Below are 92,724 nucleotides of genomic sequence, written 5' to 3'. Positions count from 1 at the left end.
ACCAACGAAAACCCGGATCAAAAACAACACCAAATGTCCTATAACCCCGGTTTCGGGCTCCGCTCGTCGGCGTTTGAGCCTCTCGCGTCGAAACGACGCTGATGGCAGGGCGTTCGATCTGTTCCGCACGAACTACCTCGAGGTCATTCAAACGGCGCTGCGACCGTCACCTATCCTTACGCCTGGTCAGGCCCTGTGAACACAGGCGCCGCCAGCGGGCGCAAGGCTGGAAGGTCCGATAAGGGCAGGGTTCACTCCACTTTGGCGTGCGCATCTGGCTTCTTGGACGTTCCTGTCGAAGTGCTTGTTCCAGCTGAAGCCATCGAAAAAGCAAAGCACCCGACCCTGTCGGGTCAGGCGCGTGAGCTTGTTGGAGCAGTGCCCCAAGTCGGGCTTGAACCGACGACCGACGGATTATGAGTCCGTTGCTCTGACCGACTGAGCTATTGGGGCTCTCAAAGACTACCATCTCACGACGCCTACCTTCAGTTCACACCCGCTCGCGTGGCTCGACGCTTTCATTTGCACCCTCGCCCGGGAACGAGTTTCACGACGAAGTCCGCGTTCTTCACATCGACGAGGCCACGCAGTTCCGCTCGCACCAGTTCACTGCCAGATCCCGGCTGGCGTCCTGAGCGCTCTCTTACGTCAGTGTTGTCTACATTGGGTGCGCGTGAGGTTCCGCGATTTTCATGTTCAGTCACTCGCCATTGCGCATCAGGATGCGCAGGCAACCGGGGCTTTTCGTGGTCGGTAGACACCCGCGCATAGGCAGCTACCCTCAACCTGTGCGGCCTCACGGGTTTGGCTGGGATCACCCTCATCTCACCCGCGTGCTTCAATCTCCTTCTGCCGCTCGTTCCCCTTGTTGGCGAGAGGTTTGGCTGTTGTATCCATGTACGCTCTCAACCTGCGTTTTATCCAGTCGAACCCACACTATCAGCGCCCCCACCACCGCAGCCGACTCCTTCGCGATCCGTGCTAGAAATGTGTTCGTTTCTTGAGTGGTGAACGCACCGGCCTCAGCAAGTCGATGAATGAAAGCGACCTGTCGGGCGAGGTCGACTTCGGCATCGAACATCTCTCCCATCATGGCCTGCAGCCACGAGTGCCAAAGCGGGTGGCGGATATAGCACGGGTGCGAGCAGTACTTGCGGTGCTCGTTTCCGTAGGCGGTAAAGGTTTGTCCGCAAGCAGTTGCAGGTGAAGGTGTAGATCACTTGCCGGTTCAGCAACGGCGGTGATCACGCGCGAACTCGCGCATCCGCACACGCAAGGACACGTACTTATCAGGTGTGCGATCAGGGGCTCTGGCACGCCGATAGGCACTACGAGAGAGCCCAACGATCTAGCGGGCATATCTTTGGGAGTAGCCCAGCTCGACCAGATGCCGCACGGCATCATGATGGCGAGCGGGGCTTAGAAGTTTCCTTCCGATAATTCCTTCCACGCTGCCTTTTCCAGCTCCGCCTGGCCCGAGGGCCGTTTGTGGCAAGCGTTCTCCTCACGAAGACGCTGGAGCTCTTTGGCTTCACTCGTGGTCATCGACCCATACGTTGACTACCACAGATTCAGCGTTGCTTCACTGCTCCTCAGCTCGTTGATAATCTGCGCCGTTGTCGACTCATATAGGCAGTTTCGGCTACTTTATCTTCTTATATTTAGTGCTTTCTGGTTTTCTTACTACCAGCGATAAGTAATCCGCCAGCCACAAGAATCATCGCTGCAACGTGATACGGAATCCCAGCATATCCAGTTTTCGAGAGCTTCCCGGAATTAGGGGATTTAGACGCTTTAGTGGCGCCATCACCATTGTTGTTGCTTCCACCATTCGGGTTATCAACCTGGATCTTCTTCCAGACGGCTTTGATAACGGTATCCTTGTCAGCCTTGATCGTGGCTCCAGGCGCAACCTCTTGGCCGTTTACTTCCCAAGCCTTAAATTCCTGGGTGTCATCCGGAGCAGTGAAACCGTTAGGCAACACCGTGTACTCACTACCCTTATCCACGGTCGCGCCATCCATGCTGCCCTTACCACCGTTAGCGTCATAACTAACCTTCACCGGAATCTTCTTCCAGACGGCGGTGACAGTGGTGTTATCGTTGACGGTGATCTCGTCACCGACAGCCTTTTCCTCATCGCCTATCTTCCAGCCTTTGAACTCCATATTCTTAGGCGCCTTGAACTTGCTAGGAGGCAACTTGAAAGTGCTACCTTTCTTTACGGACTCCTTGTTCATAGAGCCGGAGCCTTCACCTGCGTCGAAGTTGACGTCAACCATGATATCTTCCCAGACAGCTTCTACCTTGGCGTCCTCATTAACAGTAATCTCAGCACCAGCAGCATACTCATCATTACCAATCTTCCAGCACTTAAACTTCTGATTCGCAGGAGCAGTAAAGGCATTATCAGCCAGCTTATAAGTGCTGCCTTTCTTCATGGTCGCAGAATCCATACTCCCACTGCCACCGTTAGCCTCATAGGAAACCGTCACCTCGATGTCCTGCCAGACGGCTTGAATAGTGGTGTCTTCCTTAACAGTGATTTCATCGCCTGCAGCGTACTCAGTTTCGCCTATCTTCCAGGTCTTGAACTTTTCGTTTGCAGGGGCGGTAAAACCGTTATCCGAAATCTTGTACTTTGAGCCCTTGTTGAGCTTCTTGGCATCCATTTTACCGGTGCCTTTGTTGGCATCGTAGCTGACATCGGCAGTTTCGAGCTTCTTGGTTGCCGGATCGGATTCAAGCGGTTTTTCTTCAGGAACTAATCCGCCTTTATCTTTTGCGGTTGCCGTGACAGTTCCAGCAACTTCGATGTTTTCCACACTCAGAGTAATCACACCGGATTCTTCATTAACACCCGATCCGCTCCATTTATTGGTTTGCAAATCTCGCGTTGCGGTGACTGTTTTCTCTGCTCCAGAAGCATCCTTATAGGTGACGGTGTAAGACAGCAAGTCAGTATCTTCACCCGGCTTTTCATAGGCAGGCGGGGTAATAGTTACTTCACCCTTATCCGTATCTACCGCAATCTCAGGAGATTTAGGTGCAATATTTTTCACCAGATCTTTGGCAGGGTATTTAATGACTTGAGATTCATCTTTTAGTTTATAGGTTCCATCGTCATTTTTAGCGAATACCGGGCTACCGTTATCAAATCTATCAATGACTATATTATTTGGGCCTATTATTGTAACATTTCCGTCTTCATCAAATTCAATAAATGCAGGTACGCCCCCAACATCCAATCCAGTTCCATCTGGGAGTTTAGATACGCCATTTATTGTATTTGCGTCTCTAATCGCTTTATCGATGGCTTTTTTATCGTCAGCGGTTAGCTTTTTTGGGTCCCGAACTTCGGTTTTTTTGGGGCTGGCCAGTGTAACAGTAGAGGTTGCGCACGATACAAACTTGTTCTTTTCTTTTACAGAAACACCAACTATTTGAGCGCGGGGAAGACCGACATTACTTGGAATGGCGTATGTAAACTCACCCGTTTCAGAATCTACGCTTACTTCTACCGGATCAGATGAATCTTTATCAACCGTGCATTTCCCACTGTTAAAAGCATCTATACCGTTCGCGGAAAGCCTCGTAGATATTTGGACCTTTACGCCATCAAAAGGTGCTGTGCCCTGCAACTTCCCCTTAATAACAGTGTCAACAACGGTAATATCGCTAATCTTAGCGTCCCTTGAAGTTTCAGTTACTTGTTTTACTGTTAAACTCGGAGCCTCAATTTCACCTGATGTTGTGGTGTCAGTATAAGTCACATTAATCTTAGGCTGAGAAGTTCCATTAATTTTTAGTTCAACAGATGCTATGTCGCCAGCTATTGCAGAATTTGCTTCCTTCACCAATCTCAAAGCTTCTGCTTGCTCTTCTGCGTTGACTATATTAGCAACTGTCTGTTCTATCCAGATTTCACCAGACGGCATCTTGAGCTCATCTTTATGCTGGTCGTTCAGGCCTTTCTTGACTTCCAGAACAACGCCTTCAGAAATGTCGCCACCGGCCTCTTGCTTCACAGTGACTTTATCGCCTGCTACAAGTCCACTATCTAAAGCTACGGACCAATCTGCTTTTCTGTTTGTGTATGAAATAGTGACCGTTTTTTCTTCGGTTCCACCTGCTTGACGATTCACGGTCACGTGAATCGTCACGTCTAGCTTTCTTGCCTTGCGTTGACCGGCTCCGATCGTTAATTTTCCAGAAACAGTTTTATCTCCTGCAGATACATTATCAACAGTCGGTTTCTTGACAGCACCCACGGGTTGCCCAATAATTTCTGGCCCGATCTCCAGACCATCGCCCAGCTGGGTATCAGTTTCAACTTCTGGAGTGCTTACTGGCGCCGGACTGACGCTTTGTTCGTCAGCCTGGGAGCTCATCTGCAGATCCTCGGCTTGAGCCAAGGACGGGGTCGATAGCGTGAAACCCAAAGCGCAGGCCAAGGTTACGACCAGAAATTTTCTAAGAATGTGAGCTGGTTTAAGCAACGCTCTGCCGGCAAGCGTTACAAAAGAACCGGGCACGCCCTTGAGGTTGCGCATGAGAACTTCCTGTCCAGTGTCGTTAGCTGAATCTGCTCTCATAAAGTACCACTACTTTATCCACAAGACCAGCCCGTTGAGCTCAGATAGGTGGTTACACCTACAGGAATATAGGCAAACAAATATAGTAAATTAGCTAGAATTCCATTACACATATTGAATTGATAGGTATAGCAATCACTATACGTAAGTAATTGTTTTTGATAATCAAATCATCCATTAACGGTGATTTGAAATGAACGTCTACAAAAAAACGTGACAAACTTTTACTGCTTCATTTAGAAGCTCTGGCTTCGCACAGTTACTCCACGATCGCTCTAGGTTATAGATCTATCCTGTGAAACCGCAAAGTTTTAGCGACTCGCACACTTTTGGCGGATGGAGATATTTCTTGCAGCTTACTTCTCGGAGCCTTTCAGACTACCGGAAATCTGACAAACTGTGCCGAGCCAGCGATAAGTCACATACCTAACCAGGAAGACTCCCGAAACCCATAAAGCTACCCCGACAGGGCGAAACGCCACGTTTTAGGGCATAAAAACAGGACGTTCACTTCGTATCAAAATGAACGTCCTAGTGGTGCTAGTAATCCTTGACGAATTACGCACTATTTCGTCGTCCTTACTAATGAAAAAGCCCGAAGGCTTTTTCACCGTTCGGACTCCTCATAGTGGAGCTAAGGGGATTCGAACCCCTGACCTTCTCATTGCGAACGAGACGCGCTACCAACTGCGCCATAGCCCCAGGTGCCCGTTTAGCATAGCACCCAACGGGCAGCGATGAAAAACGGAAAACGAAGACTCAGGGACGAGGCACCGATCTCAAACGCTTCGGCCTTCGAACGTGCGTAGAGAAGCGCACATAGCGATCGGAGGCTCACCCGGTGTACGGGTGAGCCTCCGCAAAAGTCAAAGCATCAGCGCGGGTATCAGTTACTGCGCGCGACGAGCATCCAGCACAGCGTCCAAGTCAAGCGCAACAGCCTGGTCCGCGACGACCTGTTCGGTGGTCATGGCGTTCTCGGCGACAGTTGCTGCGATCGGGCGAGCCGGCACGGCCACGCCAACCTTCGGGATTCCGCGGATGTCGGTGTCAATGTGGACCGAACGACCGGCGACGCGACCGCGCGTTGCGTATCGTGGCGCGGGAATCGGGTTGACGGTCCATGTGCGACGCTCAACGGTGGTGCCGGTCAGTGCAAGTTCTTCGGCTTCGTCTTCAGCATTGACGAGATCCGTCTGAGCTTCACCGCTGACCGCATCGGCGGAGGCATTGGGCATCTCGATCACGTTGGTGCCACCAGATTCGGCGTGCGAGGTAGAAGCGGACGCTTCCAGCTCGACCTTTTCAAGCGCTTGCGAAGCAAGGGACACCGTCGCACGAGAGGTGGAACGATCTGCGGTGATACCGGCGAAGAGGTCGTCCTTTTGCATCTTCGGGGCGGGTGCGGATTCTTCCTTGCGGGCTCCTCGAGCCGAGGCTGCGTTGCGCAGGTTTTCAAGCAATTCGAGCTCAGCTTCGTTTGCTTTGTCGGAACGAATTGCCGCCATGCGCGAGGCAACTAGGGACATGACAAGCAGAGCTGCGGGGATCAGAGTCCAGAGGAACGACGCCGAAAGCGCGGCACAGACGATGGCGACCAGTCCGGTCAGACCAGCGCAGGTGGCGCTGACTCCAAGGCGACGGCGACCTGCAGCCGCTTCAGCGGCGAGGCGCGCAGCACGACGCGCACGAAGCTTAGCGATCTCACGCACGGCTTTATTTGCGCGGTGCTCGATACGAATCTTCGCATTCATTGCAGCTTGATCTGCCATGGCGATCGTTGCCCTTTGCGTAATTGTGCGACGAACACCGAGCAACTGCCCGGTAGATCGACCGCAGGTTTGGCGGTTGCTTTCATTATTGTTGAGGAGCTTCATGCCCGTTGAGAAACGGTCACTTTCACGGCTGAAAGTTTTCGCATATTGTCGGGCAGCGAGCAGGGGAATCAGCCCCAGTAGTGTCACTACCGTTGCAATGATGATGATTCCGCCAAACTCCACGAGACAACGCTATGGGTTTTCAACTGCGTTTGACTGGTGGGGTGGGCGCGTGTTGTGTTTCCTGCTCAAAGCCACTTTCACACGTGCAACAATCGCAACATCAGCCCCACCAGCCACGCTATGGCTGCGCACTCAGTCCACATAAAGACCCCGCTACAGCTACACACTCAGCCCGCATGGAGACCACGCCAAGACTGCGCCTTCAGCCCACACGAAAACTAGGCAACACCACCGGTTGGGACCTCGTACGCGACACTTACTGGCCAATCGCGTGACCATAAATACTCTTCACCAATCCACCGGACGGCAGAGACTCCGTGTCAATCGAAAACGCTTCATGATCCGCCCACGCACCGTCGATGTGCATGTAGCGCGGTCGCAGGCCTTCACGGTGTAGCCCGAGCTTGCGAGCAACTCCCAGTGATGCGGAGTTCTCGGGTCGGATCACAACCTCGATCCTGTGGAGTCCCAGTTCGCCAATAACCAGGTCGATGATCGCCGCGCAGGTGAATGTTGCCAGCCCTCGTCCAGCCCATTTTTCCGCAAGCCAATAGCCGAGCACCCCCGATGACATCGCCCCGTGCGTCACGTTGGTCAGCGAGAACTGTCCGGCAATCTCGCCACCGATTTCAAGCTTCATCACCAGCGCCCGCCCCGCGCGTTGAGCCCTGTCGATGGTGCGCCTATATTCGCCGAGCGTCTGACCTTCGTTGCCGTACGTGTCCGGTGGCAGGGTTGCTTCCCAGGGCTGTAGCCAATCGGCGTTCTCGCGTCGCACTCGGTCGATCGCCGTGTGAGCGCCGGCAAAAGCAGGCCGAATTCGTAGCAATTTCGGGTGCAGTTCCGCCTGCCCCTTCTTGGGTTTCGCGATACCTTCATGCTCCACCGATTTCGTCATCGACGAGGCCGCTCGTCCGTGCATGAACCCTTCACCGACTGGGTCGCGGACCTCAAGGCTCAGTTCACCAGGAGTTCTGCCCCAGATCCGGATGAAGTGTCCAAACATGATCTGGTCCTCTACGTAGTCGACGACTGGTCGGGCTGAAGCAAGCTAGCGACTGGCAGACAGCAGGTGACGGCTGATCACTAGCAGGTAACAGCGAGCGGGTCTCAGAATCACTCAAGAACCAAGCACTGCAACATGTCACCCGTATGCACGTTAGTTGTGCTTTCAGGGACGATGGCAAGCGCGTTGGATTCCGCGAGCGCACTGAGCAGGAGCGATGCGGGAGCACCCATGACCTTCGCTTGGTAACCGCTCTTGGGGTCGCCGACTAGGCGGACACGAACGAATTCGCGACGGCCTCGCGGTGAGTACCAAGAGCGGTCGACGGCGGCCTTCACGGAGGGGCGGGTCAGCTGTGTCCAGCCCTGCATATGACGAAGTGCTGGGCGAACAAAGACTTCGAAGCAGACCTGGGCAGAAACCGGGTCGCCGGGAAGACAGAAGATCGGGGTTCCACCCTCACCGTTGTCGTCGCCCCCGACAGTTCCGACGCCGAGGATGTGTCCCGGCCACGCGGCAATGTTGTCGAAACGGACGGTGCCCAGCGTGGACAGGACCTCGCGGACCGTGTCGCCTGAACCGTGCGAGATACCCCCGGTGGTCAGGATCAGGTCTGCGCGAACAAGCTGGTCTTCAATGGTTTCGCTCAGGACGTGGCGTTCATCTGGGACCGCGGCAACGCGGAAGGTCTGAGCGCCGGCATCGGCGATAGCCGTTGAGAGGGCGTGGCCGTTTGCATCAAAGACAGTGCCAGGACGCGCTTTTTCGCCGGGTTCAACAATTTCGTCGCCGATGGACAAAATGACGACGCGAGGACGCGGGTGAACGTACACGCGCGAGCGACCCACGCCTGCAAGCAATGCGACCTGGCGAGCACCAACGCGGGTTCCCTTTCGCAGGACGATTTCACCTTCTTCAACGTCTTCTGCCTTTCGGCGAATATTTTCGCCGACTGCTGGCTGGGTTCGAACGTTGACTTGCGCCATGCCGTGGTCAGTGAATTCAAGGGCGATCACTGAATCGGCACCGGCCGGCATCGGGGCACCAGAGGCGATACGAATCGCGGTTCCGGGCACCAGTGCTGCGGGGTTCACGTCGCCCGCGCGAATTTCTTCGGTGACACGCAGGGAGAGCTCATTGTCGGGGCGAGCACCGGCGAGGTCTTCGGAACGCACCGCGTAGCCGTCGCGGGCTGCAAGGTCAGCGACCGGAAGATCGAAGGGAGCTTCAACGTCCTCGGCAAGAACGCAGGACACTGCGTCCGCGAGTTGCACGTCCAGTGGTGGCTGCTGGGCTACGGCTGAAAGACAGTCTTGGTAGAACTCTGCAACGCTTCGCATCAGGCCTCATTCGGTTGGGTGTTCAGATATTCACGTAGCGCCGGTCCCATGTCTGGGTCGGCGAGCGCAAAGGTGATAGTGGCTCCAAGGTAGCCGAGTTTGTCGCCGGTGTCGTATCGGGGTTCGTCAATGATGACACCGTACAGTCCGCCACCGTTTTCGCCCGGCGTGGCGATGGGCTGGGCAAATGCGCCGGTCAGCTGGTATTCGCCACCGGCTCCTGGAGTGATGTTTTCGAGCGCGTCGAAAACGATGGGGTCAAAAATGTGGCGTCCGACGATCGCATAGTCAGAGCGGATCTGGTCGAGGGAGAGTTTTTCGAGTTCAGCTTCGAGCGCCGGATCCGCATCAAAGTAGTCTTCGATTGCTCGTTTGCCGGTTCTGGTGACCATGAAGATGTCGTCGATGCCAGCGTCACTTGCTTCTTTGACGATGTATTCGATCGCTGGGTGCCCGGCGATGGGTAGCATTTCTTTTAGAACAGACTTTGTGATCGGCAGGAAACGAGTACCGCGTCCCGCGGCGGGAACAACCGCGCGGGTGACAGGCTCCTGCTGTTCGATCATGGTCTCCACCCTAGTTCGAGCAGGAGCAAAACCGAGTGATACACGAGGACAAAGCCCTCATTCGCACGAGAATCCGCGCACAACGGAGTCAGCGTCGGATCTGTACCTCCGCCGATCAGCGTGCGCGTGAACGCGCTCAGTTGGCCGCGTTGTGGCCCGAGGTGCTGGCAGATTTCGGGTTTTCTTCCGCCTCTGTATCCTCTTCGCCAATTGACGAGGCTGCGCTTACCTCTGTGTCCTCTCCCCCTGCTCAGGGCGCGAGTTTTCTTCCCGCTCTCTTCATTTCAAGCCCCAGTGAACCTGACACTGCCGGACTACTTCAAGCGTGTGAGCGGTGTTTGATTCCCGGCCTCGTCGACCCAGATGGGAAGGCAGTCACTGGCGTGGCCTGGACCTACGTGGATTCGCGCCCGCAGGCGGCAGAGTCAACTCAGGCGAAGCTGGAATCTATTGTGTCTATTGGCCCGCGGTTTACTCCTACACGTGTAGAGGGCGCCGACGAATTGGCGAAAGCCGACCTGATCGTTGTACCCGCACTGGCTGTAGATGCGCGAGGAGTCCGTCTTGGGCAGGGTGGCGGATGGTACGACCGGGCACTCGAGCACGCTCGGCCTGATGTTCCGATTATCGCCGTAGTCTTCGAAGACGAGTTTTTCTCCGATCCTCGCGATTATCTGCCCGTTGAGCCTCACGATCAGCAGGTGAACGGAGTGCTGACTCCCAGCGGCTACACGCGACTTATCCACAATTCGCGCTAAGGGCCACTTATCCACAGTTTCCGTTTCGCTCAGGTGCGAGGCTGCGACTGCTTGCTTTTACTTGAGGCATGACCAGACGCATTTCATTCACGACGATCCGCAGGCTTGGACTCGCCATCATCTTCGTGTTCACCATCGGAGCAATCGCTTTGACCTTGATCCCCCACCCTGGCGGGCATCGAGTGTTGATCCTCGCCACCGACATTGAACGCGGGGACGCCATCGACTCTTCGACGGTCACATCAATCGAGGTCCCAGAACGGGTCGTTCCCGCCGACGCCATTACCTCGGCCGACGTCTTACCCGCTACTTGGACAGGAGAGCCAGCCACGAAAGGCACAATCCTCTCGGAAAGCGTCATGGCAGGATCAGCGTTAGGACGAAGTTTAAAACCCGGACAAAACCTGATTTCTGTCATATTAGATAGGACACAAGTCCCTCCACTTGAGGCCGGGGATTCCGTGGTTTTATGGGGTTTTCCTGACAACTGTGACGTAAACACCTGTTCAGCATCTTTATTGACTAATCAAGCACTTATATCCTCAGTGTCAGTAAACGACGCATCCCAATGGGGATCGTCTGCTACTGCTCGTCTCGACATCATCGTTGACGAAGCGGTAACCGAAACCGTTCTCGGCCACGCCGGGACGCATACGCTTGGCCTCGCTTTAGCTACACCACATGACGAGCGGGGCGCTTCAATCAGGAGCTCACAATGATCCAGGGATTCAAGGAATTCATCTCCAAGGGCAACGCTCTTGACCTCGCAGTTGCCGTCATCATCGGCGCAGCCTTCACCCCCATCGTCACCGCTATCACCAACGTCATCATGGGCATCATCGGCGCCGTCATCGGTCAGCCGAACTTCGACTCCGTCCTCCAGTTCACGATCAACGGCTCTGACCCGATTCAGCCGGGCACCATCATCACCGCTGTTGTGAACTTCCTCCTCGTCGCAGCTGCTGTTTACTTCGCGATCGTCGTTCCGATGAACAAGATCAAGGCCACAACCGCTAAGAAGGAAGAAGCTGTAGAAGAAGCACCGGCAGTTCCCTCCACCGAAGAACAGCTCCTCACCGAGATCCGCGACCTGCTGGCTAACAAGAACTGAAACTCAGTTCCTTAAAAACACTCACGTGGCTCCGTCCCTACAGGGACGGAGCCACTTTGCTATGTACGGATATAAGCTCCCTAGTCCACCCTTGTTTAAAAAGCAGTCGATGAAGTGGCGGGAGAGGCCTTTTCAATAGGAGAAAACAGAGAGCACCTAGGCGCGCGCTTGGGCGTGAGGCGGAACGTTGTCCAACAGACGACGGTCATTCGCCCCATCCCCACGATCCGGTGAATCCGCGAACGAACCTGCCCTGCGATCGTCGGGGCGAACGCGATCCTCCCACGATGGCGCGACCCCGTGAGCAATCAACTTACGATCCACTTCAGACACGAAAGTCGCCACGCGACGACGCTTCTTCGCACGCTCAGCAGGCGCACTCTGATCGACAGACGTTCTCTGCTCGCCAGACGTTCTCTGATCGACAGACGCTCTCTGCTCGCCAGACACTCGCGGTTCAGAGGGATTGGACGTGGGCGAATCAGTCGAGACACTCAGGTTTTCAGACACCGTGAATCACTGTTCGTCAGGGTCAGCCGGACGAGTCCTGCGCACGACGTTGCCCAGCACCGCATCAGACTGGAAACCGCGACGAGTAATCCCCAAAGCGTCACGCAACTCGTCAATCAACTCATTGAACGAGCGATCGACGCCGTCAGAGCGGATCCACATCGCCATCTCATCAAGCTGATCATCGGAGTAGGCCGCCAGAGGTAGGCCAGGAGCAATCGCCGGACGCGGACCACGCGCAGTCTCAGGCTGATTCGCAACTATGATCTCGAGCATGCCCGTAATCACCTCGTCAGCGCGCTCGCGGGCATCCATCTGATGATCCGACTTCGCAGGCTCCGTGACTACGTCATCCGCCTGCGCCCCAACGTCACCGGATTCAGCCGGTTCTTCCAGGACAATATGCACCTCAGGCTCAAGAACCACCTGCTCACTGGGAGCCAAGACCAGAGCGGGAGCCACAGCAGGACCCGCATCGCTAGACGCAACTTCAGGAGCGTTCAAGCCAACCAACGTATCCGGGCCAGAGGTATCCACGTCCACAACCATCGGGACCTCGACAACCTGTTGGTCAGGCACACCGTTAATTTCATCCACCGCATCCAAAACAAGCTGAACAATTGTGTTTGCTTCCTTTGCCGGGTCAATGAAAACGGCCATCGACAACGCCGTATGGACCTTCCAGCCCTGGGCTTCAAGCATCGCCGGCCACATACGGTCACGGACACGCAAGGATGGCTCCGCCACATACGCTTCATCATCGGTCAAAACCGCGACAAGCAGTCGACCGGGAACTTCCGGGTGGCCGATCGCAAGCGGAATACGCATTCCACCCGGGATACCCACGTTCGGGACAACCTCAAGCCCCATCGAATACAGGCGTTCTGCCAAGTCAATCAGCAGACGATCCGGTTCAGCTTCGAGAACCGGCCAGCCTCCGTTCCCCACACCTGATTGACCTTCGCCAATCTCAATCAGGTTGTAGAGCATCTGGGCGCCTTCAGCGGAAAGACGCGACGGATCGATATCGCCAGAGTGAATCGAAGAAATCAACGTCAGATCGCCACGCACCGCACGCAAAACATCCGACATTGCCGACAGACCGTTCTGGCTGGAGAAGACACCGAAATCGTGGATCACACGCCCGTGCGGGGTCTTTGCGAAACCAACGGAAATGATGATCCGATCACGACTAAAACCACGAGCGCCAGCAGGATCCACGACAGCGAACGGCTGAGCGGTTGCTTCGTCGAAGAAGGATGCCAGTCCGGGTTCGCAGGCGCGGACTTTCTCGATCGCGCGCTGAATGCGATTCGCGTGCGTAGTCGACAGGGCGATCACGCCCAGCGAACGTTCCGGCTGAGACACGGCGTGTTCGATGACCTGTTCAACAACAGCATCGACTTCCGCGGTGGTTGATTCCACTGCATGAGAACCCGGAGCGGGCATACCGGAGCTTTCACACCAGAGCGCCGTAATCGGAGCGGCCGCAGCCGTCCACGGGACCGGGACACCCGTATGGTCGATGCCATGGCGAGCAAGAAGCAACGCAACCTGGTCATTCAAACGCGTCGGTGCGACGTCCATTCGCGTCGTCGGTAGAACACTGGCCAGCATACGAGCCGCCCCATCTTCGTGAGCGCCAGACAAGTCTGCCAGTACAACAACTTGGCGAGCACGAGCAATAATCGGGATCAGTTCAACCAGTGGCAGATCATCAATATCGTCCAAGATCAGCAGATCAACATGATGTCCGGCCTTGACGATCGCGGGAATCAACGTAGGAACCGTGAACACCACCGGCACCAGGTGACGAACCAGGGGAAGAGCGTTGTAGAAATCAAGCGCACCAACGGGCGTGCCCGAAGCCAATAGAGCTTCCAGTTGTTCCTGCTGATCCGGGCGTGTCGCCATTGCCTGCAAGCGCAACCTGCGAAGCTGACCCAAAACCTGCGGAGCCAACGTATTCACCTGGGCAAGATCCAGGGCACGACCGGACTCAAGCGTGGCCTCAAGATGAGCGGGGTCGAAACCACCCAGTTGCGGATCGCTTGCCAGCATCAGGCCAAGAATTGATGCCCACCACGCCAGATCCAGTTCTGAATCAACCATCTCGTCATCAACGTGACGATCACGCAAGTCTTCAGCCAGCGACGCCAAACCTGCACCCTTGAGCTTCTTCAGCACCGTGACGCGACGTGGCAGTTCACGTGCACCTTCGGGATCAGTATCCAAGGACTCGAACAACGCCGCCAGATCAACGATCGTCATCTCTTCGAAGTTCTTGTGACCCGTCGAGAACATCGGGCGCAGAGCCTTCAGATCCTCCTGAATGCTTGCGGTCAATTCGATCGCTTCATTCATACGGTTCGGCAAAGTCGGCCAACCGTCGCCACCGGTGTGGTCGCGCCACACATCGCGACGTTCCTGCACCTTGAGGAGTTCAGCGTGCAGATCCGAAACATGCGTTCCAGGACGCACAAAGTCCTGGGCTCGTTTCAGCAAACGTGTCCGTTCTGAACGCTTCATCGTGATGCCGTGGGCGGCACGCCACTGCTTCGACGCAGTCGCAATCACCATGTCAGCAGCCGAGTTCTCAAAGATCTGCGGAGTGAAAATATCAAGAACGTCGCGAACACCCTCAAACATATGCAGTTGAGCGAGCCACTGGGACAGAGTTGTCGCAGTTCGAATATCCGCTTCACCAGCAATCGTGCTGATACGCACGCGAAGTTCAGGCAAGCTTTCCGTTGCCAAACGATGAACGCGCGACAAAACGTCAGGAACCTGCTCGTCGGACGAAATAACAACGCCCTTCCATGCGGTATGCGCCGTTGCGCGCGCAAAAAGACCCAAGTTCGAGGCCTCGTGCAGAAGCTCCCTAGCCTTCGCGCCCTGATCCTGAGCAATATCCAGCAGAACGTCCTCGCGGAAACGGACGCGGGTAGAGGGGCTCGGGTGTGCGCTTGTCAGGTCTGTCAGCACCTGAAGAGCCTCGTACGCACTTGCTCCAAATGCGCGGAACGGACGATGCAAGTACGTCGTGTACGACGACAAACGCGAACGTACATCGCGCAACTTGGTACGTATCTCGTCCACTTCATCCATATCCGCAACCGGGGACGTATCGGTCATCACCTGATGAATGCGCGCACGGATTTCAGTCCCGTCCGCGGTAGTGCCATCCAGACGAACCCCCGCTTCACTCAACCCCAAGAAACGCAGACGCTCTTCAGCCATCGTCGTACGCGACGGCGAACCACCCAAGTGGATCACGCGCCTGCCATAGGCCGCACTATCAGCAAGAATCGCGCCCACCAGCGCAGTGTCATCCGAACCGTGAGGCACATCCACAACGAAAGAACGGCCCGAAGCAACAGCTTCAACAACATCCTGCTGCTGAGGCGTCAAATCGCCTGCGCCACGTTCTTTCCACGGATCGCGATCGGTTGGAACAGAATCCGGCAGTACGCGATGAGTATTCTGGCGAGCTTCCTGATCGCCGGCCAGAGCACGCACAATATCCGAGCTCAAAATATGCTCAGGATTGTCGTACTCGCGATGCAACTGAGAAGCCGGATGCTCGAACAGCCCGATGATGAGTTCGTCACGAAGCTCAAACTGGTCAAGATGACGACCCAACTCGCGGACCTTCGCCAGCGCCTTGGACGAAGAGAACCCGTGGATAGACGTCGCTTCATCAATCAACGCCTCAGCATCGACTGCTACTCCGCTCTTCAACAGAGCTGACGTGATCGTGTTGTCCAGCTTGTAGCCTAAAGCCAGACGAATCGTCACGTCATCAGGTTGGTCTTCAAGAAGAACCGGGCGAAGCAGGACAGCAGAGCTGGCCCATTCGCCATCACTCATCCATCGGGCGTAGCCGATAGACAGGTGAACAGTTCCCACACCGTGGCGTGCAGTGAGCTCACTTGAACGTGCCATGATTGCGCGCGCATGGTCCAAGCCTCGTTTCAAGGCGGAAGGCTCACGGATGAGCAGGGACAGACGCGTCGGCTGGTCGGCATAGAGCTTCGCAAGCCCACCTGGGTGCGGAGCGCCGATAGTCAGACGAGGAGCATCCGCACCATCAATGCGAGTCCGGCGAAGCAGGTCGTCTTGCCACACAGTCAGTTGATCGCGAAGACGCTGGTGCGTGTTCGGCTGGACTGACTCCTCTGCCGGAGCAACAGGAGCCTGTTGGTGCGACGAGGGCGTTCGTGAATGACGTGAGAAAAAATTAGAGGCCACGATTCCACGGTAGTGGAGTGGCCTCGGTTTTCAACGGAAGCGTTGCCGTGTAGGAGCAGATTCCCCTACACGGCAACGCGACTCCAATTGTTGTCAGTAGTGGGTGACGACGGCAGTACCAGAATCAGCCCAATTGAAGACGTACTGTGCTTCAGCGACGGGCAGGTTCACACAACCGTGCGAACCACCGACGGAACCTAGTCCAAACTGGCGAACCCACGGAGCACCGTGGATCGCGTAGGAACCGGTGAAGTAGGAAACCCACGGCACATCCTTCGCGCAGTAGGGCCAGTCGGGGGTGCAACCCATGTCCTGCTTCTCGTACTTCAGGTAGACGTGGTAGGTGCCGGTGACGGTCTCATGGCCGGGGGCGCCGTGGTTAATCGCAACGGGGCCATGGACAACGGTCTGGCCTTCGTAGACGGTCAGGCGGTTCGTGGTCAGGTTAATATCGATCCACTTTTCACCCTCATGCATGGCGTATGGGTAGGCTTCGTAGCCCGCCATAACGGGGCGCGTTTCAGTGGTCGGCTGAACCTTGTCATAGTCGAAGCTACCCGAGTAGTCGGTCCCCGCATTCAAGGCAGCAACCACATCGGCGCCCACCTGAGCGGAGTTGTTGACGGCTTCACCTTCCTTGCCGGGCATCGATTCGGCCAGGACATTACCGGCCTCATCAACGTTGTTGATTGCCGGGGTTGGGGCAACGTTCGTTGCTTCCGCAGTCTTATCGACCCATGCCTGGACAGCTTCAGGATCGATGGAAGGGGTTCCTTCTACGTCATCAACGCCGGGTAGCACAACCCAGGCTGCGCGGTCGACGACTGTGGGAGTGTAGTCATTAATACCATCACTGATGGTCACCGAGTGAGCAACAAGAGCGGTGGCCGCGTCGGCAACCTTCTGAGCTTGCTCATCAGACACAATCGGGTCCTGCATGGACGGCGAAACGGAGATTGCCTGTGAGGACAGAGTCTGCAACGCAGTGGCCACAGCATCATTCAGTGGCTGGGCATCGATCGCGATACCAGGTACCCCGGGGGTCACAACGAACGCACCCTGCTCATCAACTGAAACGGTCGCCGACTTGGGGGCCTCGCCGACGGACTTCACCAGGGAAGCCATATAGGCGTTGAAGATTTCCTTATCAGCAGAGGAAACAAGGGGGTAGTCGCTACGCTTGAACAGTCCAACGAAGCGTTCCCAGACGGAATCCGAAGAAGCCAGAACCTGATCCGCTGACGCTTGCGCATCAACGGTGACGCCCAGATCTGCAAGCGATGCCTTTGACGGGGTACCGTCAACATCTATGTCAATTGAAACCTGGGAGACCTGATCGTTGATCCATGCGACGAGCTCGGCACGATTCATCGCGTTGACATTGTGTCCGCCAACGGATGCGGTCGGAAGAGCTTTATCAGAGTAGTAGCTGGCGTACGCCGTGCCGGCGGCACCGACAACAACTAATACTCCAATGATCGCTGCAATCAGCCATTTCATTCGGGTCATGCGTCACTGCCTTTCATTCCGCTTGCAATCGTACCGGGCTGATGCTTGCTGAGGAAACTCGTTGAGATGTCAAATACCGTTAATATCGCTCCTTTAGACATTTCTTTTTATTTTCACAATCGTGCCACTCGGGTTAACCTACCTGTCACCGCTAAGGTTGCGCCAATCGCTTCTGACGCAAACTTGAAGTTCGTCGTCCCCGAGGATCCGCTACAGTCCGACTACACCGAGGGCAAGGTTGACTCGGTGACGCTGAATGACTCCGCAGTTGATTCCAAGTAGTACACCGCGACTGAAGGTCAGAAAGTCTCCGTCGGCTTCAACCAAGCAGGTCTCGAATACCTCAAGACTCCACCGAATGCTTCGATAGTTGTCACTTCTACCGCCAAAGTATCCTCGCTACCCGCCGAGGGCCTATTCAACAACGTTGCTCACCTCTACGTTGTTTCTGAGACCAGCGCCCACGGCGACTGTCCCACTTTTCCCCGATCCCAGCAACACTGGCGTTCGTGGGAATGCTCGTCTTCACCTTCCCCACAATCACTGCGCGGGTAAGTCAACTCAACCAAGCGCAGATCGCCACCGGCGAATAAGAGTACCGATGCCCTCACCAACAATGGCGGGCACGAAGTAAATCAGCGTGGACACCGCAAGGGCGCCCCAATCTCTGGGCGAGGTCAGGCCAAACGCCTCGGGAACTGAGACAACGAACGCAATAGTCGTCACGACGGCAAGTAGCACCGGGCGCCAGAATCGAAAACCCCAGCGATACGCGGACACCATCGCGCACACGTAGGCAACAACCGGCAGGACAATAAACATTCCCGACAGCCCTTTTTCATCGTCAATCATCGTGCGCATGGCATCAACGTTGAACAGCAGGAATTGATATCCCACCTGCACGACGAATACGACGAGCAACAGAATCCATTCGGCGCGACGCATCACTGCACCTGCCAGATCAGGAAGCTCCACAACGCGATACCCCCATAGAAGAGCACGGGAACTCCCACGCCACTGACAATCAGCGCCACGACTGCTTTCGGAGTGAAAGGTGCGGGCGCGTGCCGATCAAAGCGAGTCGGTATCTGCTGTTCAGGCGACGGGGCGCTCGACCCGAGGGGCTCAAGTTCTTCCATAGTCCAAGCGTACGGTCAAAACCTCGTTCACGGAAGAGGTGCCTCTGTATCGCTTGAAACGTCCACAGTGAACGCGTCAGACCTCACCCCGCCCCTAGCCCCCACCTACCCGCGCATAGCAGGTACGCAAAACCGCCCAGAGGCACGCTGAACGGCTTTAAACGCTATGAGAAAGTATGTGGTGCCCCCGAGACGATTCGAACGTCCGACACCCGCTTTAGGAGAGCGGTGCTCTATCCCCTGAGCTACGAGGGCTTAGCCAGCCACATCCTGCGCGCGAACGCGCCGGCAGTCTGAGCGCCTCCAACTCTACCAGCCTCGTCCACTTTCACTCCACGCGCGAGCGCACAGCACCGGATGCCACTTGTGCGTCTGGCCTCATCAATCATCCGTCAGCATGCAGTGCACGCGCCCGCCCCTCATCCACGAGGCCGCGTACACCGCCACACCACTACCCCATCACCAGCGCAGAACAACACCGCACAAAACCCCGCCGAAACGCACTGGTGGGGCAAGGCCGAAGCCTCACCCCACCAGAAAACGAGTACTGCGAATCAGAGGGCAGCCAAGCACGCGGTAATCGCGTTAGCAACCTTCGGAGCTGCGACGCTCATGGCGCGCAGAACATCCTCGTGTTCGGTTGGTGTGTCATCAAAGCTGAGGTCGGAGACGACGGACAGGCCGCCAACCTCGACGCCCAGCTGGTGGAGCGAGATCGCTTCAAGGATCGTGCTCATACCGACGTTGTCCACACCATTGTTCGCGAGCATCCGCGATTCAGCTGCCGTCTGGAACTCCGGGCCACGCAGCAGGCTGTACGTGCCCACGCGGTCGGTAATCGGAGCCAGGATGCGCGTAATGCGTGGCGACCAGACCTGCCAGATGTCGGTAAACACCGGGCCCTCGAACGGGGAAACACCAGAGAAATTGAAGTGGTCTTCAATCGTCATCACGTCGCCCAGTGTCCAGTTACGCAGGCATCCGCCAGCGTTCGTCAGAATCGCGGCCTTGATGCCGGTCATCGCGCAAACGCGAACCAGCTGACAGATCTGCGTAGGCGTATAGCCTTCATACAGGTGGACGCGACCGGTAGCAACCAAAAGGTGCTTCTCACGACCGGAGTGCACGTTCACGCGCAGGCTCAGCAATTCAGCGCCGTGGCCTTCAACCGCCGGAACCGGAACGCCGGGAAGGTCTGCCAGGGGCAGGCGAGCCTCGATCTGCCCGATTTCGTCCAGCGCATCACGCAGACCGGAGCCGAGAACGACAAGCGCGTCGTGGCGTTCAACGCCGGTACGCGTTGCGATCAGCTGAGCGCCCTTGCGCACCTCGTCCGCTGCCAGCGGATCACGCTGGAAGCAGTAGTCCAACGCTTCACTACGCGCAGCATCCAAGACGGTCACCGATGAATCAGGCACTGCGGTTTTCCTGAGTAGCGATCTTCTTCATGGAAGCCAGCAGGTAAACAACGTAGCCGATGATCAGAGCAAGGATGACACCGATGTTGCCATATGCCCACGGGCCTTCCTTACCACCGAGCATCCACAGCAGGTAGCCCTGCCAGTTGTTCCATGCGGCAGCCTCAGCGAACGAGTTGATCACGAAGCCCCAGCCGATCACGCAAGAGACGGCCATGATGACGATGGAAACCCAGTTGATCGAACCGTAGATGCCCGAAGCGTCGAACAGGGCCTTCTCGTCGTAGTCGGCCTTACGCAGGGTAATGTCGGCCATCATGATGCCTGCCCATGCGGCGAGCGGAACACCCAGGGTGATGAGGAAGGACTGGAACGGGCCGATGAAGTCCGGGGAGAAGAACACGACGAAGATCGTGCCGGCGGTCAGGATGATGCCGTCGATCAGCGAAGCCAGCGGACGAGGCACCGTGATGCCCAGCGTCAGCAGGGTCAGACCGGAGGAGTAAATACCGTTGATTGCGCCCGACAGCAGGGACAGGATTGCGGTCAGCAGGAACGGAATGAGGAACCAGGTCGGCAGCAGGTTAGCCAGTGCTCCAACCGGGTCGCCGCCGATGGCATCGGACAGGTCAGCGTCAGAACCGGCGAGCATGAGGCCGAAGGTAATCAGGACGACCGGGCCGAGCGAGCCACCGAAGGTGTTCCAAAAGACGATGGACTTACCATCGGCGTCACGGCTCTGGTAGCGCGCCCAGTCAGCAGCAATGTTGACCCAGCCAAGACCCATGCCGGTCATGACCATGGTGGCGGCACCGATCGTTGCAGCCAGCGAACCGGATTCGATTGCGCCGAGTGCGGACCAGTCGATGTGCGGGACGACCAGGATGATGTAGATGATTGTGGTGATACCGGTTAGCCAAGTGAGGACTGCCTGCATCTTCATGATGATGTGGTAGCCGGCAACTGCGCCGAGAACGATGAGCGCTGCGACGACAACGGCGGCAACGATCTTGACGGCGTTGCCGTCTTCGCTCGACCAGCCGAGGCGGACGAACACGGTGGAGGTCGCTAGGACGGCGGTGATGGCGAGGGAGGTTTCCCAGCCGATAGAGGTCAGCCACGAGAAAATACCGGGGATCTTCGCGCCGTTCACGCCGAAGGCGGAGCGGGACATGACCATGGTCGGCACAGAGCCACGCTTACCACCAAGGGCGATGACACCACAGATGATGAAGGAGACAACGACACCAATGATGGTGACGATGACTGCCTGTGCGAAGGAGATTCCGAAGCCGAGAACCCATGCGCCGTAGCTCATGCCGAACACGGAGATGTTCGATGCGAACCAGGGCAGGAACAGGTTATGGGGCTTAGCGGTACGTTCTTCGTCGCTGATGATTTCAATGCCGGCGGTTTCGATGCCGGACTGGGAAACAGAGCGGGTTGAGTCCGCTGCCATTTCTGGCGTGCTCATAGACGTTCCTTGTCTGTGTAGATCAGGGCGAACCGCAGGATCGGCAGTTCGCACCGAATTAGACTAGACCATTATTAAGTATTAGTGACACTCCCTCGGCCACACGTCAGAAAACCGGGGGCATTTTTCGCACATTGGTGCGCTCTTTGGGGTACGAGGCCGCTCACCCCCCACCCGATCTCTCAGCATATTTCGGGGCGGATCATGAGTTTCTCACGGCCTCTACGAGCCTCTCTGGGGCATCTAGAACGGAAAGCCTTGTGGCAACACAATGGTGCCTGGGCGGGGAACCCGCCCAGGCACCATCCATCAAAACAACTCGCTCTTCGCGCGAGCCATCGGCTGAGTCAAGCGTCAGCGACGCTCCCACGTCGGCGCCTTCGCTGACTGCGCCTTGCCCAGGTGATCAGACGGAACAATCATCACGGGGCATGTTGAGTGACTGAGTACCGTCTGCGCGGTCGAGCCGAGCAAGACGCCTGCCAAGCCGCCGCGGCCTCGTGTACCGACAACGACCAGATCAACCGCTGTCGAAAACTCAATCAACAGCGAGGCAGGCGACCCGTCCAGCGCATGGCGCGCAACCTCCATGTCGCGACCGTTGAGCGCCTGGTCAATGGCGGCACCCATTGCGGTGCGGACATCTTTCAACAGGTTGGAGTGATCCAAACCGGTCGGCGCCCACGTCATCATGGACGTGCCCGAAGCAATCGGAACAGCCGAAACAGCGGTCAGTCGAGCTCCCCATGTGGATGCTTCATCAATCGCGCGACGCAGAGCCGACGAGGGAACCTCGGTACCATCCACACCGACAACGACACGTTCGATCGGCATGAAGCACTTGCCGGACGTATGGCGAGGAACGATGACAACCGGGCACTTCGCGTGTGCCGGCAGCGCGGACGAGACCGTGCCAAGAAGACGATCAGCGAAAGAACCGCCTCCACGCGAGCCGACAACAACTAAATCGACTTCGCGTGACATTTCAACCAGAACGCCCGCCGGGTCGCCCGGCTCAATAGATGAAGTGACCTTTCCTAGGCCACGCTCTTTCGCTGCTGCGACCGCTTCTTCAACGACCTGCTGGGCGCCACGTTTCAGGGCCTCATCGTCGAGGACCGCGTAGCCACCATCCAGCGCCGCCGCCGAATAGGATGCCAATGCGTAGGTGCAGAGAACGTGGACACGCCCGCCCGTGCGTAGTGCGCGGTCAGTGGCCCATTTGACGGCCGCGATGGACTCCGTTGAACCATCAACGCCGACCAGGATGACTTCGGTGGATGCCATGATGCCTCCTCGTGACTTACATCACTTACCATTGTGCACCACATCGCGATTTTCCGAAACCGATAACAGAACTTTTACCTGTTCAATAGGGGTTAGTAGACAAAAACTAGAGCGAAAGAACCGAAGTTCTTTCGCTCTAGTTGAAGTATGCGCTCTTAACGAACGTTGAGCTCAGTAACGGACGAACATGCCACCCGCACGAACGGGCGAAACCTTAGAGAGAGAACCCGGGACGGTGGCTTCCACCATCTGGCCATTACCAATGTAGATGGCAACGTGACCCGAATAAGCAACCAAGTCGCCAGGCTGAGCTTCGCCGGCCGAAACCTGGATACCACCGGCAGCCTGCGCGCCGGAGGAGTGCGGAAGGCTGATGCCCGCAGCGGCGTATGCCAGCATGGTCAGACCCGAGCAGTCAAGACCACCGTAGGAAGCACCACCGTAGACGTAGGGGATGCCGGTCAGAGCAAGAGCAGCGGCAACAATAGAAGATCCGGCAGCGTTGTACGCAGCGGCGGTTGCAGCGGTCGAAACACTGAGGTCTTCACGAGCCTCGGAACGATCCGCGGCGACAGTTTCTTCAGCGACCGGAGTAGCGGCAGCAGGAGCTTCTGCGGTCGCGACCGGAGCTTCTGATTTCCATTCAATATCCGCAACGGAAACGGTGACACCAGTTGCTTGAGGAGCGGTGGTCGTGGTGGGAGCAGCTTCCCGATCGCCACTAGGAGCAGAAACGGTGACAGCGTTTGCGGCGCCACCAACAACTGCAGTCAGAGCAAGACCGGTCACTGACGCAATTGCCACCGGGCGGATCGGGCTGAGTGACGTGATCGTGTCAGTGAGTTCAACGATCGGCGCCATTGGGCGACGCGCCTTGCGGTGACGTGGCGCAGGTTTGACGTTCGTCAAGAATGTTCTCCTTTTGCCCCTTCGAGGTCAGCTGTCGGATTCGAGCAGGAGAGCCCGGCTTGGTTTCCCAAGCTTCACCCCAAGGCCACAAGGGCCGAATTGGTTCCCCCGAGTTGGATCACATGAACCGGACCCTTCACGATCCAACTTCGGTAAATGAAGGACGGCTGGTCTATCGACCGTTATGAACTTTATACCTTTGACCCCCAAATGTCACGCAAAGGTAACGAAGTGGGGTCAAATCACATTTCGACTACTAGATGTGGTGCCAGCGCCAGAGGAATTCGGAAGCTGGAATCAATGCCAGAGGCATCCTGATCGGCGCGCGCAATCCGCACATAATCACCTTCTCCGCGCAGGATAATGCTGGTTCCAGGACCAATCTTTGCCGCAGCAAAATCAGCGATGATGTCATGTTCAGCCTGGATAGGTTCACCGATACGAACGAGTCTCACAATTTGGTCGTCGTGGGCGCGCACCGCAAGTTCCGCAGACTGCCCACCGACCTCGACGCCCATTCCGGGAATCGGGTTACCGTAGGGATCCGTTGTCGGATCCTTCAAAAGCTCAAGCAGACGACCTTCAACCTTGTCGGACATGACGTGTTCCCAACGGCATGCTTCATCGTGCGCACACGCCCAATCCAAACCGATGACGTCGATCAGGAGTCGTTCAGCCAAGCGATGCTTACGAACGACCTCTACAGCCTGCTTACGCCCTTCTTCAGTCAGCTCCAATCGACGATCACCTAGAACGTGCAGAAGTCCGTCGCGTTCCATGCGAGCAACGGTCTGCGAAACGGTCGGACCTGAGTGATCAAGTCGTTCAACGATGCGTGCACGCAGGGGCGTCACCCCGTCCTCTTCCATTTCAAAAATGGTCTTGAGGTACATCTCTGTGGTGTCGATGAGGTCACCCACGGCGGTTCCTTTCCTACGATGAATCCCTACACGATTTGTGCATCGTTCAAAGGTTTTCAGGTACTTAAGAGAATATGAGTTATCGAGTATTTTTACCTGACGAATGTCATTTCCGCTGATATCGCGCCAAACGGTGGACAGACATACGCGGTGAGCACCCAAGGTATTTAGCACCATACGTGTCATGGAATATGTTCCGCGAGCGCATCTAGTGCGACTAAGTTTGAGCCTATGGAGACATTCCCCCCGATTCCTGCTTCTATCCTTCCTGCTGACGGCCGCTTTGGTTCCGGCCCGTCGCGCGTGCGCCCGGCGCAGATTGATGCGTTGAAAACACCTAGGTTGATGGGGACCTCGCACCGCAAGTCCCCGGTGAAGAATGTTGTCCATTCAATCCGCGAGGGATTGACGACCTTGTTCAATCTTCCCGATGGCTATGAAGTCACCCTTGGTAACGGTGGCGCATCAGCGTTTTGGGACGTGGCGGCAGCCTCGCTCATTCGCAAGCAGGCCGCATTCGCAACCTTCGGGGAGTTCGGCGCGAAGTTCGCCACAGAGGTAGACAAGGCCCCGCATCTCGCCGACGCGCTTCGCGTTGAAGGTCAGCTGGGCACCGTTGTCACGCTCACGGGGAACGAGGCCGGAACCGCTGGGGAAGAACCCGATGCTTTTGGCTATCCGCACCATGAGACCTCGACAGGCACAATCAGCCGGGTGAACCGTATCGGTGGTGAAGACGCATTGACTCTGGTGGATGCGACCTCGATCGCCGGCGCTGCGCACGTTGATATTGCCAACACCGACGCCTATTACTTCTCTCCCCAAAAGGCTTTCGCCTCTGACGGTGGCCTGTGGGTGGCGGTCCTCTCCCCTGCAGCCGTCGAGCGCGCACAAGAATTGCATGGGGCGACCGACCGTTGGATACCGACCTTCTTCGACCTTTCGGTGGCGATTTCAAACTCGCGTAAGGATCAGACGCTGAATACGCCGGCCGTGGCGACGCTGATCATGATGGATCAACAAATCCAGTGGATGAATGCCGGTGGTGGCTTAGAAGCGATGGAAGCGCGCTCTCGCGCCGCTTCCGACCTGATTTACGCCTGGGCCGACGCCTCGTCAGTCGCTCACCCCTTCGTTGAGAATAAGGACTGGCGCTCCCCCGTTGTCGTCACCGTTGAATTCGACGACGTGGTCGATGTGAGGGTCCTGTCTGACGGTCTGAGAGCATCGGGCATCGTCGACATTGATGCCTACCGCGGGGTTGGTCGCAACCAGCTCCGCATCGCGACATGGCCCTCGACTCCGACTTCGGACGTCGAAGCGCTTCTGGAGTCGATCGATTGGGCGCTCGAACGAGCCCTGTGACTCCAAAGATCAGCCCAGGCCTCGTCGATCGCGATAATCCACCCAGGCGAACGTGGACGCAACCGGGAACATGATGAGGTCCTACTAGGCGCAACCTGCACGACGCTCAACGCGCAGGCGCTTGCCACGCTACTTTCCGGTCGCGTTCCGTTCAGCTTCAGCGACCAGAGCAGCCACGTATGCGCGCTCCGCGGGGCCTTCGACCTCGATCGGGTGCGTCGAAACGTGGAACTTGACGCGGTAATTCCAATGAATCAGACCCCACACGCCCGCGATAACTCCGACCGCTAGGGAAGCCCCACCGCCGACAAGAATCGACCAGCGCGCACCAAACTGCTCGCCCACCCAACCGATGAAGGGCGACCCGATCGGCGTCGCGCCCAAGAAAATCATCGAATAGAGAGCCATCACGCGACCGCGAACAGTCTCATCCGTGGTGATCTGAATAGTCGCATTCGCTGCCGTCACCATGGTCAGCATCGCAAGCCCCGTCGGGATTGCAAGAACAGCAAACGACTCATACGTCGGAGCCAAAGCCAACACAATTTCAAGCAGACCATAAATCGCCGCACCCGACACGATCAGACGCAGTCGCGGCTGAGCGCGACGCGCAGCAAGAAGTGAACCGCTCAGAGCTCCCACTGCCATAAACGAACCCAGGATGCCGTACTCGCCCGCAGCCTTGCCGTAGACCTCAGTCGCCATCAGGGCACTGGTGAGCTGGAAGTTCATGCCCAAACCTGACACGACCGCTACGATCACCAGGATCAGCACAATGTCGGGACGATTCTTCACATAGGAAACGCCCTCGCGAATCTGGCCAGGCGAACGCTTCACAACCTTGCGGGGAACCAAATCCGCAGAACGCATCAACGCAAGCGTCAAAACCGGAGCAAAGAACGCAACAGCGGTCACGATCATCACCCAGCCAGTACCGATCGCATCAATCAACAAACCGGAAACAGCCGGGCCAATCAGACGCGCAGCATTAAAGGCCGTCGAGTTCAAACCGACAGCGTTCGACAAAGACACTGGTGGAACCAGTTCAGACACGAATGCCTGGCGCGCAGGTGAATCAATCGCGCCAGCAACGCCACCCAACAACGCCAACACATACACATGCCAAAGCTGGGCTGTATTCGTCAGAATCAGCACGCCCAAAATCAAGCCCAAGAGCGCGTTCGCCAACTGCATCGCCTGCAGCAGAGCGCGACGATTCAGACGATCAGCAAGCAAACCGGCCCACGGGGACAACACCAGAATCGGCAGGAACTGCAAAGCGGTGACAACACCCACTTGCGTGCCAGAGTTCTGAGTCAGAACGGTCAGAACCAGCCAGTCTTGCGCAACCCTCTGCATCCACATGCCCGTCGAGGCAATAATGTTTCCGAAGAACCACAATCGGAAGTTGAAGTAACGCAACGAATGGAAAGTACGTGACACGCGCGGATGCACCTCCCTAGTTTTTTCTAAGACCTAAGAAATAACTGTTTCAAGCATACGGAAAGCCCCACGGCAATGCACCGTGGGGCTTTCCATGTGGACGATTGGTGATCGGTCAAGCAGAGCATCACGCCTCTGCACATCACACAATCTGTTGCGAGGAGATCAGACTCCCAGCAGAGCTTGGATCGGCCCAAGCAGGAAGTAGACGACGAAGAGGATCGAAGCCAGCCACATGAGCGGGTGAACCTTCTTCGCACGGCCAAGAACAACCTGGATGACGGTGTGAGTAATGAAGCCAACGCCGATACCGACGGAAACGGAGTAACCGAAGGGCATGAAGGCGATGGTCATGAACGACGGAAGAGCGATTTCCGGGGCCTGCCAATCGATCTCGGCAACCTGGGTCATCATCAGGAAGCCAACGAAGACCAGAGCGGTCGAAGCGGCTTCGGTGGGGACGAGCTCCATGAGCGGCGCAAGGAAGGTCGAGAGGAGGAAGAGGATACCGGTGACAACAGATGCAAGACCTGTGCGTGCGCCTTCAGCGACACCCGCTGCAGACTCAATGTAGGAGGTGTTCGAGGAAACGCCACCGAAACCACCAGCGGCGGCGGCAAGGGAGTCGATCACCAGGATTTCGCGGGTCTTCGGTGGGTTGCCCTCTTTGTCGAGCAGGTTACCTTCGGCACCGACGGCGACCATCGTGCCCATCGTGTCGAAGAAGTCAGCCAGCATGAGCGAGAAGATCAGCAAGGCGACGGAAACAATGCCTACCTTGCCAAATGCGCCGAACATGTCGACCTTGCCGAGCGTGTCGAACACGGGGACAGCAACAGGTGAACCATCGAGAGTCGGAACGGTCTGGCCCCAACCGGTAGCGTTCTCATCCGATTTCATACCAAGGTGAAGAACGGCTTCGACGATGACGGCCAGAATCGTCGAAGAGACGATTGAGATGAAGACGGCGCCCTTGACCTTACGGATGTAGAGGACGAAGGTCAGGAACAGGCCGAAGACGAAGACCAGGGTCGGCCAGCCCTGCAGGGAGCCGTTGATGCCCAGCTGAACCGGGGTGGAGCCTGCACGGACGATACCGGCGTCAACCAGACCGATAAGAGCGATGAAGAGGCCTAGACCAACGGTCAGAGCGGTCTTCAGCTGATGAGGAACAGCCTTAAACACTGCCTCACGGAAGCCGGTGAGAACCAGGATCAGGATGATGATGCCTTCCCATGCGACAAGGCCCATGGCCTCTGCATAGCTCAGGCCCATGCCTATAACCATGGTGAAAGCAACGACGGCATTGAGACCCAGACCGGCAGCAAGTGCCAGCGGGTAGTTGGCGACAACACCCATGAGGATAGTCATGACGCCTGCAACAAGCGCGGTACCTGCCGCAATACCCTGGGCAGTAATAGAGCCATCCTCCGGCAGTGCTGCCCCGAGGATGGCTGGGTTCACGACAAGAATGTAGGCCATAGCGAAGAACGTGACGACACCGCCACGAATTTCCTGGCCGATCGAAGATCCGCGTTCGCTGATCTTGAAGAACGAATCAATTGAACCTTTGGCCGCTGATTGGGATGAAGCGGCAGTCTGTTGTGTGCTCACGAACTCATCGTGCCAACACGCGAAACTCACAGGCAAGAATCGTGTCAGGCGCCACAACACAATGTGGACACCGTGCCTACGAGGTCACATTCACGGGCATTTTCTCGGTGTCCAGTGCACCGTCGTCAATACGCGACGGGCGAACCGACCACTGGGTTCCCTGCTTGGCAACATCAGTTTCCGAGTGCGCACCGCAGGTGTGATCGAGGCTGACCACGCGACCATCATCGGGAGCCCATTCGTTGGCGCATACACCGAACACCGTGCGCATCGAGCCCGACAATTTCACCAAGAAACCACAGGTCGAGCATGAGTTACGTGGCGGGCGAGACGACTTCGGTCCCTGCTCAGACTTGTACCAGCGATCAACGGCAGCACTACGGCCTTCTTCGGACAGGACGCGCTTGCGACCCAAGCCGATTTCCTTCAGCTCCGGGTAGTCAATGTCCTCGCCGACATCTTGGAAGGACTGCTCAAGGCGGGCATCTTCTGCCTGGTAGGGCAGGATATCGTCACGCGACAGATCGCCTGGACGCAGACGGTCTTCCCACGGGATCCACTGCGGAGCAAGCAACGCACCATCGCGAGGAACCATGTCGACCTCACACACGGTCGCGTGACGCGAACGCGGAATGCGCGCAACCGTCACTGCCCACGCCCAACCGACATAGCCGTCGTCGGTGGAAGCGAAATAGTGGGTTCCGATGCGCTCTGAGTCCATGACGAACCCAAGGTGTTCGCCGATGGGACGCGGGTGGGCAACAGCCTTCGCGGATTCAAGAGCGACCTCGACCGCTTGGGCAAGAATCGCGTCCTTCTTCGGGGTGCGCACCGCTACCTTATGCGTTGAACGCGAGCGCGATGAAGCTCTCATCGTTGTGTCATTGACGGGCGTCTGGGGTGCAGGCGCAGTATCGCCAGCGTGTGTGTCAGGCATCGAAATCCTCGGCTACTGCTTTAAGAACCTTCGCAATCTGAGGCGCGTTCTCGGGGTATTTCCCGCGACGCAAGCTGGTCGAGGAAGCATCGAGCAGTTTGATGAGGTCCTCAATCACGGGGACCATGGCTTCAGGCTTGCGGTGGCGCGCCGCCGCAAGCGACTTCTTTGGGGCCAGGATACGAACAGTCAATGCCTGTGGACCCTTGCGTCCGTCAGCAACACCGTACTCGACGCGCGTCCCCGGCTTCACCGTTTCAATTCCTTCGGGGAGCGCCGAAACGTGCAGGAATACTTCCACACCGTCGTCACCACCGATGAAGCCGAAGCCACGATCAGCATCGAAGAACTTCACCTTGCCAGTAGGCATGTTGCTCCCCTTCCTCTAGGAATCATTCGTTTTGTTCGTTCTGCCATTCTAATGTGCCCGCCAGCCTAATGCGCTACATGCTTTCAGCGCCAAATGAATACGGGGCGGGTAACATCGAATTATTGAACGCTTGCAGGTCGGCTCAAAGGTCAGGAGATCCCCATGTCGTTCCGTTCCGCTGTTTCGCGTGCGTGCGCCAGCGTCGTTGCCGGTATCGCCCTGATTGCAGGCCTTGGTGCGCCAGCACTTGCCACATCCCCGGTCACTATTTCGACGTCGGTGACCGACCCTTCGGGTTGGCTCTCCGACTCTCAAGTTTCGGAAATATCCTCTTCCGCGGACGAGGCCGGGTCTGCCGGTTTGCAGGTTTATTTCGTGACGGTTCCCGATTTTTCGGGTGCGGAGCCAATTGAATGGTGCAAGACTTCGGGTGTGAACTCCGGATTGTCGAATCAGTCGATCGTCTACGTGATTGCCTATAAAGAGCGCATGTTCACAACGTGTGGCAACGCTGATCAGCAGGTTGTCACCGATTCGGATATCACGCGCGCAACGTCGGCTGCAAAGAGAGTTCTTGCTAAGTCGAATCCTCTGGACGCTGATACGACGACGGATGCAGCAACAACCTTTATTTCAACGTTGACGTCAACTGTGACAGGTCAGGCCTCGTCCTCTTCTTCACACTCTTCGTCGACCGGCGTTCCTTCCTCTGGGAAGTCGGGATTCGGGTGGATCCGCACCGTTGTTGTCTTTGTCGTTGTCGTTATCGGTGGACTGATTGTGTTCTTCGTGAAGCGCAACAAGGTGAAGGGCGCTTCAACCCCCGCTCCGAAGGCAACCGCTGACCACCCTTGGGCACCCGGCGATCAGCTTCCGTCATTGACCGAGGATCAGGTACTGGCCCTGACCAACCAATCATCGACTCTGCTCCTTCAGGCAGACGAACTGGTACGTTCGGCCGCTGATGAGCTTGATTTCGCGCGCGCTCAGTTCGGTGAAACGAAGACCGACGCATATGTAAAGGCACTTTCTGCCGCTCAAGCGGGCATCGCGAAGGCATTTACTGCCCAGCAAACGATGAACGAGGCCCCCGATTCTCGTTCGCGTACCGAGGCTGCGCTCACGCTGCAACATGAGTTGAACCAGGTCATGCCAGCTTTGGTTGAGCAACAGAAGGCATTCAGCCAGCTTCGCGATGAAGAGGCAAGCGTTCCCACGCAGGCCACGGACGTGAAGACGCGCATTCTAGAGGCAATCGCAGCGTTGCCCAGCGTGGAAGCTGAGCTCACCGCCCTTCAGACGCTGTACTCGTCCACGACCGTTGCCTCGTTGATGGACAATCCTCAGCAGGCACGCGCTCTCCTTGATTCAGCGTCGGTCGCTGCGAATCAAGCAACCTCCCTCGCAACCTCTGATCCGTCAGCAGCACTGGTGCAGCTCGATATTGCTCGCCGAGCACTCGCGATGGCGGGACACCAGACCGAAGCAATCATGAGCGCCAAGCACGACCTCGCTGCCGCGAACGAGGTTCTGACGAAGGCAATTGCTTCGATCACCTCGGATCTTTCCGACGTGACGACCCTGAAGGCAGACTCAGCAGCGTTCGCACCGCTTGTTGCCGAAGCACAGAAGGCTGTAGCCAAGGCTCAAAGCGCACGCGCCGGAAGTGGTGACCCGCTGGCTGCGCTGGAAAACCTACGTTTGGCCGAATCTCAGCTGGACGCCGCGCTTGAACCACTTCGTTCTCAGGCTGACGCAAGAGAACGCAAGGTCCAGGCAGCACGGAACGCCGTGTCCGACGCTCAAGCCCAGTACGCGCGAGCTAACTCTTACATTCAGGGACGCCGGGGCGTCATCCCGTTGGATGTCCGTTCCACACTCGCTGAGGCTAAGGCTGAACTCGATCAGGCTGTTGCACTTGTCCAAACTGACCCCGATCAGGCAATGACCCTGGCGAAGAACGCACGTAGCGTGGCCCTTACCGTGTTGTCAACCCCGATTAACGATCCCTCGTATGGGCAGGCTGGTCAGTTCAGACACCACACGAATGGAAGCGGTGGAATCTTCACCGATAACACCGGCCTTGGCCATGCCCTGCTGTGGTCTGTCCTGATGAATGCCGGTCATAGCCTCGGGCAAGGAGGAAGCGGAGGCGGGTTCTCCGGTGGCGGATTCTCTGGCGGAGGCTTCGGCGGATTCGGTGGCGGTAGCTCCGGCTCCTTCTGATCTGAACATGCGGCTGGTGTCCTGCAGGAACGCCCCGCAGGGCAGCAGCCATCTCGGCTCCACCTTCACACCGAACGGATATACAGCCCGTTCACAGGAAGTATTCAGCGTCACACTCTAAAATGGAGGTGACGCGCGATAATCGCGCGACCCATCCAGCGAAGGACACAAACAATGGCAGAAAAGCAGTCCATCATCGGTCGCATTTCCCAGCTCGCAAAAGCAAACATCAACGCCCTCCTGGATCGCGCTGAAGATCCGGCAAAGATGCTTGACCAGTTGATCCGCGACTACACGAACTCCATCGCAGAAGCTGAAACCGCAGTCGCCCAGACTGTCGGCAACCTGCGTCTAGCAGAAAAAGACCACGAAGAAGACGTTGCCGCAGCAGCTGACTGGGGTCGCAAGGCTCTGGCCGCTTCGCAGAAGGCAGACGAAATGCGCGCTGGGGGCGATACTGCAGGCGCTGACAAGTGGGACAAGCTCGCCAAGGCAGCGATCGGCAAGCAGATCACCTTTGAAGGCGAAGCCAAGGACGCAGAGCCAATCATCGCCTCGCAGACCGAGGTTGTTGAGAAGCTCAAGACCGGCCTTGCTCAGATGAAGGATAAGCTCGAAGAACTCAAGTCCAAGCGCGATCAGCTGGTGGCACGCCAGAAGACCGCCGAGGCCCAGACCAAGGTCAATGACGCTGTCGCATCTATCAACGTGCTCGATCCGACGTCAGAGCTCGCACGCTACGAAGACCGTGTCCGTCGCGCCGAAGCACTGGCACAGGGTCAGGCAGAGGTCGCGGCCTCATCCCTCGACGCACAGTTTGCAGAACTCGAAACCGACGCCTCCGAGATTGAAATCGAAGCGCGCCTGGCAGAGCTCAAGAACAAGGGCTGATCGCTCAGCTCGAACATCATTGCGACCAGCGAGTAGCTGAATCAAACAGAAGTGGTGTGGGGCAGAACCCCCACACCACTTCTGTTTGAGGTTTGACGGCCTATCCAGTGTCTGACCGCCTTCATGACATAGGCATACTGACGCGCAGGCTCCGAACAGTCGAGCTGGCGGTTTACAGGTAGTCGAACGGGTTGAAGTCGTCGACGTCGATGATGCTCAGTCGCGGTAGAGTCACCTGGAATGCGTGCAGATCGTATTCGAGGTCAAGGATCTCCAAGCCCTTGGCTTCCAGCTCGTGGAAAGTGGTCGCCAGGAATTCGCGGAAGCAGAGGATCGCGACACGACGTCCCTGATCCAGCAGACGCTCAACCTGAGGAGCGAAATCAGCGTCATGGCTAGCAAGAATGACCGAGCCCGAGTCCAGCTCTGAGATCGCATCCATCGTGCGTTGCAAACCAAGGTCAACGACCTTCATGTCAGCAGGACCCGAAAGCGGGATCACCGAGTAGTTCATGGCAATGAGCGCCTGAACGAATCCCATCGGTAGCGAACCGGAAGAACCGTTGAGGAAGAAGAGGCCCTTCGCTTCACTTCCCCAGTGTTCTTCGGCGCCTTCAAGGACTCGATTCCAGCGCGGGCGTTCCTCTTGATTCGGACGACGATCCAACACTGACATACCAAGAGTGGCATCGATATTTTCACCGTCAACGATCAAGTAGGTTTTTTCTTCGTTAGATGAATAGTTATCCATACGATCAAGATTAAAAGGTTTTTACGCAAAAAGAGCGTTGCTCGACACCTATCGCGCCGAGCAACGCCCTATCGAGTGGAAACTACCTACTCACGTGTGTGAGCAGATCACTTCACGTCTTCGTCAACCCAGTCGAAGGTGCGGGTAACAGCCTTCTTCCAAAGGCGGTAGGTGCGATCGCGCTCTGCGGTGTCCATGGACGGCTTCCAACGCTTGTCTTCCTGCCAGTTGGCAATGACATCATCGGTGCCATTCCAGAAGCCGACTGCGATACCGGCTGCGTAGGCAACACCCAGAGCGGTCGTCTCTGCAACGACCGGGCGGATGACGTCCACACCGGAAATGTCAGCCTGGAACTGCATGAGCAGATCGTCAGCGGTCATGCCACCGTCAACCTTGAGTTCCTTCAGCGGGACACCTGCATCGGCGTTCATTGCATCAATGAGCTCTGCAGACTGGAATGCGGTCGACTCTTCGACTGCGCGGGCAATGTGGCCCTTGTTCACGTAGCGAGTCAGGCCAACGATCACACCGCGAGCGTCGTCCTTCCAGTACGGTGCGAACAGGCCGGAGAATGCCGGGACGAAGTACACGCCACCATTGTCTTCAACGGTCTGAGCGAGCTTGCCGATCTCGGAGGACTTCTCGATCATTCCGAGGTTGTCACGTAGCCACTGAACCAGCGAGCCTGCAACTGCCACAGAGCCTTCGAGTGCGTAGACCGGCTTGGCGTCGCCAAGCTTGTACAGTACGGTCGTCAGCAGGCCATTGGTCGAGAAGACGGGCTCTTCGCCGGTGTTCATCAGGGTGAAGCAACCGGTGCCGTAAGTGTTCTTCGCGGTGCCCTTTTCGAAGCAGGCCTGCCCAAAGGTTGCAGCCTGCTGATCACCAAGGATGCCGGAGATCGGAACGCCTGCGAGCAGACCATTCGGGCGACCGGTGCCGTAGTTGTCCGCGGATGCCTTGATCTCGGGGAGCATTGCCGGCGGGATGCGGAAGTCAGCGCAGATGTCTTCGCGCCACTTGAGCTCACGAACGTCCATCAGCAGGGTACGGGATGCGTTGGTCACGTCGGTTGCGTGGACTCCACCGTTAACGCCACCGGTCAGGTTCCAGAGAACCCAGGTGTCCGGGGTGCCGAAGAGCAGGTCGCCTGCTTCTGCCTTCTCGCGTGCACCCTCAACGTTGTCGAGGATCCAGGTAATGCGAGGTGCTGACGGGTAGGTGGAGATGTTCTCGCCGGTGATCTGGCGGTAACGTTCGGTACCCAGCGGGTCGCCTGCTGCAACGTCACGGACGATTTCCGACGTACGAGTGTCCTGCCAGACGATTGCGTTGTAGACGGGCTCGCCGGTGGTCTTGTCCCACACGATGGTGGTTTCACGCTGGTTGGTGATGCCAACAGCAGCAAGCTGGGTGGCGTTGATTTCTGCCTTCTGAAGCGCCTCGGCGACGACGGTGCGAACCGATTCCCAAATCTCTACGGGATCGTGCTCAACCCAGCCCGGGTTCGGGAAGATCTGGGTGAATTCCTTCTGGCCAACCGAGACGATTTCGCCGGAGTGGTTGAAGACGATCGCGCGGGAGGACGTGGTGCCCTGATCAATCGCGAGAACGAATTTTTCATCAGACATGAATGGTGTCCCTTCTGTTCACTTCTTTGTGTTTCAGATAGGAACGTGGGGTTCCAGACGAGTCCGCCCGGAACCCCACGTTCGGAGTACGGGTCTGCTACGAGGGTCAGGCAGCGGTGACGAGGCCGGAGCCGTAGGCGACGAGAACCGCGACGACGGCACCGAGGATCGGGCCGACAACCGGAACCCAGGAGTAGCCCCAGTCGGAACCACCCTTGCCCTTGATCGGGAGGATTGCGTGAGCAATACGCGGGCCGAGGTCACGAGCCGGGTTGATCGCGTATCCGGTGGGGCCACCGAGCGAGTTGCCGATGACGACGATGATCAGTGCAACGCCGAGCGGGCCAATCGCGGTGGTCGTGTATCCGGAGACGAAAACCCAGAGGATAAGGACGAAGGTGCCGATGGCCTCAGTGAGAGTGTTCCATCCGTAGGAGCGGATCTCCGGGCCGGTCGAGAAGACGCCGAGCTTGAGAGCCGGGTCGCAGTCCTCATCGAAGTGCTGCTTGAAGGTGAGCCAGCACAGGACGGCGCCAACGAATGCGCCGAGGAACTGGGCGACGATGTAGATCGCGACGTTCGCGGCGGTCACGGCGATGCCACCCTCACCGACGGCCGGGCCGTTGAGGGTGACGGCTGGGTCGAACATGTAGGCGACGACCTTGGCGATGGTCACGGCGGGGTTGAGGTGGCCGCCGGTCGTGTAGGCGACGTAGACACCGGCGAGGACTGCGAGGCCCCATCCCCAGTTAATCATGAGCCAGCCACCGCCCTTGCCCTTGGACTTGGGCAGGAGGTTGGTAGCAACAACGCCGCCACCGAGGAGGAGAAGGACTGCTGTGCCGAGGAACTCCGACATGAAGATCTTGCCGGAGCCGACTTCAGCAACTGCAGGAAGAAGTGTTGCGAGCATTTTTCCAATCTTTCTTCGATGCTTCGTTGCATCGAATTGTCGGGCGGTTTCCCACCCGCAGGGTTCCTTTAGCGAGACAGGACTGATCACGCCAAGTTCGAAAAGCCTTCCGCGTCACATGCGAATTCCTTATTCAAGACTCCGCTTGTTTCGCAGGACCGCTCGTGAGCACTTTGCGGTCGCAGAACAAACCCGCGCTGACCTGTGATGTCTTCACGTGGACACCACATAGTATGACAGCGTTTGCACATCGAACCTGACCCCATGCACAACCGTGCACATAAGGGGATACTTACCTCTCCAATGTGTGCACGCTCACCAAATCGCACAGTCTCCCAAAGGATTGGACATTCAACAGTTAGACCTGCACGCCTGTGCATGGCAGACTATGACACGTGACGATTCGTGACGAACAGGCTCATGAAGCCGCATCAATGTATTACCTCCAAGGTCAGACCATGGAGACGATCGCACGCCACCTTGGCGTATCGCGCTCCTCCGTTTCTCGTTTGCTGTCCTACGCGCGCGATACCGGCTTGGTTCGCATCTCAGTGAGCGCCGCTCCAGGACACAAAGGAACCCTTGCCGGTCAGATTTCTGAAATCTTCGGCGTACAGACGTCCGTTGTTCCGGTCCATGACGTCCACACCGAGGTCAACCGACTTCATAACGTCTCGCTTGTCGCGGCGGAACGTCTGGTCGACATGCTCAAACCCGGTGTCACCCTTGGCATCGCATGGGGCAACACGACCTCAGAGATCACCCGTTGTATGCCACGCGTCAACTTCCCCGGATCGACCGTCGTCCAGCTCAACGGTGCCGCGACCGCTACCGAGTCCGGTATGCCGTACGCAGACGCGATTATTTCCCGCGCAGCGCGCGCAATGGGCGGACGCATGGTCCACTTCCCCGTTCCCACGTTCTTCGACTACGCAGAGACAAAGAAGCAGCTCTGGCGCGAGCGCTCGGTTCAGACCGTGTTGAAGACGATTGACGACTGCGATATCGCTCTGTTCGGCGTCGGCTCACTTTCAGCACGCCTGCCCTCCCACGTTTATTCGGGTGGCTTCCTAGACACTGAAGAAATCGCACTGGCCCAGAAGGACGGCGTTGTCGGCGATGTCTGCACCGTCCTCCTGCGCGAAGACGGCTCAACAGACATGGAACTCAACAGCCGAGCTTCCGGCCCCAGCCCAGAGACTCTCCGCAAGATCCCGCGTCGCCTCTGCGTCGTAGCTGGTGCCTCGAAGGCACTCCCGTTGCTCGGCGCGCTGCGCGCACACGTCGCCACCGACCTCGTCCTCGACGATGGCGTGGCACGCGAACTGCTTGATCTGGTTCGCACTCGCGCGGCGCAGGCGCGCGGCCTCGCCCCTAGACGTTAAGCCAGATCGCACCCAGCCAAAAACCAAAGAAAAGTGGAGCTCACAACAATCGTGAACTCCACTTTTCTTTATCCAAGCAGACACCACACTCGGGTTAGCAAGGACGTGTTCTAGGCGATCTGCGCGCGAAGCCCGTCAATGACAACGTTCATCTCGTAGGCGAACTGCGTATCAATATCGCTCATGGAGCCCGGAGCGAATCCTTCAACTTCGCCATGCACTAACGAACGGATCAGCGGAATCGTTCCTTCGGGAGCCTCGTCGACGAAGGCAAGGAACGACCCTCGTTCCTTCGAATGGGCACAAGGCGCTTCCTCGGCTCTCTTCACACGCGCAACATGCTTACCCGCATGAGCGGACATATGCACGACCAGCAGCAGCCCACGCACCGCTTCAGGAAGACTAAAACCAGCATTCACCATTGAGGACAGGATCTGTTCCAACGGACGCATGTACGCCAGCGCAGAGGAAGCATCGAACTCAAGATACGGAGCAAGCGCGCCCAGCTTTGAAATCGAAGCGCGCATCGTCGTTGCAAAATGACGAAGCTGACGCTCCCAATCCCCCGCCGCTTCAGACTCGGGATCCAAAGCAAAGCGGTGAACACCGTGCCGTACGCGATCCATTGCGACAAGACGCATGAACCCTTCACGACCACCGACGTGATAATTCAGCGCGGTTGGGTTCACTTCGAGAATGTCGGCGACGGCCTGCATCGTCACCTTGTCAGGATCGATTGTTCGAGCCGCTTCGAGGATCTTTCCGCGATCAATTCGAGGAGGGCGCCCCTTTGACCGCTTCGGCTCATCTTCATTGAAGAAAGGCGGATTCTGATCTGTTTGCAGATCACTCATGATCTGTATTCACTCGATTCGTAACGACGGTATTTCCACCACTGTAGACCATTTTCTCCGGTTCCCGAAAAAATAGTGGCCTCACGCAAGCGCGAGGCCACTATTGCCGGTTTATCCGACGAAAAGAGAATCAGGAAGACAGCCTCAAACAAGAGGCGAATCCCGGAATACTCAGAGCTTCTTGACCAGCGGGAACGTAATGGTCTCACGGATACCCTGACCGGTCAGAGCCATCAGCAGGCGGTCAAGGCCCATACCCATGCCACCTGCCGGTGGCATACCGTACTCCATGGCCATCAGGAAATCTTCATCCAGGACCATTGCTTCCGGGTCACCCTTTGCCGCAACAAGCGCCTGCGCTTCGAAACGCTCGCGCTGGATGACCGGGTCGACCAGTTCGGAGTAGGCGGTCGCCAGTTCGAAACCTCGGACATACAGGTCCCACTTCTCGACGATGCCCGGCTTGGAACGGTGTCCGCGGGTCAGCGGGCTGGAGTCTTCGGGGTAGTCGCGCACGAAGGTCGGCGCATACAGCTTGTCACCCACGGCGACTTCGAAGATAACCTCTGCGACCTTACCGGGACCCCAGTGGTCAGCAACGTCTTCACCGAGTTCTTCGGCGATCTTCACCAGTTCGTCCAGCGGAGTATTCACCGTGAACTCACGACCGAGAGCTTCAGCCGTGGCCTCGAACATCGAGATTTCTTTCCACGAACCCGAAAGGTCGTAGGACGAGCCGTCGGGCAGGGTGACGATCTCGGTGCCCAGGGCGTCGCGTGCCGCCTTCTGGATGAACTCACGGGTGCGACGAGCCATCGTGTCGTAGGAACCGTAGGCTTCGTATGCCTCGAGCATCGTGAATTCGGGGCTGTGCGAGGAGTCCGCACCCTCATTACGGAAGTTGCGGTTGATTTCGAAGACCTTGTCGACGCCGCCGACAACCGCACGTTTGAGGAACAGCTCGGGCGCGATGCGCAAGAACAGCTCGGTGTCGTAGGCGTTCATGTGAGTCGAAAACGGGCGTGCAGCCGCGCCACCGTGCAGGTTCTGTAGCATCGGCGTTTCGATCTCGATGAAGCCAGCTTCATCGAAGTAGTTGCGTAGCGACTTCACAACATTGGCGCGCATACGCACCATGTCGCGGGCGGCCGGGCGAACAATCATGTCGAGGTAGCGGCGACGAACACGCAGGTCCTCAGACAGGGACATTTCGGTGCCGTCTTCTCCGGTGTAGGTCTTCGGTAGTGGGCGGACCGCCTTTGCGGCGATCTGCCATGCGGGAACCGGGTCACCTTCGTTGATGCCGGGCGTGAACAGCTCGGCGGGTGCGGTGCCGGGGCATGCCATGATCGACAGTTCGCCACGACGCGAGGAAATGACGCGACCGTGCACGAACAGGTGGTCACCAAGGTCCACGTCGGTCTTGTACTGAGCCAGCGAATCCAAACCGACCTCTGCGGCCGACAGCATGACCTGAATACGGTTGCCGGCGCCATCCATCAGGGTTGCGAAACAGAGCTTGCCACCGTTGCGAGCAAGCATCACACGACCGGCAATACCGACCTCGTCCTGAGTTTCTTCGCCGGTTTCAAGGTGAGCGTACTTTTCACGAACATCGGCGATCGAAGTGGTAATCGCCAGGACGACCGGGTAGGCCTGGCCTCCTTCGGCAAGCAGGCGCTCGCGCTTTTCTTGGCGGACACGCACCTGTTCGGGGGCGTCGTCGTTTTCCGGGACAGCTGGGTTTGTATTCACGTCAGTCACCCTGCCAGTTTAACGGCATCACCGCACCCATCTCGCATAGGGAACGCGAGTGGGTGCAGTGCCACATCGCACACCGTCAGTTCGCGGATTATTCCGCTGTGGCACTCGTATCGACGAGGCCGGGCACTTCAACGTATGTCTATGCCACCGTTGCCCGTTTCAAAAAAGGGGTGCCGGGAGGGACAGACGTATTACTTGCCAGACGACTTCAGGCCGAGTTCGCGAGCGCGATCAGAGTCTTCTGGAACCGTCCCCGCAGTGGAGCCGACCTCGACAATGTGGTTGTCAGCGTCAACGAATGCGACGGCAGGCTCCCAACCCTTCACCATGGATTCTGGAACCTGGCAGTAGGCCATAATGATGACCAGATCGCCGAGGTTCACGAGGTGCGCAGCGGCGCCGTTGAGCTGGATGACACCGGAGCCTCGCGGACCGGCAATCGTGTAGGTGGATAGGCGATTGCCATTGTTCACGTCCGCAATGTCGACTTGTTGCCCGGGCGCAATGTTCGCCGCGTCCAGCAGGGCCTCGTCGATGGTGATCGAACCAACGTAGTGCAGGTCAGCACCTGTGACGGTGGCGCGGTGGATCTTGCCCTGGATCATCGAGCGCATGATTTCACTCACCGGCATTCTCCTGTTCGACGGGCGCCACAAACGGCATATTGTCGATCAGGCGCGTGGTGCCAACCTTGACTGCGAGCAGCAGACGATATGCACGCTCCCCCGCCTGATTCAAGGTCGCGGGACGCAAGGAATCAGCCGACGTCAGTTCTGCCGAACCGTAGGCGCCCAGGATATCGAAGGTTTCATCATCGACCAGCGCAATGTAATCAATGTCGATATCGCCGGTCGCCTCGATGTGGCCTCGTATGACGTCAATAATCTGGGTGACAGGTGCACCCGCACGACCCGCTTCAACGCCCAATGTCAAGCTCTGGTTGAGAGCACGAGCGCGGACACGCTCTTCGTCGGACAGGTAGCGGTTGCGACTGGACAGAGCAACGCCGTCGGTGTCACGCACAATCGGAACGCCGATCACGGTCACCGGCACGTCGAGCTGGCGGAACACATGGCGCAACATCGCAAGCTGCTGAGCATCCTTTTCACCGAACAGTGCAACATCTGGGCGAACGAGGCCCATGACCTTCGTGCACACCAGCGCAACACCACCGAAGTGGGTCGGGCGAGTCTTGCCTTCTAGGACGCGAGCAATCGGACCGGGATCAATTGAAACGGTGACGGGCTCGGGGTAGGCATCTTCGGGCCTCGGCGCCCACACGACATCGGCGCCCACGGTTTGAAGCGCGTCCATGTCCGCTTCGAGCGTACGCGGGTAGGCGTCATAGTCCTCACCCGGAGCAAACTGCGTGGGGTTCACGAAGATCGTGACGATGACGTGATCACCGTGCACCTTCGCCTGTTTGACCAGCTCTAAGTGCCCCGAATGCAGGGCACCCATCGTCATCACCAAAGCGCGCGAGCCGGTCAATGGCTTCAGCGCTGTGGCAAGTTCTTCACGCGTATGAGTGAGCACTGGTCGTTTCGTCATACTTCCATTGTCGTAGCAGGCAGACTCATATGCGACCTCAGGGGGCGAGTATTCCCCCACGTTTCTGACTGACGTACTGTCAATTCTGCGCCAACACGACGCAGACAATCAGCGTCAGAGCCCGCCTTCCATCAGCGCCGCCTTGATCGAATCGCACGCTCGATCATTCAGGCGGCCTCGTCGATGGAGAATGTCGGTCGCCTGATGCGCACGCGCGCGGTAGACATCCGCGAAATCACCCGCAACATCAGAATCACCGTCGGATGCGGACAGGCCAGCCAGCGCTTTCACGTGTTCAGCAATGACCTGCGTATCGCCGTTCGCAATCGGAGTTGGCAAAGCCCGCTCAATTTCAGACAGCGCTTTTTCTGCCGTTCCAGCCAGAAGCGAAGAAGCGAACAGGGCGGGGTCCTCAATCCCAGCGCGTTCAAGGCCGCCCAAAGACTGGACGACCGCCGTCACGATCCCAAGCGTGCCAAGCGTGAGCGCCGCGTGAACTGCCGGGCGAGCATCTTCGTCGACAACGATGGGTTCACCACCCATTTCCACAACCAGCGCCTGCGCGATCGGCAGGAATGGTGCGGGCGCGCTGACAGCAAACGGAGTACCCGACAGGCGCGGAATATCAAGGCTCATACCCGTGAACGTCATAACGGGGTGAATCGCGACCGGAATCGCGCCCATCGCCTGGGCGGGCGCCAGAATCCCGGTTCCAAACGGGCCCGCCAGATGGCAGACGATCTGCCCCATTTTCCACGCGCCCATGTCGGCAAGGCCCTTGACCAGAGGCTCGATTTCCCCGTCGGGAACGGCCAGAATCACCAAGCCCGATGTGGCAATGACCTCGGTTTCGTCCATGATCGCCACACCCGGGAGCATCATCTCCGCACGCTCACTCTCAGCGTCCGTGTGCGCGACGACGCCGGCGATTCGATGACCGGCGGAACGTAGAGCGGAAGCGATGACAGGACCGACCGTCCCCATGCCGATGAGTCCGACGTCAAGCCTGCCTGGTTGCTCACTCACAATGTGCCGCCTTGAGTAGATGGTGTGCGCGGGCGCGCGTCTTCAACGGTAGTCGATATTCGTCCGCCGTTATTCGATCGACGAGGCCGCGCTCGATTCATCGGCTTCCAGCTGAACATCGGCGCGATCACAATCGGAGTTATCTTCGCCTACGGTCACGCTGTTTTCACACGAGGGGTCGTCCTGTGACGCGTAAATGCTCTGATCTTCCTGACGGACGTCAAGACCCTTCGTGACGCGCAGCATCCAGTGTTCCGCGGGCTCGCTGGCACGCTTCAGCTGAGACTTCGCGCGGAGCTCTTCAAGCAAGGCAACGCCGGCTTCCTCATCAATGTGGCCTGCCAGCTCTGGGGCACTACCTGGAACGATGGAAGCATTCACATCAACCAGCTGACACTTCTTCTCCCACGGACCTTGAATGATCGCCAAGGATTGAATCCGCTCCACGGGTATAAAACCGGTCTGCCAGGTCAGCCAGCCCTTGCGGATCACAAAGCACGTATCCGTCAGCGCGACTGCGCGGCGCTTGTAAGAGAACCAATCAAACAGGCGCGCACGCATCGGAACGGGAAGGAATCCTTGCCCTTCGCGCGTTCCATTCAAAGCAGCTTCAATGAAAGCAACGGGGTCAGTCACACCCAAGTCGCGGATCACCAGCCACAGGGCAAGCTCCGCGTCAGCGCGAGTGCCCACCGGCAAAAGAACGTCAGCGGAACGCTGAGACTTGTCACTATCGGTTTTTCCACCGTAGCCAGCCTGCGTGATCTTCACGCGATACCAGCCGAAGCGACGCCAAAGCCACGGCTGTTGAACAAGAACAGCGTGGACACGACGCGGCGGAATCGTCTGATTGCGGGTTTCCAGAAGACCCGAACGAGTGCGAATACCATCCGGTGAAACGGCTGCAGTGAAGTTAAACTCGCCTGCGAAACGACTCCAGATTGCGCCGACGGCAGCAACAATACCTGCAAAACCAGAGAAGATACCCGCCGTACCCTCAATTCCGACTTTGATCAGCAAGACAACCGACGCGACCAAGATGGCAAGCACAACTAGGATCGCAATGATCATGCCAATATTCGTCACCAGCGAAGCAACAAGCCTGCCCACAGGAACCGTGTACAGGACTCGTTCCGGAGCGACCGTCGGACGGCGAGAAACCGAGGAACCGGCCTGTTCCAATGACGGTGCCTGAGCGATGGAGCCGGCCTCGTCCCCCGATTCGATGGCGGAATCAGACTGAGGCACATTCTCCACCGAAGCGGAAGGTGGCGAAGAGTAGACGCCGGCAGCGCGCGCCAAGATTTCAGCACGCACATCATCCAATTCCTGTGTTTTAAGGAAGCCGAATTCGACATTCGACTGTCCGCCACCGGCAACCTCAATGTTGATCTTGCCTAAGCCGAAAATACGCCCCAGCAACGGATGATGAATATCGACCGCCTGAATGCGATCCAGACGAGCATGCTTCAACGTTTTCACGAAGATGCCAGCACGGTAATACACCCCTTCGTCGACAACGGCGAAAGACGTGAACTTCCACGAGAAGTACGAAAACAGCGCGATAGCAAGAAGAATCAAGAAGGCCGAGCCGACAATGACGCCGACGACCAGCGAGAGCGCCTGATGACGAACAAAGCCAGAATTCGCAATATCGGCAACCGTGTCGAAATTTTGATAGGTGACAATCGCAAGCAGAGCCACAATCGCCTTCCACGCGTGGATAATCGGCGATGCCGGATGCAGTTTGCGCCACTGCTCGTCGGGGACACCGCCCTGCGTGGCGCGCAAAGGGGCGGATTCATTCGACTTCTTCACAGGCCAGCCAATTCCGCCGTGCCGCGCTCGGCAAGCATGTCTCGAAGGCGAGCGGCTTCAGCAACCGGAACACCATTCAACGTCGCATCCGTCGATGCGGACGCCGTATGAATCTTCAGCTCTGCAATGCCGTAGTGGCGAGCAATCGGGCCTTCAGAGAGTTCCACATACTGAATACGACCGTAAGGAATCAACGTCAGACGACGGAACATAATGCCCTTGCGGATCAAAAACTCGTCATCACCCGTGCCAAATGCCATCGCGCGAACCTGACGGTGAATAATCGCCAGCGACCAGATCATCATGATGACAACGACCGCGAATCCGATCCACCACCACTTCGAAATGAAAAGCGCGAGCGCGACTCCGCTGGCGAGCAGAGGCAGGAATGCCAGAATCGTCGTGATGATGCGAACCTGGGCAAGCTTGGGCGATACGGAGTGGAACTCCACATCGGGTGGGCTCATCGGATCGAGCATCGCTGCTCCTTTCGGGGTTCCTTCATTTGTGTTCTTGGAGTTCTATCGTGCCATATGCGCAGGTCGTTGATAAGTGCTGACTAAATGGTGTGGCACAGAAACGGGCTTTACACGCACACACGCGACTCTCACGAACCGTTCAGGAAACACTCAGAAATATCGGTCACACTATTGGTATGACACGCACAGGTACCGAGGAAGAAGCCCGCCTGCTTGTCGTTGACGACGAGCCGAATATTCGCGACCTTCTGGCATCATCACTTCGTTTTGCCGGATTTGATGTCCTGACCGCGGAAGACGGCCAGTCCGCCTACCGTATCGCCATGGACGAGGCCCCTGACCTGATCGTTTTGGACGTCATGTTGCCGGACATGGACGGATTCACCGTGACCCGTCGCCTGCGCGAAGCAGGAGCGAGCGTCCCCGTTCTATTCCTGACCGCACGCGACGATATGCGCGACAAGATCCAGGGTCTGACCGTCGGTGGCGACGACTACGTAACCAAGCCCTTCGGCCTTGAAGAGGTCGTTGCACGTATCCGCGCCATCTTGCGACGCACCATCGGCTCCGAAGAAGACGACGGCAAGCTCCGCGTCGGCGACCTAGTCATTGACGAGGATGCGCACGAGGTCAGCCGTGCGGGCGTCGAAATCGACCTGTCCCCCACAGAGTTCAAACTTCTTCGCTACCTGGTGATCAACGAGGGACGAGTCGTGTCGAAAATGCAGATCTTGGATCACGTGTGGGAATACGACTGGGGTGGAGAAGTTGCGATCGTCGAATCGTATATCTCCTACCTGCGTCGCAAGTTGGCAGTCGAAGGTGCAGCCGGCGAACTGATCCACACCAAGCGCGGTGTCGGATACATCCTGCGCGCCGACGACTGAGGAATACATGAGTAGCTCCTCGGGACCGCTTGGCCACCTGCGTAGTTTTTGGGAACGTCGTCCCCTCTCTACTCAGTTAGTCAGCCTGATTACAGCCCTATTGGCTCTGGGGCTCATCATGTCTGGAACGGTCATGGTAGGCCTCCTGCAACGCCATCTAGTGTCTCAGATTGACGAACAGTTGCGCGTCACGGCGAGCTCTTTCATTCGAGGCGAAAACACGTCGATTGAGGACGGCACCTCGGGCCTACCAACCCTGTATTACATTCACGCACGCTTCATAAGCGGCGACGATACGACCTACTACTACCCGGGAACGTTGGAAACATCGGGGACACCCAAGATCCCGGACCTGCTTGCAACTGCACAGATTCCGGAAACCTCCGACGAAATCACTAACCCCGTTACCGTGCCCTCGACTCAGCTGGGCTCCAACTGGCGCGCGGTCGCTTTCCCGCTCTATGCGTCCTCCACGGCAACCACGCCTCTGGGCACCATGACGATCGCTCTTCCTCTGACAGACGTTCAACGCACCCTGCGCACCACGGGCACCTACTTCTCGATCGCCGGTGTTGTCATCGTCTTCGTCGGAGCATTCCTAGGCCACACTTTGGTTCGCCGTTCCCTGCTTCCCCTGAGGGAAATCGAATCGACCGCGGGCAAGATTGCGGCCGGCGACCTCACACAACGTGTTCCTTTCCAACCGGGAAGCACCGAAGTCGGATCTCTGTCCCTGTCGCTCAACGCGATGCTGACCCAGGTTGAGCAATCGTTCCACACTCGACAAGTGTCAGAACAGAAGATCCGTCGCTTCGTGTCTGACGCATCCCACGAACTACGCACGCCACTAGCCGCGATCTCCGGCTACTGCGAGCTCTACTCCATGGGTGGCGTTCCCGATGAACGCGTCGACGAAGTCATGGGACGCATCCAATCAGAATCAACGCGCATGGCCTCACTGGTCGAAGACCTGCTGACCCTGGCTCGCTTGGACGAGGGACGCCCCCTTGAAATCACCGATATCGACTTGGTGAAACTTGCCGGCAACGCCGTATTTGACCTGCAGGCACTGGACCCCACTCGTTCCGTTGCCCTGACGTCTCTCAGCGGACACAAACCACCCATGACACTGGTGACGCAAGCCGACCGCGACCGCATATCGCAGGTATTCACCAACCTCATTGGCAATATCGTCCGTTACACTCCCGCGGGCTCACCCGTCGAAATCGCACTCGGCAAAACAGGAGACACGGCCGTCGTCGAATTCCGCGACCACGGTCCCGGCATCGCAGAAGCAGACCAATCGCGAGTCTTCGAACGCTTCTACCGCGCCGACACGTCACGTGCTCGCACACAGGGAGGCTCCGGCCTTGGTCTTGCCATCATTGCCGGCATCATCAACGCCCACCGTGGCAACGCCACACTGAGCAAAACTAAAGGAGGCGGGCTGACCGTCCGCATCGAACTCCCGCTCCTCTACTCCCCCGCGGACACGAACCCGGACGCACCAGCCATCAGCCCCACCGACGCAGAAAAGTAGCACACAGGCCGTAGACCCCACGCACCCAGCGCGCCTGCCACGCGCTTCTTACACTTCGAGAACGCGCAGGCCTCGTCAATCCGCCCATGAGACGTAGGCCACCGGAAATGCTTTATTCCTATCCCCTGAGTATGATTTCGGCATATCCCTAAATCAGGAGTGAGCGTATGGGTGCTGGAGCACCACAATGGCTTATCAGCTCGTTTACTGACGCCATGATTGAACTCGGCGCAACCGCCCCGGTTGACCGACTAATTCAAGAAGCGCACGCACTTGTCGAAGAATGGTCCGACGAGCGCCTGGCTCTGCATAACCTGCATCATTTGATTAACGTTCTTACGCGCATCGATGAGCTCTCTGCAACCGCACACGACCCAGACGTCCTCCGAGTCGCCGCATGGTACAGAGGCGCAACCCTCAACCGTTGTATCGCGGTGAAAATCAAGGGCATCGACCCGCATGCGACCGTCAACGAGTGCGTTGCCAACACCGCCGAGCACATGGAATCGCTCGGTGTCAGCGAAGACGTGACAAACCGTATCGGTGAACTCATCGGATACCTCGCCAAGCACCGCGCACCGCGTGACGATGTGGACGCCCAGGTACTGGTGGACGCCGACCTCGCACTACTGGCCGGAAGCCCACAGGAATACAAGAAGTACCGCGAGAAGCTGCGCAACGAACTCGCCGACCTGGAAGATACTCCCTTCCTCAAAGCACGCCGCGCGCTGATTACCAAGCTCCTGTCCTACGACCCGCTCTACCAGTCGCCACTGGGAAGCGCGTGGGAAGACGCCGCCCGTTCCAACCTGGAAGTCGAACTGGCAAAAATCGACTCCGCACTCTTCCAGTGCGGTGACACCAATGACGATCTCGACGACACGGATGATTCCGACGACGCTCCCGAAGAGGATCTCACCACAACCGGCACCATCGTCCTGAAGCGACGCCACCTGAAGAAAAACGTTGCTACGGTCGAAACTCCGGCAGACGAACTCACAATGACCGGCACCCTGCCGAAGATCGTCATTCCTGCAGAGCCTGTCGCTCCAGAAGATGATGAAACAACGTCGTCCCTTGAAAGCGCGATCGAAGCAATGGATCTGCCGGCAAACCCGGCATAAGCCAGACTTATCCACATTTTTGTGCGGGTAGCACTTATCCACAATTGAGCGCTCGCCCGGTTTCCGCTTCCTCCTCCCTTTCCTAGCGTGGGCATACGCACCATTTTTCAATGTGCGTCACCACGATTGGAAAGGGATTCTCATGGCAGTTTTCACCGTCGATTCTTCGCAAATCTCAGCGAGCGCTACGCGCGTCAGTGTCCTCAGCAACGAAATCCGTTCGCAGGTTCAGACAATGCTCGCAGACCTACAGGCCTTGGAAGGCTCATGGACAGGCGTTGCGCAAGCAAGTTTTCAGGCATGCGTCGCTTCCTGGCAAGCCACACAAGCGCAGGTCGAAGCATCTTTGGACACGATCGGATCTCATATGCAGATTGCAGCCCAAAGCTACGAAGACGCCGAGGCCGCGAGCGCAGGCCTTTTTGCGGGCGCATAAGCCATATTTCACGATCTCACGTAGCGGTCTAATGGGCTTACCTACTGGCGTTTGTTCCAGGTGCCGACATAAGACGCCTGAGTGATGTCGATGGCTCCAAAGACACGCCTGATACCACTTGCTCGACAAGGCTGAAAAGACAGTCGGGGCCGGCCCTCATCTTAGGGCCGGCCCCGGTTGTTTTCAGCTACGCGAGACGCGCGCGAGCATCAGTGGCTCAGTACATGCCACCCATGCCGGCGTCTTCGCCACCGGCCGGTGCCGGCGGTTCAGGCTTGTCGGCTACGACAGCTTCGGTGGTCAGGAACATGCCTGCAATCGAAGCAGCGTTCTGCAGAGCAGAGCGGGTGACCTTCACCGGGTCAGAGATACCGGCTGCCATCAGGTCACCATATTCGCCGGTTGCTGCGTTCAGGCCGTGGCCCGGTTCCATTGCTGCGACACGGTCTGCGACAACGCCACCTTCGAAGCCAGCGTTCTCAGCGATCTGCTTGAGCGGAGCGGAGATTGCAACGCGGACAATGTTCACGCCGGTTGCTTCATCGCCAGGCAGGCCTTCGAGGGTTGCCAGTGCGCGGTCAGCAGCCTGGATCAGAGCAACGCCACCACCGGCGACGAGGCCCTCTTCGGAGGCTGCGCGAGCATTACGCACTGCGTCTTCGATGCGGTGCTTACGTTCCTTGAGTTCGACCTCGGTTGCGGCGCCGGACTTGATGACGGCAACGCCACCGGAGAGCTTGGCCAGGCGTTCCTGGAGCTTCTCGCGGTCGTAGTCGGAGTCGGTGTTCTCGATCTCCTGGCGGATCTGACGGACGCGAGCGTCGATCATTTCCTTTTCGCCAGCGCCTTCGACGATGGTGGTCTCGTCCTTGGAGACGACGACCTTGCGTGCGCGACCAAGCAGTTCAAGATCAGCGTTTTCAAGGGAAAGGCCAACGGTTTCGGAGATGACCTGGCCACCGGTCAGGATTGCCATGTCCTGGAGCATTGCCTTGCGACGGTCACCGAAGCCCGGTGCCTTGACGGCGATGGACTTGAAGGTGCCACGGATCTTGTTGACGACGAGGGTCGCCAGAGCTTCACCCTCAACATCTTCGGCGACGATCAGCAGCGGCTTTCCGGTCTGCATGACCTTTTCGAGAACGGGGACGATGTCCTTGACGTTCGAGATCTTCGAATCCATAAGGAGCACGTAGGCGTCCTCAAGGACGGCCTCCTGGCGCTCGGTGTCGGTGACGAAGTAGGCCGAGAGGAAGCCCTTGTCGAAACGCATGCCCTCGGTGGTTTCGAGGGTGGTGTCGAAGGAGTTGGTTTCTTCGACGGTGACGACGCCCTCTGCACCGACCTTCTCGAATGCCTGAGCGATCAGCTTGCCGATCTCCGAGTCGTTCGCGGAGATCGAAGCGGTTGCTGCGATCTGCTCGGTCGTTTCGACAGGCTTGGAGTCCTTGTGGAGCTGTTCGACGATAGCGGAGACAGCCTGGTCGATACCGCGCTTGAGAGCGATCGGGTTCGAGCCAGCTGCAACGTTACGGAGGCCTTCACGGACGAGTGCCTGAGCGATAACGGTTGCGGTGGTCGTGCCGTCACCTGCAACGTCGTCGGTCTTCTTTGCAACTTCCTTCACCAGTTCGGCGCCGATGCGCTCGAACGGATCTTCAAGGTCGATTTCCTTTGCGACAGAGACGCCGTCCTTGGTGATGGTGGGGGCACCCCACTTCTTGTCGAGAACAACGTTGCGACCCTTGGGGCCGAGGGTGACCTTGACAGTATCAGCGAGGAGGTTCAGGCCACGTTCCATGCCGCGACGTGCGTCCTCGTCGAAGTGAATGATCTTTGCCATTGGTGTCTATTTCCTTCCGCGGTGCGGATTGGGGATGGTGCCCGCGACGGACGGAACGCTGTTCATCTGGCCTTTCCAGATGCCGAACGTCCCTCACCTTCCCGCTGGTTTTATCACTCTGCCGTGGCGAGTGCTAACTCAAGTTTGGCACTCTCCCCTTTCGAGTGCAAGACGAGGCAAACGGGGTTCACTGTAGGCGCAAACAGCACAGTGGCCAGTCGATTATCGACTGGCCACTCCTGCTAGTGTCGCGTTCGCACCTAGAGCGCGAAGCGGGATTACCTCAGCAGAACGACAATATCTGAATCGCCGATGTTATTCGACTGCTGAACGTTCGTGATGCCCACAGCTTCGCCAACTGCTCGCGCACTGGCTTCCAAGTTCGGATCCTGGTAGTAAACGGTTGAATCCTCGGTCTCCCAACCGGTTGCGTTGCCCGTCGCTGCACCGGCAAAGCCTGCTGCGGTGAGCTTTTCGGCAGTCCGAGCAGCCAAACCGTTCTGGCCAGTACCGTTCAGCACTGAAATCTTCACGTTGGTGTCAACGATGGGTTCGTTCGCCGGGGCGGGCGTTGATTCCGGTTCGGTTACCGGTTCCGACTGAGCAGATTCAGCCTGTTCAGCGGGAGCAGACTGGGTGGTTTCAGGTGCCGACTGAGCCGACTGCGCTTCGGATTGCCCCGTAGGGGCGACAGTCGTATTCGACGAGGTCGGCCTGTTCGTCAGAAGGCTACTTGCTCCCCAAGCCAGTAGGGGAACAACGATCAGAATGACCAGGAATGGCCAGACTGACTTCCACTTCGACGGCTGAGGGCGGTGCATACCGACAGGCATATCTTCGCCGGCAACATCAAATTCATCACGAGGGTTAACTGAACTCACCCTTTTAGCCTAACGTCACGCACGTTTCGATGCCGAAGAAGACACCGGCGCGCCGAGGCCTCGCCACGTATCACAATCGGATAAACATCGCGGATTCGATCGCACTAAGCTGAGCATATGAATGACGTTGCTCCTCAACCGCTTATCAATCTCATCGACCCCGGATGGGCTGAAGCCTTGGCGCCCGTTGAAGACAAGATTCATGAGTTGGGAGTAATGCTCCGCAAAGAAATCAAAGCCGGGCACAACTATCTGCCCGCTGGTACGGATGTACTGCGAGCGTTCACCTACCCATTTAACGACGTGAAAGCATTGATCGTCGGTCAAGATCCATATCCCACACCCGGGCACGCGATGGGGCTCAGTTTCTCCGTCACTCCGGGGACACCGATTCCGCGGTCCCTCGTCAATATTTTCACCGAACTGGAATCGGACCTAGGCCTAGCGCGACCGACTTCCGGTGACTTGACACCATGGGCGTGCGAGGGAGTCTGTCTGCTCAACAGAGTGCTCACGGTTCGCCCGGGTGCCCCAGGCTCACACCAGAAACGCGGGTGGGAGGAGGTCACCGAATGCGCAATCGATGCTCTTGTTGCCCGCACAGATGACGAGGGCACACCACAACCGCTGGTGGCGATCCTCTGGGGCCGACCGGCACAGACGCTGGAACCGCGACTGAACCGCTTCCCGATCATCAAGTCGGCGCACCCATCCCCCTTGTCAGCACGTCGTGGCTTCTTCGGTTCGAGGCCTTTCTCGAGGGCAAATGACCTTCTTCGGGTTCAAGGAGCAACGCCAATCAATTGGCAGCTCCCCTAAAACATCGGCACGGGAAACTGACATAGAGGCGACATTCTTCATCTCCGCCCCTTACACCCGTCTTTCAGATTTGGGGTTAATACCCAAAACATCGCCTCACACGACGAAGGCGCCACCTCTGGCACCCCACACCCCGGCACGCCCGTCGATGAGGAAGCGAAGTCAGTTGGTGAGCGTCACTACCTGCACCCCACGCGACAAATCCGGGCTTAAACACGCAAAACCATCGCACCAAGTGCAGTCGGGGGCACAAAACCAACCCACGACCGCACCAACTACACCTCACGCGACAAATCCAGGATCAAACACGCAAAACCGTCGCACCAAGTGCAGCCGGTGCACCAAAACCAACCCCACCCCCACACCAACTACACCCCACGCGACACATCCAAGCTCAAACACACAAAACCGTCGCACCAGGTGCAGCCGGTAACTCGATGAGCTTGGATCGCAGATAACGACTGGGTTCACGCAGACGATTGGGGACGTCTTGACCGACCACCCGACTGCAAATCAAAACGCCCGAGCCGATGAGTGTTTGGAAGGCTCGGCTTTGAGACGCTTGATCAGGCCCGCACGTCTGGCCAAGAAAGGGGCTCGACGTTGACGCGATTGTGACCCACGAGTTTGCACTCAGCGACGTGTATTCAGCCTACGACGCCCTCCGCGACCGCATCAGTGTGAAAGTAGCAGTAATCCCGGACTAGGCCAGCAAGTTCTCAGACGAGAAGTTCAGCGCAAGCTCGCCCCATGAAACATCTACGGATAAGTAGCGCTACGGGGCCAGATGTTCTTGCGCGCCTTCTCAAACCCACTTCCCCCATCAGCGACCACCAACAAGGGCAGGGCGATACGGCTCATTAACGCTTCCCACGCGCTTGCTTTCTGCGCTCTTGCCACATACCAGCCCAACACATACTCATCACTTCGGGCAATCAGAACAACAGCTTTGCGCCCTAGATGGATGCCATCAACGTAGATGACGTCATGGACCTGGTCAATGATGGGTGGCAAAGCCCAATAGCTCCACAACGCCTGGCAACGCCTCTGGAAGGATCTGCCCTCACCGGGAAGCTCTTTGAGGGTTGTCCCTGACAACAGCCAGTTAAGGAACGCTGATAAGTCTTTAGCTCCCGAGTCGATACGTTGCACCATCGAGGAATTACACCCCCGACACCTCCACCTGACTCGTCCAGCAGACGTTCTTCCATTGCGATTCATTGACTGGGCGCACACAGGGCAAACGGGAGCTTTCATATCTCCCAAGCAAACACATCAACTTAAAACCCGACTTTTCCGCACCAAAAAGCCGAAAAGTCACCACAAAACCAACACGTTTTGTCCTATAACCCCATTTTGTCGTTTAACCCTATAATCCCACATTTTGGCCATTAACTCCTGAATCGCCTCGTACCCCGGCGCGCCCTGAATCTGAGCAGAATCTAGGCAAACAAAAATCCCCGAAGCACGTGCTTCGGGGATTTATTTACTGCTTACTCAGCGAGTCTCGCGGTGCGCAGTGGACTTGCGACAACGCGGACAGTACTTCGCGAGTTCCAGACGATCCGGCGTATTACGACGGTTCTTCTTGGTGATGTAGTTGCGCTCCTTGCACTCCGAGCAGGCCAGAGTGATCTTGGGGCGAACATCCTGAGACTTGCTTGCCACGGTGTGTCCTCTTTTGCTTCAGTAGTTTGTCGGCGCGCGACCTGATATGCGGTAGCGGGGGCGGGGCTCGAACCCGCGACCTCACGATTATGAGTCGTGCGCTCTGACCAGCTGAGCTACCCCGCCGCAACGGCGCGACCGTCGTCGCTACCTGAGCCCCGAAAGGGAATCGAACCCTTGACCTTCTCCTTACCATGGAGACGCTCTGCCGACTGAGCTATCGGGGCAACGCGAAAGAGCCTATCTCAGTTCCAATTGCTTTAGCAATCCGCCAGTCTGAGAATGTCCTCACACGCTGAATCTTGGATACATCCAAGATGGTGGCGGGGGAGGGATTCGAACCCCCGTAGCTTACGCGGCTGATTTACAGTCAGCTCCCTTTGGCCGCTCGGGTACCCCGCCGTGCACCAAATTTTTCGGTGCCGTGGAAGAATAACAGATAAATTATCCTCAACGCCAATCGGCGGACCGCTGGCCGGACTCACCTGCCCGCGAACCGCGCATTTACAAGGAAGGGAAGGCCCATGGCAGATTCCTCGTTCGATATTGTTTCCAAGTTAGATCGTCAGGAAGTTGATAACGCAGTCAACCAAGCTGCGAAGGAAATTTCGACACGTTATGACTTCCGTAACGTTAATGCGGCGATCAAGTTGAGCGGTGACGCGATTGAAATGGAAGCGAATTCCGCCGATCGAGTCCTTGCAATCCTTGATGTTGTGCAGACAAAGCTGATTCGTCGTGGCATTTCTTTGAAGAGCCTGGACTACAAGGATCGCGAGCCGAAGCCGTCGGGCAAGATCTACAAGTTGGTCACTCCCCTGCGTGAAGGTATTGCTCAGGACGCTGCGAAGAAGATCGCGAAGCTCATCCGTGATGAGGGTCCGAAGGGTGTGAAAGCTCAGATTCAGGGTGACGAACTTCGCGTTTCTTCGAAGTCTCGTGACGACCTTCAGGCTGTGATTGCACTGCTGAAGGGCCCCGCCGGAGAGAACATTGATGTCGCGTTGCAGTTCGTGAACTACCGCTGATTTTTCGATTCACGAGGCCGGGCGGGGTGGAAGTGACTGCTTCCACCCCGCCCGCCTTATACAGTCCATGTGATGACTTTCACCCAAGCGCGATGCACGTTGGGCGAAAAGACGCGACCTCGTTCCAGCCGTTGCGCAAACAGGAAGAGGGTCAGTAGCCGGCCATTTTTTCGAGGCGCGCGCAACGCTCATCCATTGACGGATGCGTTGAGAACAGATTGCGCACCTTACCGAAGGGGTTGGCAATCATCATGGCAGCAACGGATTGGTTGGCCGGAGTTTGTTCCATCGGGCGGTGTGCCGTGACCTGCTCCAGCTTGCGCAATGCGGAGGCTAAGGCCAGAGGATCTCCAGTCAGTTTCGATCCGTCCTCGTCCGCGTCGAACTCGCGTGTGCGCGACAGGGAGAACTGAATGAGGGTCGCAACAAACGGCGCCAGAAGGGCGATGAGGATCGAACCGATAATGCCCACTCCCCCGCCTTCGCCATCACGCCTGCCCCCACCACCGAAGAGCAGAAGGAATTGCGCGACTGATCCGATCAGACCAGCAATACCCGCCGCAACGGACGAGGTCAGGATGTCACGGTTGTAGACGTGCATCAATTCATGCCCCAGGACACCACGTAGCTCGCGCTCACCCAAAATCTCAAGGATACCTTCGGTACAACACACGGCCGCATGGTTCGGGTCACGCCCCGTTGCGAACGCATTCGGAGTCACAGTCGGAGCGATCCAAATGGAAGGCACCGGCTGATTTGCACGCGCAGCCAGCTCTTCAACAATTCGATACAGGTCAGGCCGTTCTTCCCGCGTCACCTGATAAGCGTTCATTGATCGCAGTGCAATTGTTGCCGAATTCCAGTAGGACACTGCGGTCTGAACCAATCCAATACCCGCAAAGATCCATATCCAGATTGACCGGCCAGTTGAACCGGCAATCACACCACCGATCACCAGTAGAAGCGCCCACATGCCTCCCAGCAAGAACGCCGTCTTCAAGCCGTTGTGATACCTACGCTGCGTCATAGAAACAGAATATGAGGACTATCTGGGTAAGTCCTGAAAACAATCGGAACACCATCTGAGACCTGCCTCTTATCAGCAGAGAGCGCCCTACCGGGGATCAGCATTGCCCTTGAAATGAGGGGCGGGCAGTGCTGAGAAGAGCACTGCCCGCCCACACAAGGAGAGCGTTACTTGCTTCGTCCCGGACCGGTGTAGTCATCGAAACGCTCGGGAGCTGAAGGAACACCCATTTCTCCCATCTGACCAATCAGGTCGGTGGGTTTCGAATCGGAACCTCGTGAAATATCTGTCATCGCGCGACGGGAAACAACCTTCACGCGCTCGCGCACGCCACGACCTTCGGGAAGCTCGCCGTATTCGGAGCCGAGTGCACGCTCGTATTCATCAAGCAGTTCCCAGCCTTCCCAGGTCGTGAATTCAACGCCACGCTCGTTCAGCAGGTTCACCATCGCTTCGTGGCCCACCGCGTTCGAGGACGCGTGCAGACGTCCAGCATTCGCATCCTCCACCAGGTGGGAGATCGTCTGCTGAGCATCAGACTTCGTCGAACCAATCAGACCAACCGGACCACGCTTAATCCAACCGGTGGCGTAAATGCCCGTCAGAGCCTCGTCCTCACCCGCTTCCGGCGTCGGAACAACTCGACCCTCAACGTTCGGGACAACGCCACGAGCAGTATCGAACGGCAGGCCAGGAATCGGCGACGAGTAGTAGCCGACAGCGCGATAAACCGCCTGCACCGGCCACGTCGTAATGACACCCGTGCCACGCACGTTTCCATCGCCAGTCAGCTCCGTACGCTCGGTACGAATCGCCTTCACATGCCCCTGGTCATCGGCAACAATCTCGGCCGGCGACTGGAACAGGTGAATGTGGATGCGACGGCTTGCCGTGTGTTCATCCTCGTCAGCCATCGCGTAGTTCGTCAGAGTCTTGACAACCTGGCGCTGCTGGTTAGATTCGCGCAGAGCCTGCTCACTGCCCTCATCGAAATCGAAATCTTCTTCAGAAACGATGATGTCAACGTCGGGCACCTTGCCCAGTTCGCGCAGTTCCAACGGGGTGAACTTCACCTGTGCGGGGCCTCGACGACCGAAAACATGAACGTCGGTGACGGGATTGTTCTTCAGCCCCTCTGCGACGTTTTCAGGAACCTCGGTGACCATCATGTCTTCGGCGTGCTTCGCCAGAACGCGCGCAACGTCCAGCGCAACATTGCCAACACCCACGACCGCGATTTTCTTCGCCTCAAGCGGCCAGGTACGCGGGTAATCCGGGTTGCCGTCGTACCAGGACACGAAATCGGCTGCACCGTAGGACTCCGGCAGATCAACGCCGGGAATATTCAGCGGAGCATCGCGGTCGGCACCCGTCGCGATAATGACCGCATCGTAGTGTTCGCGCAGATCATCGATCGTGACGTCGCGACCGATTTCAACGTTGCCCAGCAGTCGAATGTCACCGCGCTGCAGGATCTTGTACAAGGCAACAATGATCTGCTTAATACGCGGGTGGTCGGGGGCAACACCGTAGCGAACCAGACCGTAGGGAGCGGGCAGACGCTCGAAAAGGTCGATGTTCACGTCCAGCCCAGACTTCGACAAAATATCGGAGGCATAGATACCCGCAGGACCAGCACCAATGACAGCAACGTTAAGCGCAGTCAACCCGTTCTCCCTTCGAAGCCCCACGCGTTTTGATTTACGCAAACAGGACAAGTTGAAAATCTATCTGTGTTGATCCTAGTGTCGATTGCGCAAATCTTGCCATTTCGTAACCGGCTTCACGCATTTGGTGGACAGTTTCACCTTCTTAGATGCTCCGGTTGGGTTCTCACACGAGGCCCGAACGAACTCTTGGCAGGGAGCATGGCCTCGTCCCTCGCTCCCAGCCAATATCTCACCCACCGTCCTTCTGACGTGCGAAACACGCTCGGGTGAAAGAGAAGAGACTCCCCGTAAAACACTGTGTGCCCCACAGCCAAAACTGCGGAGCACACAGATGAAAACGACTGTCGAAGTCAGACCAAGCGATCCACCATCAAGTGAGCAAACGCGATGAGTGCCTGCTTCGGTTCACCATCGGGCAGAGAGTCGAGCACCTCGATCGCACTATCTGACCACTGACGAGCCAGCGCACGCGTTTCCTCCAAGCAATCATGGACACGAATCTTCGCTACCAAGGCACCGAGAGCTTCATCCGATGACAGATCAGTGTCACGTTCAGCCAGAATCTGCTTCCCCGCTTCATCGATCGTGCCCTCAGCAACACGACGACGCAGGAGCAGAATCGGCAGGGTGTCTACACCCTCACGCAGATCAGTACCCGGTGTCTTACCAGACTGATCGGACGCAAGGTCAAGAACGTCGTCAGCGATCTGGAATGCGACACCAATGCGCTCGCCGAACTCAGAGACGATCGCAGCAATGTCATCAGAAGCACCCGACAGACACGCACCAAAGTACGCGGCCGTCGCGACCAGCGAGCCGGTCTTATCCGACAGGACCTTCAAGTAGAAGTCGACGCGGTCGTCCTCTTCAGTCGGACCGAAGGTTTCATTCAGCTGACCGATGCAGAGACGTTCGAAGGTCTTCGCATGGTAGCGAACCATCTCGGGACCAAGCGTCGTAATCAGCATCGACGCCCGAGCAAAAAGCACGTCACCAGCGAGGATCGCACGATTGTTGCCCCACACGTGCTGAGCCGACGGAACGCCACGTCTGGTCGGCGCTGAGTCCATGACGTCATCATGGTAGAGCGACGCGAGATGCGTCATTTCAACGGCAGTCGCACCGCGAATGACCTCGTCACTGAGCGCACGTTCCGGGTCACCCAGCTGCGCGCACACCAGCGCGAGGAGGGGGCGAAGTCGCTTCCCACCTGCAAGAGCAAGGTGGCTGGTGAGGTCATTAACGAGGTCACGCGCCCCCGTCACTGATTCGTACAGGCGACGCTCGACGACCTCAAGCCCCGGAAGAATTCGGGACTCGAGGTCGGGAACATGTAGATCTGGCGTAGAAACGGTCACGGCAAAAGTATGACGATGTTTGACAGAATCGACAAAACGGGACCGGGGAAGATGCCCAGCGCAATCGTCGCAAGTGCCAAGCTCAGAACCGCGATGAAGGTCATGCCTTCAGAACGGACAACCACTGAATTCTCAGTCGGCTCGGTGAAGAACATCAGGCGAACCAGACGGAAGTAGTAGAAGGCCGTCACCGCGGAGCACGCCAAAGCAAGCGCCACAAGCCAGCCGAAGCCACCGGCAAAGCCATCAGAGAACACGACGAACTTGCCAACGAAACCAGCCGTCAACGGAATGCCAGCGAACGAGAGCAGGAAGACAAGCATGGATCCCGCCATCAGCGGGTTCTTCTTGCCCAGGCCTGCCCAGCGATCCAGAGCCGTTGCCTCGCCACCGGGTTCACCATCGCTAGTCGCAGAACGAACCAGAGTGATGACACCAAATGCACCAACCGTTGCCAGCCCGTATGCCAGTACGTAGTAGAGGACGTGGCCAGCAGAACCCTGAGCCAGCGAGAAAACACCGATCAGGATAAAGCCGGCGTGTGCGATCGACGAAAAGGCAAGCATACGCTTCACATCGGTCTGAACGATACCGGTGAAGGTACCAACCAGCATGGTCAGAACGGCAACTGCGATCAGAACCGGAACCAGGTCCCACTGAAGCAGTGCTGCGATCGTCTGGTAGAAGCGCAACATCGCGCCGAAGGCCGCCATCTTCACGGCTGCCGCCATGAAGCCGGTAACCGGGGTCGGAGCACCGGTGTACACGTCGGGCGTCCAGGCATGGAACGGAGCAGCACCCACCTTGAACAGCAAGCCGACCATAATCATGAAGACGCCAACAACTGCCAGCCAGTCAAGACCGTTCGCGGTCGGGACGACTGCTGCGGCATCGGAGATCTTCAGGGAGCCGGTGAAACCGTAGAGGAGCGCTGAACCCATCAGCAGGAAGCCGGATGCGAATGCACCCAGGATGAAGTACTTCATGCCTGCTTCCTGGCTGAGCTGACGGCGACGACGCGCGGTGGCGGCCAGAATGTAGAGCGGAAGCGACATGACTTCAAGAGCCACGAACAGCATGATGTAGGAATCAGCTGCCGGGAACAGCATCATGCCACCCAAGCTGAACAGGGTCAGCGGGAACATTTCCGAACGCTGGTAGTTCTGAGTATCGGAACGCTCTTCATCCTGCGAACCGGGGCGATCCGAAGGCTGACCAGCGAAAGCGCCGTCACCAACAACAGTGCGATCGGCCATCACCAGGATCGCGAAGAACGCGACGATAGTCAGGACGAACTGGGAACCGATTGTCAGCGGGTCCTCGATGTACTCACCAATGGAGGTGGGCTTGTCAAGAACCGGGAGCCACCGCGTCGCGAGCACCGCGGCTGCGGCCAGAGTCGTCAGCAGAGCGACGGCAATGACCAGCGTGCGACGGGTCTTGCGGGGAGCAAATGCTTCGATGAGTACGCCCAAGACCGCACCGCCGAAGACGACGATGATCGGAATGAGCGTCACCCAAGCGATCTGCGGAGCGCTAAAGTTTGCTGCTTGCAAGAGATTCAATTCGAGCTCCCTTCAAGAACTGCCGTTGCGGCAGTATCGGCAGTGCCAAGAGCAAGATCTTCACCGATCGGGGTCAGTGCACCGACAAGTGGCGCAGACCAGATACCGAGAACAACCATTGCAATGAGCAGCGGGGCCATCACTGACTTTTCACGAGTGTTCAAGTCAGGCAGTGCATCCTTGCCGGCGACGGGGCCACCGGTGAAGACACGCTGGTAAGGCATCAAGACGTACACGGCAGCGATAATCACGCCGAGCAGCGCGAAGACCGCCAGCACGATATTTACCTGCCACGTACCCATGAGGACGAGGTATTCAGGAACGAAGCCTGACAGACCGGGCAGTGCGATCGATGCAAGACCCGAAACCAGCCAGAGGCCGGCAAGAACCGGGGTCACGCGCTGCATACCCGAGTATGCGTTCATGTCCTGGGTGCCACCGCGACGCGACAGCCAACCGGAGAGGATAAACATCGCTGCAATCGAAACACCGTGAGCAACCATGTAGAACATAGCGCCAACCATGGCGACCGACGAGCCGATGAAGATACCCAAAACCATGAAGCCGAAGTGCGACACGGACGTGTAGGACACGAGGCGCATGATGTCGTCCTGACCGTTAGCAGCAAGACCGCCCCAGATAATCGACAGGACTGCCAGTGCGCAGAGGACCCAGCGCGCTTCGAAGGAAGCTTCCGGGAAGAGGCGCAGGCAGAGGGTAATCATGCCGAAGGTGCCGATCTTGTCCAGCACGCCAACGAGCAGAACCGACGTGCCCGGACGGGCAACGGCGGCAGTATCGGGGAGCCAGGTGTGAACCGGAACCATCGGAGCCTTGATTGCGAAGGCGACCATGAAGGACACGAACGCGCCCATCTGGACTGCGCCCGACAGAGTCGGTGCAACCTGGGACAGGGTGTCGAGGCGGAAGAAGGTGTCGGAGTGCTCTGGAGCGAATGCCCAAAGAGCGATCAGACCACCGAGCATGACCAGACCGCCGGCGAGCGAGTAGAGCAGGAACTTCATCGCTGCTGCATGACGCTCGGCAACCGGGCCGACACCGTAACGACCGATCATCAGGAACAGCGGGATCAGCATCGCTTCGAAGGCGATGTAGAAGACCACCAGGTCAAACGCTGCGAAGATGACGACCATGAACGCTTCGAGGAAGAGGACGAGGGCCGCGTACGAGCCCGCATCCGCTTCGCTTTCATCTTCGTTCCAACCGGCGATCAAAACGATCGGAACCAGGATGACAGCAAGAAGGACCATAACCAGGGACAAGGCGTTGACGCCGAGGGCCCATGAAACGCCCATCTGGGGAATCCACGAGACGGATTCGGTGAGCTGATACGTAGAAGCCGAACCCCAGTCGAAGCTCAGGGCAGCGCCGATAGCAGCACCGAGTTCGAGGAGGGAGACGACCAGAGCAAAGCCCTTGCCTGCGCCCTTACGCAACGCGGGGGTTACTCCAAGCAGGAGCGCACCCAGCGCGGGAAGAGCGACCAGGAGGGTAAGCCATGGGAACGAGGATTCAACCATTGTGTTTTCCATTGTCTAACTCCCTCACAGCCTGAAGCCGAGGACGATCGCGAGGGCAACGACAACGCCCCCAAGGATGTATGACGCGTAGGCACGGACGAAGCCGTTCTGCGTGATCGCGATCAGGCGACCGACACCAGCCGAGCCTTTGGTAACCAGACCAACCGCGCCGTCGATTGCCTTGCGGTCACCACCGGTTGCAAGCTTTGCAAGACCCGCAGCGGGAGCGACGAACAGAGTGGCATTCACGTCATCCTGGTAGAGGTCACGACGTGCAGCCTCGGTCAGAGCATTACCGGCAGGAACGCCAGTCGGAACCTCACCGGCACCGTACATGCGCCATGCCAGGAAGGCACCGGCAATCACGAGGACGAGGGTCAGGATCTGAATGGCCATCACCGGCATGACCGGTTCGCCATGGTGAACGCCTCCGATTGCGGGAGACAACCAGTTGGTGAAGAAGTCACCAATCGACATGAGGCCACCGATGAAGATCGCGCCAATGGCAAGGATGATCATCGGGACGGTCATGAGAGCGTTGGACTCGTGCGGGTGAACCGGCGAACCTTCCGCTTCAGTCGTCCAACGTGCCTTGCCGTGGAAGGTCATGAAGAACAGACGCGACATGTAGAACGCGGTGATACCGGCACCGATCAGGGCAACCAGGCCGTAGACCCAGCCGATCCACGGTGCTTCGATCGAACCGAAGGTGTGCGCCCCGAAGGCTGCTTCAATGATCTTGTCCTTCGACCAGAAGCCGGAGAACGGCGGAACACCGAGGATTGCCAGCCAGCCCATCATGAACGTGACCCACGTAATCTTCATGACGGTACGCAGAGCACCGAAGCGACGCATATTCACTTGGTCAGCCATGCCGTGCATGACTGAGCCGGCTCCGAGGAACATAAGTGCCTTGAAGAAGCCGTGGGTGAACAGGTGGAAGATTGCGAATGCCCAGCCGATCGGACCGAGGCCCGCACCCAGCATCATGTAGCCGATCTGCGACATGGTCGAGGCCGCGAGGACTTTCTTCATGTCATCCTTTGCGGAACCGACGATCGCGCCGAAGAGTAGCGTGATTGCACCGATAATGGCGACTGCAGTTGCTGCCGCGGGAGCTGCAACGTAGACGGCACCGGAACGAACGACCAAGTAGACGCCAGCGGTGACCATGGTTGCCGCGTGAATAAGAGCGGAAACCGGGGTCGGGCCTGCCATTGCGTCACCAAGCCATGCCTGCAACGGGAACTGCGCGGATTTACCACAGGCAGCAACCAGTAGGAAGATGCCGATGGCGGTTGCTTGAGCAACTGGGATCGAAGCGACACCCTCGGTCACATCCTCGAAGCGGACGGACGAGAAGTTTGCGACCATGACCATCATTGCGGCGAGCATGCCCATGTCACCGACACGGTTCATGACGAACGCCTTCTTTGCAGCGCGAGCATTCGCCGGAACGTGGTTCCAGAAACCGATCAGCAGGTACGAGGCCAAGCCCACGCCTTCCCAGCCGACGAAGAGGACGGCGTAGGAGTCAGCCAGAACCAGGGTCAGCATTGCTGCGATGAACAGGTTCAGGTAGGCGAAGAAACGGCGACGATCCTTGTCATGTTCCATGTAGGCGATTGCGTACACGTGAATGAGGGAACCAACGAAGGTCACCAGCATCACGAAGGTCAGCGACAGCGGATCAACCAGCAGGCCGAAGTCCACGCTGAAATCCCCAGCGGGGATCCAGGTGAACAGTGTGTGTGCCATGCGGTGTGCTCCCTCATCAGCGCCCAGGACCTGGGCGACGATGACGGCACCGACGATAAAGGATACCCACGAGGCGCAGGTGGCCAGCAGATGACCCCAGCGGTCGGAAGAACGACCCAGCAACAGCAAGATCGCTGCGCTTGCCAGCGGAATTGCAATCATCAGCCATGCCAGTGATGCTGCGCCGGTGGCAGGAACGATTACCTCAGCAAGGCCGTCGTTCATCGCGTGAAGAGCGAAGGATGTTGTCATTCTGTTTTCCTCCCTCAGTTCTTCAGCAAGTTGATATCGTCAACGCTCGTTGTCGACCGTGACTTGAAGATGGACACGATGATCGCCAGACCGACCACGACTTCGGCAGCTGCGACGATCATGACGAAGAACGCCATAATTTCACCGTTCACATCGCCGAAGATTCGTGCGAAGGTGACGAACACCAGGTTCGCGGAGTTCAGCATGAGCTCAACGCCCATCAGGGAAATGATGGCGGAGCGACGAACTAGAACGGTAACAGCGCCGATTGAGAAGAGCACTCCCGCAAGCAGGAGGTACCAAGCCAGACTCACTTCTCCTCCTCTTCCTTGTTTTGTGCGGGTGCTTCGGCGTCGGCCACGTCGGCGGGACCGACTGGCTGATCAAGGCCGGTGGGCGCTGCCGGGCCAGGCATACCCCACGAGCCCGAACGCTCGACGGTCTGCGATGCAAACTGTGCGAACGGCGAGTCGATGGTATCGCCGGTACGGGCGAGCATAAGCGACTGCGCGACGTCGTGATCGACCTGATCGATGGAACGCTCCAAGCCACGAACACGAATCACGCGCGGGACGGATTCTTCGATCGGGCCGAGGGTTTCACCGGAGATGGCCGGGACGTCAGCAGCGTTGGTGTGTGCGTAGACGCCAGGTGCTGGAAGCTGACCGATGCGTCGGCCGGATTCGGCGAATGCGCGCATCTTGGCCTTTGCGGTTTCTTCCTGCGAGATCTTCGGACCGAGATTGTCAGAATGCGTGAGTAGCATTGCGCCGATTGCGGCGGTGATGAGCAGTGCGCCCGCGACCTCCATCGTCAGCCAGTGCTGCGAGAAGAGCGTTGTTGCGAGGGATTCGATCGGTTCATTCGAGTACGGGTCAGCGGGGACGAGGCCCTTTGCGTCAGCCGTGAACTTCGTGTGGCCGAGGGTGGCAGCGATGATCACTGCAAGGCCAAGACCCGCGATGACTGCTGCGATAATCGAACCGCGTGACTGCGTTGCGTAGTCATCGGTGGCACCGAGGCCGATCATCATGATGACGAACAGGAAGAGCATCATGATTGCGCCGGTATAGACGACGATCTGAACAACACCGAGGAACGGTACCTGTTGCGTCAAGTAGAGAACTGCAAGACCCAGCATGACGCCGACCATCGAGATAGCGGCGTATGCGGCCTTTTTAAAGAACAGGACACCCAGTGCGCACACCACCATGACGATTGCGGTGCATGCGAACAGCACGGCTTCGCCAGTGGATGCCATCTCGGGCCATGTAGCCAGTAGATTCATCGGATTTCCTCCTTTGCCACCACGCGTGCGTTGGCAAGGCTCGGATCCTCAGGACGGTGTTCCTTCACCCAATCAATCTGGGACTGGGTGGCACCACTGACCGCACCGCGGTAGTAATCGCCATCGTTCAGACCCTCGACCATCGGGTGAGGCGGAGCGAGCATTCCATCGGAAAGAGGAACAAGCAGATCCTGCTTTTCGTAAATATCGTCTGCGCGAGTGTAGGTGGCGAGCTCGAAGTCGTTGCTCATCGTCAGAGCACGAGTCGGGCAAGCTTCGATGCACATACCGCAGAAGATGCAACGCAAGTAGTTGATCTGGTAGACGTTGCCGAAACGCTCGCCGGGGCTGTACTGCGCCTCGGGAGTGTTCGAGGCTGCTTCAACGAGGATGGCGTCAGCGGGGCATGCCCACGCGCAAAGTTCGCAGCCAATGCACTTTTCCAAACCGTCTGCGTAACGGTTCAGCTGGTGACGACCGTGGAAACGAGGCATGACGCGCGCGGGTTCGCGCGGGTACTGCTCGGTGACGGTCGGACGGAAGAAAGACGAGATGGTGACGCCATAGCCGGCGATCGGAGCAAAGAATTCGCCGATCGGCCCCTTCGGGTCATGCTCGAAGCGCATTTCCTCGTTCTTCGAATCGTTCTTCTTACTCATCGGTGTCCTCCTTCGAGGCAGTCGTCACGACCGGTGCTCGGCCGGCGCGCGGGGACTCAACCGGACTCTGACCGGGAAGTGGCGGGACCGGGAAACCGTCAGCGAAGCCGGTGTATTCCATATCGGCAGGCTTGAGGGCCGGTTCAGGCTCGCCCTTATCCGTGATCCACATAATCAGCATGATGATTGCGAAGAGGATGACGATTGATACGCCAAGGACTGGCAGGGAAACCTCAACCCATTCGGTGATGCCACGAACGACGGCGACGGCAACCAGCCAGACCAGAGCGATCGGCATCAGCCACTTCCAGCCGAAGCTCATGAACTGGTCGTAACGGAAGCGGAGCAGCGTTGCACGGGTCCAGATGAGGAGGAACATGAAGAACCACATCTTGAGGAAGAACCAGAGCATACCGAACCAGCCGTCGTTGATGACCGGTACGTGCGACAGTGGCCACGGCGCGTGCCAACCACCGAAGAACATCGTGGTGGCAACCGCGGAAACGTTGAGCATGTTCACGTATTCGGACAGGTAGTACCAGCCGAACTTCATGGACGAGTATTCGGTCATGTGACCGGCGACGAGTTCGCCTTCAGCTTCGGGGAGGTCGAAGGGCAGACGGTTGACTTCACCGGTAGCCGAGATGCAGTAGACAACGAACGCTGGGATCAGCGCGAATGCCCACCAGACCTGGCCTTGGGAAGCAACGATCTGCGAGGTCGACATCGTGCCCGACATGAGGAACACGGAAACAAGCGCCATACCCATGGCGAGTTCGTATGAAATCACCTGGGCGGACGAACGAACTGCACCGTAGAGCGGAAGCGTCGAACGGGTTGACCAACCGCCGAGGACAACGCCGTACAGGCCAAGCGAGGTGATTGCCAGGATGTAGAGCGTTGCGACCGGCATATCGGCCAGCTGAAGCGGGCTGGAGTGGCCGAACAGGTTGACGTTCGGCCCCATCGGAATCACGGCAAAGACGCTGAACGCACTGAATGCTGCGATGGCCGGAGCGATGAAGTACAAGAACTTATCGGCTCCGCGGGTCCACATGTCTTCCTTGAACAGAAGCTTGCCTGCATCGGCGATTGCCTGGAGCAAACCGAGCGGGCCGGCCACGTTCGGGCCCGGACGGGTCTGCATGCGACCAAGGCCACGACGCTCAACCCAGAGGGCAAGAAGAACGTTCAGGATCAAGTAAACGATGATGAAGACGGCCTTGATGAGCGTCAGCCACCATGTTTCCTGCGAGAAATCTGCTGCGGTGTAATGAGGCACCGCACTGAGCAAGGGATTCATCGAGCCACCTCCTCAGTGGCGCTGAGAGCCACGAGGCAACCGGCGTCACCCAGCGACTGATGGACTGAAGAACCCTGCGAGCATTCGGGAACCCACACGACGTTGTCGGGAAGGTCCGCGATCTGCGCGGGCAGTGTGATGGAACCACGTTCGGTGGAAAGCGTCAAGGCTTCACCGGCATTCACGCCGGCACCTGTCAGCGTTGCCTGCGAAGCGAATGCGATCACGCGACGAGCAGAACCCGCGAGCCACGGCGCACCATCCTGCAGACGGCCAGCATCAAGCATCGGCTTGTGCGTTGCGAGAACTGCCTGACCAGCACCGACTGCCTGAGGAGCCTGCGGAGCAACCGGCATGAACTCGGCGCGAGCGCCGTCCCAGGTGCTGATGGCGTTGACCTCGTCGTAGAGGTCGGTCAGCGTCAGAATGCCAAGATCCTCGCCAAATTCCTCGGCCAGTTTGACCAGAACATCGCGGTCGGTCAGCGAACGAGCGGAAACAGCCTGACCGTAGGGACGCAGGCGACCTTCCCAGTTGATCGACGTGCCATTCTTTTCCAACTGTGGAGCAACCGGAAGAACAACGTCGGCCAGCTCGGTGATCTCAGAGGAACGAACCTCGAGGCTCACGAGGAACGGAACTGTTTCAAAAGCGCGAAGTGCAAGAGCCGGATCAGCGAAGTCACGGTAGTCAACGCCACCGACGACCAGTGCCTGAACCGAACCGTCGAGGGCACCTGCAAGTTGAGCGTCAGCATCCAAGCCCGCGGCCTTCGGATAGGACTTCCAGCCAAGTGAAGCCTGCGCGGCCTCGTCGCCCAGCTGACGACCGAAGGGCAACACGCCCGGTAGCAGGCCGGCTTCGACTGCGGCGCGATCACCGTTACGGCGAGGCACCCACTGCAGACGAGCACCCGCACGCTCAGCCAATTCGACAACCGCGGAGAGCAGGCCCGGGGTGCGAGCTGCGCGCTCACCCACCAAGATGATGCCACCGTTCAGTGCGACTGCGAGCTCTGCGTTCTGTTCGCCCTCAGCAATCGAAGCAACAACCTCAGGCTCGGTGCCAGGAGCGGCACGCAACAGAGTCGCGTTCATCTTCGCACTGCCGTTCGTGGTGAACGGAGCAACCGTCGCAACCTTCACGCCACCCTTACGAACACCCTTGCGCAGGCGCAGGAAGATCGCGCCCGCTTCATCTTCGGGTTCGAGGCCGACCAGCAGGACTTGCCCCGCATTTTCAAGGTCGGTGTAGGTGACGCCAAGACCCGTGCCAGCAACCTTCGAAGCCAAGAACGAGGTCTCTTCAGCGGATATCGTGCGAACGCGAGCGTCGATCGAATCGGAGCCGATGACGGTGCGAGCGAACTTGCTCCATGCCCAGGCATCTTCGAAACTCAGGCGACCGCCGGGCAGGAAGCCCGTCTGATCCGCAGCTTCGAGACCCTTACGGACACGGTCAAGAGCATCCGACCACGAGGTCGGAACCAGTGTGCCGTCTTCGCGAACCAGCGGGGTAGCCAGACGATCCTGCTTGTCCCACTCGAAAGCGAAGCGATCCTTGTCGGTGATCCACTCTTCGTTGACCTCCGGATCGTTGCCGGCCATACGACGGACAACCTCACCGCGACGGATATCGACGCGGAGCGCAGAACCGGAAGCATCATGCTCGGCGACCGACGCGGTCGACACGAGGTCAAACGGGCGGGCGCGGAAGCGGTACGAGGAAGCAGTCAGTGCACCAACCGGGCAAATCTGAATGATGTTGCCCGAGAAGTAGGACGCGAACTGGCGACCGGTCTGATCAAGATCAGCTTCGGTCAGGTCACCGGAGTTTGCCGAACCAATGATGCCTGCATCACCGTAGGGACCGGAGATTCCGGCGTTACCCAGGTCCTTTGGCTTCGGGTTGTGGAAGTCCAGAGCAGTCGTGTCGAACGCGCCGATCTGTTCTGCCATGAAGTAGTGGTCGTCGGTCGGAGCCGTACCACCACCGCGGCCCTGCAAGTCGATGAACACATCGCCGGAGATTTCCTTACCGAAGCGCACGCAACGCTGGCAGAGAATGCAACGATCGCGGTCGAGCAGGATCTGGCTGGTCAGACGCAACGGCTTGCGGTAGGTGCGTTTCGCATCGGCGAAACGGGACTTTCCACGGCCATCGGTCATTGCCTGGTTCTGCAGGGGACATTCGCCACCCTTATCGCAGATCGGGCAGTCCAGCGGGTGGTTGATCAGCAGGAACTCCATCACGCCATGCTGTGCCTTCTTGGCAACCTCGGATGTGAACTGAGTCTTGACGACCATTCCGGGAGTGACGGTCTGTGCACATGACGGCTGAGGCTTCGGCATGAAACGAAGCTCGCCAGTGTTGCGATCGGGCATACCGACCTCGACCAAACACTGACGGCACGCAGCAACCGGTGCCAGAAGCGGATGGTCGCAGAAGCGCGGAATACGAATTCCGGCCTGTTCTGCTGCACGAATAACAAGCGTGCCCTGCGGGACGGCGACAGTGACATCATCAATGACGACATCAACCATGTTGGGAGCGTCGCTCATCGGACACCTCCTCTGGCGTAGATGGCGGATGCCTCGTAGGGGAAGAGCTCATTGGCCGGAGTAGTCAGACCGGCTTCGAACTCTTCGCGGAATCGCTGAATACCCGACGTGACCGGTGTTGCGGCGGCATCGCCGAGGGCGCAGAAGCTACGGCCGGCAATGTTGTGCGCGATCTCGTCGAGCAGGTCAACGTCTCCGGGAAGACCCTGGCCCTTTTCAAGGCGGTACATGATCTGCTTGAGCCAGTACGTACCTTCACGGCAGGGCGTGCACTTACCGCAGGATTCGTGCTGGTAGAACTCGATCCAGCGAGTGACCACGCGAACCACCGACACGGTCTCGTCAAAAACCTGCAGGGCGCGGGTACCGAGCATCGAACCCGCAGCGCCGACCGACTCGTAGTCGAGCGGGGTATCAAGTTCAGCTTCGGTGAAGATCGGCGTGGAGGAGCCACCGGGAGTCCAGAACTTCAGCTGGTGACCATCACGGATACCGCCGGCCATCTCGATCAGTTCACGCATCGTGATACCGAACGGAGCCTCGAACTGACCCGGATTGTTCACGTGGCCGGAAACGGAGAAGATGCCGTGGCCCTTCGACTTTTCCGTGCCCATCGATGCGTACCATTCCGGCGAATTGCGGAAGACACCAACGACCTGGGAAATCGACTCAACGTTGTTCACAACGGTCGGGCGGGCGTACAGACCTGCGACTGCCGGGAACGGTGGCTTCAAACGCGGGTGGCCACGACGACCCTCGAGCGAATCGAGGAGCGCTGTTTCCTCACCGCAGATGTAGGCACCAGCACCCGCGTGAGCGGTGATCTTCAGATCGCCGAGCAGACCGGCATCGGTTGCCTCTTTAATTGCGTTCAGCAGACGACGGTATACGTGGACGACCTCGCCACGCAGGTAAACGAACGCATGCTTGCAGTTGATGGCGCGACTGGTAATCGCGATGCCTTCAACCAGAACATGCGGGTTCGCCATGATGGTCGGGATGTCCTTGCACGTACCCGGCTCGGACTCGTCAGCGTTGACAACGAGGTAGCGAGGCTTGCCGTCATCTGGTGGAAGGAAAGACCACTTGAGGCCCGTCGGGAAGCCTGCGCCACCACGACCGCGAAGACCGGAGTCCTTCACGATCTGGACGATGTCGCCCGCTTCAAGAGTGTTGGCCTTCTTCAGACCCTCGTAGCCACCGCGCTTCAGGTACGAAGCGAGAGTCCACGACTGGTCTTCACCCCAACCGTTCGTAATGATCGGTGTGAGGGGCCCAGGAGCTGCAAATGCTGTCATGCCTGTTCGCCTCCCTGCTCACTTTCGGTGCCAGCAACAGCAACCGGCTCGGTCCAGCCATTTTCCGCGGCGAGCTTGCGACCCAGAAGGGACGGCTCACCGGCGGACGGGCCTTCGTTTTCATGGCCATCAAGGAAACCTGCGAGTGTGTGCTCAACTTCCTTAAAGGTCGGGACAACCGCAGCGCCACGCGTCGGGTGGACGGGACGACCAGCTTCGAGGTCATCGACCAGAGCAAGCGCCGATTCGGGCGTCTGATTGTCGAAGAACTCCCAGTTGACCATGACGACCGGCGCATAATCGCAGGCCGCGTTGCATTCGATGCGCTCAAGGGTGATGCGACCAGATTCGTTGGTTTCGTCGCTTCCCACACCAACGTGCTCGGAAACGGCATCCCAAATCGCGTCGCCACCCATAACTGCGCAGAGCGCGTTCGTGCACACACCAACCAAGTAGTCACCGTTGGGGTGACGCTTGTACTGCGTGTAGAACGTTGCAACGGCACTGACCTCTGGACGCGACAAGCCCAGAATGTCGGCGACCAGGGCGATACCGTCGGGGCTGACGTAGCCGTCTTCGGACTGCACCAGGTGCAGCATCGGAAGAAGAGCCGAACGTGCGTGCCCTGTCGGGTAACGGCCAATAATTTCTGCGGATTCAGCCCTCAGGCGGGCTTCAACTTCCTGCGTGTAGCTCATCGGTCAACGCCTCCCAGCACCGGGTCGATGGCAGCAAGTGCAACGACGACGTCGGCCAGCTGGCCACCTTCGGTCATCATTGCCATGGCTTGAAGGTTTGCGAACGAGGGGTCACGGAAGTGGGCGCGGAACGGGCGGGTGCCACCGTCAGAAACGAGGTGAACACCGATGATGCCCTTTGCGTGCTCAACCTGCTGGTACACCTGACCAGCGGGGACCTTGAAACCTTCGGTCACAAGCTTGAAGTGGTGGATCAGGGATTCCATCGAGGAGCCCATGATCTCGGAGATGTGCTGCAACGAGTTGCCCTGACCGTCGGTTGCCACCGACAGCTGTGCGGGCCACGCAATCGCCGGATCCGCGACCATCACGGGAGCACCTTCGCACTTCTCAAGACGATCGAGGACCTGGTAGATGATGCGCAGAGACTCGTAGCACTCGTCGAAACGAACCATGACACGGTTGTAGACGTCTGACTTGTCGCGCGTCGGAATGTCGAACTCGAACTGTTCGTAACCACAGTAGGGCTGGGACTTACGAAGGTCGAGTGGCAAGCCAGCGGCGCGGACGCCCGGGCCGGTCGTGCCAAGAGCCATCAGAGCGGACAGTGGCATGACGGCCACGTCGCACAGACGCTTCTTGAAGATCGGGTTCTGCTTCGTCAGGTCTTCGAGCTCGCCGATATCGCGACGAGCCTTCGGAAGAAGCTCACGGATGTAGTCAACGGTGCCTTCGCCAATGTCCTGTGCGACACCACCGGGGCGGATGTACGCATTGTTCATACGCAGGCCGGTGATGCGTTCAAAGATGCGGAGGATCTCTTCACGACCGCGGAATGCGATCGTCATGATCGTCGTTGCACCCATTTCGTTACCGGTCGAACCGATAGCGACGAGGTGCGAGGCGATGCGGCAGAGCTCCATCATCATGATGCGAATCAGGTTCGCGCGCTCCGGAATGTCATCCGTGATGCCCAGGAGCTTTTCAACGCCGAGGCAGTAGACGGCTTCCTGGAAGATCGGGGCAACGTAGTCCATACGGGTACAGAGCGTCACGCCCTGCGTCCACGTACGGTATTCCATCGTCTTCTCAATGCCGGTATGAAGGTAACCGGTGTCAACGCGGGTTTCGCGAACGGTTTCGCCGTCGAGTTCGAGAATCAGACGCAAAACACCATGGGTTGCCGGGTGAACCGGGCCAAGGTTAACGACGATGCGCTCGGAGGAAATCTTTTCGATTTCGTTCAGAACGTCCTTCCAGTCACCACCCTGGGTCATGACCTCGGGAACTTCATCCATATTCAGCGGAGCTGAAGAAGCCGCCGCGTGGAAGTGTGGTGTGCTCATCAGTTGTATGACCTCCGCGTGTCTGCAGGCGGAACTGTTGCGCCCTTGTATTCAACGGGGACGCCACCAAGCGGGTAATCCTTGCGCTGGGGGTGTCCTACCCAGTCGTCAGGCAGTGCGGTACGAGTCAGCGACGGGTGACCGTCGAAGATGATGCCGATGAGGTCCCACGTTTCACGTTCTTGCCAGTCGTTTGCCGGGTAGACGGAAACGATGGAGGGAATGTGCGGGTCACCATCGGGGCACGTGACCTCAAGACGAATGTTGCGGTTGTAGGTGATCGACATCAGTGGGTAGATCGCGTGGAGTTCGCGACCTTCGTCTGACGGGTAGTGAACACCGTTCGTGCCAAGGCAGAGCTCGAAACGAAGATCTGCATCATCACGCAGGTACTTTGCAACACGAGCAATATGATCGCGGACGATGAAGATCGTCAGTTCACCGCGGTCGACAACAACCTTTTCGATGACCTCTTCAACCTTCAGACCGTCGGCTTCGATCAGTTCTTCAAGAATGTCGACTGCGTTGTCGAACCAGCCACCGTAGGGGCGCGGCGTTTCGCCGGGAAGGAAAGATTCCTTCACCAGGCCGGAAAAGCCGGTCGTATCGGGGAACATGCCTTCGCGACGCGTCATCAGTTCGGGTGCACCGAACGCACGCTGCGGGGCTTTGGCTACGACTTGGGAGTCGTCCGGGGTGACGATTTCGTCACTCATGCGAGGAGTCCCTTCATCTGGTGGGTGGGCGTTGCAGCGAGAGCTGCCTGTTCAGCCTTGCGGGCAATTTCCTGACGGTGAACGCCGAGTGGTTCCTTACCAATCTGCTCACGCAAGGTCAGAACCGCGTGAATCAGGGCCTCGGGACGGGGCGGGCAACCAGGCAGGTAGACGTCAACGGGAACGATGTGATCGCATCCCTGAACGACGGCGTAGTTGTTGAACATGCCGCCCGATGATGCGCATGCACCCATCGAAATAACCCATTTGGGTTCCGGCATAGAGTCGTAGACACGACGAATAACGGGAGCCATCTTGTGGCTGACACGACCTGAAACGATCATCATGTCCGAGTGACGCGGCGATGCGCGGAAAACTTCCAGACCGAAGCGGGACATATCGAATCGAGGTGTGCCGGCTGCCATCATTTCAATAGCACAACATGCCAGACCCATGGTGACCGGCCATTGGCTGTACTTGCGTGCAAGGCCGAGAACCTTCTCGATGCTTGTCAGCGCAACGCCAGCGGGCAGGCTTTCTTCAAGACCCATTTATCTGCTCCTGTCCCTCAGTAATCCAGGCCACCGCGTCGCCACTCGTACACGTATGGCACGGTGATGAGCGCGATGAACGTCAGCATTGCAATAAGCCCGAACAGGCCGAGCTGGCTGAAGCTCACTGCCCACGGGTACATGAAGACGACTTCAATGTCGAAGATGATGAACGTCATGGCGACCAGGTAGTAACGAACCGGGAAGCGACCTTCGTGAAGGTGCCCCGAGGTCGGTTCAATGCCACATTCGTAGTTGTCAGCTTTGGTCTTAGACTTCTTCGTCGGGCCGAGAATCGCCGATGCGCCAAGGCCACCAAGTGCCAGCACGAGTGCAGCCGCAGCCATAATCAGCAACGGAAAATAGGGATTCGTCATCGTTCCTCCCGGGGTTGAAAGAAGTGAAGGGCGTTCATACGGACGGCACCATCTTTGTCAACATTGTGATGAGGCGGTCATCAAAGTCGCCGCCCTTACGTTCATAGCCGTCAGAAAGTAGCTTGTGAACGAAAGTCATAAGTCGCGGAATTGGCAGGCCCTTGTTAGTGCAGAGCTGCATGATTCGCGGATTTTCAATGAGAGCCACGAAGACTCGGCCCAGCTGGTAGTAGCCACCGTATTCTTCGCGGAGAAGTTCGGGGTATTCACTCATGGCGCGGTCGATGCCTACCGACGTGGTGCGCGAGAAAGCTTGGGCGATGCAGGAGGCCGCGAAGCGACCCGCCTTCAGAGCCGGTGCGATACCTTCGCCATTAAACGGAGACACCAGGCCACCTGCGTCACCAACGAGTACGAGACCCGACACGTAGTGTGGCTTGCGGTTGAAGCTCATCGGGAGGGCAGCTGAGCGGAGCGGGCCGATCTGATTTTCAGGGGTGAATCCCCATTCCTCGGGCACGTTCGCGATCCACTGTTCGAAGACCTTCTTGTAGGGAAGTTGCGTCGCATTGGCTGTGGAGGCAACAGAGCCCAAACCAACGTTGACGATTCCGTCGCCCATGGGAAAGACCCAGCCGTAACCGGGGAGCAGGGCCGATTGCCCGGGCACGCCCGACCAGAGTTCCAGCTGGGATTCCATGTAGTCTTCGTTGCCACGAGGCGACTTGAAGTAGGCGCGCGCTGCAACACCCATGGGGCGCTTGGTCACCTTTTCGATGCCGAGAGAGGTAGCGAGCCTGGCAGAAACACCACCGCAGTCGACAACCATCTTGGCGCGCATTTCCAAGGCTTCGGCGTCTTTACCGCGCCCCTTCTTTGCCTTCACACCGCACACGCGACCCATTGGACTGGTCAGTGCGCCGGTGACGGTAATTCCCTCCATCAGACGGGCGCCCGCATGCACTGCATGCTGGATCAGATCGTGGTCCAGCTGCATGCGTGCGCGCGTCATCCCATAGCCCGGAAGCGACTTCTGATCAGGCCAGTCAAGGGAAATCGTGTGTCCTCCGCCGACGACGGTCAGCCCTCGGTTTCGGTTCCACGTGGAGATGTCCATGCCCATCGCGATCAATTCGTGGACGGCCGCGGGAGTCAGGCCGTCACCGCAAATCTTGTCGCGCGGAAACTCTGCTTTTTCAAGGACGAGGACGTCAATCCCTAGCTTTGCCAGGTGATATGCGGTGGAGGAACCCGCAGGTCCGGCACCGACGATAATGACGTCGGCATCCGTTACGCCAGTAAGGTCATTGACCACTGGTAGCCCTCCCAAAAAAGTGAGCGCAGCTGTACGGGCTGCGCAGATGTGCAAGTCGGAGCGGTGTGCACTGCACCGCGATCCGAATTGAAAGCGTAGCCTGTTGCGCCAACGAGTGCGCCCGTTCTTCAAGAAAGGCGGATTTTCGGGAAAAGTGAAATGCGAGCGTTAACAAAGATGCATTCAATTCGGAAAAAGAAGACGTACCTAATTCGGTACGCCTTCCTCCTCATTGATCTGTGGTGCCCTTAGGGCAACGGCTTCACAGCTCGGTGCAGTGCCGCGATTCCGCCAGTAAGGTTTCGATACTGGACATCGGTCCAGCCGTTCGCGGCGATCATTCGAGCAACATCTTGCTGATCCGGCCAATCACGAATCGACTCGATCAGATAGTCATAGGCAACATCATTCGACGACATTGCTTTTGCCATCACCGGCATCACGGTGGACTGGTAGAAGTTGTAGAGCCTACGGAAAACCGCGTTCGGCGGGGTTGAAAACTCGCAGACAACCAGGCGGCCTCGTGGACGAACAACTCGCGCCATCTCACGTAGCGCGCGAGCCGGATCTGGGATATTACGCAGACCCCACGAAATCGTCACCGCATCAAAGGACCCATCTTCGAACTGCAGGTCAAGCGCATTACCCTGGACGAACTCAATGTCGGGGTGACGCTGGCGACCAACCTCGATCATGCCTTCGGACAGGTCGCAAGCCACAACCTCCGCCCCGCCCTTCGCCAAGGCTGCCGACGAAGCGCCCGTGCCCGCAGCAAGATCAAGGATCCTCTCCCCCGGTGCCGGCTTAACCGCGTTGCGCAACGCGACCATCCACACGTGATCCATACCGCCTGTCATCAGCGCATCCATAAGGTCATAGCGCTCGGCAACACGGTCGAACATCGATGCGACGTCGGTGGTTGATTTCGTGAGGTCAGCGCGCAGTGCGCCCGAAGATTCATTCTCCATACCCCTATCTTCCCACGTCGGAGCCTCGTGTCATACCCGCGCCCATATCGCACGCTCGTTCACACTTCGCGCATCCCCGCTCCCACGCCTGCCCTCACCAGTAAAACACCCGCATTGATTCACCCACACACACCCCCACTCAGGTGAGGCGCGCACAACCCAGCAAAGTCGCGCGAGTAATATTGACCCATGCCCACCAAGCTTTCCGTTCCCACTTTGCGTGTGCGCGCAGCCTCACTTCAAGGCACCCGCTGGGAAAACACGCCACTGCTTGAACTGATCCCCGACGGCGTTTCACCTTTCGTGTGGTTCGGGTGGCGTCAATCAATGGTCGGCTGGGGCACCGCCGCCGAATGGTCCTCCAACACCCCGTCCGCTATTTCCGATTCGGCATCGTGGTGGGACCAGGTGCGCCGATCTGCAATCAGCGAGGCCGACCACACTGGCCTCAACCTTCCCCTTGCTTTTGGGTCCTACGGTTTCGTTTCCCCCTCTGTTTCATACCTGAGCGTCCCCGAATTCGTGATCGCGGCGACCAACAAGGAACGCTGGGCGGTTTCAATGTCCTGCTCGGATACTGCTCGCGATCCGCTTGAGGTGCTCGCCCAGCTCCGCCCCAGTTTTAAGGACAGCGAACTGACCGGGCCGGGCGGCCTCGTGACCGATACCGGCAGGATGACGCAAGCCGAATGGGCGTCCAGCGTCGAAGAACTCGCGAGGCGCCTCCAGGCTGGGGATGCCGCGAAGGCCGTCATGGCGCGCGACATGCTCGTACGGGCTGAAACCGCGATTGACCAGCGCTATCTTCTTGCTCGACTCAATAGGCTCTACCCGCAGACCTGGCGTTTCGCCGTCCATGACCTTGTGGGCGCCACTCCTGAAATGCTCGCGTCCGTGCACGTTTCTCAACTGCGTTCGCGAGTCTTGGCTGGAACTGCACCCGCCGGCCATGCCGACGAATTGCTCGCATCCGCGAAGGATCGTCGCGAACACACTTTGGCGGTTGATTCCGTTGTTTCGGCGCTCGCTCCCCTAGTATCTGAAGTCAACGCACCCGATGACCCCTTCATTTTGGAGCTCCCGAACGTCGTCCACTTTGCTTCCGACATTCACGCCACTTTGGCAGATTCGAACCTGTTGGATGCAGTCGCCGCTTTACATCCGACCGCAGCAGTCTGCGGGACACCACGCCTCGAGGCGCTTGAGCTGCTGAAAGTTCACGAACAAACCGCACGCGGACGCTATTCCGGACCAGTCGGTTGGATCGACGCCGACGGTGAGGGTGAATTCTGCATTGCCCTGCGGTGTGGCCTTGTTGAAGACGACGGGCATACACTGCGCATTTTTGCTGGTGGCGGGATTATGCCGGATTCTGATCCTGAGATTGAGCTTGCAGAAACGCGCCAGAAGATGGCGCCACTGCTGGAGGCACTCAGCTTGTGAGGGGCATCTCTGGCCGGCTGACTTTGTCGCTTGGCGGGTAGAGCGTCGCGTCAGATGCAACTGGCGCCAAGGTCAGGATCGTGACGTGGCACCAACTACACCCCACGCGACAAATCCGAGCTTTTAGACACACATCCGTCGCACCAGGTGCAACAGGTGCCAGGGTTAGGGTCGTGGCACGGCACCAACTACACCCAAGGCGACAAAAACACGACTTTCCGCGCGGAACCGTCGCGTCAGGTGCAACTGGCGCCAAGGCCAGAGCCCTAGCGCGACACCAACTACACCCCACGCGACAAAAACACGAGTTTCCAAGCAAAACCGTCGCACCAAGTGCAGTCGGGAACAAAAAAACCAGCCCGCACACGGCACCAACTACACCCAACGCGACAAATCCAAGCTTTTAGACACACATCCGTCGCGTCAGGTGCAACCGGTGCCTAGGTCAAGGTCCTGGCGGGGCACCAACCGCACCTCACGCGACAGATCCGACCTTTTAGACACACATCCGTCGCACCAGGTGCAACTGGTGCCAGGGTCAGGGTCGTGGCACGACACCAACTACACCCCACGCGACACAAACACGACTATCCAAGCAAAACCGTCGCACCAAGCGCAGTCGGGGCACTTGCAGCAGAAGAGAGACACCTAGACCGATCCAAAAACAACGGTCGATAGACAGTAAGGCCCTGGCTTCTAGGGGGACATACTGTGTCCGCAGAAGCCAGGGTCTTGTTCCGTCTGACAGACGCCTCAGCTATTGGTACAGCACGCTATACCGAATAACGCTCTGCCCGCCGATCAGTTGAACTCCTTGCGAGTACGTCGTTGGGATGCCACCATGGCGCCACCTGCAACAAGGAAAGCTAGCGACATGTACAAAGACAGCCCAAGGTGCGTAGCACCCGTCTTCGCGAGTTTTGCAGGCGATGGTGGCTTGACATCGATAACTGCAGGATCTTCCGTGACCTTCAAGGTGAGCTGAACTGCTGAGCTGTCAGTTCCCTCAAGGATCTTGTCGCGCCCGCCTTCCTTCTGGACAGAAACCCATTCCATCGAGAACGATGCCGAACGACCACCTTCAACTGCCGCCAACGCCTTCATGTATCCAGAAACCTCGCCGCTCACGGTGATGTTCTGGTCGAGCGGCGCGGTGTCTGGCACCTTGAAGCCAGCCATTGTCAGACTCAAGCTCGGCTTCGTATCATCATGAATTGCTTGACGCAAAGCCTTGTACGTCGGGTAGTCCCCCTTAAGCGTCATCAAAATAGTGACGACACCATCTGCATACGTCACATCCGAGATCTCAAAAGCATCCGTTCCGGTCAGCGCGTAGCTTGCCTTGTCCTTCGGCCAGACTGCTCGAAGTTCTTCAGGAACACTAATGCGAGTCGTGAATTCACTCTCGATCTGCTTCACCAACACTCGATCGAAGTGCTCCGCGGGCACGTTGTTGCTCTCTTCGATCTCTTCCATCTTCTTCTGAATCCCGCTGACATCAAGGTCTGCCGAGAAGTTCAATTCACTTCCACGCTTGGTCATGTGGATAGCTGAATTCTCGGTATCACCATTGACCAGAATGTCGGCGGGCAACAGCGCCTGCTCCGGAGTGATGACCGTGAAACGAATGGACTTATCCGAAGCATCGGCCATGCCATCCCTGCCATCAGACCACTGTTCCGCACTCCACAAGAAGTTGAATTCCTTAGCCGTTCCAGCTTCAGAGGTAGCTGTCGCTTCGAACGCGCCGGTGACTTCACCAAAGACCGTCAGTTGCTTACCAGCCGGAGCATCCGAATTAACCGTGACACCGGGGATAACCATCTTCATCCAGTGATCCTTCGCACCAGCATCCATAACAATCTTATTCAACTGTGCGTAGTTCGTGACGTCCTTATTCAGCGTCATCTTCACCGTAAGGGTTCGACCGTGAACTGATGTTTCCTCAACCTTGAAGCCTTCACCAAAGTCCAGAACTTGTGGCGTGACTTCTGCCGGAAGCGAGAGGCCTTCCGGAATAGTGAAGGTTGCTTCGAAGCCAAAGTTGCGAACCTGAATCCCAAGTTTCTCGTAATCAGCAACCCCAGGATAAAGAGCCTCGATTGCCTTCATTTGTTCTTTAATAGGCTCAACATTCAGTGCGCCTACAAAGTCGAGCGATTCCCCACGGCGCACCGGATAAGCAGCATGATGCTGAGTTTCTTCACCAACCAAAATATCGGCGGGCAGAATCCCCTGATACGGCTTCACTACGACGAGCGTGTACTCAATTGCCTTGACGTTGCTCGAGTTCGGATCCCTTGTCGGAAGATCTTGCACCGCATTCCAAGCAAACTTGAAACGCTTTGAGGTGCCACCGGGGCTTGTAGCAACTGCCGAGAATGAACCGGTAACCTTTCCGCTTAGCGTGAGCTTGTCACCGTTGGCAACCTTGTCACCATCGATACCCAAACCATTAACCGTCAGCGTTAAACCGCCATCAGCCATCGGGGTAACAGATTCTACAGCCGCCTTGAGTTTGGCGTAATCCGTCATTCCCGCTTTCAGGCTCAGGGTCACGGTGATGTCGCGATCGTCAACCTTCACGTCCGTGACCTCGAAAGCATCACCCAAACCTGCCGGAGTCACCTGAGGAGACTCAGGGATAGTGACGCCCTCCGGCATGGTCAACGTTGCAGTGAACGTCGATGCCGGAGAAGTCAAAGCAATCTGTGAAAGCTTCGAGTTTTCGCTGTTAGCACTTCGATCCATCATGACCGCAGAACGATCACTACCCGTGACCTCAGGGAACAACGATTCAATCATGTTCATCTGATCTTTGATGGAATCTGCGTTAATAACACCGGTCACGCTGAATGTGTCACCAACGCGAACAAATTGTTCCTTGGAGCTTTCGGCGGGGCTGACACCCCAGATATCTCCGGGGATTTCACCATCCTGCTGGATCTTTTCAACCTTCGGATCTTCTTTCCATCCGAGGTAGAAGGTCACATCTTCCGTGATTTGTGGGTTATCGCCTGGTGTATTGAAGAACCACAAACGCCGGTCCTTGAAGTTATAGCTCTTTCCACCGGTGGGGGTTGCATGCCAACTCGTCGTGTCGCCGAGTATCCATCCGTTCTTCTGAGCCTTTTGATCCGGCACAAGCGTGTTGTAGTCGAGCGCACCAAGAAGAGAGCGGAACTCGTCGCCGTATTCTGCCTTCTTCTTCAGTACTGCGACGTCGCCACCGTTGGGATCGGCAATAACCGTGAACACGTCCGGGTTCGTCTTGAAAACGGAATCGTCTGAGAAGCGACCGCCATTTGCAGAGAATGCAACCTGATACAGGTTGACGTCGTACTGCGCATACAAGTCGATGCTTGATGCACCCGTCACGGGAAGAGTCTCGCCCGGAGCAATCGGCTTGCCATGCCCTGCAGGATCCGTCGTCCAATGCTTGAACGTCTTTCCTGGAACAGCAAATGTTGAATCTTGAGCGCTGATCGAGTCAAAGTCCAGAACAGTCGCTGACTGAGCCGAGGGAGCAACGGCACTGACGAAGTTCGTGCCACCGTTGTTGTTGTGGTAGATCACCGACGCTGCATTCCACTTAGCGTAAACCTCAAGGTTCGTATCCACGACAGATGAAGCTTCAAACGAGTGTTCCACACCAGCGGCATCCCTATAGAACCAGCCGAGGAACTCGACTCCATTCGCGTCAGTCGGAGTACCGGGATCCACATTTCCAGCAATCGTGTCGAGGGCATACCCGCGAATTGTGGTAGCAGTCTTGGACTGTTGTGACCCGTCTGCGAATGAGGCGTTGGAGTTGTTCAATACGTAGGTAACCTTGGCGCTTGGTACCCACACGTGTTTGAGACCATCATCTGAGGCACGCTCGACGTTATAGGTGTACCTGTCACCGTTAATGTTCTTCGGATTCAACACGTTCGTGGAAGAATCCGCCAAGGTCAGCAGGCTCAGTCGCTCATTACCGTTCTCGGCACCGTTCGTCGGTGTGGTGACGTTATAGTTGTAGCTCGGATCATAAGCGATCTTGAACGAGCCACCGGTTACAACGTACTGCGCAGGAGGGTTCGCACCACCATTATCAGCTATTTTATCTACCGCAACAGTGTTGACAACGCTGTTGCCAACAAACTTAATGAACTGGCCTTCTGGTTGTGTTAGACCAACTCCGAATAGCGGGGTGTACCGCAGGTTTTCACCGACGAGAGTGGAGTTCGTAAACGTGGCCTTTGAATTCTGGTAGTTAATGTTGTAGCCACCTGCGGTGGAGTTTTTGAAGACCATCGTGGAGTCGGTGACTTCCATGGTTGAATCTTGGCCCTGAGAAATACGCGATCCGTCAGAGGTGAGCGTAGAGCCGTTGACGATTCGAAGCTGACCGAAAATTGCCATCGTCTGCTTGTACGCATGAGAACCAGTGGCTTTGTAAACATACAAGTCAGAGTTATTCAGATCGAGAGAATACGCGTCTTTTTCAGGATTCAGGTAGTACCAAACTCCGCGCGTGGTGAGCGACGCATTGCTCATCACAAGCGGAGCGTACTGCTCGCTCGTTTCATTCTTCGCTTGCACATTCACCGTGCAGTTGTTGAAGCTAGAACCTGTCCCATAGGTGAAAGCTCGCCCAGTGCTCTCCATGGCAGATACGGTCAGCGCCTCTCGCGACGAACCATTGAATGTGCCTTTCAGGTGAAAAGCAATCGCATTCCGATCAAGGATGTAGGTACCATCGTTGACTTCCGCACCAGAAGCAATATCAAGAGCAGTTGCAAAACCGCTCATCGTGAGCTTAGCGCCGTGAGAGGCACTCAGCTTTGCGCCGGAAGAAAGAATGATGCCGTTTTGGCCGTTTGAACCGGTAAAGGTGGCATCTGAGTACACGTCAAGGTGTGCACCACTTGGGATAGTGAGCGGAGTGCCGGTTGTGAATGTGCCTGCGATATGCAAAGTTCCGCCGTCACCAAGTGCATTTAAACCAGCTTTCAGCGATGCAAGTGGCGCATCCGCAGAAGTGCCGGCATTATCATCAGTGCCAGAATCAGCATTCACCCAGACGTCAGACAGAGACTTGTTAGCCGGCGCCATACGAGGAAGCCTCCGTGGCTGAGCTGTCTGATTTGAATCGGAGGGTGACGCTTGAGAAGGAAGCGATGACGAATCGGTTGGTTCAGTAGAGTCAGTCGACTGCTTGTCTTCCGTTGGAGCATTCTTAGAATCGCTCGAATTTGAAGCCGACGCTCCCGTCCCATTGTTCGATACATCTGCCTGGGATGACGAATCGGTCGGCGCAGTCTGAGACGCAGGAGCCTGCACCTTAGAAACCGCACTCTCTGAGCCTTCTATCTGTTCAGTAGCCCATGCGCTTGCTGGTACGCCTACTAGGACTACCGAGGCAGAGACGGCGAGCGCGAGTAGGCGCTCTACGCTACTCCCCCCCCCCCGCCTTCCGCGGAGATCGATAATTCCTCATCACTCACCTCTTATTCTTAGAAACGCCTGTGTTCTCAACGAAGAAAACTCCGGCTCACATATACAGTGGGACGCTTACATTATCTTCCTCGTCATCAAGAAAGCACCACCCCCCCCCGCACTCCCGCGAGACATGTCACATCTTTTTGGAGTAACTGTCCGCACCAAGCGCAACGAGACATGCAGATACACACAGGTGGGCCCACCCAAAGGGTGAGCCCACCGAGAGTTCGAATCAGCAGAGCTATCAGGACGCCTTGCCGAGCGTGACGGTCACATCCCGCTTCTCACCATTGCGGACATAGGTGATCGTTACTTCCTGACCGCTACGGTAGCGACGAATGTACCCGGTCAACTGCTTCGACGAGGACACCGGCTCTCCATCAACGGCGGTGATCACGTCCCCTGCCTGCAACCCGGCCTGAGCGGCGGCACCGCCACGCGTCAACTCCTCAACCGAGGCGCCCGCAACGTTAGAACCATCAACGGCAACAGCCTTCGTGGTCACCGAAACGCCCAGAACCGCATGGTCAACGGTGCCGGTTGCGATTAGCTGATCGGCCACGGAGGTCACCAAATCAACGGGGATAGCGAAGCCCAAGCCAATCGACCCGGCCTTGTCCGAGCTGGTGTTCGACGCAATCGACGAGTTGATTCCGATCACCCGACCGGTCGCATCAAACAGCGGGCCACCGGAATTACCAGGGTTAATGGATGCATCAACTTGGATAGCGTTGGTGATCTGAGTATCCGTGGAGGCCTGAGCCCGAGCCTGATTTTCTTCTTGTCCGCCACCAAAACCAGGCAGTTGACCGAAGGGATCGTTCGGGTCAGCCTCTTGAGAGTCTTCTTTGCTTCTCGAAACTTCAACTGGCCTGTTCAGAGCGGAAATGATACCGGTGGTTGCAGTGTTTGACAGGCCCAGTGGAGCGCCCACGGCCATGACTTCCTGGCCGACTGCCAAGTCTGACGACGAACCGAAGGCAGCGACCGTCAGGTCGGAAGGAGCATTTTCCAGGCGAATAACCGCAAGGTCAGTTGTCGGGTCAGTTCCGACGACTGTCGCGTTATACAAGCGACCATCACTGAGAGTCACCTGGATCGTCGCATCGGCACCGGTCGCACCTGAAACGACGTGGTAGTTCGTGACAATGTCGCCTTGAGCGTTGTAGATGACGCCGGATCCAACACCGGAGGACGAGCTGGACTGCACTGAAATCGTGACAACCGCGGGTTGGACAGCTGCCGCAACCGCCTGCCAGTCAGGGTCTTCACCGCTGGTACTAACAGGCTGAACGGTTGACGCGCTTGTCGCCGTGTTTGCTGACGAATCGGTTTCGCTTGCCTTTCCGTGGCTGGCATTGAGCATCGCGAAGGCTCCCGACAGGGACACGGCAGCGGTAGCCACCATGCCAAGGATCATTGCAAGCCAGCTAGGACCGCGACGCTTCGGACTCTGCGTTGCAACAGGTGCCGTCGGCGTATTTGTCGGTGCACTCAAAGGTGAGGGGTAGGCGTGAGTCTGCGCCGTCGGCCCATTCCCGCCCGCGTACGAGGCTCCCTGCGAACGCGATCCTGGCTGATTCGGCTGGTGAAAGCCTGCTGATTGAGTGGCCCTCGCGCCCTGGTAAGCCTGAGAGCTCGACGGCTGGTAGGGCTGGCCACTCGTTGCAGATCGGTAGGTGCCACCGGAGGTCATGCCGGAGTACGCAGAACCTGTTCCGTATGACCCCTGCTGTTGCGCGGAAGCCGAACCGGTCGCGCTCGCCTGCTGAGCGGGTGAAGCTGGACGCGCAAACCTTGCGTGAGGCAACGACTCTGTCGGCCTAGTTGGAAACGACTCTGTTGGCGTGGTTGAACCAGAGACTTGAGCGGGACGCCCCGCCCAGCGGGAGAGCGGAGTCGATTCCGACGTCCCCGAAGCGCCCGCGTCACTGGCCTGCGTTTGGACACGTGGTGCTGACTTAGCTGTGGGGGTAGTTTCTGCCTTCGTCGGTTCTGATGACAAGGCGCGCTGTTCGCCATTGTTGGGTGAGTCGCTCATTGCGGATCCTTCATTAGCTAGCGTGTTAAAACTGAGTGCTTCTCGGAAGCTGATGACATTAGTGTGCACCCGCTTCTTGCCGACTCACTGAATCTTTCCTGTACGTTTCCTGTGGTACTCAATCTGATCCGCCAGCTTCCTCACATCAGCAATTTGCGCAGGTCGAGCACATTTCACATGACAAATCCGGATCCCGTGTACGTCGGAATCAAGCTCGCGCATCACGTCCTGACGCGTCATACATTCCACATAATCCACGCCGTAGGCGTGAGCCAAATGCTCAAGAGACTGCGGTTGAGCAGTCGCAAACCATCTCTCGAACGTCGGAGCGTTTTCTGGGCGACCGTGTTCAAGGGTGGAGAAAATTGACCCGCCGCCATCGTCAGCAACAAAGATCAACAAATCGGGGGCGACCTCGTCCGCTGGGATAGCCAACGCACCCGCATCGTGGAAGAATGTCAGATCCCCCATCAGCGCAACAGTCGGCTCTTCGCGAACACATGCCAGACCAATCGCAGAAGCAATCGTGCCATCAATTCCCGCAAGCCCCCGGTGAGAAACAACGGAGCGCCCATGCCCGTCAACACCAACCAGGTCAAGCGCACGGATCGAGTTAGATGCTCCCACCATCAGCGGACGCGAATCGTGACTCCACACCAAGTCAGCAAGAACAAGCACAGACATCGGGGATTCATCAAGAATCGTGCGAATCTGCTGGGAGACTCTTCGCCCAGCTTCCTTCCACTGCTCCAGCCACGCGTCGTCCGTTGAAATCTGGCGTGGCGGAGCAAGCGACGCCACCACTTCACTGGCACGCCCCTGAACATCAACCCACTCATCATGCGGGTCGACAACAATCAAACGAATGTCATTGCGCCCAAGTAACGCAGACACGGGACGCGACAGGGTCGGACGGCCGGTAACGATCACCTGTTGAATCTGATCTGCTAAGGGCGAGGCAAGGAGCACCTGCTGGTGAGCAATTCGATTCGGATCGCACGCAAGAACACTGGTCGGTTCAGCAAAAATCGGGATCTTCGCATAATCCGCCCAGGCTTGCCCACTCTGGTCATCGCCATCGCCCGCCACGATCACAGTTCGCAGTGACGAATCAACGACCTCTTCCCACGCCTGACCGAGACGACGAGGCCGGTAGATCGACGGCGATGAAACCTTGGCAAGAGACAAAGGCTCAAGTGTCACTGAACCTGACTGAGGTGTCAGCGGATCACGAAACGCAACATTGATGTGAACGGGACCCGCAACACCTGACGGTCTACCACATGCGCGATGCACGGCTCGAGCCACTCGCGAGTCAACGCGCTGATCGGGCTTGGTATCCGCTGGCAAATCAAGGACAGTTGGAGCGTGCGGACCGAAAATGCCGTACTGAATCGTGGTTTGGGATGCTCCAACACCGCGCATTTCATCTGGACGATCCGCGCTGAGAACGATCAGAGGCCGGTGAGCGTGAGCGGCCTCGGCGACCGACGCATGTAACTCAGCCACCGCCCCGCCCGAAGTCGTCACAATCGCAACCGGCGACAGGTCCTCGACGTCTTGGCAGGTAGGCTCGCTTGCCCATCTTCTGGTCAAGCCGAGTGCGAGGAATCCAGCTGAGCGCTCATCAAGACGAATATGGGCGCGGACAAGGCCGCCCCGCACTGCTGAGTCAAGAGCGTAGGCAAGGGGCGCGCTACGAGACCCAGGGCAGTACACGATGTCATTGACACCCGCAGCAATCAGCGCACCGACAATGCGCTGGGCAAGAACAATTGACTGGGATTCAGGCATGATGTCCTCCAGCGACAGATTCGAGATGCGCACACATGAGGTCAAGACGGTGAAGCCACCGGTCACGTATTTCAGCGTCAACGGGGCGGGCATCAACCAGACTCTGATCTGGTTCAACGTCGCGCACCGGCAAAAAGCCGTCAACAGGAAGCAGGCTTTGAGAAACAACGTCACAAGCCAAGAAATGCGATGTCGCCAATCCGCACGCGCGTACCGTTCCTGGCAGAAGCGAAGCAGCCCGCACACCGACTCCCAGGCCAACGCTGGATTCCAAGGCGGACGAAACCACTAGGTCCAAGCCGGTTTGCTCACCAATCTGTAGGGCTCGTTCAATTCCACCAAGCGGAGCAATTTTAATGATCGCAACATCCGCGGCCTGAGCGCGCGCAACTGCCTGAGGATCTTCCGCCCTGCGAATTGATTCGTCTGCAGCAATGGGCACATCAATTGAACGACGCAAGGTTGCCAAATCTTCGACGCTGGCACACGGCTGTTCTGCGTATTCAAGACCGCCCACCTGCATTGCTGCACGGTCTAGCTGAGGAACGGCTTTTCGCGCGTAGTCCACATCCCATGCGGCATTCACATCGACTCGAATACGACCGTGTTCGGCTCCGACCGTATCAACAAGCGCCTGAGCAACGGCTTCGACTCGAGCAATATCTTCGCTCAGTTCAGTATTGGGATCCGCAACTTTCACCTTCGCTGTAGCGCAACCACCCGAACTGATGACTCTCTGGTAGGCATCGGATGCGCAGACAACCGGAATCGTGACATTCACGGGAACGCGATCTCGCAGTGAAGTTCTGCGCGGTCCAGTCGCCACCGAATGGGCGCCAGCCAGCCAGGTTGAGGATTCAACCGGGTCATAATCCCAAAATGGCGCTGCTTCTGCCCAGCCGGACGGCCCGTGTAATAGCAGTCCTTCCCTGCTGGTCACGCGCCTAAAACGCACGTTCATCGGCAGATGGTGAAGAAGCAGATCATCGACGCCATCAAGAACGCGACGAACATGGCTCGGCAAAGATGCCATATCAATGCGCGTCAGTTCGCCATGGGATTCGCTCATACTTCCATTGTGCCCGAATTGGCGTCTCAACAAACTGTGAGGACGCCCAGTTGTAGATTGTCGTTATTCACAGGGGACACCTGTGGATAACTGGTTTCCACAAGGAGTCCCAGCCTCGTGAGCTTCACGGAAGGCAAGACGCTAGGCTGGTTGCATGAGCGCACTGCCTTTCATCTCCGATACTTTCGACCCTGCCCGCTGGCGCGAGGTCGAAGGATTCACGCTGACCGACATGACATACCATCGCGGTATTTCGCGTGGCGAAACCGAAGACGACCGCCCCAAGGGCACCGACATGCCCGTCGTTCGAATTGCATTTGACCGCCCCGACATTAGAAACGCCTTCCGCCCCCACACCGTTGATGAGCTCTATCGTTGCCTCGACCACGCACGGATGACGGGCGATGTCGCTGCGGTGATCCTGACCGGCAATGGCCCCAGCTCCAAGGACGGTGGCTATTCCTTCTGTTCGGGCGGAGACCAACGCGTGCGGGGCAACGACGGCTACCGATACGAAGTGGACGGAGCCGACTCTCAAGCCGACACTTTAGTTCGTCGCGAGCAAGTAGATCCTGCTCAGGCTGGACGCCTGCATATTCTTGAAGTTCAGCGTTTGATTCGTACCATGCCGAAAGTTGTCATCGCGGCAGTTCCTGGGTGGGCTGCCGGTGGCGGGCATTCTCTGAACGTGGTCTGTGACCTGTCCGTCGCGTCGAAAGAGCACGCTGCGTTCATGCAGACTGACGCGAATGTTGGGTCCTTTGACGCCGGATATGGGTCAGCTCTGCTGGCCCGCCAGGTCGGCGACAAAAGGGCACGCGAGATCTTCTTCCTCGCTAAGCGCTATGACGGCGATACTGCTGAAAAGTGGGGCGTCGTCAATGCGTCGGTTCCCCATGCGCAACTGGAGGAACGCGCGCTCGAGTGGGCTGCCACAATCGCTACCAAGAGCCCCCAGGCAGTCCGCATGCTCAAGTTCGCCTTCAATTTGGCAGATGATGGAATGGCAGGCCAGCAGGTGTTCGCGGGCGAGGCCACACGCATGGCGTATATGACTGCGGAAGCACAAGAGGGACGCGATGCATTCTTAGAGCATCGTCAGCCCGATTGGAGCGGGCACCCGTACTACTTCTAAACCGAGGAAGCCAGAACGCAGTGAAGGCTCAGCGACATACAACCGCTGAGCCTTCACTATAAAAACGTGCGGACAGACCTTGGTTGAAGCCCGTAGGTAAAAGCCTATAGCGGGCCCCGTAAAAGCCTTGGTAAAAGCCCGTAGCGAGCCCCGTAAAATCCTGGGCATACCTCAGTAGTGGGAAACCACCGTGGTGCCGTAGTCGGACCAGTCGTAGATGAACTTGGCCGCTTCAACCGGCATGTTCACACAACCGTGCGAGCCACCGGGACCGGACCAACCAAAAGATGAACGCCATGGTGCACCGTGGAACGCGTAGCTACCGGTGAAGTAGGTAACCCACGGGACGTTCGGAGTTTCGTACTTGGAACCGTCAACGTTTTCGCCACGCATTGTCTGCTTCGCGTACTTCAAGTAGACGTGATAGGTGCCGGTGACAGTCGGGGTCGCGGGGGCGCCGGGAACCATGTAGTAGGGGCCGCCAACGACCGTGCCACCCTCATATGCAATGACGGTGCTTTCGCTGAGGTTGACGTCGATCCACTTTTCACCGTCGAGCGCCTGGTAGACCAGGTTTTCTGCGCCTTCAGCGACCTGACGGCTCTCGTAGGTGGGTTGAACCTCATCATAGGTAAATTCGCCACTGTACGCGGTCTGGGCATTGACAGATTCAACCAGTGCCTGAGCGATCGCATCGACATTGTTGACGCTCTTGCCAGGCTGGCCTTCCTTGAAGACAGTCAGAACCTGACCCGCAGAGTTCACATTGTTCACGCCGTTCACAACGGCGGTGTTTGATGCTTCAGCGGTTGCCTGAACCCACGCGGTGGCCTTTTCAAGGTTAACCGAAGGAGCCTTCAGCGAGCCGTCTTCGTTTGTGGTGACTTCAATCCACGATGCTTTTTCTGCCGGTGTTGCGGTCACGGTTTCTGTTCCGGTGTTGATCGAAACGTCAACGGCGACCAGAGCATTTGCTTCAGTGGCTTTCTCGGCAGCGTCTTCGGTTGTCGCCTTAGGCTCACGCTGAACCGGAGAAAGAGTAACGGATCCGGAGGTCAAGGTACTCGCCTGCGCCAGCACGCCGTCCTTCACGGTCTGTGTATCGATCAGCGCACCAGCAACAGCTTCGGTGCCTTCGAAAGTTACACCGTCGCCGCCAAGGACAACAGTGCCTTCCTTGGCGACAGTGCCGGTCGATTCAGCCAGCGTGGTCGCGAACTCGGACAGGATCACGTCGTCGGTGACCAGAACCGGAGCAACGTCCTTCTTGACGAACAGAGCCTTCATTTTAGTGAAGAAATTCTTGTTGCCTTCGAACGCTTCGTCGACGGTCTTGTCAACGTCAACGCTAACGCCAGCATCGGCAAGAGTCGTCTGCGAGGTCGCACCGTCAACGTCGAACGTCACGGTGGTGTCCTCAACGGGTTAATAGACAAAAATCGTTGCTTAAGATCGGTGTTTTCAGTG

At 57.6% G+C, this 92,724-nt stretch carries 74 protein-coding genes, 6 tRNA genes, 1 pseudogene and 1 riboswitch; of the genes and pseudogenes, 16 read left to right on the top strand and 65 right to left on the bottom strand.

From position 1 onward, the window contains the following. Positions 1 to 379: 379 nt before the first annotated feature. From PG731_RS05455 to PG731_RS05420, 8 genes are all read right to left on the bottom strand, one after another. Positions 380 to 453, bottom strand: a tRNA-Ile gene (locus PG731_RS05455). Between the two features lie 385 nt (positions 454 to 838). Continuing rightward, positions 839 to 1,093, bottom strand: a complete 255-nt coding sequence (locus PG731_RS05450; RefSeq protein WP_270772642.1) for a hypothetical protein — start codon at positions 1,091 to 1,093, stop codon at positions 839 to 841. 568 nt (positions 1,094 to 1,661) lie between these two features. Then, complete coding sequence (locus PG731_RS05445) at positions 1,662 to 4,553, bottom strand: InlB B-repeat-containing protein (protein ID WP_270772641.1); 2,892 nt, start codon at positions 4,551 to 4,553, stop codon at positions 1,662 to 1,664. A 671-nt stretch (positions 4,554 to 5,224) separates the two neighbouring features. Next, positions 5,225 to 5,297, bottom strand: a tRNA-Ala gene (locus tag PG731_RS05440). A 188-nt stretch (positions 5,298 to 5,485) separates the two neighbouring features. After that, positions 5,486 to 6,595, bottom strand: a complete 1,110-nt coding sequence (locus PG731_RS05435) for a hypothetical protein (protein ID WP_270772639.1) — start codon at positions 6,593 to 6,595, stop codon at positions 5,486 to 5,488. Between the two features lie 256 nt (positions 6,596 to 6,851). Continuing rightward, on the bottom strand, positions 6,852 to 7,601 hold the full coding sequence (locus PG731_RS05430; RefSeq protein ID WP_270772638.1) for a GNAT family N-acetyltransferase: 750 nt from the start codon (positions 7,599 to 7,601) through the stop codon (positions 6,852 to 6,854). A 110-nt stretch (positions 7,602 to 7,711) separates the two neighbouring features. Beyond that, a complete protein-coding gene (locus PG731_RS05425; RefSeq protein ID WP_270772637.1) occupies positions 7,712 to 8,941 on the bottom strand; it encodes a molybdopterin molybdotransferase MoeA in 1,230 nt (409 codons plus the stop codon). Continuing rightward, the gene (locus PG731_RS05420) at positions 8,941 to 9,507 is read right to left on the bottom strand and encodes a sugar phosphate nucleotidyltransferase (protein WP_270772636.1); all 567 of its coding nucleotides are present in this window, start codon (positions 9,505 to 9,507) and stop codon (positions 8,941 to 8,943) included. Before PG731_RS05420 ends, PG731_RS05425 begins: the two co-directional genes overlap by 1 nt. Positions 9,508 to 9,542: 35 nt before the next feature. On the opposite strand from PG731_RS05420, the gene PG731_RS05415 reads away from it, so the two are divergent. The 3 genes from PG731_RS05415 to mscL all read left to right on the top strand — a co-directional run bounded on the left by PG731_RS05415 (position 9,543) and on the right by mscL (position 11,376). Next, positions 9,543 to 10,265 (top strand): 5-formyltetrahydrofolate cyclo-ligase, encoded by a 723-nt coding sequence (locus PG731_RS05415; RefSeq protein WP_270772635.1) that lies wholly within the window; start codon positions 9,543 to 9,545, stop codon positions 10,263 to 10,265. A 68-nt stretch (positions 10,266 to 10,333) separates the two neighbouring features. Continuing rightward, positions 10,334 to 10,984: an SAF domain-containing protein gene (locus PG731_RS05410; RefSeq protein WP_270772634.1), complete on the top strand. Its 651-nt coding sequence runs from the start codon at positions 10,334 to 10,336 to the stop codon at positions 10,982 to 10,984. Beyond that, entirely contained in the window at positions 10,981 to 11,376 is a 396-nt protein-coding gene (mscL, locus tag PG731_RS05405; protein WP_270772632.1) for a large conductance mechanosensitive channel protein MscL, read from the top strand. Before PG731_RS05410 ends, mscL begins: the two co-directional genes overlap by 4 nt. A 156-nt stretch (positions 11,377 to 11,532) precedes the next feature. Here mscL and PG731_RS09170 read toward each other — a convergent pair whose 3' ends face one another. The 3 genes from PG731_RS09170 to PG731_RS05390 form a co-directional block, all read right to left on the bottom strand. Then, complete coding sequence (locus PG731_RS09170; protein WP_285024227.1) at positions 11,533 to 11,721, bottom strand: toxin; 189 nt, start codon at positions 11,719 to 11,721, stop codon at positions 11,533 to 11,535. A gap of 171 nt (positions 11,722 to 11,892) precedes the next feature. Next, positions 11,893 to 16,137: a prevent-host-death family protein gene (locus tag PG731_RS05395; protein ID WP_270772629.1), complete on the bottom strand. Its 4,245-nt coding sequence runs from the start codon at positions 16,135 to 16,137 to the stop codon at positions 11,893 to 11,895. Positions 16,138 to 16,230: 93 nt separating this feature from the next. After that, positions 16,231 to 17,646 (bottom strand): L,D-transpeptidase family protein, encoded by a 1,416-nt coding sequence (locus PG731_RS05390; RefSeq protein WP_270772628.1) that lies wholly within the window; start codon positions 17,644 to 17,646, stop codon positions 16,231 to 16,233. 66 nt (positions 17,647 to 17,712) lie between these two features. Between PG731_RS05390 and PG731_RS05385 the strand changes: the two genes are divergently transcribed. Beyond that, complete coding sequence (locus tag PG731_RS05385; RefSeq protein ID WP_270772627.1) at positions 17,713 to 17,928, top strand: hypothetical protein; 216 nt, start codon at positions 17,713 to 17,715, stop codon at positions 17,926 to 17,928. 279 nt (positions 17,929 to 18,207) lie between these two features. Here the strand turns inward: PG731_RS05385 and PG731_RS05380 are convergent, their stop codons facing one another. The 8 genes from PG731_RS05380 to PG731_RS05345 form a co-directional block, all read right to left on the bottom strand. Then, the gene (locus PG731_RS05380; protein ID WP_133122018.1) at positions 18,208 to 18,621 is read right to left on the bottom strand and encodes a hypothetical protein; all 414 of its coding nucleotides are present in this window, start codon (positions 18,619 to 18,621) and stop codon (positions 18,208 to 18,210) included. After that, positions 18,591 to 18,785 carry a hypothetical protein gene (locus PG731_RS05375; protein ID WP_270772624.1) on the bottom strand — a complete coding sequence of 65 codons (195 nt, stop codon included), beginning with the start codon at positions 18,783 to 18,785 and terminating at the stop codon, positions 18,591 to 18,593. Before PG731_RS05375 ends, PG731_RS05380 begins: the two co-directional genes overlap by 31 nt. A gap of 179 nt (positions 18,786 to 18,964) precedes the next feature. After that, positions 18,965 to 19,040 (bottom strand) — tRNA-Arg (locus PG731_RS05370). A gap of 299 nt (positions 19,041 to 19,339) precedes the next feature. Next, positions 19,340 to 20,203 carry a purine-nucleoside phosphorylase gene (locus PG731_RS05365; protein ID WP_270772623.1) on the bottom strand — a complete coding sequence of 288 codons (864 nt, stop codon included), beginning with the start codon at positions 20,201 to 20,203 and terminating at the stop codon, positions 19,340 to 19,342. Next, positions 20,196 to 21,677, bottom strand: coding sequence for a purine-cytosine permease family protein (locus tag PG731_RS05360; protein WP_438271491.1), 1,482 nt, complete (start codon positions 21,675 to 21,677; stop codon positions 20,196 to 20,198). The genes PG731_RS05365 and PG731_RS05360 overlap by 8 nt, the downstream gene beginning before the upstream one ends. A 354-nt stretch (positions 21,678 to 22,031) precedes the next feature. Further along, positions 22,032 to 22,964: a universal stress protein gene (locus tag PG731_RS05355; protein ID WP_270772622.1), complete on the bottom strand. Its 933-nt coding sequence runs from the start codon at positions 22,962 to 22,964 to the stop codon at positions 22,032 to 22,034. 171 nt (positions 22,965 to 23,135) lie between these two features. Further along, positions 23,136 to 23,873 (bottom strand): C40 family peptidase, encoded by a 738-nt coding sequence (locus PG731_RS05350; protein ID WP_270772621.1) that lies wholly within the window; start codon positions 23,871 to 23,873, stop codon positions 23,136 to 23,138. A 2-nt stretch (positions 23,874 to 23,875) separates the two neighbouring features. Continuing rightward, positions 23,876 to 24,038: riboswitch (cyclic di-AMP (ydaO/yuaA leader) on the bottom strand. Between the two features lie 77 nt (positions 24,039 to 24,115). Continuing rightward, on the bottom strand, positions 24,116 to 24,793 hold the full coding sequence (locus PG731_RS05345) for a metal-dependent transcriptional regulator (RefSeq protein ID WP_270772620.1): 678 nt from the start codon (positions 24,791 to 24,793) through the stop codon (positions 24,116 to 24,118). A gap of 231 nt (positions 24,794 to 25,024) precedes the next feature. Here PG731_RS05345 and serC point away from each other — a divergent pair, with 231 nt between their 5' ends. Then, positions 25,025 to 26,158: a phosphoserine transaminase gene (gene serC, locus PG731_RS05340; protein WP_270772619.1), complete on the top strand. Its 1,134-nt coding sequence runs from the start codon at positions 25,025 to 25,027 to the stop codon at positions 26,156 to 26,158. 129 nt (positions 26,159 to 26,287) lie between these two features. On the opposite strand, the gene PG731_RS05335 is transcribed toward serC, so the two are convergent. The 4 genes from PG731_RS05335 to PG731_RS05320 form a co-directional block, all read right to left on the bottom strand. Continuing rightward, a complete protein-coding gene (locus PG731_RS05335; protein WP_270772618.1) occupies positions 26,288 to 27,601 on the bottom strand; it encodes an MFS transporter in 1,314 nt (437 codons plus the stop codon). 165 nt (positions 27,602 to 27,766) lie between these two features. After that, positions 27,767 to 29,215, bottom strand: coding sequence for an NCS2 family permease (locus tag PG731_RS05330; RefSeq protein WP_270772616.1), 1,449 nt, complete (start codon positions 29,213 to 29,215; stop codon positions 27,767 to 27,769). A 76-nt stretch (positions 29,216 to 29,291) separates the two neighbouring features. Continuing rightward, the gene (locus PG731_RS05325) at positions 29,292 to 30,089 is read right to left on the bottom strand and encodes a DUF3027 domain-containing protein (protein ID WP_270772648.1); all 798 of its coding nucleotides are present in this window, start codon (positions 30,087 to 30,089) and stop codon (positions 29,292 to 29,294) included. A 55-nt stretch (positions 30,090 to 30,144) separates the two neighbouring features. Next, the gene (locus tag PG731_RS05320) at positions 30,145 to 30,522 is read right to left on the bottom strand and encodes a cold-shock protein (protein ID WP_101628390.1); all 378 of its coding nucleotides are present in this window, start codon (positions 30,520 to 30,522) and stop codon (positions 30,145 to 30,147) included. Positions 30,523 to 30,684: 162 nt separating this feature from the next. Between PG731_RS05320 and PG731_RS05315 the strand changes: the two genes are divergently transcribed. Next, positions 30,685 to 32,748: a TPM domain-containing protein gene (locus tag PG731_RS05315; protein ID WP_270772614.1), complete on the top strand. Its 2,064-nt coding sequence runs from the start codon at positions 30,685 to 30,687 to the stop codon at positions 32,746 to 32,748. A gap of 174 nt (positions 32,749 to 32,922) precedes the next feature. Then, on the top strand, positions 32,923 to 33,639 hold the full coding sequence (locus tag PG731_RS05310) for a PspA/IM30 family protein (RefSeq protein WP_101628392.1): 717 nt from the start codon (positions 32,923 to 32,925) through the stop codon (positions 33,637 to 33,639). A 172-nt stretch (positions 33,640 to 33,811) separates the two neighbouring features. Here the strand turns inward: PG731_RS05310 and PG731_RS05305 are convergent, their stop codons facing one another. The 3 genes from PG731_RS05305 to PG731_RS05295 all read right to left on the bottom strand — a co-directional run bounded on the left by PG731_RS05305 (position 33,812) and on the right by PG731_RS05295 (position 36,937). Beyond that, positions 33,812 to 34,390, bottom strand: coding sequence for an NYN domain-containing protein (locus PG731_RS05305; protein ID WP_101628393.1), 579 nt, complete (start codon positions 34,388 to 34,390; stop codon positions 33,812 to 33,814). A 107-nt stretch (positions 34,391 to 34,497) separates the two neighbouring features. Then, positions 34,498 to 36,024, bottom strand: a complete 1,527-nt coding sequence (gene glpK, locus PG731_RS05300; protein WP_270772609.1) for a glycerol kinase GlpK — start codon at positions 36,022 to 36,024, stop codon at positions 34,498 to 34,500. 106 nt (positions 36,025 to 36,130) lie between these two features. Further along, the gene (locus PG731_RS05295) at positions 36,131 to 36,937 is read right to left on the bottom strand and encodes an MIP/aquaporin family protein (RefSeq protein ID WP_270772607.1); all 807 of its coding nucleotides are present in this window, start codon (positions 36,935 to 36,937) and stop codon (positions 36,131 to 36,133) included. 434 nt (positions 36,938 to 37,371) lie between these two features. Here PG731_RS05295 and PG731_RS05290 point away from each other — a divergent pair, with 434 nt between their 5' ends. Beyond that, the gene (locus tag PG731_RS05290) at positions 37,372 to 38,322 is read left to right on the top strand and encodes a sugar-binding transcriptional regulator (RefSeq protein WP_101628413.1); all 951 of its coding nucleotides are present in this window, start codon (positions 37,372 to 37,374) and stop codon (positions 38,320 to 38,322) included. Between the two features lie 110 nt (positions 38,323 to 38,432). Here the strand turns inward: PG731_RS05290 and PG731_RS05285 are convergent, their stop codons facing one another. The 7 genes from PG731_RS05285 to PG731_RS05255 form a co-directional block, all read right to left on the bottom strand. Then, positions 38,433 to 39,176 carry a TetR/AcrR family transcriptional regulator gene (locus PG731_RS05285; RefSeq protein ID WP_270772606.1) on the bottom strand — a complete coding sequence of 248 codons (744 nt, stop codon included), beginning with the start codon at positions 39,174 to 39,176 and terminating at the stop codon, positions 38,433 to 38,435. 171 nt (positions 39,177 to 39,347) lie between these two features. Next, positions 39,348 to 40,940: a lysine--tRNA ligase gene (locus PG731_RS05280; protein WP_270772605.1), complete on the bottom strand. Its 1,593-nt coding sequence runs from the start codon at positions 40,938 to 40,940 to the stop codon at positions 39,348 to 39,350. 191 nt (positions 40,941 to 41,131) lie between these two features. Continuing rightward, positions 41,132 to 41,572, bottom strand: a complete 441-nt coding sequence (gene panD, locus PG731_RS05275; RefSeq protein ID WP_442952653.1) for an aspartate 1-decarboxylase — start codon at positions 41,570 to 41,572, stop codon at positions 41,132 to 41,134. After that, a complete protein-coding gene (gene panC / locus PG731_RS05270; RefSeq protein ID WP_270772602.1) occupies positions 41,559 to 42,491 on the bottom strand; it encodes a pantoate--beta-alanine ligase in 933 nt (310 codons plus the stop codon). The genes panD and panC overlap by 14 nt, the downstream gene beginning before the upstream one ends. A gap of 114 nt (positions 42,492 to 42,605) precedes the next feature. Next, positions 42,606 to 43,517, bottom strand: coding sequence for a Rossmann-like and DUF2520 domain-containing protein (locus tag PG731_RS05265; RefSeq protein WP_270772601.1), 912 nt, complete (start codon positions 43,515 to 43,517; stop codon positions 42,606 to 42,608). Between the two features lie 69 nt (positions 43,518 to 43,586). Continuing rightward, the gene (locus tag PG731_RS05260) at positions 43,587 to 45,335 is read right to left on the bottom strand and encodes a PH domain-containing protein (protein WP_270772600.1); all 1,749 of its coding nucleotides are present in this window, start codon (positions 45,333 to 45,335) and stop codon (positions 43,587 to 43,589) included. Further along, positions 45,332 to 45,814 carry a PH domain-containing protein gene (locus tag PG731_RS05255; RefSeq protein WP_101628401.1) on the bottom strand — a complete coding sequence of 161 codons (483 nt, stop codon included), beginning with the start codon at positions 45,812 to 45,814 and terminating at the stop codon, positions 45,332 to 45,334. The genes PG731_RS05260 and PG731_RS05255 overlap by 4 nt, the downstream gene beginning before the upstream one ends. A 176-nt stretch (positions 45,815 to 45,990) precedes the next feature. Between PG731_RS05255 and PG731_RS05250 the strand changes: the two genes are divergently transcribed. The 4 genes from PG731_RS05250 to PG731_RS05235 all read left to right on the top strand — a co-directional run bounded on the left by PG731_RS05250 (position 45,991) and on the right by PG731_RS05235 (position 49,801). Beyond that, positions 45,991 to 46,701, top strand: coding sequence for a response regulator transcription factor (locus PG731_RS05250; protein ID WP_101628402.1), 711 nt, complete (start codon positions 45,991 to 45,993; stop codon positions 46,699 to 46,701). Positions 46,702 to 46,708: 7 nt separating this feature from the next. Then, entirely contained in the window at positions 46,709 to 48,241 is a 1,533-nt protein-coding gene (locus tag PG731_RS05245) for a sensor histidine kinase (RefSeq protein ID WP_270772597.1), read from the top strand. Positions 48,242 to 48,408: 167 nt separating this feature from the next. Continuing rightward, positions 48,409 to 49,365, top strand: a complete 957-nt coding sequence (locus PG731_RS05240; protein WP_270772596.1) for an HD domain-containing protein — start codon at positions 48,409 to 48,411, stop codon at positions 49,363 to 49,365. A gap of 142 nt (positions 49,366 to 49,507) precedes the next feature. Continuing rightward, positions 49,508 to 49,801 carry a WXG100 family type VII secretion target gene (locus PG731_RS05235; protein ID WP_101628405.1) on the top strand — a complete coding sequence of 98 codons (294 nt, stop codon included), beginning with the start codon at positions 49,508 to 49,510 and terminating at the stop codon, positions 49,799 to 49,801. Between the two features lie 217 nt (positions 49,802 to 50,018). On the opposite strand, the gene groL is transcribed toward PG731_RS05235, so the two are convergent. Together groL and PG731_RS05225 are read right to left on the bottom strand one after the other, a co-directional pair. Further along, entirely contained in the window at positions 50,019 to 51,644 is a 1,626-nt protein-coding gene (groL, locus tag PG731_RS05230; RefSeq protein WP_270772595.1) for a chaperonin GroEL, read from the bottom strand. Between the two features lie 278 nt (positions 51,645 to 51,922). Then, complete coding sequence (locus PG731_RS05225; RefSeq protein ID WP_270772594.1) at positions 51,923 to 52,525, bottom strand: LytR C-terminal domain-containing protein; 603 nt, start codon at positions 52,523 to 52,525, stop codon at positions 51,923 to 51,925. A 117-nt stretch (positions 52,526 to 52,642) separates the two neighbouring features. On the opposite strand from PG731_RS05225, the gene PG731_RS05220 reads away from it, so the two are divergent. Next, on the top strand, positions 52,643 to 53,344 hold the full coding sequence (locus tag PG731_RS05220) for a uracil-DNA glycosylase (protein WP_270772593.1): 702 nt from the start codon (positions 52,643 to 52,645) through the stop codon (positions 53,342 to 53,344). A gap of 759 nt (positions 53,345 to 54,103) precedes the next feature. Here PG731_RS05220 and PG731_RS05215 read toward each other — a convergent pair. From PG731_RS05215 to PG731_RS05195, 6 genes and pseudogenes are all read right to left on the bottom strand, one after another. Next, the gene (locus PG731_RS05215; protein ID WP_270772592.1) at positions 54,104 to 54,499 is read right to left on the bottom strand and encodes a hypothetical protein; all 396 of its coding nucleotides are present in this window, start codon (positions 54,497 to 54,499) and stop codon (positions 54,104 to 54,106) included. A gap of 6 nt (positions 54,500 to 54,505) precedes the next feature. Next, positions 54,506 to 54,601, bottom strand: a pseudogene (locus PG731_RS09225) (transposase-like zinc-binding domain-containing protein); the annotation flags it as partial. A gap of 240 nt (positions 54,602 to 54,841) precedes the next feature. Continuing rightward, positions 54,842 to 55,012, bottom strand: a complete 171-nt coding sequence (gene rpmG / locus PG731_RS05210; RefSeq protein WP_006680816.1) for a 50S ribosomal protein L33 — start codon at positions 55,010 to 55,012, stop codon at positions 54,842 to 54,844. 52 nt (positions 55,013 to 55,064) lie between these two features. Then, positions 55,065 to 55,138 (bottom strand) — tRNA-Met (locus tag PG731_RS05205). A 28-nt stretch (positions 55,139 to 55,166) separates the two neighbouring features. Further along, positions 55,167 to 55,239, bottom strand: a tRNA-Thr gene (locus tag PG731_RS05200). Between the two features lie 91 nt (positions 55,240 to 55,330). Next, positions 55,331 to 55,414 (bottom strand) — tRNA-Tyr (locus PG731_RS05195). Between the two features lie 122 nt (positions 55,415 to 55,536). On the opposite strand from PG731_RS05195, the gene PG731_RS05190 reads away from it, so the two are divergent. After that, positions 55,537 to 56,040 (top strand): YajQ family cyclic di-GMP-binding protein, encoded by a 504-nt coding sequence (locus PG731_RS05190; RefSeq protein WP_101628242.1) that lies wholly within the window; start codon positions 55,537 to 55,539, stop codon positions 56,038 to 56,040. A gap of 151 nt (positions 56,041 to 56,191) precedes the next feature. Here the strand turns inward: PG731_RS05190 and PG731_RS05185 are convergent, their stop codons facing one another. The 19 genes from PG731_RS05185 to PG731_RS05095 all read right to left on the bottom strand — a co-directional run bounded on the left by PG731_RS05185 (position 56,192) and on the right by PG731_RS05095 (position 78,291). Beyond that, positions 56,192 to 57,067 carry a M48 family metalloprotease gene (locus PG731_RS05185; RefSeq protein ID WP_270772591.1) on the bottom strand — a complete coding sequence of 292 codons (876 nt, stop codon included), beginning with the start codon at positions 57,065 to 57,067 and terminating at the stop codon, positions 56,192 to 56,194. A gap of 167 nt (positions 57,068 to 57,234) precedes the next feature. Continuing rightward, positions 57,235 to 58,734: an FAD-dependent oxidoreductase gene (locus tag PG731_RS05180; RefSeq protein ID WP_270772590.1), complete on the bottom strand. Its 1,500-nt coding sequence runs from the start codon at positions 58,732 to 58,734 to the stop codon at positions 57,235 to 57,237. Positions 58,735 to 59,087: 353 nt separating this feature from the next. Beyond that, entirely contained in the window at positions 59,088 to 60,095 is a 1,008-nt protein-coding gene (locus tag PG731_RS05175) for a polyprenyl synthetase family protein (RefSeq protein ID WP_270772589.1), read from the bottom strand. Continuing rightward, positions 60,092 to 61,660 (bottom strand): NADH-quinone oxidoreductase subunit NuoN, encoded by a 1,569-nt coding sequence (nuoN, locus tag PG731_RS05170; RefSeq protein ID WP_270772588.1) that lies wholly within the window; start codon positions 61,658 to 61,660, stop codon positions 60,092 to 60,094. The genes PG731_RS05175 and nuoN overlap by 4 nt, the downstream gene beginning before the upstream one ends. After that, entirely contained in the window at positions 61,657 to 63,201 is a 1,545-nt protein-coding gene (locus tag PG731_RS05165) for a complex I subunit 4 family protein (RefSeq protein ID WP_270772644.1), read from the bottom strand. Before PG731_RS05165 ends, nuoN begins: the two co-directional genes overlap by 4 nt. 24 nt (positions 63,202 to 63,225) lie before the next feature. After that, the gene (gene nuoL / locus PG731_RS05160; protein ID WP_270772587.1) at positions 63,226 to 65,211 is read right to left on the bottom strand and encodes an NADH-quinone oxidoreductase subunit L; all 1,986 of its coding nucleotides are present in this window, start codon (positions 65,209 to 65,211) and stop codon (positions 63,226 to 63,228) included. A 14-nt stretch (positions 65,212 to 65,225) separates the two neighbouring features. Then, a complete protein-coding gene (nuoK, locus tag PG731_RS05155) occupies positions 65,226 to 65,525 on the bottom strand; it encodes an NADH-quinone oxidoreductase subunit NuoK (RefSeq protein WP_006680808.1) in 300 nt (99 codons plus the stop codon). Further along, a complete protein-coding gene (locus PG731_RS05150) occupies positions 65,522 to 66,499 on the bottom strand; it encodes an NADH-quinone oxidoreductase subunit J (RefSeq protein ID WP_270772586.1) in 978 nt (325 codons plus the stop codon). The genes nuoK and PG731_RS05150 overlap by 4 nt, the downstream gene beginning before the upstream one ends. Further along, positions 66,496 to 67,158, bottom strand: a complete 663-nt coding sequence (gene nuoI / locus PG731_RS05145) for an NADH-quinone oxidoreductase subunit NuoI (protein WP_101628249.1) — start codon at positions 67,156 to 67,158, stop codon at positions 66,496 to 66,498. The genes PG731_RS05150 and nuoI overlap by 4 nt, the downstream gene beginning before the upstream one ends. Beyond that, entirely contained in the window at positions 67,151 to 68,461 is a 1,311-nt protein-coding gene (gene nuoH / locus PG731_RS05140) for an NADH-quinone oxidoreductase subunit NuoH (RefSeq protein WP_101628250.1), read from the bottom strand. Before nuoH ends, nuoI begins: the two co-directional genes overlap by 8 nt. After that, a complete protein-coding gene (locus tag PG731_RS05135; protein ID WP_270772585.1) occupies positions 68,458 to 71,022 on the bottom strand; it encodes an NADH-quinone oxidoreductase subunit G in 2,565 nt (854 codons plus the stop codon). The genes nuoH and PG731_RS05135 overlap by 4 nt, the downstream gene beginning before the upstream one ends. Continuing rightward, on the bottom strand, positions 71,019 to 72,320 hold the full coding sequence (nuoF, locus tag PG731_RS05130; RefSeq protein WP_270772584.1) for an NADH-quinone oxidoreductase subunit NuoF: 1,302 nt from the start codon (positions 72,318 to 72,320) through the stop codon (positions 71,019 to 71,021). Before nuoF ends, PG731_RS05135 begins: the two co-directional genes overlap by 4 nt. Continuing rightward, positions 72,317 to 73,018: an NADH-quinone oxidoreductase subunit NuoE gene (gene nuoE / locus PG731_RS05125; RefSeq protein ID WP_270772583.1), complete on the bottom strand. Its 702-nt coding sequence runs from the start codon at positions 73,016 to 73,018 to the stop codon at positions 72,317 to 72,319. The genes nuoF and nuoE overlap by 4 nt, the downstream gene beginning before the upstream one ends. Next, complete coding sequence (locus tag PG731_RS05120; RefSeq protein WP_006680801.1) at positions 73,015 to 74,364, bottom strand: NADH-quinone oxidoreductase subunit D; 1,350 nt, start codon at positions 74,362 to 74,364, stop codon at positions 73,015 to 73,017. The genes nuoE and PG731_RS05120 overlap by 4 nt, the downstream gene beginning before the upstream one ends. After that, positions 74,364 to 75,080, bottom strand: coding sequence for an NADH-quinone oxidoreductase subunit C (locus tag PG731_RS05115; RefSeq protein WP_101628255.1), 717 nt, complete (start codon positions 75,078 to 75,080; stop codon positions 74,364 to 74,366). The genes PG731_RS05120 and PG731_RS05115 overlap by 1 nt, the downstream gene beginning before the upstream one ends. Continuing rightward, the gene (locus tag PG731_RS05110) at positions 75,077 to 75,631 is read right to left on the bottom strand and encodes an NADH-quinone oxidoreductase subunit B (RefSeq protein WP_006680799.1); all 555 of its coding nucleotides are present in this window, start codon (positions 75,629 to 75,631) and stop codon (positions 75,077 to 75,079) included. Before PG731_RS05110 ends, PG731_RS05115 begins: the two co-directional genes overlap by 4 nt. A gap of 17 nt (positions 75,632 to 75,648) precedes the next feature. Beyond that, positions 75,649 to 76,008 carry an NADH-quinone oxidoreductase subunit A gene (gene ndhC, locus PG731_RS05105; protein WP_006680798.1) on the bottom strand — a complete coding sequence of 120 codons (360 nt, stop codon included), beginning with the start codon at positions 76,006 to 76,008 and terminating at the stop codon, positions 75,649 to 75,651. A gap of 34 nt (positions 76,009 to 76,042) precedes the next feature. After that, the gene (locus PG731_RS05100) at positions 76,043 to 77,323 is read right to left on the bottom strand and encodes a geranylgeranyl reductase family protein (RefSeq protein ID WP_270772581.1); all 1,281 of its coding nucleotides are present in this window, start codon (positions 77,321 to 77,323) and stop codon (positions 76,043 to 76,045) included. Between the two features lie 248 nt (positions 77,324 to 77,571). Beyond that, entirely contained in the window at positions 77,572 to 78,291 is a 720-nt protein-coding gene (locus tag PG731_RS05095; protein WP_270772579.1) for a class I SAM-dependent methyltransferase, read from the bottom strand. Between the two features lie 189 nt (positions 78,292 to 78,480). On the opposite strand from PG731_RS05095, the gene PG731_RS05090 reads away from it, so the two are divergent. Beyond that, entirely contained in the window at positions 78,481 to 79,734 is a 1,254-nt protein-coding gene (locus PG731_RS05090) for an isochorismate synthase (protein WP_270772578.1), read from the top strand. An 801-nt stretch (positions 79,735 to 80,535) separates the two neighbouring features. Here PG731_RS05090 and PG731_RS05085 read toward each other — a convergent pair. The 4 genes from PG731_RS05085 to PG731_RS05070 form a co-directional block, all read right to left on the bottom strand. Next, entirely contained in the window at positions 80,536 to 84,831 is a 4,296-nt protein-coding gene (locus PG731_RS05085) for an InlB B-repeat-containing protein (protein WP_270772577.1), read from the bottom strand. A gap of 631 nt (positions 84,832 to 85,462) precedes the next feature. Further along, the gene (locus PG731_RS05080; RefSeq protein ID WP_270772576.1) at positions 85,463 to 87,259 is read right to left on the bottom strand and encodes a trypsin-like peptidase domain-containing protein; all 1,797 of its coding nucleotides are present in this window, start codon (positions 87,257 to 87,259) and stop codon (positions 85,463 to 85,465) included. 84 nt (positions 87,260 to 87,343) lie between these two features. Next, positions 87,344 to 89,146 carry a 2-succinyl-5-enolpyruvyl-6-hydroxy-3-cyclohexene-1-carboxylic-acid synthase gene (gene menD / locus PG731_RS05075; RefSeq protein WP_270772575.1) on the bottom strand — a complete coding sequence of 601 codons (1,803 nt, stop codon included), beginning with the start codon at positions 89,144 to 89,146 and terminating at the stop codon, positions 87,344 to 87,346. Continuing rightward, positions 89,046 to 90,122, bottom strand: a complete 1,077-nt coding sequence (locus tag PG731_RS05070; protein WP_270772574.1) for an o-succinylbenzoate synthase — start codon at positions 90,120 to 90,122, stop codon at positions 89,046 to 89,048. The genes menD and PG731_RS05070 overlap by 101 nt, the downstream gene beginning before the upstream one ends. A 154-nt stretch (positions 90,123 to 90,276) precedes the next feature. Here PG731_RS05070 and PG731_RS05065 point away from each other — a divergent pair, with 154 nt between their 5' ends. Further along, positions 90,277 to 91,257, top strand: a complete 981-nt coding sequence (locus PG731_RS05065) for a 1,4-dihydroxy-2-naphthoyl-CoA synthase (RefSeq protein ID WP_270772573.1) — start codon at positions 90,277 to 90,279, stop codon at positions 91,255 to 91,257. Positions 91,258 to 91,428: 171 nt separating this feature from the next. Here PG731_RS05065 and PG731_RS05060 read toward each other — a convergent pair whose 3' ends face one another. Continuing rightward, positions 91,429 to 92,664: a L,D-transpeptidase family protein gene (locus PG731_RS05060; RefSeq protein WP_270772572.1), complete on the bottom strand. Its 1,236-nt coding sequence runs from the start codon at positions 92,662 to 92,664 to the stop codon at positions 91,429 to 91,431. Between the last annotated feature and the right edge of the window lie 60 nt (positions 92,665 to 92,724).

Origin of the sequence: Pauljensenia sp. OF14-1SRA (assembly GCF_027694595.1) — a bacterium.
In the GTDB taxonomy this organism is placed as follows: domain Bacteria; phylum Actinomycetota; class Actinomycetes; order Actinomycetales; family Actinomycetaceae; genus Pauljensenia; species Pauljensenia turicensis_B.
The sequence above is the reverse complement of the archived record's forward strand: the minus strand, read 5'-3'. Positions and strand labels throughout refer to the sequence as shown.

Coding starts and splice junctions, on each gene's coding strand:
- PG731_RS05450 (WP_270772642.1), bottom strand. CDS start 1,093: ATGATGGGAGAGATGTTCGATGCCGAAGTCGACCTCGCCCGACAGGTC.
- PG731_RS05445 (WP_270772641.1), bottom strand. CDS start 4,553: ATGCGCAACCTCAAGGGCGTGCCCGGTTCTTTTGTAACGCTTGCCGGC.
- PG731_RS05430 (WP_270772638.1), bottom strand. CDS start 7,601: ATGTTTGGACACTTCATCCGGATCTGGGGCAGAACTCCTGGTGAACTG.
- PG731_RS05425 (WP_270772637.1), bottom strand. CDS start 8,941: ATGCGAAGCGTTGCAGAGTTCTACCAAGACTGTCTTTCAGCCGTAGCC.
- PG731_RS05420 (WP_270772636.1), bottom strand. CDS start 9,507: ATGATCGAACAGCAGGAGCCTGTCACCCGCGCGGTTGTTCCCGCCGCG.
- PG731_RS05410 (WP_270772634.1), top strand. CDS start 10,334: ATGACCAGACGCATTTCATTCACGACGATCCGCAGGCTTGGACTCGCC.
- mscL (WP_270772632.1), top strand. CDS start 10,981: ATGATCCAGGGATTCAAGGAATTCATCTCCAAGGGCAACGCTCTTGAC.
- PG731_RS05390 (WP_270772628.1), bottom strand. CDS start 17,646: ATGACCCGAATGAAATGGCTGATTGCAGCGATCATTGGAGTATTAGTT.
- PG731_RS05385 (WP_270772627.1), top strand. CDS start 17,713: ATGTCAAATACCGTTAATATCGCTCCTTTAGACATTTCTTTTTATTTT.
- PG731_RS05375 (WP_270772624.1), bottom strand. CDS start 18,785: ATGGAAGAACTTGAGCCCCTCGGGTCGAGCGCCCCGTCGCCTGAACAG.
- PG731_RS05360 (WP_438271491.1), bottom strand. CDS start 21,677: ATGAGCACGCCAGAAATGGCAGCGGACTCAACCCGCTCTGTTTCCCAG.
- PG731_RS05355 (WP_270772622.1), bottom strand. CDS start 22,964: ATGGCATCCACCGAAGTCATCCTGGTCGGCGTTGATGGTTCAACGGAG.
- serC (WP_270772619.1), top strand. CDS start 25,025: ATGGAGACATTCCCCCCGATTCCTGCTTCTATCCTTCCTGCTGACGGC.
- PG731_RS05325 (WP_270772648.1), bottom strand. CDS start 30,089: ATGAGAGCTTCATCGCGCTCGCGTTCAACGCATAAGGTAGCGGTGCGC.
- PG731_RS05320 (WP_101628390.1), bottom strand. CDS start 30,522: ATGCCTACTGGCAAGGTGAAGTTCTTCGATGCTGATCGTGGCTTCGGC.
- PG731_RS05315 (WP_270772614.1), top strand. CDS start 30,685: ATGTCGTTCCGTTCCGCTGTTTCGCGTGCGTGCGCCAGCGTCGTTGCC.
- PG731_RS05310 (WP_101628392.1), top strand. CDS start 32,923: ATGGCAGAAAAGCAGTCCATCATCGGTCGCATTTCCCAGCTCGCAAAA.
- PG731_RS05305 (WP_101628393.1), bottom strand. CDS start 34,390: ATGGATAACTATTCATCTAACGAAGAAAAAACCTACTTGATCGTTGAC.
- glpK (WP_270772609.1), bottom strand. CDS start 36,024: ATGTCTGATGAAAAATTCGTTCTCGCGATTGATCAGGGCACCACGTCC.
- PG731_RS05295 (WP_270772607.1), bottom strand. CDS start 36,937: ATGCTCGCAACACTTCTTCCTGCAGTTGCTGAAGTCGGCTCCGGCAAG.
- PG731_RS05290 (WP_101628413.1), top strand. CDS start 37,372: ATGTATTACCTCCAAGGTCAGACCATGGAGACGATCGCACGCCACCTT.
- PG731_RS05285 (WP_270772606.1), bottom strand. CDS start 39,176: ATGAGTGATCTGCAAACAGATCAGAATCCGCCTTTCTTCAATGAAGAT.
- panD (WP_442952653.1), bottom strand. CDS start 41,572: ATGCCGGTGAGTGAAATCATGCGCTCGATGATCCAGGGCAAGATCCAC.
- panC (WP_270772602.1), bottom strand. CDS start 42,491: ATGACGAAACGACCAGTGCTCACTCATACGCGTGAAGAACTTGCCACA.
- PG731_RS05255 (WP_101628401.1), bottom strand. CDS start 45,814: ATGCTCGATCCGATGAGCCCACCCGATGTGGAGTTCCACTCCGTATCG.
- PG731_RS05250 (WP_101628402.1), top strand. CDS start 45,991: ATGACACGCACAGGTACCGAGGAAGAAGCCCGCCTGCTTGTCGTTGAC.
- PG731_RS05245 (WP_270772597.1), top strand. CDS start 46,709: ATGAGTAGCTCCTCGGGACCGCTTGGCCACCTGCGTAGTTTTTGGGAA.
- PG731_RS05240 (WP_270772596.1), top strand. CDS start 48,409: ATGGGTGCTGGAGCACCACAATGGCTTATCAGCTCGTTTACTGACGCC.
- PG731_RS05235 (WP_101628405.1), top strand. CDS start 49,508: ATGGCAGTTTTCACCGTCGATTCTTCGCAAATCTCAGCGAGCGCTACG.
- groL (WP_270772595.1), bottom strand. CDS start 51,644: ATGGCAAAGATCATTCACTTCGACGAGGACGCACGTCGCGGCATGGAA.
- PG731_RS05220 (WP_270772593.1), top strand. CDS start 52,643: ATGAATGACGTTGCTCCTCAACCGCTTATCAATCTCATCGACCCCGGA.
- PG731_RS05215 (WP_270772592.1), bottom strand. CDS start 54,499: ATGGTGCAACGTATCGACTCGGGAGCTAAAGACTTATCAGCGTTCCTT.
- PG731_RS05190 (WP_101628242.1), top strand. CDS start 55,537: ATGGCAGATTCCTCGTTCGATATTGTTTCCAAGTTAGATCGTCAGGAA.
- PG731_RS05185 (WP_270772591.1), bottom strand. CDS start 57,067: ATGACGCAGCGTAGGTATCACAACGGCTTGAAGACGGCGTTCTTGCTG.
- PG731_RS05165 (WP_270772644.1), bottom strand. CDS start 63,201: ATGGTTGAATCCTCGTTCCCATGGCTTACCCTCCTGGTCGCTCTTCCC.
- nuoL (WP_270772587.1), bottom strand. CDS start 65,211: ATGACAACATCCTTCGCTCTTCACGCGATGAACGACGGCCTTGCTGAG.
- PG731_RS05150 (WP_270772586.1), bottom strand. CDS start 66,499: ATGAATCTACTGGCTACATGGCCCGAGATGGCATCCACTGGCGAAGCC.
- nuoI (WP_101628249.1), bottom strand. CDS start 67,158: ATGAGTAAGAAGAACGATTCGAAGAACGAGGAAATGCGCTTCGAGCAT.
- nuoH (WP_101628250.1), bottom strand. CDS start 68,461: ATGAATCCCTTGCTCAGTGCGGTGCCTCATTACACCGCAGCAGATTTC.
- PG731_RS05135 (WP_270772585.1), bottom strand. CDS start 71,022: ATGAGCGACGCTCCCAACATGGTTGATGTCGTCATTGATGATGTCACT.
- nuoF (WP_270772584.1), bottom strand. CDS start 72,320: ATGACAGCATTTGCAGCTCCTGGGCCCCTCACACCGATCATTACGAAC.
- nuoE (WP_270772583.1), bottom strand. CDS start 73,018: ATGAGCTACACGCAGGAAGTTGAAGCCCGCCTGAGGGCTGAATCCGCA.
- PG731_RS05120 (WP_006680801.1), bottom strand. CDS start 74,364: ATGAGCACACCACACTTCCACGCGGCGGCTTCTTCAGCTCCGCTGAAT.
- PG731_RS05115 (WP_101628255.1), bottom strand. CDS start 75,080: ATGAGTGACGAAATCGTCACCCCGGACGACTCCCAAGTCGTAGCCAAA.
- PG731_RS05110 (WP_006680799.1), bottom strand. CDS start 75,631: ATGGGTCTTGAAGAAAGCCTGCCCGCTGGCGTTGCGCTGACAAGCATC.
- ndhC (WP_006680798.1), bottom strand. CDS start 76,008: ATGACGAATCCCTATTTTCCGTTGCTGATTATGGCTGCGGCTGCACTC.
- PG731_RS05095 (WP_270772579.1), bottom strand. CDS start 78,291: ATGGAGAATGAATCTTCGGGCGCACTGCGCGCTGACCTCACGAAATCA.
- PG731_RS05090 (WP_270772578.1), top strand. CDS start 78,481: ATGCCCACCAAGCTTTCCGTTCCCACTTTGCGTGTGCGCGCAGCCTCA.
- PG731_RS05085 (WP_270772577.1), bottom strand. CDS start 84,831: ATGGCGCCGGCTAACAAGTCTCTGTCTGACGTCTGGGTGAATGCTGAT.
- PG731_RS05080 (WP_270772576.1), bottom strand. CDS start 87,259: ATGAGCGACTCACCCAACAATGGCGAACAGCGCGCCTTGTCATCAGAA.
- menD (WP_270772575.1), bottom strand. CDS start 89,146: ATGCCCGCCCCGTTGACGCTGAAATACGTGACCGGTGGCTTCACCGTC.
- PG731_RS05070 (WP_270772574.1), bottom strand. CDS start 90,122: ATGAGCGAATCCCATGGCGAACTGACGCGCATTGATATGGCATCTTTG.
- PG731_RS05065 (WP_270772573.1), top strand. CDS start 90,277: ATGAGCGCACTGCCTTTCATCTCCGATACTTTCGACCCTGCCCGCTGG.